The sequence below is a fragment of the Siccirubricoccus phaeus genome (genome assembly GCF_008360935.1).
Classification (GTDB): domain Bacteria; phylum Pseudomonadota; class Alphaproteobacteria; order Acetobacterales; family Acetobacteraceae; genus Siccirubricoccus; species Siccirubricoccus phaeus.
Map to the genome: position 1 here is coordinate 58,812 of NZ_SRXO01000015.1, position 89,804 is coordinate 148,615.

An 89,804-nucleotide genomic window follows, 5' to 3' on the forward strand; every position below is an offset into this window, starting at 1 on the left:
GCTTTTGCGTGGCTCCGCTGGGTTTGTGGCCGGGGGGTAACGGGTATGCCCGGGCGGGGGCTCCGTCAGGCAGGGGGCGCTGCCCCCTGCACCCCCGCCAGGGGCGCCGCCCCTGGACCCCGCCGGGGACCGGACCGGTCCCCGGACCCCGGTCCGAGTTCTGGCCCGACGGTTGAACCTGCCGACTCACACCGGGGTCCGGGGAGGGGTTGGCGGCACTGCCGGCAACCACCGGCGGAGGTGCAGGGTCGCGGGCGCTGCCCGCGACGACCTCCTGGTGGGGGGGCCGGGGGCGAAGGCCCCCGACCTACACCGCCCGCGGCCGCAACCGCCGCATCGCCCGGCCCAGCCGGGCCTGCTCCGCCAGCCGCCGGTCGAGGAAGGCCAGCGCCGGGCCGGTCTCCGCCGAGTCGTCCCGCAGCCAATAGGCCAGGGTCGCCGCGTAGAGCGCCGCCAGCGTCGCCCGCCGCGTATACCAGGAGAAATCCGCCGAGGTATCGCCCGCCGCATGCCACATGGCATCCGCCGTCGCCGCGTTCAGCCGCAGCGCCGTCCCGGCATTCCAGGGCAGCGCCAGCAGCGCCATGGCCCGGCGCAGCGCCTGCTTGTGCGGCGCCAGCAGGCCCAGGCGCAGCGCCACCAGCCGGCGGATGCGCGCCGGCACCCGCAGCCGGGCGATATCCTCCGCCGCGGCCGCCGCCTCCATCGCCTGGTTCACCGCATCCACCCAGGCCTCCACCGCCCCCAGCGGGCCGCGGGGAAACAGGCTTTCCGCCAGCGCCGAGTCCTGCCCGGCAGCCGCCATGGCGGCGCGCAGGCTGCCCCAATTCCACCCCTGCTCGGCGGCGATGGGCAGCAGCGCGGCCAGCGCCGCCGCCCGCTCCGGGCTGCGCTCCGTCATCGCGCCACCCCGCCGGCGGCGCGCGCCAGCTCCTCGGTGAAGCCGAAGAGGGAGAGGTCCTCCATCCGCATCGGGTAGAGCACGCCGTCCAGATGGTCCGTCTCATGCTGCATGACGCGGGCGAGCAGCCCCTCCGCCTCGCCCCCCACCTTCTGCCCGGCGGCGTCCATTCCGCGCCAGGCGATGCGCTTCGGCCGGGTGACGCAGCCGCGCAGCCCGGGGATGGAAAGGCAGCCTTCCCAGCCGCTCTCCGTCTCCTCGCCCAGGGCCATCAGCTCCGGATTCAGCAAGGCGCTCACCTTGCCGCCGTCGCGATAGACGAAGAGGCGCCGCGGCACATGCACCTGCGGCGCGGCGAGGCCGAGCCCGCCGGCATCCAGCATGGTCTCGCCCATATCGGCGACCAGCCGCTGGATCTCCGGGTCCAGGGGGTCCGTCACCGGCGCGGCCTGCTGCAGCAGCACCGGGTGGCCCATCCGGGCGATCTTCAATATGGCCATGCGCGCCTCCTCGGCCCCCGCCTGCCAGCAGAAGTAGGATGCCGCGAGGGCGGGCGGGAGGGGCTTCCGCCGCCCGGCCCCGCCATGCTATGAGTCCGTATCCGCGTCAGATCGGCGTCCTGCCTGGGTCCGGGGTTCCGGAGCCGGGGGCAACCCGCCGCCTGCCGCGGCGTTCGTCGTTTTCCTCCCAACCCGAACCACGAAGGAGTTGCCGCCGCGTGCAAGTCGTCGTCCGTGACAACAACATCGACCAGGCGCTGAAGGCGCTCAAGAAGAAGCTGCAACGTGAAGGCGTGTTCCGCGAGATGAAGCTCCGCCGGCATTACGAGAAGCCGTCCGAGCGCCGCGCCCGCGAGGCCGCCGAGGCCGTCCGCCGCGCCCGGAAGGTGGAGCGCAAGCGGCTGGAGCGCGAGGGCTTCTGAGCCCCTCCCCCGCCGCGCCGGGCCAGGCCGCCAGCGGGGGATTACTTCGGATCAGAGACCGGATGCCGCGGCGTGGGGGATGCCCCGCGTGACGCGGCTTTTGGTCGTTCTGGGGGTGTTGCTGGGCGGTGGGGCGGCGGGGGCGCAGGATCTGGCGCCCTTTTTCGTACAGGCGGGCTGCGTGGATGCGGCGGGGCGGCCCCAGCCCGGGATGCTGCCTTTCGAATCGGGCTGCGGCCGGCCGCGCCCCCTGGCCGCAGGCCAGCCCCTGCCCTACCGAAAGCATGACTGGCCGGCCGAGGCCGAGGCGGCGGCGCTGCCTCAGGGCTACCAGGCCTCCGATTCGCTGCTCGGCACGTTGCGCGGCCGGCGCGCCGCGCTGCAGAGCTTCGATTTCGCCGACGCCACCCGGGCCTTCGCCCGGCGGGATCCGGGGGATGGCGGGCAGGCGGTGGTGCTGGACCCCGGCGGTGCCTGGGCGGTGCTGACCGAGGATGGCAGCGGCGGCAGGCAATGGTTCCAGGGCCCGCGCTGCGGCCAGCGGGCGCTGCGCGGCGAGCCGGACCGCGGCTGGCTCTTCGCCCTGGCGCCGCTGCGGGAGGGCTGGCAGCAGCGCGTGGTGCGGCTGGGCATCAGTGCTGCGGCCGAAGCCTGCCCGGCGGCGCTGAATCCCAGCCTCACGCGCTGGCGGATGCTGCGGCTGGAACTGCCCTGGCGGGATGCCGGCGGGCCGCCCCGGGCGGTGGCGGCGGAAGTCCTGCTCTCCGAGCATTATGGCGGCGCCGGCATCGCCATGGCGGACCATCTGGAGCGGTTCTGGTTCGCCCGCGACCTGGGCCTGGTGCGCTGGGAGAGGTGGGAGAATCCGGCGCGAAGCCCGGCGCTGCGCATCGCCGCCATGGCGGCGCTGCTGGCGGCCTCCGGCCGCTGCCCGCCGGTGGCGGGGGCGGAACCGCCGGGGCCGGGCTGGCGGGCGGTGGATTGCCGGCTGTGGACGAATTTCGCGCGGGCGGCGCCAGGGGCGATGCTGCGCGGGTTGGAATGGCCCTGAGAAGCAGGGGGCTCTGCCCCCATCGAACGCATGCGTTCGATCCCCGCCGGGGCCAGGACCTGGCCCCGGACCCCGGTCTGAGCTTCAGACCCGGCGGTTCAGCCTGCCGACTCGCACCGTGGGTCCCGAGGGCCCCCTCCCCGGCCGGTACCGCCGCCAACGGGTAGCACCCCTGGTGGGGGCATGGGGGGCAGAGCCCCCATCCCCCCTTGGCAGCCGCCCCGGGATGCCGTCCTCTCAGCGCCGGACACACGCCCCTGGGGAGGAACACCTTGCAGCTCTACTGGTCCTCGCGCTCGCCCTTCGTCCGCAAGGTCATGGTCGTGGCGCATGAGCACGGCCTGGCCGAGCGGATCGAGAAGCGCCCGATCGTCGTTTCCGTGATGAAGACGGGGCGGGAGCTGCTGCCGACCAACCCGCTGGGCAAGATCCCCACCCTGGTGCTGGCGGATGGCACAATCCTCTACGATTCCTCCGTCATCTGCGAGTATCTCGACGAGATCGGCAGCGGCCCGAAGCTCTTTCCCGCCGCCGGCCCGGCCCGCTTCAACGCGCTGCGCCGCCAGGCGCTGGGCACCGGGCTGATGGACATGCTGGTGACCTGGCGCAGCGAGCTGACGCGGGAGCACCCCGCCCCTGGCGCGCTGGAAGGCTATGGCTGGAAGCTCGCCGCCAGCCTGCAGGCGCTGGAGGCGGAGGCCGACTCGCTCGCCGCCGACCCCTATGGCATCGGCCAGGTCTCGATCGGTGCGGCCCTCTCCTACCTGGATTTCCGCTTTCCGGAGGATTGGCGGGCGGCGCATCCCCGCCTCGCCGCCTGGCATGCCGGCTTCAGCGCCCGGCCGGCGGTGCAGGCCACGGCGCATATCGACGCCTGATCGGCGTGGGGCGCCGGCCCCGCCCCCTGGAGCGAGATCGGTCGAGGTGGATTACCGCAACCGTGCATCGCGCGACCAAGCAAGGCGCGGAGCAGGCATGGCCCCGATCGGGCCTGCCGCCCTGTCCAGGCCCCGGCCTTCACGCCGCGGCCGGCTCGTCCCGCCGCAAATCCGGCGAATTGCGCCGACCGGGCGCCAGCAACGCCGGGCCGCAGCCCTTTCAGCCGTTCACCAGAGCCGTCCCGGCTTCCTGCAGGATGATCTCCTGGGTGATGCGGAACTGCGCCGAGACGCCTTCGATCAGCGTCTTCGCATCCCGCGCCAGCGCAGCTTCCAGCAGCGGCCGGTGGGTACCGTATTCGGAGGGCATGTCCGGGTTCAGCCGCCGCGCCCAGGCGCGGTAGCGGGCGGCACGCTGGCTCAGCAGGGCGCGCATGGCCAGCAGGGTGGGGGAATCCGCCGCAGCCACCAGCCCTTCATGGAAGGCCAGATGCCGCACCTGCCAGGCCGGGTCCCGCCGCTGCGCCGGGTTGTGCACCGGCCCTTCCTCCAGCGCATCGTACAGGCGCTGCAGCTCCGCATCCCATTCCGGCCCGCCGCATGCCACGGACCGCGCCAGCAGCTCGGTCTCGATGAAGATGCGGCTGTAGATCACGTCCTGCAGCTCGCGCCGGGAGACCGGGGCGACACGGAAGCCGCGCTGGCCTTCCGCCACCACCAGGCTTTCCTGCACCAGATGCGCCAGGGCTTCCCGCAGGGTGCTGAAGCTGACCCCGTAGGAGCTGCGCAGGCTTTCGAAGCGCAGGCGTTGGCCAGGCTCCAGCCGTGCCTCCACGATATCCGCCCGCAGGCGGTGAAGGACATCCGAAGCGAGGGTCCGCCCGATGAGTTCATCGGCGACCGGGGGGTGCAATTTCACGTCAATCGGCCGGCTGCTTGTGTCGGTGGCGGGCGATTGTGCCGATACATCGAAATTCCTCAAGTGATTCCTGCGCAACTTTAGGCAAAAATGTGAATCTGCCGGCCAGCCGCTGCGGCTGTTACATGCCGCTTACCTGCCTTTCTGCAATTCTCCCGCTGCCAATGCGACATGCCAATCATTCGCAGCGCTGGGCGGCCCCTCCTCCCCCCGCCGCCCGCGGGCCATTGCATCCCCCGCGCTTTCCGCCGAGGCTCGGCCAGAAGGCGCCGCCAGGCAGGACCGGGCAGGTGCAGGAAGCGGGGAGAACCGGCCAGATGCAGCCCTTGCGGATCGGCGACGTCACGATCACCAGCATCATCGAGCGCGACGGCCCCTGGCGCCGCCCGGCCGAGATGTTCCCCGCCTATGACGAGGCGACCGCTGCCCGGCATCTGCGGACGCTCGACCCGGCGGTGTTCGATCCCGCCTCCGGCCGCATGGTGATCACCTACCAGACCTTCGTGGTCCGCACCCCGAAGCACACCATCCTGGTGGATACCTGCACCGGCGAGGACAAGGGCTATCCGGCGCCGATGGATTTCCCGAAGGCGCCCTGGCTGGACGGGTTCAAGGCCGCGGGCCTCAGCTTCGAGGCGATCGACTACGTCTTCTGCACGCATCTGCACATCGACCATTGCGGCTGGAACACGCGGCTGGTGGATGGCCGCTGGGTGCCGACCTTCCCGAACGCGAAATACGTCTTCCACAAGGGCGAATACGCGGCCTGGGAGGAAGCGACGCGGCGCGGCGCCAACCCGCCCGGCAATGTCTGGCGCTTCAATTGCGAGCCCGTCGTGGCGGCCGGCCAGGCGCTGCTGGTGGATGACGATTTCGCCCTGGACGACACGGTCTGGCTGCAGAAGACGCCGGGCCACTCGCCCTGCCATTGCTGCGTCAACATCGCCTCCAGGGGCCAGAGCGCCGTCGTCACCGGCGACCTGATGCACCACGCGCTGCAGGTGCGGGAGCCGGGCTGGTCCACGGTGTTCGACTGGGATCCGCAGGAGGCCGCTTCCTCCCGTCGCGCCTTCCTCGCCGAGGTGGCGGAGACGCCGACGCTGGTGCTGCCCATCCATTTCCCGAATCCCACCGCCGGCCGCATCAAGGGCGGTGCCCAGGGCTTCGACTGGGCTTACCACCGGCCCGCCTGACCGCCAGGCTGAAGCGGGATCGGCGAGCGTCGCTCACCCACCCGCTCCAGCTCCTTTGTCCGGCCGCGCGATTCACGCTTTCCGGTGAGCCCGCTTCAAGCAATCACGCTCTTTGTCCGGCCGCGTGATTCACGCTTTCCGGTGAGCCCACCTCAAGCGATCACGCTCTTTGTCTGGTCGCGTGATTCACGCTTTCAGGTCAGCCCACCTCAAGCGATCACGCTCGGAAATACGGAGGAAACCCATGGCCCGAATCCCCTACCTCTCCGCCGCCGATCTGGCGCCGGAGGACAAGCCCCTGCTGGCGCGCGACATCTCCCTGCACAAGGCGCTGGTGAACAACCCCGCCGCCGCCCGCGCCTTCTCCGGCCTCGGCAGCTATCTGCGCCACGGCACCACGCTGGATGCGCGGCTGCGGGAGCTGGCCATCCTGCAGGTGGGCTGGCTTGCCCGCTCCCCCTATGAATGGTCGCACCATGTGAAGATCGGCTATGATTTCGGCGTCACCGACGCGGATATCGAGGCGCTGATCGCCGAAAGCCGCGGCGAGACGACGGCGCTGGACCCCGTGGCGCGGCTGGTGCTGAAGGCAGCGCGGGAGGTGCATGCCGGGCCGGGCATTCATTACGAGACCTTCGCCGCGCTGCGCGCCGTGCTGGACACGCCGTCCGTCGTCGATCTGGTGGTGACCGCCAGCTTCTACTGCGCCGTGGTGCGGCTGCTCGCCTCGCTCGAGATCGATGTCGAGGAGAGCTACATGCCTTATTTGAAGAAATACCCCTTCCCGGTGTAGCAGAGGCGAGGGCCCGCCGCGGCGGAAGGGGCATGGCGGGCCGGCGGGCCGGGCCCTGCCCCGCCCCGGCCGGCCCCAAAGGACCAAGGACGGACCAGACGCCATGAGCACCTCCGAGCCGGCGAAGAAGCCGCGCGGCCGCCAATTCTTCGCCAATCCGGGACCGACCAGCATTCCGGATTCCGTGCTGCTGGCGACGGCGCATCAGACCGTCGATTTCAACGACCCGAATTTCATCGCGGTCTACGAGGCCTGCATCGCCGGGCTGAAGCGCGTGCTGAAGACGCGGCAGGAGATCTTCCTCTATACCGGCTCCGGCCACGCGGCCTGGGAGGCGAGCCTGGTCAATCTGCTCTCCCCGGGCGATACCATCCTGATCCTCGAAAGCGGCTATTTCTCCCTCTCCTGGGCCGCCATGGCGGCGGATCTCGGGGTGGAGGTGCAGAGCGTTGCGGCGGATTGGCGCCGGGGCGTCGATCTCGGCGCGCTGCGGGAGGCGCTGGCGGCCGACAAGGGCCATGCCATCAAGGCCGTCTGCGTGGTGCATAACGAGACGGCGACGGGGATGATGATCCCGCTGCCGGAGGTGCGCGCGGCGCTGGACGCGACGGGTCATCCGGCGCTGTTCCTGGCGGACACCATCTCCTCCCTCGGCAGCCTCGATTTCCGCATGGATGAATGGGGCGTGGATGCCTGCGTCGGCGGCAGCCAGAAGGGGCTGATGCTGCCCACCGGCATGAGCTTCACGGGTGTCTCCGCCAAGGGGATGGCGGCGCATGCCGCCTCGACGCTGCCGAAGCATTACTTCAACTGGACGAACATGCTGAAGCGGCCGCATCGCAGCTTCGTCGGCACCGTCCCGGTCAGCTTCTTCTACGGGCTGCAGGAATCGCTGCGGCTGATCGAGCAGGAGGAAGGGCTGGAGAACGTCTTCGCCCGCCATACGCGGCTGGCCAGGGCGGTGCGCGCGGCGGTGCAGCACTGGTCCGGCAACAACGGCCCGCAGCTCTTCTGCCTGAACCCGGGGCGGTATTCGGACAGCGTGACGGCGATCCTGATGCCGGAAGGCTATGACGCGGATGCGTTGCGGGCGGTGGCGCTGCAGAAGTTCAATCTCTCGCTCGGCGGTGGGCTGGGGCCGCTCGGCGGGAAGGTGTTCCGCATCGGGCACCTGGGCGATCTGAACGAGCCGATGATCCTCGGCACGCTGGCGACGGTGGAGCTGGCGATGAAGACGGCCGGCGTGCCGCATACGCCGGGCGGCGTGCAGGCGGCGCTCGACGCGCTGGCATAGCGGTCGGGGGCTCCGCCCCCGACACCCCCGGCAGAGGGCTCTGCCCTCTGCACTCCCGCCGGGGCCAGGACCTGGCCCCGGACCCCGGTCTGAGTTTCAGACCCGACGGTTCAACCCGCCGACTCACACCGGGGTCCGGGGGGTGGTCCACCCCCCGGCAGGGGCTACGGGGGCGGAGCCCCCGCCACCGGCCCCGCCCCGGGGCCAGGCCTTCGCCGCGCCGCCCGTTCCGGCTGCCCCGCCAGCAGGCAGGCACGCAGCAGGGTGAATTCCACCAGATCCATCTGCGCCCGGCTGCCACCGATCCGGTCCCGCTCCGCCGCCACCGGCGCCAGCGCCTCCACCGCTCCGGCGTAGTCGCCCCGGGCGAAGGCCGCGAAGCCCGCCGCGCAGGCCGGCAGCACGGGGCCGGAGGGGTAGCGCCCCGCCGCCTCCAGCGCCCTGACCTCCGCCACCCATCTCTCCAGCGCCGCGCCGTCCCCGGCCATGGCCTCGGCCAGCGCCACGTGCAGATCGGCGAAGGCGAAGCCGGGGCGGGGGAACATGGCGCGGGCGAAGCCCAGCATCCCGCCCCAGGCCTCCGCCGGCCTTGCCTGCCCCGCCAGCTCCCAGCGCAGCAGGAAGGAGACGCCGTCGGTCAGCTTCAGCCGTACCGGCCCGGTATGGCTGGCCGGGCCACAGCCCGCCAGGTAGGTGGCCCAGGCGGCCTCCGTGTCGCCCGCCGCCAGCTCCCCCAGCGCCTGGTGCCAGGCGAGGTGGGAGTAGAGCGTCCCCTCCCGCGCATAGCCCGGCAGCCAGGCGCGCAGGAAGCCGATCCCCGCCGCCACCTCGCCGCTCTCGTAGCAGATATGGGCCAGGGCATGGGCGCCCCAGGCATGCTCCGGCCGCGCCGCCAGCGCGGCTTCCACCTTCGGCCGCCCTGCCGCCGGCCGCCCGGCCTCGGAGAGCGCCATGCCGTGCATGGCGCCGAACCACCAATCATTGCCGTAATACGGCGCCAGCCCCTCCATCAGCCCGATCAGGTAGTCATGCCGGTCGGCGCGGCCGGAGCTGCCGATCAGCCCGTTCGGGGTGATGGCGGTGTCCAGCACCAGCGCGTCGCGCGGGAAGTCCCGCATGTGGTCGGGCAGCGCCGCCAGCGCCGCCGCCCCCTGGCCGCGCAGGAGCAGGCCGAAATAGCCGATATGCCGCCGCTCCCGCTCGGTCGTGCCGGCAGCCAGCGCCTCCGCCGCCGCCAGGTGGCGCGGCACCGCGGCCGCATCCCCCGCCCGCAGCGCCGCATGGGCCCGCGCCGCATGCGCCATGGCGAAGCCGGGATCCGCCGCGATGGCGCGGTCGAAGGCCGCCGCCGCGCCCGGCCAATGCGTCACCAGCAGGTCGTTGCCTTCCCGGAAAGCCGCCGCCGCCGCGGCCGAGCCGGTGGAGAGCGCCAGGCCGAGCCGGTCCTCCTCCATCGCCGCCTCAGCCGCTCGGCAGCGCCGCGATCGCCGTGGCGCCGGCATCCACCGGCACGATGGCGCCGGTCATCCAGCGGGCATTGCCGCTGCACAGGAACGCGACGGCGGCGCCGACATCCCAGCCGCTGCCCTCCACCTGCAGGATGCTGCGCTTCCGCCGCAGCTCCCGTTTCTCCGGCGTCATGTTGTTGGCCTGGACCATGGGCGTGTAGACCATGCCGGGGCAGACGCAATTCACCCTGATGCGGTCCTTCGCGTGATGCACCGCCATGGCGCGCGTCATGTTCACCACCGCGCCCTTGCTCGTCGGGTAGAGCAGCGAGGGATGCCCGCCCTTCAGCCCGGCGACCGAGCCGATATTGACGATGGCGCCGCCGCCCGAGGCGCGCATCGCCGGCACGGCGTATTTCACCATCAGCATCATGGAGGTGACGTTCACCAGCAGCCCCTGCGCCCAATCGGCGGGGTCCACCTCCTCCGCCGTGCCGGGCGGGCCGCTGATGCCGACATTGTTCACCAGCACGTCCAGCCGCGCCCAGCGCCCGGTGGCGGCGGCGACGATGGCGGCGCACTCCTCCGGCTTCGTGACGTCGCCGGCGACGGTGATGGCCTCGCCGCCCTCCGCGGCGATCATCCGGCGCGTCTCCTCCGCCCAATCGGCGACGGCATCGGCCAGCACCAGCCTGGCGCCTGCCCGGGCCAGCAGGATGGCGGCGGCGCGGCCATTCCCCACGCCTTCCCCCGGGCGGGACCCGGCCCCGGTGACGATCGCGACCTTGCCATCCAGCTCCGCGCTGATGCCCTGCATCGACATTTCCTCCATGTCCGGCCGGCAGCCTCGCATCCACGGGCGGGGGGCTCAACCCATGGGCGGCAGGTGGCGCCGCCCGCGCCCCTCACGCATTCCGGCGCTTCATCATGTAGAGCTTCGACCGCCGCGGCCCGCTGAGGCGGCGGATCGCCAGGTAAAAGACCGGGGTGAAGAGCAGCCCGAACAGCGTCACGCCGATCATGCCGAAGAACACTGCCGCCCCCACCGCCCGGCGCATCTCCGCCCCCGCCCCTTCCGCCAGCACCAGCGGCAGCACGCCGAGGATGAAGGCGAGCGAGGTCATCAGGATGGCGCGCAGCCGCAGCCGGCAGGCCTCCACCACGGCGTCCAGCGGGCTCTTGCCGGTATCTTCCTGCGCCTGGGCGAATTCGACGATGAGGATGGCGTTCTTCGCCGCCAGCCCCACCAGCACGACGAAGCCGATCTGCGTCAGGATGTTCACATCCTGCCCGAGCAGGCGCACGCCGAGCGTCGAGGTCAGCAGGCACATCGGCACGATGAGGATGACGGCGAAGGGCAGGCTCCAGGAGCCGTACTGCGCCGCCAGGACGAGATAGACGAAGAGCACGCAGAGCGGGAAGACCAGCAGCCCGGCATTGCCGCTGGTGGATTGCTCGAAGGAGAGATCGGTCCATTCGAAGCCGATGCCGTCCGGCAGCACCTGCCGCGCCGTCCGCTCGATGATGCGCAGCGCGGCGGCGGAGCCGGTGCCCGGCCTGATCTCCCCGGCCACCTCGGCGGCAGGGTAGAGGTTGTAGCGCGGCACGCGCTGCGGCCCGGTGATGTCGCGCATGGACATCACATTGGCCAGCGGCACCATCGCCCCGTCGGCATTGCGGGTGTAGAGCCGCGCCAGATCCGCCGCCTCCCGCCGGTATTCCGGGGAGGCCTGGGCGACGACGCGCCAATTGCGGCCATAGGCGGTGAAGTCGTTGACATAGGAGGAGCCGAGCAGGGTCTCGATCGCCTGGCTCAGCCGCGCCACCGGCACGCCCAGCATCTCCGTCCGGGTGCGGTCGATATCCACCGCCAGCAGCGGCGCGTCGATGCTGAAGGGGGTGTAGACGCCGGTGAGGCCCGGCGTCCGGTTCAGCGTGGCGGCGAGTTGCTGCGCCGCATCCGCCAGCACCGCGGTGCCGCGGCCGGTGCGGTCCTCCAGCCGCAGGGCGAAGCCGGCGCCGCTGCCGAGGCCGGGCACGGCCGGCGGCGGGATGACCAGCACCGTCGCCTCCTGCAGCACGGCCAGGCGCCGGCGCAGCTCCGCCATGATGCGCGCGGCGTTCTGCCCCTCGGCCAGCCGCTGCTCCCAGGAGGCGAAGACCACGGTGAGCTGCCCCTGGTTGCTGCCGGCGGTGTTGGTGGCGCCGGAAACGCCGGCCAGCGCCGCGACGCGGCCGACCCCTGGCACCTCCCGCGCGATCGCCGCGGCCTGCTCCACCACGGCCGTGGTGCGCATCAGGGAGGCGGCGCCCGGCAGCTCGATGCCGACGATGGCGTAGCCGCGATCCTGCGCCGGCACGAAGCCCTGCGGGGAGGTGGCCAGCAGCCAGCCCACCCCGGCGATCAGCATGGCATAGAGCGCGAGCATCGCCCCGGCCCGCGGCGCCACCCTTCGGGTCAGCGCCCCGTAGCTTTCGGCCAGCCAGTCGAAGCCGGCATTGAAGCGGTCGAGCGCCCAGCTCACCGCCCGCCGCAGCGCCCCGGGCGGGCGCCGCGCGGCCCCTTCCTCCTCCCGATGCAGGATCAAGCGTGGCGAGTGCCGGGCTCAAAGTGAGGGAGCAGAAGCAGGAGAGCGCGGTGGCGACGGCGATGGTGACGGCGAATTGCCGGAAGAACCGCCCGGTGATGCCGTCCAGGAAGGCGGTGGGGACGAAGACGGCGCAGAGCACCAAAGCGATGGAGATCAGCGCGCCGCCGACCTCCCGCATCGTCCTGGTCGCCGCCTGTTCCACCGTCGGCTCCGCCTGCAGGTGGCGGTCGACGTTCTCCACCACCACGATGGCGTCGTCGACGACGATGCCGACCGCCAGCACCAGCCCGAATAGCGTCAGCACATTCAGGGTGAAGCCGAGCGCGATCATGACGCCGAAGGTGCCGATCAGGGAGACCGGGATGGCGAGGATCGGGATGGTGGCGGCCCGCCAATTCTGCAGGAAGAGCAGCACGACGAGCACCACCAGCGCCACCGCCTCGCCGATGGTCTGGACCAGCTCGTGCACGCTGTCGGCGACGAAGCGCGTCGGGTCATAGGCGATCTCGGCGGTGATGCCGGCGGGGAAGTCGGCGGCGATCTCGGCCAGGCGATTGCGGATCTCGGTCGCCGTCGCGAGCGCGTTGGAGCCGGGGCGCTGGGTGATGGCGAGCGCGACCGCCGGCCGCCCCTGCAGCGTGCTGGCGGTGGTGTAGGAGGCGGCGCCGAGCTCCACCCTTCCGACATCGCCGAGGCGCAGCAGCCGCCCGCCGGCGCCGGCGCGGATGACGATGCGCTCGAACTCCAGCGGATCGGCCAGCCGGCCGCGGAAGGTGAGGTTGGGCTGGAAGGCCTGGTCGGTCACCGGCGGCTCGGCGATCTGGCCGCCCGCCACCTCGGCATTCTGCGCCTGCACCGCGGCGACGATGTCCTCCGCGGTGATGGCGTTGGCCGCCATCAGCCCGGGGTCCAGCCAGACGCGCATGGCGTAGTCGCGCGCGCCCTGCATGTCGATGTCGCCGATGCCGTCGATCCGCAGCAGCTCGTCCCGCACCTGGCGCAGCGCGTAATTGGAGACGTAGAGCTGGTCGTAGCTGCCATCCGGCGAGCTGACGAAGACGATCATCAGCCGGTCGGTCGCCAGCTTGCGGGTGGTGACGCCCCAGCGCCGCACCTCCTCCGGCAGGCGCGGCAGGGCGGTGGAGACGGCGCCCTGCACCAGGATCTGCGCCCGGTCCGGATCCGTGCCGAGGCGGAAGGTGACGGTCAGCACCATCCGCCCATCGGCGGTGGATTGCGAGGACATGTAGAGCATGCCCTCGGTGCCGTTGACCTCCTGCTCGATCGGCGTCGCCACCGTATCCGCCACCACCTGCGCGGAGGCGCCGGGGTAGGAGGTGGCGACGACGACGGTGGGCGGCGCCACGTCCGGGTATTCCGAGATGGGCAGCGAGAGCAGCGAGAGCCCGCCGACGATCAGCAGGACCAGCGAGAGGACGCAGGCGAGGACCGGCTGGCGGACCGAGAGGACGCCGAGATTGCTCAGGGCCGTGCCTCCGCCGTCGCGGCGGGCCCAGGGATGGACCCAGGGGCGGACCCAGAGGCGGACCCAGGGGCGGGCGAGACTACGGCGGCCGCGGTGGCGGCCATGCGCTGCGGCACCACCGCCTGGCCGGCGCGGACACGGGTGAGGCCGCTGGTCACCACCTCCTCATTGCCGTCCAGGCCGTGGCGGATCACCCGCATGCCGTCCTGCAGCGGACCGAGCTGGACCTGGCGCATCTGCAGCCGGTCCCCCTCGGCCACCACATAGACGATGCGGCGGGACTGGTCGGTGGGTGGCAACGGCGCTGTCCGGCACCAGCAGCGCCTGATAGGGTCGGCTGCCGACCAGCCGGATGCGGGCGAAGCCACCGGGCAGGAACAGGTCGCGCGGATTGGCGAAGCGGGCGCGCAGCCGGATGGTGCCGGTGCCGGCATCCGCCTCGTTGTCCACGAAGACCACCTCGCCTTCATGGGGAAAGCCGATCTCGTCGGCCAGGGCGAGCTGCACCGGGTTGCGCATGTCGCGGGAGGAGGGGCGGCCGCCATCCACCGCCAGGCGCTGGTAGCGCAGTCCCGCCGACTGGTCGATGTCGAAGCTGAACTCGATCGGGTCCAGGGTGACGATGGTGGCGAGCAGCGTCGCATTGCTGCCCTCCCCGCCGGAGACGAGGTTGCCGGGGCTCACCAGATGCCGGCCGATGCGGCCGGAGAGCGGCGCCCGGACCTCGGTGAATTCCAGGTCGAGCTTCGCGCGCTGCAGCGCCGCCTCCGCCTGGGTCACCGCGGCGCGGGCGGCTTCCAGCGCCTGGGCGCGCTGCTCCACATTGGCCTCGGAGGCGGCGCGGGCGGTGAGCAGGTTGCGCGTGCGGTCGAATTCCCGCTCTGCCAGGGTGAGCTGGGAGCGGGCGGCGGCGAGCCGCGCCTCGGCATCGACGATGGCGGTGCGGAAGGGGCGCGGGTCGATGCGGAAGAGCAGCTCGCCGCGCTGCACCACCTGGCCGTCGGCGAAGGCGAAGCTGTCCAGATAGCCGCTGACCCGGGCGCGGACCTCCACCCGCTCGACGCTGACGAAGCGGCCGGTGAACTCGTCCCAATCCGTCACCTCCCGCCGCACCGGGCGGGCGACGGTCACGGCCGGCGGGATTTCCGGCGCCATCTCCTCCTCATGGCTGTCGCAGCCGGCGAGGAGCAGCAGCAGCGGCAGCGCGCGCCGCCAGGCCACGCGCCGCCAGACCCCACGCCATGGGAGCGGCAGGGCGCGCCCAGGCGTCATGCCATCACCTCTGCACGTCATCCTGTCCGCACCGCCCCGGCCGGTCCTTGCTGCAGGACTGGTAACATGTGGCGGGGCTCCGCTGGAACCCGTTCGGTTGGCGCGACGGGTGGGGTGGCCAGGCCGCCTTCAGTTGATGTTGGCGCCGCCATCCACGTCGATGACCTCGCCGGTCATGAACATCGGCGTCGCGGTGGCGAGGAAGGCGGCGACCACGGCGATGTCCTCCGGCGTGCCCACCCGGCCGAGCGGCGTGGACTGGCGCAGCCTTTCCAGATGCGGGGCGAAGGACTCCGCCGTGCGCTCCGTCAGGATGGCGCCGGGGCAGATGGCGTTCACGCAGACCTGCGGCGCCAGCTCCCGCGCCAGGCCGCGGGTCAGGCCGAGCACGCCGGCCTTGGTGGCGCTGTAGGCGAAGCGGCTGGCGGCATGGGGGGAAGGGCCGGTATGGGCGGAGACCGAGCCCATATTGATGATGCGCCCCTCCCCCTGGGCCAGCATCGCCGGCGCCACCGCCTGGGACCAGTTGAAATAGCCCTTCAGATTCACCGCCATGCCGCGGTCCCATTCCGCCTCGGTGATCTCCAGCACGCGCTGCGGCTGCAGCATGGCGGCGTTGTTCACCAGCACGTCGATCCGCCCCCAGGCGCCGAGGATGGCGGCGACATGGTCCCGTGCCGCCTGGTAGTCCGCGATGTCGGCGGCGATGGTGAGCGCGGGCACGCCATGGGCGCGCACCGCGGCGGCGGTCGCCGCCAGCTCCTGCTCCCGCAGATCGACCAGCGCGACGGCCAGGCCCTTCTCCGCCAGGGCCAGGGCGATGGCGCGGCCGATGCCGCGCGCGGCGCCCGAGACGATGGCCGTTCTGCTGCCGGGTTCGGTCATGGATGGGGTTCCTGCCTCCGTTGCATCCGTCGGGCGGGCGGGCCGGGCCGGGACCCCGGCCGCTGCGGTGCCCGTGGTCCACCGGCATGGCGGCTCCGCCCGGGCGATGATGGCGCCCGGTGCCGCGGAAGCCCAGGGGCGCTGCACCGCCGGCGGGACCCGTGGGCCCTCAGCGCTGAGGTCCCGGCGCCGAGGCAGGCCGCCATGCCGGGCGGCGAGGCCGGGGGGCCGTGATGCGGTCGATGCCGGCCGGGCCCGGCAAGGTGGGGAGCCGCGATGCGGCCGCCGCCACCGGCCTAGCCAGGCAAGCCAGGACCCCGGCGATGCGCCGATGCCCGCCGGATCCGCAAGGCGGGAGAGCCGCGGTGTGGTCGCCGCCCCCGTCCGGCAACGCCACGAGCCAGCGCTGCGGCCACCGACCCGGCGCGGCAAAGCCAAGGCCGGGCGATGCGGTCGGTGCCCGTCGGGCCCGGCAAGGTGGGAAGCCGCGATGTGGTCGCGGCCGCCCCGGCCTGGCGACGCCACGGGCCAGCCCCTGCGGCCGCCGCCGGCCGGGTCCGGCGATAGGGTGCCGCCTCGGGGCCCGCCGGCAGCGCGGATGGACGGCCAGGACCAGGCCAATGCGCCCCCGCGCGCGGAAGACTCATCGCGAAATTAGTGAAGAAGGGACCCCGCCGCCGGCCTCGCCGGGCCGGGCGGCGCTGTCCCCCTGCCCCCACCAGATGCCTGGATTCCAAGCCCTTTCAGCCGCCGGCAGCGGCGCGTCGCCATCGCCACCGCCCGCCGCGAGCCACCGGCCGGCGCGCCCAGGGCGCGGGAACCGATGCAACTCGCCCCCCGCTTCGCGGTTCCACCCCCTGCCGCCCCGCGCGGGCGGCGCCTTCCGCGTGGCCTCCCCCCGAACCGTTCCGGGCCGCGCTTCATCCGGCCAGGGCATCCCCCATGTCCCGGCCCGACGGATCCGGGAGCCCATGAGGCCAAATCCTGCCAGGCTGATCGAGCTTGATTCCCTGCGCGGTCTCGCCGCGCTGATCGTGGTGCTGCACCATGCCTATCTCTCCCTGCCATGGGTGCCGGACTGGCTGCGCTGGGCGCTGGAGGCGACGCCGCTGCGTCCCATCGCCACCGGCCGGCCGGCGGTGCTCTTCTTCTTCGTCCTCAGCGGCTATGTGCTGACCCGGGCCCTGGCGGCGCAGGAGGCGAAACAGCCGGGCAGCGTGCTCAGCGCCCCGGGCTGGGCCAGCTATGCGGCGCAGCGGGCGGTGCGGCTGGGGGTACCGGTCCTGGCCTCCCTGCTGTTCTCGGCGCTGTTGCAGCGCCTGGCCTGGCACGGCCCGCTGCCGGCCGAGGTGCCGCATCTGGTCGCCAAGGCCGGCTGGCACGAGATGTGGACCTGGCCCGCCATGCTGCAGCAGGCGCTGCTGCTGAGCCATGGCGACGGCTTCCAGCTCAACCCGGTGCTGTGGAGCCTGGTGCATGAGTGGCGGGTCTGCCTGCTGCTGCCGCTGGCGCTGCTGTTCCGCGGGCATCTGGCGCTGCTGCTCGCGGCCTCCCTGCTGGGGGCCGGGGTGGCGCGGCTGGCGGGCATGCCGGAGGGCTGGGTGACGCTGGGCGACAGCCTGTGGCGGACCTTCGCCGCCAGCGCCGGGCTGCTGCCGGCCTTCGCCGCCGGCGCCGCGCTGGCGCTGGCCCGGCTGCCGCCGCTGGACCGGGCGGGGGCGGCCGCCGCCGGGATCGCGGTGGTGATGCTGGCGATGGCGGCGCAAGATTACGGTGTCATCGCCGCCTCCGTGCTGCTGATCCTGCTGGCCCAGGCAGGGGGCGGCCTCGCGGCGGCGCTGCGGCGGCCCGTGCCGCTCTGGCTCGGCCGGGTCTCCTTCAGCCTGTACCTGGTGCACATGCCGCTGCTGCTGATGCTGGTGCATCTGCTGTGGGGCCGGCTGCCGCCCCTGGCGGTGGCGGGGCTGGCGATCGGGCTTTCCCTGCCGGCGGCGGCGGCGATGTATCGCTGGGTGGAGCAGCCCTCCCACCGCATGGCGCGGCGGCTGCGGTGGCAGGGGGCGTCGCGGGGGGTGCCGGCGGGCGGGCTTGCCTCCCAGGTGGAAAGGGGGGCGGCGCCGTAGGGCTGCCTCCAGGCCGGCGCTCTGCTCCCGGAACGCTGCCCGAGGCAGGGCCGGCACCGGTCCGCGGGCCGGCTTCGACCGGTCGCGGCAGCGCGGGGCGGGGCGAAGCGCCGGCGGTCCCGCCGGCCTGGCCCCGGCTGGCGTCGCCCGGCCGGTCAGGGCCTCGCCATGAGGAAGGCCAGCGCGGTCAGCGCCATCTCCTCCGGCACCTCATGCCCGCCGGCGAATTCGCGGAACAGCACGGTGTAGCCATAGCGCCGGAGCTGCGGCACCAGCCGGCCGCTGCAGCGCTCGAAAGGCAGCACCGGGTCGGCCAGGCCGTGGCTGAAGAAGCAGCGCGGCCGGCCTTCCAGGTGCAGCGGCGCGGCGAAACCGGGGGAGAAGGCGAGCACATGGGTGAAGAGCTCGCCATTCATCAGTCCAAGGGAAAGGGCGTAGGAGGCGCCGTCGGAAAACCCGGCGATGGCGATGCGCGCCGGGTCCACCGGCCATGCCGCCAGCACGCCGGCCAGCGCCGCATCCAGCCGCGCCACATCCGGGCCGTAGCCGTCCAGCAGCACGTCCCAGGTGGGGCCCAGGCTTTCCGGCAGCAGCACCAGGGCGGAATCGGCGATCGGGGCGATGCGGCGAAGGGCGCGCGCCGCATCGCCGCTCGCGCCATGCAGCATGACGATCAGCGGCAGCGGGCCGGGCAGGCCGGCGGGCGGCACCCGCAGCTTTCCCTCCCGCCCCTCCCCCTGGCCGAGGCTGTGGAGGCCGGGCGGCAGGGGGCGTGGGGCGTCCGGTGCAGGGGCGGTCGGCCGCGCCAGCAGCCGGGCATCCGCATGGCTCATGCCGCAGCCTCCCCCCAGGCGTGGCCCCAGGGCAAGCCCCCTACCGGCTCAGCCTGCCAACCGGAGGGGCCTCTGCGGGCCTCGATCACCGGCGGATTGTCCCGGCGTCGCTTTCGGAGAGCATTTTCAACTTCGGCGAAATCGCCGGACGACTTGGAAAATGTGAGGAAACAAAGGGCTAGAGCAGATTCACGCCTCCGGGCGATGCCGCCCTCCGGCGATCTGCTCTAGAGCGTGATCGGTTGAGGTCGAATCGACCGAAACCGTGAATCACGCGACCGAACAACGAGCTAGAGCGGGGCGGGTGAGCGCAGCTCAACCGATCCCGCTCTAGCAGGGACGGCCGGGATCAGGGCTTTCCGATGCCCGCCGCCCGGAGCTCCGCCACCTCCGCGCGCAGCGCCCGGATTTCCCGCAGCATCAGCGCCGTATCGGCCTCCGCCTGGGCCATCGCCTTCTGCTGCAGCGCCGCCTCCCGCTCATCCTTCAGGGAGGAGATGCTGTCCACGATGACGCCGATGAAGAGGTTCAGCACGACGAAGGTGGCGACCAGGATGAAGGGGATGATGAAGAGCCAGGCCCAGGGCTGCTTCTCCGCCAGCGGGAAGGCGATGTCGCTCGGCCAGCCTTCTAGCGTCATCAACTGGAAGAGGGAGAGCAGGCTGTCGCCGAAGGTGCCGAAGCGCTCCGGCAGATCGGCGCCGAAGAGCTGCGTGGTGATCACCCCGCAGACATAGAAGAGCAGCAGCATCAGCGCGACGATGCTGGCCATGCCGGGGATGGAGGCCAGCATCGCCTCCACCACCACCCGCAGCGAGGGGACGATGCTGACCAGGCGGAGGATCCGCAGCACCCTGAGCACCCGGAGCACGGCGAAGGGCCCGCTGGCCGGCACCCAGGCGATGGCCACGACGATGACGTCGAACAGCCCCCAGGGGTCCTGGAACAGCCGGCCGCGGAAGGCATGAATGCGGAGCGCGATCTCCAGGGTGAAGATGGCGAGCAGGGCGTGGTTGAGCGCCCCGATCACCCCGCCCCAGCCGGCCATCAGGCTCGGCCAGGTCTCGAGGCCGAGGGTGATGGCGTTCAGCACGATGAGCCAGAGGATCAGGCTCTGAAAGCCCGGCGAGCTGACGAAATGGGCGACGCGCGCCCGTGGCGAGCCGTCCGCCTCGGCGGTGGTGACGGTTTCCTGCATGGTTCCTGCCCCGGCCTCGTTCTGTGTCCTGAATGGCGGCAATCGGGGGTTGCGATCAAGAGGCCGCGAGCAGGACCGGGACGCCGAAGAGCAACGGGTGCAGATGCAGCACCGCCGCCCAGGCGAGCAGGCCGAGCAGCGGGGCGCGCCAGCCGAGCTCGCCGAGGGCCAGGCGGTTGCGGCCGGCGAGGATGGCCCCGAAGGGCAAGGCGGAGGTGGCGGCGGCGAGGCGCGCCCATTCCGCCGGGGCGCGGCGGGCGAGCTTGGCGTCGATGGCGGGCATGCCGGCCAGAGCGGTGAGGAGGAGGGTGCCGAAGAAGACCAGGCTGGCGGTGTCGCCATTGCCGATGAGGTGGATGGCGGCCCAGAGGGCGATGGCCGAGAGCATGGGGTGGCGGGTGATGCGCTGGATGCCGCGGGCCGGCTGGCCGGGCCGGCCGCCCACCGCGGTGGGGTTGGGGCCGAGGAGGGCGAAGGCCAGCAGCAGGAAGGCGGGCAGCATGGCGAAGGCCAGGACCCAGCGCAGCCCGGCGGGGGCGAACCAGAGGGGTTGGGTCTCGGCGCCGCGCCAGGCGAGGATGAGCAGCACCAGGGAGGCGACGGAGAGGAGGGAGAAGGCGGCGCGGAAGCCGCCCTCCCCGAGGCGGGCGACGGCGATGCCGCGCAGCCCGGTGCCGGCCAGGCCGAAATGCAGGCCGAGCCAGAGCAGGGCGGCGAGCAGCAGGAGGAGCATGGGAAAAGGTACCAGACAAAGCAACGGCTACACACGCTGGCGTACGCAACTAAGTTAATATTCTTCTAGCTCGCCGCAGCTAGAGGTCAGAGGCCATATCATGAATATTCTACCTTTGGGTCGCTTTTTTCCCTACAGCAGGAGGTGGTGTCAACCAGTGTAGGCCAGGCAAAACTTGATTTGCCCACACGTAATCGGACTCCAAAAATAGGAAGGTAACTTTATGTATTCTGCATCTTTCGAAAGTACAGTCTTCGAATAATACAAAATTATATATAGGAACATTATCTGCCACCATCACCGCACACACACTTGTCATGCGACAATCTTTCATTCCTCCTTCACTTGGTCTGGTGGCAGATAAAGCGATATTATAAGGGCCTACTATATCACATTCTATAAACCTCTTTTTTCGCACTATCGGTTCTATTGGTGATACAAGATTGGAAACATCAATTCTTCTTTTCTTGAATTCATCTTGAAGTGGATTTATGGAGTCTTGTCGATGACAGAAATGATTCTCAATAGATGCCTTTATGATGCGTTCTCTTGCAATAGCCGCAGCTAGCCATAAGAGGACAAAAAGACCTCCAGCTGCTAGTCCACAAGCTATCCAGGTAATTACACCGCACGGTGCGAGCCACTTAGTTACCGCGGCGGCCCAGCTGGTGAGTATTGTTACGAATCCGGTGCTTCCAATAAGCGCGATAAGCGACCAATGAGATGAAATACTCTCAAGAATCGCATTGATCTTCTTCCACATGTCCCCCCTCTTATGCATGCCAAAACTGGCCAAAACTGATGGATGAGAGTTCATCCACTCCCGCCGGCTGCCATCCTCGCCCGTCTCAAAGGCAGAATGGCATTCCAAATTCGGATCGATCAATCTCGCCTAGGCCGCCAGGCACGATGGTAGGGGTGGCCCGCCCGGATGGCCTGCACCCGGTACCATTGCTCGGCCAGCAGCCCGCGCACCAGGAAATGCGGCCAGGTCAGCGGCCCAAGGGAAAGGCGGTGATCCGCCCGGGCCAGCACCGCCGGGTCCAGCCCCTCAGCCCCGCCGATCAGGAAGCAGAGCGGCCTTCCCGTCGCCTCCCAGCGCGCCGCCAGCGCGGCGAGCGCCTCGGAGCCGGGGGCCGCGCCGCCGAGGTCCAGCGCCACGGCATAGGCGGCCTCCGGCAGGGCGGCCAGCAGGGCGGCGCCCTCGCGGCGCCGGGCCTCGGCGGGGCTGCCCTGGGCCTCGGCCAGCTCCGTCACCGCGAAGGGCGGGCGCAGCCGGGCATTGTACTGGGCGAAGAGCGCCGCCTCGGGCCCCGGCTTCAGCCGGCCGATGGCGATCAGGCGGGGGGGCTTCACGCGGCGGGCTGAGGGGGCGGGCAGTGCCGTTGCGGCGGGTGTTCCCGCCCAAGGGCGCCATCCCGCCCCCGCCATGCGCTGTCTCGCCCCTGCGCGCCGCGCCGTGCCTGCGCGCCGTTCCACCCCCGCGCGCCGTTCCACCCCCGCGCGCCGTTCCACCCCCGCGCGCCGTTCCACCCCCGCCCTAACCCTCCCCCGCCAGCGGAGGAGAGAATCCGCTCTCTCTCCCCCGCTGGCGGGGGAGGGCCGGGGTGGGGCTGGCGGAGAACCAGGGCATGCCGCCGAACCAGGGCGCAGGGACGCATCGGCGCCTCGCCCTGGCCGCAACCAAGCCCGCCGAACCGCCGCATCATCCCACGGCGCGGCCCCATCCCCTCACCCCCCGCCACTGCCCTCGCCCACCGGCGAGTCCGGCCCCCACATCCGCTCCAGCGCATAGGTCGCCCGCGCCTCCGGCTTGAACAGGTGCACCACCAGGTCGCCGGCATCGATCAGCACCCAATCGGGCGAGGCCTGGATGGCATTGCGGCTGAGCTTCAGCCCGGCCTTCTCCAGCGCCTCCTCCAGATGCTCCGCCATGGCCTGGATCTGCCGGTCCGCCAGCCCGGTGGCGATGATCATCCGGTCCGTGAAGCTGGCCCGGCCGGTGACGTCCAGCACCAGCACATCCTCGGCCTTGTCGTCTTCCAGGCTGGCGCGGGCGGCGGCCACCAGCGCGTCCAGCCGCGCCGGCTCCGCCTTCGGCTTGCGCGCGCGGCGGGGCTGCGGCGCTGCCTCCGGCCCCGCTGCCACCTGGCTGCGGGTTACCGCGCCGCCGGCGGATCTGCGGGCGCGGGGCCGGGGTGCCGCGGCAACGGAGTCCGTCCCGGCCGCAGCTTCCTCGGCATGCGAGGGCATGACCGCGGACGGCGTCTCCCCCGCCACTTCAGGGGCGGGCTTGCGGCCGCGCCGCGGTGCCGGCCCAGCTTCCCCGGCATGCGGCGGCATGGCCGCGGGCGGCGTCTCCCCCGCTTCAGGGGCGGGCTTGCGGCCGCGCCGCGGTGCCGGCCCAGCTTCCCCGGCATGCGGCGGCATGGCCGCGGGCGGCGTCTCCCCCGCTTCAGGGGCGGGCTTGCGGCCGCGCCGCGGCGGCAGGGCAGCTTCCCCGGCCGGGGCGGCGGCCGCCTTCCGGGCATGCGAGGCCTGCGCCGTCACCGGCGCGGCCTCCCCGGCCGGGGCAGGCCCCGCCTTCCGGCCGCGCGGCCTCGCCACCGGCCCGGCCGGCGCTGCTTCGGCCGAGGGGCGGGCACGGCGCTTCGGCGCGGCCGACGGGCTGGCGGTGCTCTCCTCCCCGGCAGGGGGCTTCGGGCTGCGGGCGATGGCCGCCTCCTCTTGTCATATCCGCGGACAGTCCGGCGGCCTGATGTCCGAAGTCCCGCGGACTTCGCCGTCAGGCCGCCGGCCTTGGTGTTCCTTGGCCTGCTTATCCGCTCCCTTCGCCGGAAATCCAGCGCGGGGAGCGGGCAGGACGGCGGAGCGGGCGCATGCCGGTCCCGCCCCGGAAAATAAGCCCTGGGCGGCTTACCGCGGCCTGGCCGGAGCGCTGTCCGGCCCGGCCAGGCTGCGGTCGCCCTGCCCCAGACCGGCCCGCGCCACCCTGATAGCGGTGGCGGAGGCCGGATGTTCCCGCGCCGGCACCAGGCACCACGGCGCGTGGGCCGCCGCCCGGCACGCCGCGGGCCCTCCGCCCAGCGGCCCCGCCAGCAGCGCCGCCGGCCGCCGCCGCCAGCGCGCCAGGGCATGCGCCGCCTGGCCGCTCAGCGCCCGGCGGGTCTCCCCGGGCCGTGGCAGCACGGCGATGGGGGTGTGCCGGGCCAGCAGGCGCCAGCGCCGCCAGCGCGGGAGCTGGCGGAGATTGTCCGCCCCCATCAGCAGCACGAAGCGGGCGCGCGGGAAGCGCCGCGCCAGCTTGGCCAGGGTGGCGACGGTGAAGCGGCTGTGCAGCCGCGCCTCCAGCGCCGTCGCCACCACCCGCACGCCGTCGCCGATGGCGCGGGCGGAGGCCAGGCGCTCCGCGAAGGGGGCCATGCCGGCGGCGGGCTTCAGCGGGTTGCCGGGGGAGACGAGCAGCCAGACCTGGTCCAGCCGCAGCGCCCGCAGCGCCCGTTCCGCCACATGGCGATGCCCGGCATGGGCCGGGTTGAAGCTGCCGCCCAGCAGCCCGATGCGCGCCCGCCGCCGATCCCCCGCGGGGCCGGGCAATCCCGGCATGTGTTTCCGTCCCCTCCCCCAGAGCGTGACCGCTTGCGGCGGCCTCACCGGCAGCGCGGATCGCGCGGCCGGCTGCGGGGCTCGCGCATGCTGCCGTGCCGCCGGCCGTCAGGGCCTGGTCTGGCCCGTGCCGAGGACATGGTAGCGATAGGTGCAGAGCTGCTCCAACCCCACCGGCCCGCGGGCATGCAGCCGGCCGGTGGCGATGCCGATTTCCGCCCCGAAGCCGAATTCGCCGCCATCGCAGAATTGCGTGGAGGCGTTCCACAGCCCGACCGCCGAGGCGATGCCGGCGAGGAATTCCTCCGCCGCCGCCGCATCCTCGGTGATGATCGCCTCGGTATGCTCCGAGCCGTGGCGGCCTATATGCGCGATGGCCGCCGCCACCCCGTCCACCACCGCGACGTTCAGGATGGCGTCCAGCCATTCCGTGCTGAAATCCCCGGCCGTGGCGGGCTGCAGCTCCGGGCAGATGGCGCGGGCGCGGGCATCGGCGCGGAACGCGCAGCCCAGCGCCCGCAGGTCGGCGACCAGCAGCGGCAGCAGCGCAGGGGCGATGGCGGCGTCGATCAACAGGGTCTCGGTGGCGCCGCAGACGCCGGTGCGGCGCATCTTGGCATTGGCGAGGATGCGGCGGGCCATCTCCGGCGCGGCGGCAGCGTGGACATAGGTGTGGCAGAGGCCCTCGGCATGGGCGAGGACCGGCACCCGCGCCTCCTCCATCACCCGCGTCACCAGGCCCTTGCCGCCGCGCGGGATGATGAGGTCGATGAGGCCGGCGGCGCCGAGCATGGCGCCGACGAAGGCGCGGTCCGCGTTGGGGGCGACCTGCACCGCCGCCTCCGGCAGGCCGGCCGCGCGCAGCCCTTCCGCCAGCGTCGCATGGATGGCGGCGACGCTGCGCAGCGATTCGCGGCCGCCGCGCAGGATGACGGCATTGCCGGATTTCAGGCAGAGCCCGGCGGCATCGGCGGCGACGTTCGGCCGGCTCTCGAAGATCATGCCGATGACGCCGAGCGGCTGGGCGATGCGGCGGATGAGCAGGCCGTTGGGACGGGTCCATTCCGCCAGGGTGCGGCCGACCGGGTCGGGCAGCTCGGCGATCTCCTCGAGGCCCACGGCCATCGCCTCGATGCGGGCGGGGGTGAGGGTGAGGCGGTCCTTGAAGGCGGGGGAGAGATCCGGGGCGCCCAGCACATCGGCGGCATTGGCGGCGAGGATGGCCGGCGCAGCGCGCCGCAGCGCGGCGGCGGCGGCGCGCAGCGCCTGGTCCTTCGCCGGTCGCGGCGCCCGGGCGAGTTCGGCCGCGGCAGCGCGGGCGGCGCGGGCGGCGGTCTCGAGCAGGGCGGCGGCCTCCTGCTGCACGGGCAGGCGGGCGGTGGCGTCGGTGATGGCGTTCATTGCGGGACTCCCAGCGCGATGCGTAGCGCGGGGGAGAGGGGGCAGGCAAATGGGGCTCCGCCGCCGACCCCGCCCTGAGCCTGCTGGTTCAGCACCCGGGCCAGAACTCACACCGGGGTCCGGCGCCGGGTCCTGGCCCCGGTGGGGGTTGGCGGCACTGCCGCCAACGGGCAAAGCCGCCGACCTTCCCGCTTGTTTTTCATACCTTCCCAGTGTCCCGCTTCCGCAGGACTGCGGAAGCGGGACACCAGCTTTCGTTTCAGTGGCCTGCTTGCCCGCGAAGTTCGCTGGAAATCCAGCGGACTTCGCGGGCAGGACACCCGGTCCAGCCCATGGGACAGCGCCCCCTGCCGGGGCACGGGGCGAAGCCCCGCCTCACCCCTTGGCCAGCACCAGCGGCGGTGCCGGCCCCACCCCCAGCGCCAGGGAAAGGGCGTAGCCCTCCGCCGCCGCCAGGACCGCCAGCAGGGGCACCACCATGCGCCGCGGCCCCTCCGCCATGGCGGCGTCCAGATCGTCATCCGCCAGCAGGCGCAGCAGCGCGGCGGGCCAGGCCACGCTGCGCCCCTCCGGCAGGATGGTGAAGCCCGCCGCCGCATCGCCGGCAACATGCACGGTCCCGCCGCGCGGCAGCGCCTCCGCCCCCAGCAGCGCGGCATTCAGCACCAGCGGCACCAGCTCCGCCGGCACCGGGCCAGCGACGGAAAGCCCTGCCAACGCGAATTGCACCCGGGGGAAGGCGGGGGCGCCCAGCAGCAACTCGCCGATCGCCGGCGCGTCCAGCGTCCCGCTGCCCATGCCCCAGGCGGCGCCGTAGAGCCGCAGCCGCAGCCGCAGCGCGGTGGCGGATTCACGTGACAGAGCCAGCAGCTCGGCGTCACCCTGGCTGAGCATGTCGAGAGTGCCGGACAGGCTGCCGACCACGCCGCCGAGATCATGACAGAGCCGGGCAGCGACCAGCCGGGAAAGTCGGGAAGCGGCACTCATTCCTTTTCCATCCTGCGGGGAGCGGGTCGTCTCGTGTTGATCACATTCCGGTTAGTCAATTCCTTCCCCCGCATGAGGGCCGGAACGTGACCGGGCTCATCGAGCCCGGCATGTGGGTCCGGCACCCGGATCGCCCGGATTGGGGGATCGGTCAGGTCCAGTCCGTGATCGGCGACCGCGTGACGGTGAATTTCGAGCACGCGGGCAAGCTGTTGATCAATGCGAAACAGGTCACGCTGGACATAATCGGACCTGAAGACCCCTGAAATTTCGCCGCTTCCGCCGGCCCGGAGCGACCGGCCCGGCGGCGAAACCCGCCGGACGGGCCGCCCCGGGGGTTGCGGCCCCGGGGGGAGACGGACCAAATGCAGGGCGTGAATGAGCTCTCGAACCCTGGACATGCGAACCCTGGGCATGGCGCCATGATTGATCCGTTCGGCCGGCGGATCTCGTATCTGCGTGTCTCCGTTACCGATCGCTGCGACCTGCGCTGCGTCTACTGCATGGCGGAGGACATGACCTTCCTGCCGAAGCGGGAGGTGCTGACGCTGGAGGAGATGGACCGGCTCTGCGGCGCCTTCATCTCCCTCGGCGTGGAGCGCATCCGCCTGACCGGCGGGGAGCCGCTGGTGCGCAAGGGGGTGATGACGCTGTTCCAGAGCCTCGGCGCGCGCCTGGGAGGGGGCGGGCTGAAGGAGCTGACGGTCACCACCAACGGCACCCAGCTCGGCCATATGGCGGAGGGGCTGTACGCCGCGGGCGTCCGCCGCATCAACGTCTCGCTCGACAGCCTGGACCCGGCGGTCTTCAAGGCGGTGACGCGGTGGGGGGAGCTGGAGAAGACGCTGGACGGCATCTTCGCCGCCAAGGCCGCCGGCCTCGCGGTGAAGATCAACGCCGTGGCGCTGAAGGGCGTGAATGAGGGCGAATACGACCGGATGCTCGCCTGGTGCGGCGAGCACGGCTTCGACCTGACGCTGATCGAGACCATGCCGATGGGCGAGATCACCGGCGAGCGGGTGGACCAGTACCTGCCGCTCTCCCTGGTGCGGGCGCAGTTGCGGCAGCGCTGGACGCTGGAGGAGACCGACTACCGCACCGGCGGGCCGGCCCGCTATTTCACGGTGAAGGAGACCGGCGGGCGGCTCGGCTTCATCACCCCGATGACGCATAATTTCTGCGAATCCTGCAACCGGGTGCGGCTGACCTGTACCGGCACTCTGTACATGTGCCTGGGGCAGGAGGATGCGGCGGATCTGCGCCGGCCGCTGCGCGACCCGGCGGTGGACGAGGCGGGGCTGCGCGCGGCCATCGAGGCGGCGATCGCCCGCAAGCCGAAGGGACACGATTTCGTCATCGACCGCCGGCACAAGACCCCGGCGGTGGGGCGGCATATGAGCGTGACCGGGGGCTGACCCCGGATTGGGTCCCCGCCGGAGGGCGGGGGCTTCGCCCGCCGGCAGCGGTGCGGCCCCTGGCTGGCGGGGGCTTCCGCCCTCGTCGTTCTGCCCTCGCCGGCAGGGCCGTGCTGCCGACCCCGCCCGGGGCGAAGGCATCCCGCCGGCCTCCTGCGACGTCGCCGGCGCGGAAACTGCCGCCCCCCTCCCCGCTCCGGGGTGCAGGCGCGCCCTCTCCTCCGCCGCGTATGCTTCCGCGCTTTGCCCCCCTGCCCCGGCTCAAGCTATTCTCCCGCCACGGCGGGCGGCTGCGCCCGGCGACGCTGGCAGCCAGGGGAATGGGCGATGGAGTTGCTGCAGGACATGGCGACCCGCCTCGCCGTGCCGGGCATGCCGGAATGGACCGGGCTGCTGGCCCTTCTGCTGCTGCTGCTGATGGGCCTCGCCTTCCTGCTGATGCCCTTCAGCGTCTTCGGGGTGAAGGGCCGGCTGGAGCAGATCGAGGCGCAGCTCGACGAGATCCAGGCCGAATTGCGCGGCCTTTCCCTGCGGCTTTCGGACGCGCCGCGGCGCGCCATGGCGGATGACTGGGTGGAGATGCCGGGCCATGGGCTGCGGGTGCCGGAGGACAGCCTGCCCCGCACCGCCCCGCCCGTGCCGCCCCCCGCCGCCTGGCCGGAAGGCGGCCGCGCCAGCCGCGCCGAGCCGCGCCTCGACTGGCCCCGCCGCTGAGCCACGCGGCCCGGACTCGAGGTCTTCAAACGCCCCTCGGCCTGCGGCGGACCCCGGCGACGATGGGGGGTGGCCGATGGCGCCCCCCGGCGGGGTGGGTCCGGCAGGGGGCAAATCCCTCCCCGCGGGCGTGCCCTTGCCCTGCGGCCCACGCCACGGCTTGATGCGCCGGACCGGCACAGGGATTCCGAGCGATGCGCGTCAGCGTCATCCAGATGAACCAGGGCAGCGACAAGGCGAGGAACCTGGCGGAGGCCGAGCGGCTCATCACCGCCGCCGTCGAGGCCGACCGCCCCGGCCTCGTCACCCTGCCCGAGACCTGGACCAATCTCGGCGGCGGCCGCGAGGCGCGCATGGCGGCGGCGGAGGTGCTGCCCCCCGAGGGCAGCGGTGAGCCCGGCGGCCCGGCCTATGAGCTGCTGCGCGCCCTCGCCCGCCGCCACGGGATCTTCGTCCATGGCGGCAGCATGGTGGAGGCGGGCGACGGGAAGCTGTTCAACACCACCGTGGTCTTCGACCCCGCCGGCACCGAGATCGCCCGCTACCGCAAGATCCACCTCTTCGACATCACCGGCCCGGACGGCACCGGCTACCGCGAGAGCGCGCTCTACGGCGCCGGCGACCGGCTGGTGACCTTCGAGGCGGGCGGCATCACCTTCGGCTGCACCATCTGCTACGACATGCGCTTCGCCGAGGAATACGTCGCGCTGCGCCGGGCGGGGGCGGAAGCGATCTTCGTCCCCTCCAATTTCACCCTCGCCACCGGCAAGGACCATTGGGAGGTGCTGCTGCGCGCCCGGGCCATCGAGAGCCAGTGCTGGATCCTCGCCGCCGCCTCCTGGGGCCAGTATGAGGAGCGCGGCCAGATGCGCTCGGTCTACGGCCATTCCCTGGTGGCGGATCCCTGGGGGCATGTGGTGGCCAAGGTCTCGGACGGGGTGGGCTGGGCGACGGCGCGCATCGACGGGGCGGTGACGGCGCGGGTGCGGCGGGACATGCCGGTGCTGGCCCACCGCGACGCGCGGCCGATTTCGCTGTGAGCGAGCCGGTATCGAGCTTCCCGCTGCCCGTCACCCAGACGCCGGAGGATTTCGCCGGGCGCATCGCCTTCCTGGCCTCCGCCACGGAAGCCGCCTGCGCCGCCCGCGCCCGGCTGGTGGCCCGCTACGGCGACACGCCGCTGGAGCAGGCGGCGGCGATCGTGGCGCTCGGCGGCGATGGCTGCATGCTGGAGACGCAGCACCGGCTGCTGGGCCGCAACATCCCGGTCTATGGGATGAATTGCGGCAGCGTCGGCTTCCTGATGAACGACTACCGGGAGGAGGCACTGCCCGAACGCCTGGCGGATGCCCAGGCCGCCATGCTGCACCCCTTGCGCATGCGCGCCATCACCGCCGGCGGCGCGGTGCGGGAAGCGCTGGCGATCAACGAGGTCTCGCTGCTGCGGGAGACGCGGCAGGCGGCCAAGATCCGCATCCTGATCGACGGCAAGGAGAGGCTTTCGGAGCTGATCTGCGACGGGGTGCTGGTCTCCACCCCGGCGGGCAGCACGGCCTACAACCTCTCGGCGCATGGGCCGATCGTGCCGCTGGGGGCGAACCTGCTGCCGCTGACGCCGATTTCCGCCTTCCGCCCGCGGCGCTGGCGCGGCGCGCTGCTGCCCGCCGATGCCGAGGTCGCCTTCGAGATCCTGGAGGGCGAGAAGCGCCCGGTCGCCGCCGTGGCGGATTATACCGAGGTGCGGGAGGTCCGCCGGGTGGAGGTGCGGGAGGATCGCGGCGTGGCGCTGACCCTGCTGTTCGACCCGGACCACGGGCTGTCCGAGCGGATCATCGCGGAGCAGTTCACGGTGTGAGCCAGCCCGCTGCCAGGGCGGAAGCGGCGGCGCCGAGGAATACGCCGCCGGAGGCGACGCCCGGGGCGACGGCGGCGGCGCCGGATGCGGAGCCGCTGCCCGCCGCCGACACCCGCCTGCTCTGGGGCATCGCGCTCGGCCAGACCATCGGCTGGGGCACGCTGTACTACGCTTTCCCCCTGTTCGGCGCGCCGCTGGAGGCGGAGCTCGGCTGGAGCCGGGCGGCGTTCAATGCCGGGCTGACGCTGGCCCTGCTGGTCTCCGGCCTGGCCGCCATTCCGGTGGGGCGGATGGTGGACCGCTCCGGCGGGCGGCGCATGCTGGCCTGGGGCGCGGGCGCCGGGGCGGTGCTGCTGCTGGGCTGGGCCGCCACCTCCTCCCTGCCCGTCTTCTGGGGCATCTGGCTGCTGATGGGGCTGGCGCATGCCGCCTCGCTCTGGGCCCCGGCCATGGCGGTGGTGGTGGCGATGGCGCGGGATCCGGCGCGGACCATCACCGGCATCACCTTCGTCACCGGCTTCACCGCCACCATCTTCACGCCCCTGACCGCGCTGCTGATCGAGGGCTTGGGCTGGCGCGGCGCGCTGCTGGCGCTGGCGGCGCTGCAGGCCGTGGTGGTGCCGCTGACGCTCTGGCTGCTGCCGGCCGAGGGCGGGCGGACCAGCACGGCGCCGCGCCCGGGCTTCAGCCTGTGGCGGGCGGTGCGGCGGCCGGCCTTCCTGCAGATCGCCGCCTGCCTGGGGGCGCTGAGCTTCATCAGCATCGGGCTGACGGCGCATCTCATCCCGCTGCTGCGGGAACGCGGGCTGGCGGAGCCGATGGTGATCCTCATCGTCTCCCTGCAGGGGCCCTTCACCGTGGCGGCGCGGGCGCTGCTCTTCGCGCTGGGGCCGCTTGTGACGATGCGGGATGTCGGCCGGCTGGCGACGCTGCTGACGCCCTGCGCCATGCTGGTGCTGGCGGTGGCGCCGCCGGCGCTGCTGCCCTTCCTGCTCTATGCGCTGCTCTGGGCCATGGCGGATGGGCTGATGACCATCGTCCGGGCGGCGGGGGTGGCGGAGATATTGGGGCGGGAAGCCTATGGGACCATCACCGGGGCGCTGACCATGGTCTCGCTGCTGCCGCGGACCCTGGCGCCGCTGGCGATCGCGCTGCTGTGGGAGGGGTTCGGGGGGTATGGGCCGGTGCCCTGGCTGCTGGCGGGGCTGGGCTGCGTGGCGGCGGCGGCGTTCTTCCGGGCGGCGAAGCCGGGGTGAGGCAGTAGAATGGGGGCTTTGCCCGTTGGCGGCACTGCCGCCAACGGGCAAAGCCCCCGATCTTCGTGGCGTTCTCTGAGTTCGGCGTCAGGGGCCCATCCCTCACGCCAGATCGTTCAGATGACACGCACTCCGCCGCCCGGGCGCGATCGCCTTCAGCGCCGGCCGTTCCAGCTTGCAGCGCTCCATCGCATGCGGGCAGCGCGGGTGGAAATGGCAGCCGCTGGGCGGATTCAGCGGCGAGGGGATTTCCCCCTGCACCCCGGCGAAGCTGCGCTTGCGCGCGTCGATCCGCGGCACCTCCGCCAGCAGCGCCTGGGTGTAGGGGTGGTTGGGCGAGCGGAAGACCTCCTCCGCCGGCGCCTCCTCCACCACGCGCCCGAGATACATGATGACGACGCGGTCGGAGAGATGCTCCACCACGCCAAGGTCATGGCTGATGAACAGGTAGGTGAGGTCCAGCTCCTTCCGGAGCTTCATGAAGAGGTTCAGGATCTGCGCCTGGATGGAGACGTCGAGTGCCGCCACCGCCTCGTCGCAGACCAGGAAATCCGGCTGCACCGCCAGCGCCCGGGCGATGCCGATGCGCTGCCGCTGGCCGCCGCTGAATTGGTGCGGGTAGCGCTTCTTCAGCGCGGGATCGAGGCCGGCGCGACGGAGCTGCTCATCGACATAGGCGGCGAGTTCCGAACGCCGCGCCAGCCCGTGCACCAGCGGCGCCTCGCCGACGATCTCCTCCACCTTCAGCCGCGGGTTGAGCGAGGCGTAAGGGTCCTGGAAGATCATCTGGGTGGCGAGCTTCACCCGCCGCGCCTCCGGCCCGTCCAGGCTCCGCAGGTCGCGGCCATGGGAGAGGATGACGCCGTCGCTCGGCGGGAGGATGCCGGCGATCATCCGGCCGAGCGTCGATTTGCCGCAGCCGCTCTCGCCCACCAGCCCGACCACCTCGCCGCGGCGGATGGCGAGGTCGACGCCGTCCACCGCATGCACCACCTCCTCCCGCACCTTCACGCCGAGGCGGCGGGCGAGCTTCGCGGCGAAATCCAGCGTCTTCGCGAAGCGGCGGGAGACGCCGCGGGCCTCGACGATCGGCGGCGCCTCGGTGGTCCGCATGGCCGGGGCCTCCAGGGTCTCGCTCATGCCGCGGCGACCTCCGCCAGATGGGGGTGGATGCAGCGCGCATGCCGCCCTGGCAGGTATTCCGCGAAGGGCGGCGGCTCGGCGCAGCGCGCCTCGGCGCGCGGGCAGCGGGCGCGGAAGGCGCAGCCCGGCGGCAGGTTGAGCAGGCTGGGGGTCATGCCGGGGATCTGGCTGAGCGGCGCGCCGCGATGGTTGCGGCTGGGCACGCTGCCGATCAGGCCGCGGGTGTAGGGGTGCAGCGGCGCGTCCAGCACTTCGCTCACCGGGCCGCTTTCCGCGACCTTCCCCGCATACATGACCGCGATGTCGTCGGCGAGGCCGGCGACGACCGAGAGGTCATGGGTGATCCAGATCAGCGCCGTGCCGTATTGCGTGCAGAGCTTCTGCGCCTCGGCGAGGATCTGGCCCTGGATGGTGACGTCGAGCGCGGTGGTGGGTTCGTCGGCGATGATGAGGTCCGGCTTGTGCAGCAGGGCGATGGCGATGGCGACGCGCTGGCGCATGCCGCCGGAGAATTGGTGCGGATAGGCGGCAAGGCGTTCCTCCGGCGAGGGGATGCCGACCTGGCCCAGCGCATCCCGCGCCCGCTGCCTGGCTTCGGCGCGGCTGACCCTGGCGTGGGCCAGGACCGTCTCGATCATCTGGGTGTCGATGCGCAGGACCGGGTTCAGCGTCATCATCGGGTCCTGGAAGATCATCGCGATGCGGTTGCCGCGCAGGTCGCGCATCTGCGCCTCGCTCAGCGTGGCGAGGTCGGTGCCCTTGAACAGGATCTGCCCGCCGGTGATCCGCCCCGGCGGATCGACCAGGCCGAGGATGGAGAAGCCGGTGACCGTCTTGCCCGAGCCGCTTTCTCCCACCAGGCCGAGCACCTTGCCGCGCTCCACGGTGAAGGAGACGTCGTCCACCGCCTTCACCACGCCGGCGCGGGTGAAGAAGTGGGTCCGCAAATTGCGGACCTCGAGAGTGGGGGGCGTCACCGCTTCAGCCTCGGGTTCAGCACGTCGCGCAATTGGTCGCCGACCAGGTTGATGGAGACGATGGTCACCAGCAGGGCGATGCCCGGGTAGAAGCTGATCCAGTATTTCCCGCTCAGCATGTACTCATAGCCATTGGCGATCAGCAGGCCGAGGGAGGGCTCGGTGATCGGCACGCCGAGGCCGAGGAAGGAGAGCGTGGCTTCCAGCGCGATGGCGCGCGCCACCTGCATGGTGGCGACGACGATCAGCGGCGGCAGGCAATTCGGCAGCAGATGGCGGAAGATGATGCGCCGCGTCGGCAGCGCCAGGCATTGCGCCGCCTCGATGTACTCGCGCCGCCGTTCCACCAGCGCGGAGCCGCGCACGGTGCGGGCGTAATAGGCCCACTCCACCACCACCAGCGCGATGACGACGTTCAGAATCCCCTTGCCGAGGAAGGCGAGGATCATCAGCGCGGCGAGAATGGCGGGGAAGGAGAGCTGCAGATCGACCAGCCGCATGATGAGGCTGTCCGTGCGCCCGCCGGCATAGGCGGCGATCATCCCCAGCGAGGCACCGACCAGGCAGGCGATGATGGCCGAGCCGGCACCGACGAGGAGGGAGATGCGCAGCCCGTACATGATGCCGGAGAGCATGTCCCGCCCCTGGTCATCCGTGCCGAGCCAGTAGGTGAAGCCGGCGCCGCCCACGCTGCCCGGCTCCAGCCGCCCATCCATGATGTCGAGCTGGGCGAGGTCATAAGGGTTCTGCGGCGCGATCCAGGGGGCGAGGATCGCCACCAGCGCGATGATGGTGAAGAGCAGCAGCCCGAACAGCGCCAGCTTGCTCTCGGCGAATTCGGCGACGAAGCGGCGGAAGGGCGTCTCGACCCGCGGCGGGGCGATACTGCCGGCGGCGGTGCTGCTCATGCCTTGCCCTCCAGCCGGACGCGCGGATCGAGCACGGAATAGGTGATGTCCACCACCAGGTTGATGGTGATGAAGAGCAGCACGATGATCATCAGATAGGCCACCATCACCGGGCGGTCGAGCACGTTGATGCTGTCGATGATCAGCTTGCCCATGCCCGGCCAGGCGAAGACGCTCTCCGTGACGACCGAGAAGGCGATGGTGCCGCCGAATTCCAGCCCCACCACCGTCACCACCGGGATCAGGATGTTCTTGAAGACATGGACGAAGGTGACGCGGGCGGGGGAAAGCCCCTTGGCCCGGGCGAATTTCACATAGTCCATCAGCATCGTCTCCCGCACCCCCGCGCGGGTCAGGCGGATGACGAGGCTGATTTTGAAGAGCGCGAGGTTCAGCGCCGGCATGGCCATATGCGCGAGGCCGTCCCGCGTCAGGAAGGACCAGCGCATGCCGAGCACCTCCACCGTTTCGCCGCGCCCGGTGCTGGGCAGCCAGCCGAGCTGCACGGCGAAGACCATGATGAGCATCAGCCCGACCCAGAAGGTGGGGAGCGAGAAGCCGAGGATGCTGCCCGCCATGATCCCCTGGGAGAGCGCGGATTTCGGCCGGAGCCCGGCATAGAGGCCGAGCGGCAGGCCGATGAGCAGCGCCACGATGGTGGCGCCGAAGGCCAGTTCCAGCGTCGCCGGCATGCGCTGCAGAATCAGCCTGAGCGCCGGCTCGTTGAACACGAAGGACCGCCCGAGATCGCCCTGCAGCGCCCGCCCCAGGAAGACCAGATATTGCTGCCACAGCGGCAGATCGAGGCCGAGCGCCTTCACCGCCCGCTCCCGCTCGATCTGGTCGGCCTCGGGGCTGATCAGGATCTCCACCGGATCGCCGATGGCATAGACGCCGAGGAAGACCAGCAGCGACATGGCCAGCACGACGCCCACCGCCTGGAGCAGGCGGCGCAGGAGGAAGACCGTCATCGCGGCGCCGCCGGGCGGACATCCTGCGCCCGCGTCAGCTCATCCGCCCTGGCATCCATCACCAGGCCGCGGCGCATGGCCCAGGCATTCTTCTGGATGTGCAGCGGGATGATGCCGACATCCTCGAAGGCGACGCGGCTCGCCTGGCGCAGCAGCTCCTCCCGCTTCGCATCGTCCAGCTCCTGCATGGCGCGGTCGATCAGCCGGTCCACCTCCGGGTTGGAGTAGCGGCCGCGGTTGGAGGCGCCGTAGCCCTTGTCGCGGTCGAAGCTGGCGACGAGGTTGCGCAGCGGGTTGGAGGCCTCGCCGGAGGAGGTGCCCCAGCCGATCAGGAAGGCGGAGAGATCCTGCCGCGCGGCGCGGGCGACGAAGCTGGTCCAGGGCTGCGCCTCCACGGTGGTGCGGATGCCGGCGCGGGTCCACATCTGGCCGATCGCCTGGATGATGCGGGCATCGTTCGGGTAGCGGTCATTCGGCCCGCTCAGGGTGAGGCGGAAGCCGTTGGGGAAGCCCGCCTCCGCCAGCAGCTTCTTCGCCGCCTCGGCATCGGCGCGCGGCGCGGCGAGGCCGGGCAGGTAGCCGAAGGCGCCTTCCGGCAGGAATTGGCCGGAGGGGATGGCGGAGCCTTCCATGATCCGCTCGGTGATCGCCGCGCGGTCGATGGCGATGGAGAGCGCCCGCCGCACCCGCACATCCTTCAGCGGGTTCTGCTGGATCGGCCTGCCCTCATTGTCGGCGACCTGCGGCGAATTCTCCGCCCGGCTGTGGTCCAGGCTGAGGAAGATCAGCCGGAGGCCGGTCACCTCCGCCAGGGTCAGGCGCTGATCGGCGCGCAGCTTCGCCAGGTCGCTGGTCGGCACCTGGTCGATCACCTCGACATCGCCGGCCAGCAGCGCCGCGGTGCGCGCCGCGTCATTGGTGATCATCCGGTAGGTCACGCGCTGCCAATGCGGCTTGGTGCCCCAATAGGCCTCGTTGCGCTCGAATTCGATCCGGTCGCCATTGCGGTGGCTGACCATGCGGAAGGGCCCCGTGCCCACCGCCATGGGGCCGGCATTGAAGCCTTCCGTCGTCGCCTGGGCATGGGTCTCGCGGTCCAGGATCATCACGCTGGCCAGGTCCGTCGGCATCAGCGGATAGGGCGCGGCGGTGCGCAGGCGCAGGGTCAGCGGATCGACGATCTCCACCTGCCGGATGGGCCGCGTGTAGATGGCGTAGGAGGAGGGGGAATTCGGCACGTTGGGCACGCGCTGGAAGGTGAAGGCGACGTCCTCCGCGGTGAATTCGCCGCCATTGTGGAAGCGCACGCCGGGGCGCAGCCTGAACTCCCAGGTCGTCTCATCCACCGCGCGCCAGCTTTCGGCGAGGCCGGCGACGACCCGCGCATGGCTGTCCGTCATGGTCAGCCCGCCGAAGATCATGTGCGCCACGGCCGTATTGGGCGAGAGCTGGTGGTAATGCGGGTCCAGCGAGGTGACCGGCGCCCCGACGCCCATGGTCAGGGTCTGCGCCGCCGCACCCCCCGCCAGAAGGCATGCGGCCATGGCGGCGCTGCCCGCCGCTTGCAGACCTTGTTTCATTCTATGCCCCAGAAGCCTAGCCCTGCCGCAGTGTAGCAGCGGCCCCCTCCCCCTGCCAGCATGTGCCCGGCCTGCGCCCGGATGGGCAGCCTGCCCAAGGCTCCGGCATTCCCCTGCCTGCGGTCCTGGCATTCCGCCCCCCGTCCTGCTGCCAGGGCGGGGCAACGCAAGCCGGATGCCAGCGGGCCGCGGCGCTGCTACATGGGCAGGGACGCCAGCCGGAGACCCCCATGCGCCACGCCGCCGCCCTTGCCGCCAGCCTGCTGCTCGGCCCCCTGCTCGCCCCCGCGCCGGCCCAGGCCCAAGGCACCACGGCCAGCGGCACGGCCAATGGCGGCGCCGGCCTTGCCATCGGCATCGGCGGCGCCGTCACCTCGCTGGACCCGCATTTCTACAACGCCTCCCCCAACAACAGCCTGGCCATGCATCTCTTCGACCGGCTGGTGGAACGGGACGCCAAGGCGCAGCCCTATCCCGGCCTTGCCGAAAGCTGGCGGGTGATCGACGGCACGGCGTGGGAGTTCAGGCTGCGCCAGGGCGTCGCCTGGCATGATGGCCAGCCCTTCACCGCGGAGGATGTCGCCTTCACCATCCGCCGCGCGCCGGACGTGCCGGGCAGCCCGGGTGGGTTCGGCGGCTTCGTCCGCGCGATCCAGAAGGTGGAGGTGGTGGATGCCCACACCATCCGCCTGCACACCGCCGCGCCGCATCCGCTGCTGCCGACGGAGCTCGCCTCGGTGGCGGTGATCTCCCGCCATGCCGGCCAGGGCGCGCTGCCGGAGGATTACAACAGCGGCAAGGCGGCGATCGGCACCGGCCCCTACCGCTTCGCCGCCTACCGCCCCGGCGACCGCACCGAGCTGCTGCGCAATGACGGCTATTTCCGCGGCGCCGAGCCCTGGGCCCGGGTCTCCTACCGCTTCATCGCCAATGACGCGGCGCGCACGGCCGCGATGCTCGCCGGCGATGTCGATGTGATCGACCAGGTGCCGTCCTCGGACATGGCGAAGCTGCGGCGGGAGCCGCGCCTGCAGCTCTCGGAAATCCAGGGGTTGCGGCTGATCTATGTGACGCCCGACCGCTCCCGCCGCGGCCAGGTGCCCTTCATCACCGACAATGAGGGCAAGCCGCTGGCGGCGAACCCCTTCGACGACGTCCGGGTGCGCCGGGCGCTCTCCATCGCCATCAACCGCCAGGCCCTGGCGGAGCGGGTGATGGAGGGCACCGCCCTGCCGACCGGGCAATGGCTGCCGGAAGGCACCTTCGGCTACAATCCGGAGGTGCGGCCGCCCGCCTACGATCCCGAGGGCGCGAAGAAGCTGCTGGCCGAGGCGGGCTACCCGAACGGCTTCCGCATGGTCTTCCACACGCCGAACGACCGCTACCCGAACGATGCCCGCGCCGCCCAGGCAGTGGCGCAGATGTGGACCCGCATCGGCATCCGCACCGAGGTGGAGGCGGCGCCCTGGGCCAGCTTCTCCGTCCGCTCCTCCCGCCAGGAATACGGCATAAGGCTGGGCGGCTGGGGCAGCGTGACGGGCGAGGCGAGCTATGCGCTGGTCAACATCCTCGGCACCTTCGACCGGGAGAAGCGCACCGGCGCCAGCAATGTCGGCCGCTACTCCAACCCCGATCTGGATGCGCTGACGGCCCGCGCCGCGGCGACGCTGGACGATGCGCAGCGGGCGGCGCTGCTGCGCCAGGCGGTGAAGCTGGCGACGGATGACGTGGCCATCATCCCGCTCTTCCAGCTCGTGAACAGCTGGGCGGTGCGGCGCGGGCTGCGGCATGAGCCGCGGATGGATGAGCGGACGCTGGCGACGGGGGTGCGGCCGGAATAGCGCGAGGGCTTGCGGGGTCCGGCGAAGCTCCCCCCGGCGGCGCGCGGATCCGGGATCTCGCCCGATCCGCCGCCGCCGGATGCGCCGCCGGCCGACAGGGGTGCCCATCCGGCGGGGCCGGCGCGGCCGGGCAGGCCGCTCCGCCCGCTTGCCAGCCCGGCGCCCTGGCCGTAATCGGAGGGGCCGGAGGAACTCCCCATGGACCAGCCGCTGATCGCCGCCGACCCGCATGCCGAAATCCGCGAGGAAGTGGCCAAGCTCTGCGCCCGCTTCCCCGGGGAATACTGGCGCAAGGTGGACCGCGAACGGGCCTACCCGACCGAATTCGTCCAGGCCCTGACCGAGGCCGGCTATCTCGGCGCCCTGATCCCCGAGGAATATGGCGGCGCCGGCCTGCCGCTCTCGGCCGCCGCCGCGATCCTCGAGGAGATCCATCGTTCCGGCGGCAATGCCGGCGCCTGCCACGCCCAGATGTACATCATGGGCACCATCCTCCGGCACGGCTCGCCGGAGCAGAAGGCGAAATACCTGCCGAAGATCGCCAGCGGCGAGCTGCGCCTGCAGGCCTTCGGCGTGACCGAGCCGACCAGCGGCACCGACACCACCGCGCTGCGCACCGTGGCGAAGCGCGAGGGCGAGAATTACATCGTCAACGGCCAGAAGATCTGGACCAGCCGGGCCGAGCATTCCGACCTGATGCTGCTGCTGGCCCGCACCACCCCGCGCGACCAGGTGGCGAAGAAGACCGAAGGGCTCTCCACCTTCATCGTGGACATGAAGGCGGCTTTGGGCCACGGCCTGACCATCCGCCCCATCCGCACCATGATGAACCACAACACCACCGAGGTCTTCTTCGACAACATGGTGGTGCCGGCTGCGAACCTCGTCGGGCAGGAGGGCCGCGGCTTCCGCTACATCCTGGACGGGATGAATGCGGAGCGGCTGCTGATCTCCTCCGAGAGCATCGGCGACGCCAAGTGGTTCATCCGGAAGGCGGTGGACTACAGCAATGAACGCGTGCTGTTCGGCCGGCCGATCGGGCAGAACCAGGGCGTGCAATTCCCCATCGCCCGCGCCTATGCGCAGATGCGCGCCGCGGAGGCGCTGCTGAAGACGGGCCTCGAGAAATTCGAGGCCGGCCTGCCCTGCGGCGAGGAAGCCAACATGTCGAAGATGCTCGCCGCCGAGGCCGCCTGGGCCGCGGCCGAGGCCTGCATCCAGACCCATGGCGGCTTCGGCTTCGCCGAGGAATACGATGTGGAGCGGAAATACCGCGAGGCGCGGCTCTATCAGGTGGCGCCCATCAGCACCAATCTGGTGCTGAGCTATATCGGCGAACACGTCCTCGGCATGCCGCGGAGCTACTGAGCCGATGCGCCTGCCTGCCCGCCTGATCCTCGCCGCCATCCTCGTCTCCCCGCCGCTGCTGGGGCTGCCGGCCGGGGCGCAGACGTCGGAGGCGCCGAATCGCGGCCTGCGCGTGCCGGAGCAGGCGGAGCCCGCCAATCGCGGCATCCGCCTGCCGGACCAGGCGGAGCCGCCGGCCCAGGCGGCCCCGGTCGCCACCCGGGCCGCCGCCACCCGGGCCAGCGCCGCCGGCGGCCCGGCGGCCATGACCGAGGCCGCGGCCGGCTGCCTGCTGCGCCATGGCGCCAAGGCGGCGGGGAATACCGAGGCCTGGCGGGATATCAGGCGGATCTGCACCCTCTATCCGGGGATCGAGTAGCGCGGGGATGGGGGGGCCGCCATCCTGTGGACTGCTTCACCGCCCGCCCGGCTTCTCGACACCGGCCATTCCGAGGAAGATGTCGCGTCGCAGCCGATCGATGAGCTGATCCGGCAGATGCGCGCCTGGCTCGCGGCCCATCGGCCAGCGCCCCAACGGAGGATTTCGCCATGACCGGCAGCCAACCCCTGAAAGGCCTTCTCGTCGTCTCGATGGAGCAGGCTGTCGCCGCACCCTATTGCGCCTCCCGCCTCGCCGATGCCGGCGCCCGCGTCATCAAGATCGAGCGGCCAGAGGGGGATTTCGCCCGTGCCTATGACGCGGTGGCCAAGGGCCAGTCCAGCTATTTCGTCTGGCTGAACCGCGGCAAGGAAAGCCTCTGCCTCGACATCAAGAACCCGGAGGACAAGGCCCTCCTCGCCCGCCTCATCGCCCGCGCGGATGTCTTCATCCAGAACCTCGCCCCCGGCGCCATGGGCCGCGCCGGCTTCGGCAGCGCCGCGCTGCGGGAGCAGCATCCCCGCCTCATCACCCTGGACATCTCCGGCTATGGCGATGAGGGCGATTATGCCGCGATGAAGGCCTATGACCTGCTGGTGCAGGCTGAAACCGGCCTGGCCTATGTGACGGGCCGCGCCGAGGGGCCGGGGCGGGTCGGCGTTTCCTGCTGCGACATCGCCTGCGGCATGTACAGCTACCAGGCCGTGCTGGAAGCGCTGATCGAGCGCGGCATCACCGGCCGCGGCAAGGGCCTCGCCGTCTCGCTCTTCGACGGGATGGCTGACTGGATGACGGTGCCGCTGCTGCAATACGAAGGCACCGGCAAGAACCCGCCGCGTATCGGCCTGGCGCATCCCTCCATCTGCCCCTATGGCGCCTTCGAGACGAAGGACGGCTACCCCGTCCTCATCGCCATCCAGAACGAGCGGGAATGGGCCAGCTTCTGCGCGCATTTCCTGGACGAGCCCGACCTGCCGCAGCGGGAGGGCTTCCGGGTGAACAATGAACGCGTGGCGAACCGGCCGATGGTGGACGCGCATATCGCGCGGATGTTCGCCAGCCTGAACCGCGAGGAATGCGCGGCCAAGCTGCGCCGGGCCAATACCGCCTATGGCTTCGTCAATGATTGCGAGGGGTTGCGTACCCATCCGGCGTTGCGCCGGGTGACGGTGGAGACGGAGAAGGGCCCGATCGCCATCGGCGCGCCGCCGGCCAGGCTCTCGGACGGGCCGCGGCGCCTGGGGCCGGTGCCGGCCCTCGGGCAGCATTCCGCCGCCATCCGGGCGGAATTCGGCGGGTGAAGGATGGGGGGCTTTGCCCGTTGGGCGCAGCGCGTCCAACCCCCGCCGGGCGGTCGACCACCTTGCGAATCCCGGTCTGAACGCCAGCCTCGGCGGTCGAGCCTAGAGCGGGATCGGTTGAGCTGCGCTCACCCGCCCCGCTCTAGTTCGTTGTTCGGTCGCGTGATTCACGGTTTCGGTCGATTCGACCTCAACCGATCACGCTCTAGCGCCTCAGGGCGAGATCCAGGGGAGCGTTGCCGGCACTGCCGGCAACCCCGCCCGGCAGGGGTGCGGCGGGCAGCGCCCGCTGCCCGGGTCGGCGGCGCTGCCGCCAACGGGCAACGCCCCCAACGCGCGAAGCTCCCATCCTCACCCCGCCGCCGACGCCACCTCCGCCGCGCAGAGGATCTGGTTCCGCCCCCGCGCCTTGGCGGCATAGAGCGCCGCATCCGCGTGGTTCAGCAGCGCCTGGAAATCCCCCGCATCATCCGGGAAGGTGGCGAGGCCGATGCTGACCGTCACCACCTGCTCCAGCCCCTCATACACCCCCGCCGCCACCGCGCTACGGATGCGCTCGGCCAGCATCAGCGCCCCCTGCTGCGACTCCCCGCACAGCAGCGCGAATTCCTCCCCGCCATAGCGGAAGACCTCATCGCCCGCGCGGCGGGAGCGGTCGATGACCCCGGCCACCGCCTGGATCACCCGGTCGCCCTTCGGATGGCCGTGCTGGTCGTTGATCGCCTTGAAATGGTCGATATCGACCATCATCAGGCTGACCGGCCGGCCCAGGGACCGCGCGGCCTGCAGCATGGCGAGGCCCGTCCCTTCGAATTGCCGGCGGTCCCGCACGCCGGTCAGCGCGTCCTTGCCGAATTCCGCCGCCAGCGCCTCGTAGCGCTGGCGGTAGGTCAGGCGGTGGAAGACATCGGCCACGCCGGAGGGCGGCTCGCGCGGCTCGCTGCGCTCGCAGAAGCGGAGATAGAGGCCGAGCGCCAGGCCGAAGAAGGCGGAGGCGCCCATCTTGGCGATCCAGCCGCCCCAGAGCGCCGACATCGGCACGCCGGAGACCAGGTGCAGCCCGAGGAAGAAGAAGAGCTGGTCGAAGCTCAGCACCAGCGCCAAGCTGAGGCAGATCCGCCCGAGCAGCGTCCGCGTCACCCAGACGCCGAGCCTTTCGTAGAGGATCACCAGGGCGATCAGGTCGATGTAGAGCAGGAAGGTGCCCCACAGCATCAGCAGCCCCATCTGGTCGACGAAGCGCAGATCCGGGTTGTAGCCCGGCAGGGCCACGGGGTCGCTGTAGAAGCGGAGGATCAGCGCCAGGGCAACCATCAGCACATTGCCGCAGAGCAGGCCGTAGACCGGCTGGCGCATGCTCTCCGCATCCTCCTTGATGTAGAGCAGGAGGAAGAAGGCCAGCTTGCCGGTGAACATCACCGTGGAGCCGGGGGAGATCAGCCCGAAGGGCAGCTCGATGAAGAAGACCGCGGCGAGGTAGGTCTCGAGGAAATGCATCGCGCCGAGGATGCAGTAGAAGACGCCGATGCCGACGAGATGGCGGATGCGGAAGACCGCCGCCATGGCGACCAGATAGACAACCGCCTGCCCCAGCAGGGCCAGAGAACCATACATACCGCCCGCACGCCCCCGGTCGATCGCCCCCGGGCCGGCCGCCTTGCCGGTCGGGGTAATTCGCCGTCCGAAAGCCTGGCCGCGGCGGTGCCCGGCCGTCAGGGCCAGGGTGCCGCGCCATCGCTCCGGACGCTTGTCCTTCCCTCTGCGCCGCGCCGCACGCCGCGCGCCGGCGGCCGGCGGCCGGCGGCGGCGCATTCACGCCGCGGCGGCCGGGGCCGGGTCCGTGGCGGAAAAGCCGGGCGGACGCGGCTTTCATATCAGGATCGTTCCCGCGGGGCCAAAGGGCAGGGATGTTTTCCAGGCGGGAGGTTGCTCTTTTCTTTCTGCGGCTCTTTCGGCACCCGCGGCAGGCGCCCTGCCGGGCGGCGCTACCCTCTCGGGGCCTGCGCCTGGGGCTGTGGGACCCGCCACGCCGCCATGCCCGGGTTGCGACAGAGGAAGGCGGCGCCTGACCGCCAACGGCACGGCCCCGCTGCGCTACGGGCCGGCGCCAACGGGGCGGCATTTCCGGCCTGCAGCTTTCCGTAGCATCTTGTGAATTTCGGATAAGCCTTTGAATTCAATCGGCAAAATCCGGAAATCTGCCATCCGCGGTGCGAGGCTATGCTGCGGTGCAAAAAACCCCTTGCCGGCCCAGGGCGGGGCCCCTAGATTGTGCAGCGCAGCAACACGGCCTTGCCGGGTTGTCTGCCTTTCTTGGACGTTTCCTCCCTAAACTCGGCGGTGCCGCAAGGCACCGCCTTCTTTTTTTGCCCCGATGCCCCCGAAGGCTCAGCGCAGGATCGTCCAGTCGGCCTCGGCCAATTGGCGAATCAGCCTGGTGAGATCGGACACCAGCCGCGCCATGCCGGGCAGCCGCTCGATCCGCAGCTCATCCATATAGAGCGGCCGCGCCACCTCGATCTGCAGCGCATGCACCCGTTCGCGCGGCCGGCCGTAATGCCGGGTGACATAGCCGCCGGCATAGGGGTCGTTGCGGCGGACCCGGTAGCCCATCTGCAGCAGCGCCTCCTCCGCCAGCCTGGTAGCGCGCGGGGCGCAGGCCGTGCCATGCGCGTCGCCCAGCACGAAATCGGGCGGGCTGGCGGCCTGGGCCGGGTGGGTCGGCATGGAATGGCAGTCGATCAGCAGGCAGTAGCCGAATTCCGCGCGGGTCTCGGCGATCAGCGCCGCCAGCGCCGCGTGATAGGGCTGCCAGTAGCGGCGGATGCGGTCCTCCGCCTCGGCGAAGGTCAGCTTGTGGCGATAGACCGGCTCCCCCGTCGCCACCACCCGGGCGATGGTGCCGAGCCCGGCGCCGACCCGGGGGCTCGCAGTGTTCACCCAGGCCGGCAGCGGCCCGTCGAACATATTGGGGTCCAGCTCCCAGGGCTCGCGGTTCACGTCGCAGAAGACACGGGGAAAGGTGGCGGCCAGCAGCGGCGCGCCGGAGTCCGGGGCGGCGGCGAAGAGCTCATCGACGAAGCCGTCCTCGCTTTTCCGCAGCGCCACCGGGTCCAGCCTGGCGGCGGCGACGAATTCCGGCGGGTAGAGCCGGCCGGAATGCGGCGAGGCGAAGACCAGCGGCACGGTCTGCCGCGCCGGCCTGGTCAGCAGATAGGGTGGCGGGTCGGCGACCGCGGCCAGGGTGGGGGCAAAGTCGGGGGGCAGGTCCATAGGCCATGCGATGAAGCCACAGCTCCGAGCCGCTGTCATCCATGGTGACGCACGGTGGCGGCTCCGGGCTTGCTCCCGTCGCCGTCCCAGGCTACACAGCCGGCCCCGGGCGATGGGCGCATAGCTCAGCGGGAGAGCACCACCTTGACACGGTGGGGGTCACAGGTTCAATCCCTGTTGCGCCCACCATCGCCCCCGGTTCCCCTTGTTTTTCAGCGCGTTGGATGGCTTCGGCGGCCGGTTGCATAGCGGCGGTCGGCATTCGGTTGTGCGGCTGCTGCGGCGGGTGGCGGCGCCGTCTGCGGATTGCGGCGGCTGTCGTGGATGGGCAGCGGCGGGCGCCGGGCTGCCGAGGGCGCAGCGTGCGGCCGGCGCAGCCCTGAAGCCCGCACCGCTGTCTGGCGGCCAGCGCCCCGACCAAGCCTGCGCTGCGCGTTGTCCTGCCGCGGCTTTGCCGCGGCAGGCTGTGCGAAGCGCCGATCACTCGGCGCCTCCCGGGCCCCCACGACGGCGCGCAGCGACGTCGTGGGGGAATGGGTCAGGGCCGCTCGTTGGAGAAGACGACGGTGCCGGAGGCGCTGAACATGCCGCCGACGCCATGGCAGACGCTGATCTTCGCCCCCGGCACCTGCGCGGGCGCGGTGCCGCGCATCTGCCGCACGCTCTCCTGCAAGGCGAACATGCCGTACATGCCGGTATGGGTGTAGGACAGCCCGCCGCCATTGGTGTTGAGCGGCAGCTTGCCGCCCGGGCGGGTATGGCCCTCGCGGATGAAGTCCTTTGCCTCGCCGCGCCTGACGAAGCCGAGGTCCTCCAGCCCGTACATCGGCAGGTGGGCGAAGGCGTCGTAGATCATCAGGTGATCCACATCCTTGCGGTCGATGCCCGCGGCTTCAATGGCAGTCGGGCCTGCCACCCGGAAGGCGGAGGACGACGTGAAATCCTTCATCTGCGAGACCATGGTGGTCTCCACCGATTCGCCGGTGCCGAGGATGTAGACGGGCTTGGTCGGGAAATCCTTCGCCCGGTCGCTCTTCGTCAGGATCAGCGCGCCGCCGCCATCCGTCACCAGGCAGCATTGCAGGATGCGGAAGGGGTAGGCGATCATCCGGCTGTTCAGCACGTCATCGACCGTGATGGGGTCGCGGAACATGGCGCGCGGATTCTTCCCCGCCCATTCGCGGGTGACGACGGAGACCATCGCCAGGTCCTCATGCGTCACGCCATAGGTCTTCATGTAGCGCAGCACGGGGATGGGGAAGAGCGTCGGCGGGCCGAAGGGGCCGAAGGGCGCCTCGAATTGCCCGTTCAGGCTTTCCGGCTCCGGCGGCCGCGGCGTGGCGTTGATGCGCGACTTGCCACTTTCCCCATGGGTGATGAGGATGGTGTTGGCATAGCCGGCATGGATGGCCGCCGCCGCGTGGCGGACATGCAGCATGAAGGAACAGCCGCCGACGCCGGTGCCATCCACCCATTTCGGCGTGATGCCGAGGTAATGCGCGATCTGCTGCGGCATCATCGGGCCGACGCAGGCGACGCCGTCGATATCGGCGGGCTTGAGGCCGGTCTCCGCCATGGCGTTCAGCGCCGCATCGGCATGCAGCATGATCTGGGACATCTCTGGCACCGCGCCGATCCGGGTGGATTCGGCGGCGCCGACGATGGCGATCTCTCCGCGGCTGAGCATCACTTGCCCTCCTTCACGGGGCGGAAGAAGGGCAGGCTGATCTCCTCATCCATCGCCTCGAACACCACTTCCAAGGGCATGTCGAGCACCAGCGCTTCCGGCGTCTGCTCGCATTCCACGATATTGGTCATCAGGCGCGGACCTTCCTCCAGCTCCACCACCGCGATGGCGTAGGGCGGGGTGAAGCCCGGCACGGGCCGGTGGTGGATGACGTAGCTGTGCAGCGTGGCGCGGCCGGAGGCCTGGAAGATCTCCACATTGCGCGTGCCGGTATAGGGGCTGAACGGGCGCGGCGGGAAATAGGCCTTGCCCGTATCGCCGCAGCGCTGGAGGAGCAGCTTGCCCTCCTTCGCGCCGTCCCAGAAATGCTTGGTCTCCGGCGTGGGTTTCGGCTTGGGCCGGCCTGGCGCGATCATCCGCGTTCTCCTCCTCGGGTCTCGGGACCGCGGAGACTGTCACGGATGAGCGCGCGGGCCAATCGGCCGTTGCGCCGGATGTCGTCGCTGGCGCTGCCCGTTGCCCTGCCGCGGCTTTGCCGCGGCAGGCTGTGCGAAGCATCGACCGAACGGGGATCGGGGTCCCCGCGACGCCGCGAAGCGGTGTCGTGGGGAAATCACATGGCGGGATACCAGCCGTCATGGATCAGGGTGTAGCCGCCCGGGCGCTTCGCCAGGTGCAGCAGGCCGGGGAAATGCATATGCATGCCCGCCACCGCCAGCCCATCCGTCGCCACCATGTCGAAAATGCGGGCGCGGGTCGCCACGGCCTGCACCGGATCCACATCGAAGGCCATGGTGACCTCGGGGTGCTGGATCTGGATTTCCGGCAGATGGATGATGTCGCCCCAGATGAAAAGCTGCTGGTTGCCGGAGGCGATGACATAGCCCGTATGCCCCGGCGTATGGCCCGGCAGCGGCATGGCGGTGACGCCGGGAAAGACCTCGCCGCCGGTGAAGGTGCGGGTGCGGCCGGCATAGGGCGCCACCTGGTCGCGCGAGGCCTGGAAATTCCGCTGCCGCCCCACCTCATCCGCCTTGGCCATCTGCACGTCGTCGTGCCAATGCGCCAGCTCCTGCGCATGCATCACCAGCTCGGCATTCGGGAAGAGACGCTTGCCGTCCTTGCTGAGGCCGTTGGAGTGGTCCGGGTGCATATGCGTCAGCAGCACCGTGTCGATCTCTTCCGGCGCCACGCCGGCGGCGGCGAGGTTGGCGAAGAGCTTGCCGCCGGTGGGCGACATCGCCGTGCCACATCCCGTGTCCACCAGCGCCGCGCGGTCCCCGCTGCGGATGAGGAAGGTGTTCACCGCGGTGCGCCGCGGCACCGGCCGATGCGCCTCCTGCAGGATGCGCACCGCCTCCTCCGGCGCGATGTTCTGGATGACGGCCATGGAACCGTCGAGGAAGCCGTCGCTGACGCTGGTGACGGTGATGTCGCCGACCTTGCGGTGATGGATCGCCGGCACCTGGGTTTCGGGATGCTTGGCCACGGAGCTATATCCTCCCTATGCGATGCGGCGGAGAGTATGGCAGGCCCCGCGCCGCGGCCAGGGGGTGTGCCGGGCCGCCGCCGGCAAGGGCCAGCCCCAAGGCCCGCCCCGCCGCGGCCGGCTATCCCTGCGCCGCCTGGATCGCCCGCCACACCCGCTCCGGCGTCGCCGGCATCTCGATATCCCGCACCCCGAGCGGGTGCAGCGCATCCACCACCGCGCTCAGCAGCGCCGGCAGGGCGCCGACCGTCCCGGCCTCCCCTGCCCCTTTCACGCCGAGCGGGTTGGTGGCCGTGGGCACCGGGTTGCTGATGACCTCCATGGCGCAGAGGTCATCCGCCCGCGGCATCGGGTAGTCCTGGAAGCTCGCCGTCAGGATCTGGCCGTCCGGATCGTAGCGGATCGCCTCGCCGAAGACCTGGCCGAAGCCCTGGGCGATGCCGCCATGGATCTGCCCCTTCACCAGCAGCGGGTTGATCACCGTGCCGACATCGTCCGCCACCACGTAGCGCAGCAGCGTGGTCTCGCCCGTTTCCGGGTCCACCTCCACCTCGCAGACATGGCAGCCATTGGGGAAGGTGGCGTCGCCCGGGCGGGTGACGAGGGTGGCGGCGAGGCCGAGTTCCTCGCCCATCGGCAGGGCGCCCGGCACGTAGCTCTGCTTCGCCAGCGCCTCGATGCCGAGGCCGCGGTCGGTGCCGGCGACGCGGAAGACGCCCCCCTGCTCTGCCGAGGCGTCGAATTCGATGTCCACCTCATCCGCTTCCAGCAGATGCGCGGCGATGCGCTTGCCGCGCTCGACGATCTTCGCCGCCGCGCCCACCAGCGCGCCGCCGGCCGCCATCATGGAGCGGGAGCCGATGGTGCCGCGGCCATGGGTGACGAGGTCGGTATCGCCGCAGACCACGCGCAGCCGCTCCGGCGGAATGCCGAGCTTCTCCGCAGCGATCTGGCGGAACACCGTCTCATGCCCCTGGCCGTGGTTGTGGCTGCCCATCAGCAGGGTGGCGCTGCCGCCGGAATCGAAGCGGATCTCGGCCGCCTCCTCCATCGGTCCGCGATGCGGCCCGCCGGCGCTTTCGACGGCGTTGGCGAGGCCGATGCCGCGCAGCCTGCCGCGCGAAGCCGCTTCCGCCCGCCGCGCCGGAAAGCCGGCCCAGTCGGCGGCTTCCAGCGCCAGCGCCTGGTTCTTCGGGAAATCGCCGCTGTCGTAGGTGTAGTCGAGGCCAGTGCGGAAGGGCATGGCCTCGGGCGGGATCATGTTGCGGCGGCGCAGCTCGACGCGGTCGATGCCCATGGAATCGGCCGCCAGGTCGATGCAGCGCTCGATGGCGAAGATCGCCTCCGGCCTGCCGGCGCCGCGATAGGGCGCGGTGGGCTGGGTATGGGTGAAGATGCCGCGCACCTCGGTGCAGATGGCAGGCGTGCGATAGACGCCCGCCAGCCCGCCGACATTGTTGGTGGAGGAGACCGGCCCCTGCCAGGCGAGATAGGCGCCGAGATTGCACAGCGTGCTGACGCGGAAGGCGAGGAACCGTCCTTCCGCATCCAGCGCCAGCTCGGCGGTGGAGACATTGTCCCGCGCATGGCTGTCGCTCAGGAAGCTTTCGGTGCGCGTCGCCGTCCAGCGCACCGGCCGGCCGAGCAGCTTCGCCGCATGCAGGCAGAGGACGTATTCCTGGAAAGGACTCTCCTTCATGCCGAAGCCGCCGCCGACATCGGGGGAGATGATGCGCAGCCGGTTGCTCGGGACGCCGAGGGCGAATTCGGCGATCTCGTTCCGCATCACATGCGGAAGCTGCGTGCCGGTGACGAGGGTGTAGCGCTCCTCGATCGGGTCGTAGGTCGCCAGCGCGTTGCGCGGCTCCATGGGGTTGGCGGAAACCCGGGTGATGCGGAATTCGTGGCGCACCACATGCGCGGCGCGGGCGAAGCCGGCCTCCACCGCGGCGGTATCGCCGAGGCGGAAGAGGAAGCTCTCATTGTCCGGCGCGAATTCCGGCCAGACCGCCGGCGCGCCCGGCTGCACCGCCGCGGCGATATCCGTCACCGCCGGCAGCGGTTCGTACGCCACGGCGATCGCCTCCGCCGCATCCAGCGCGGCGGCGCGGCTCTCCGCCACCACGGCGGCGACGGCATCGCCGACATAGCGCACCGCATCGCTCGCCAGCATACGCCAGGGGGTCTGGGCGATGGGCCGCCCGTCCCGGCGGTGCCGCGGGGTGACGCAGCGCAGCACGCCAAGCTCGCCGATCCCGGCGGCGGTCAGCACCAGCCGCACGCCGGGCATGGCGCGCGCCGCATCGGCCTCCAGCGCCGTGATCCGCGCCGCGGCATGGGGCGAGCGCAGCACCACCAGATGCGCCGCGCCGAAGGCCGGATGGTCGTCCACGAAGCGGCCGGCGCCGCGCAGGAAGCGGCCATCCTCCACCCGGCGCATCGGCGTGCCGATCCTGATGCCGAGCCCCGCTGGCTGCATCCCTCCCCTCCCCCTTGCCGATCAGCCCCTTCCCGCCACCGCCTTGCCGGCGTCGCTGCGGATGCCCCAACCCCGCCGCCCGTCGTCCTGCCGCGGCTTCGCCGCTGCGGGCTGGGCGAGACGCTGCCAGTGCAGCGACCCTGGGGTCCCCGCGGCGTCGCGCAGCGACGTCGTGGGGAATATCAGTAGGGCGTGTCGCCGCACACCGTCACGCGGTGCATGATACGGGTCTCGGCCGGATAGTCGTTGATCGCGAAATGCATGGTGCAGCGATTGTCCCAGAAGGCCAGCGAGCCGCTGTTCCAGCGGAAGCGGCAGGTGAATTCCGGCCGCGTCGCATGCCGCATCAGGAAGTCGATCAGCGGACGGCTCTCCGCCTCCGACATGTCCTCGAATTTGTGGAGATGCCCGCCGACGAACAGCGCCTTGCGCCCGGTCTCCGGATGCGTCCGCACCAGCGGATGGGTGGAGGTGGTCTGCACGTCGCCGGGATCGCGCGTCTTCATCGCCAGGCGGCCGGCGTAGAATTTCTCGCGGCTCTGGCCGTCATGGCCGCTGAGGTTGTTGCCGCGATAGACGCCCTTCACCTTCTCCAGCATGCGCTGCATGCTGGGCGACAGCGCCTCATAGGCGCGGTAGAGGTTGGTGAAGAGGGTGTCACCGCCGGCAGAGGGGATCTCCACGCCGTAGAGGATGGTGCCCATGGCGGGCTTCGGGGCGAAGGCCTGGTCGGAGTGCCACTCGCCGCCGAAATTCACCTTATCCGCCGGCGTTTTCCGGATCTCCAGCACCTCCGGATATTTCTCCATGCCCTGCATGAAGGGGTGCAGGTGAATCTCCCCCCAGCGCCGGGCGAAGGCGAGCTGGCGGTCCGGCTCCAGCTTCTGGTCGCGGAAGAAGATCACCAGATTGTCCAGCAGCGCCTGGCGGATCTCGCCCATCACCTCCTCGGGCAGGTCCTGCGCCAGGTCCACCCCGGCGATCTCGGCGCCGATCGTGCCGGCGATGGGGCTCACCTCCAGATGGCGGTAGGTGCTGTTGCGCAGCTCCGGCATGGGCTTCTCCCTCTCCGCTTGGGCGGTCGGGCGACCGCCCGGGGATCATGCGCCGGCCCCGGGGGCCTGGGAAGGGGGCGGCGGCACCGCCCGGCGGGGCGGCGGAGGGGGAAGGCCGGCAGCCGCAGCGGCCCGCCGCACCGGCGACCCGTATAGTTCGACATCGCTCCGAAATGGCGTGGCCGTGCCGCCAGCGTCCAAGCCCGCGCCTGCGGGCGGCGGTCCTCGTCGCAGCGTCCGAAGCGCCGATGATCGCGACGCCGCGCGGCGCCAGCAGCGCCGCGGGGGCGGCCCGCATCGCTGCTACTCCGCCTTGGCCGGGCGCGGCGGGCGCTGGCTGAAGCGGCGGCCGAACACCTCCTCGGCGATGCGGTTCTTCAGGATCTCGATGGAGCCGCCGGCGATCATCCAGCCGCGGCAGCGCCGCATGCAGTACTCCACCAGCGCCTCCTGGCTGAAGCCCATGCCGCCCATCACCTGGATGGCCTCGTTCGCCACCTCGAACCCCGCCTGGTTGCAGGCGAGCTTGGCGATCGCCGTCTCATAGGCCGAGGGCAGGCCGCGATCCGCATTGCTCGCCGCGCGGTAGAGCAGGAGCTGCGCCGCCTCCAGCTTCAGCGCCATCTCGGCGAATTTCCACTGGATGCCCTGGAACTCGTTCAGCGTGCGGCCGAACTGCTTGCGCACCGCCACATGCTCCTTCGCCCGCTCATACGCATAGCGGCCGACGGCGAGCGAGCGCGAGGTGTTGCCGATGCGCTCCGCATTGAAGGCCGCCATCTGCTTCTTGAAGCCGCCGGGGCCGAGCAGGAGGTTCGCCTTCGGCACGCGGCAATCCTCGAAATACAGCGCGCTCCATTCCTCGCCATTCAGGAAGGTGGAGGGCTGGCCGATGGTGAAGCCCGGCGTGCCGCGCTCGATGAGGATGGAGCCGATGCCGTCGATCCCCGGTCCGAAGCGGCAATAGACCAGGTAGAGCGTCGCCTCCGCGCTATGCGTGCCGAACACCTTGGAGCCGTTGACGACGTAGTGCTCGCCATCGAGGCGCGCGGTGGTGCGGAGGTCGGTGGCGGCGGAGCCCGCCTCGGGCTCGGTCATGCCGAGGGAGATGGCGTTGCGCCCGGCCAGCAGATCCGGCAGCCAGCGTTCCTTCTGCGCCGGCGTGGCATATTCGGCGAAGGTACGGATGGGGCCGAAATTGCCGGCCTGGATCACGTCGGCGCTGCGCGGGCAGACCGCCGCCACCTGCTCGATCGCCAGCACCGCGTCCATCAGCGTGCCGCCCTGGCCGCCATCCTTCTCCGGAATGGTGATGCCGAGCAGCCCCTGCTGCGCCGCGAGCTGCGCGACGTCGAAGGGGAAATGCGGGTCATGCGCCCGGGCCAGCGCATCCTTCGCCAGGTTCGCCTCGGCGAAGCGGCGCACCGAGTCGGCGAAGATCCGCTGCTCCTCGCTGAGGCTGAATTCCATGGCTGTTCTCCTGGCGGTGTCGCGGGGCAGGTTGATCGCCGGAGCGCAGCCTTCCCGCAGACCGGTGCCGGTCGGCGGGAAGGCCGGGCTCCCTTCCAGCGGACAAGCAGGCCACTGAAAGCAAAAGCTGGTGGCCCGAGAACGACGTCCGCAGAACTTCGGAATCGGGACACCAGGCTGCCCTTCTGCGGGCGCGGGCGGGGGGCGGCAACTTCCCATCCGGCAACGAGGCATGAGCTTTTGTCATGCCAACCCGAACGGGAGCCGCCCCGCCAAGGCATGACAATAGCTCATGCCGTCCTGCCTCCTTGGAAATTGCCGGCCGCCCGGGCGGGCCCCAAGGATCGCGCCGCCGGCCAGGACAAGGCCGGCCCGCAACGACAGGAACCGGCCATGTCCGCACCCCCCTCCGCCCGGCGCGACCGCATCACCCCCTTCGTGCCGAAGCTCGTCGAGATGACCAGCCTCGTCCTCTATGGCGATGTCTGGGAGCGGCCCGGCCTCTCCAAGCGCGACCGCAGCCTCGTCACCATCGCCGCGCTCATCGCGCTGGGCTGGCAGGACCAGCTCAAGGCGCATGTGCAGCGCGGCCTCGCCAATGGCGTGACCAAGGAGGAGCTGAGCGAGGCCATCACCCATCTCGCCCTCTATGCCGGCTGGCCGGCGGCCATGTCGGCCTCGCACACCGCGCTCGACGTGCTCGAGACGCAGGGCTGAGGCGCGGCGATGGCGACGGGCGGCGCGGTGCGCCTTGGCTTCATCGGCCTCGGCACCATGGGGGCCGGCATGGCCGCCAATCTGCAGAAGGCCGGCCATGCGCTGGTGGTGCATGACGCCAGGCGCGCGGCGGCAGCGCCCTTCCTCGCCGGCGGCGCCACCTGGGCGGAAACGGCGCGGGAGGTGGCGGCCTCGGTCGATATCCTCTTCACCTCGCTGCCCGGTCCGCCGGAGGTGGAAAGCGTCGCCTTCGGTGCCGAGGGCATCATCGCCGGCGCCGCGCCGGATCTGGCCTGGTTCGACCTTTCGACCAACGCCCCGGCGACGCTGCGCAAGCTGCAGGCCGCCTTCGCCGCGCGCGGCGGGCATCTGCTCGATGCGCCGGTCAGCGGCGGGCCGAAGGGTGCCGCCTCCGGCCGCCTCGCCATCTGGGTGGGCGGGGAGGCAGCGGTCTTCGCCCGCCACCAGGCCGTGCTGCGCGCCATCGGCGACCAGGTGCGGCTGATCGGCCCCTTCGGTTCCGCCACCGTGGCGAAGCTGGCGCACAACCTCTCCAGCTACGCCTTCAACCTCGTCATGGCGGAGGTCTTCGCCATGGGGGTGAAGGCCGGCGTCGAGCCGCTGACCCTCTGGGCCGCGCTGCGCCAGGGCGCCATGGGCCGCCGCCGCACCTTCGAGGCGCTGGGCGAGCAATTCCTGCAGCACCGCTATGACCCGCCCGCTTTCGCGCTGCGCCTGGCACACAAGGATGTCGCCCTGGCCGTCGCGCTGGGGAAGGAGGTCGGGGTGCCGATGCGCCTCGCCAGCCTGACGCTGGAGGAGATGACCGAAGCCCTCGGCCGCGGCTGGGGCGACCGCGATTCCCGCACGCCCATGCTGCTGCAGCAGGAGCGCGCGGGCATCGAGATCAAGCTCCCGGCGGAGGACATCCGCGCCGTGCTGGATGCCGAGAGGAAGGCGGGCTGAGATGGCCGAACCCCTCCCCTGCTACGAGCTCTACGCCATCCGCTACGCCGCGCGGGATGGCCACCGCCGCGACCATTTCCTCGGTGGCGACCCGCATGACGGGCCGATGCCCATGGCCTACTACGTCTGGGCGGCGATCGGCGCGGAACGCAGCTTCGTCATCGACACCGGCTTCAACGCCGAGGTCTCGGCGCGGCGCAAGCGGGACTTCCTGCGCTGCCCGATCGAATCCCTGAGGCTCGTCGGGCTGGATCCGGCGCAGGTGCGGGACGTGGTGCTGACGCATCTGCACTACGACCATGTCGGCAATTTCGACCGCTTCCCGCAGGCGCAATTCCACCTGCAGGAGCCGGAGATGCACTACGCCACCGGCCGGCACATGCGCTACCCGAAGCTGAACCACGCCTTCGAGGTGGAGGATGTGGTCGGCATGGTGCGGCTGAACTATGCCGGGCGGGTGCTGTTCCACCGCGGCGATGCGGCGCTGGCGCCGGGCCTCAGCCTGCACCTGGCGGGCGGGCATTCGGCGGGGCTGCAATGCGTGCGGGTGCACACGGCGCGGGGCTGGGTGGTGCTGGCCTCCGACGTCGCGCATTTCTACGAGAACCTGGACGCGATGCGGCCCTTCCCCACCGCCTTCCATGTCGGCGAGATGCTGGAGGGCTTCGACCTGCTGCGGCGGCTGGCGCCCTCCCGCGCGCATATCATCCCGGGGCACGACCCGGAGGTGCTGCGGCTCTACCCGGCGCCAAGGGCGGAGCTGGAGGGGATCGTCGCCCGGCTGGACGTGGCGCCGCGGGAGGGGTGATATGGGGGCTCCGCCCCCATGCCCCGGCCAGGGGCGCTGCCCCTGGACCCCCGCCGGGGGGAAAGCTTCCCCCCGGACCCCGCCCCGAGTCTGCAGGTTCAACCATCGGGTCTGAAAACTCAGACCGGGGTCCGGGGCCAGGTCCTGGCCCCGGCGGAGGTGCAGGAGGCAGCGTCTCCTGCTGGGGGTTCGGGGACGAAGCCTCCGCCCCTCACGCCGCGTAAGGCCGCACCTCCCGTTCCAGCCAGGCCAGGAAGGCCCGCCCGCGGTAATTCAGCGGCCGGTCCTCTGGATACACCGCGTAGTAGCTCAGCCGCCGCTCCAGCGTCCGGCCGAACAGCGGCACCAGCAGCCCGGCCTCGATATCCCCCTCCAGCAGCCGCACCTGACCCATCGCGACCCCAAGCCCGGTGACCGCCGCCTGATAGGTCAGCACGGAGCTGGAGAACTCCATCCCCGTCACCGGGATGTCGGCGCGGCCCACCGCCGCCAGCCAGTCCCGCCAATCGCTGCGGCGCAGGCGGGAGACCAGCAGCCGGTGCCGCCGGAGATCGTCGATCTCGCGCAGCGGCAGCTCCCCCCGCAGCAGCAGCGGGCTGCACACCGGCTGCAGCACGTCGGCGAAAAGCCGGTGCGCCGCCAGGCCCGGCCAGTCGCCATTGCCGAACAGCACCGCCATGTCCACGTGGCCGCGGCTGAAATCCGCCACCGCCGCGACGGTGCTGATGCGGACATTGATCTCCGGATGGTCCTTCTCGAAGCGCGGCAGCCGGCCGATCAGCCATTTCGCGGCGAAGGTATGATAGACCTGCAGATGCAGCGGCTCTGCCTTCGCCGCCTGCCGCATGCGCTGGGTGGCGTTGACGATGCGGCTGAAGGCCGGGGCGATCTCCCGGTGATAGGCGGCGCCGGCCGGCGTCAGCGTCGCCCCTCGCCGGTCGCGGTGAAACAGCGGCCGCTGCAGATACCCCTCCAGCACCGCGATCTGCCGGCTGACCGCGGATTGCGAGACGTTCAGCTCCTCCGCCGCCAGAGTGAAATTACCCAGCCGGGCGACGACGTCGAAGACATGCAGCGGATTGAGCGGGGGCAGGGAGCGCGACACGGCTCTGATGCATGAGAAAAACTCATGGCTTTCTACGGTTTGGACAGTTGCCTGTCCAGCACTCAGGGTGGAGAGGTGGGTCATCCATAACGGCCCCGGGAGGATCGCTGTGGCGCCATCGAGCCCCACCCAGCCAAGGTGCAGCGGCGCGCCGCTGCCCCTGGCGCCGGCCGCCCGGCCCGCCTCCCGCCAATCCCCGAAGCCATAACCATAAGAGGCGCCCGCACATGTCCATCCGCCTTCCCCTCCTCGCCCTGGCGGCGGCGCTCGGCCTGGCCGCGCCCCGGCCAGGCGAGGCCCAGGCCCAGGCCGGCTATCCGGACCGGCCGATCCGGGTGGTGCTGCCCTTCGCCGCCGGCGGCGGCGCGGACATCATCACCCGCATCTTCTCGGATTGCCTCGGCACCCGGCTGGGCCAGTCCATCGTGGTGGAGAATCGCGGCGGCGCCGGGGGCAATATCGGCGCGGAGATCGTCGCCCGCGCCCCGGCGGATGGCTACACCCTGCTGGTCAGCACCATCTCCACCCAGGTGCTGAACCGCTTCCTCTACAAGCGGCTGCCCTATGACGCGCGCAAGGATTTCGTCGCGATCAGCCAGATCGGCCTGACCGCCAACGTGCTGATCGCCCGCGCCGGCCTGCCGGCGACGAATGTGCAGGAGCTGGTCGCGCTGGCGAAGAAATCGCCCGGCGAACTCAGCTATGGCTCCTCCGGCACCGGCACCATCCTGCACCTCTCGGGCGAGATCTTCGCCCGCATGGCGGGGGTGCGGATGACGCATGTGCCCTATCGCGGCTCCGCCCTGGCGATGAATGATCTGCTTGCCGGCCAGCTCGACACCGCCTTCGACATCCCGACCGGCGTGGTGCAGCAGGTCCGGGATGGCAGCATCCGGGCGCTGGCGGTGACGGCGAAGCAGCGCTCCCCGCTGCTGCCGGAGGTGCCGACCCTGGCGGAATCCGGCCTGCCGGATTACGAGACCTATCTCTGGCACGGGTTGTTCGCCCCCGCCGCGACGCCGGCCCCGATCGTCGAGCGGCTGGGGAAGGAATCCCAGGCCGCGCTGGCCGATCCGGCCTGCCGGGCGCGGCTGGTGCAGGTGGGGATCGACCCGGTCGGCTCCAGCCCGGCGGAGTTCACCCGCTTCTGGGACGCCCAGATCGCCTATTGGGGGCCCTTCGTGCAGGCCTCCGGCGTCACGCTGGACTGAGGCGCATTGGCGGGGGCGGCCGGCCGCGCCCGCCAAAGGCTGCTTTCCTGCCCGCGAAGTTCGCTGGAGTTCCAGCGAATGGAGCGGGCAGGCAGGCAAGTGGACAGGCCGGCCGGCGGCCCGAGAACGCGATCCGCAGACTTCGGGACCGGCCATTGGGATAGTTTCCGGCCATCCGCCCCGGACCGGGCGGCCCCGCCGCCAGACCGCGAGGATGCGATGCCCGACGCGACCGCCACCGCCACCGCCGCCACCGCGCTGGGCCAGCTCGCCGCCTTCACCGCCGGCCTGACCCCGGCGACCCTGCCGCCGGCGGTGGTGGAGAAGGCCAAGGCCTGCCTGCTGGATTCGCTCTCCGCCGCCGTCACCTTCGGCGCGCATCCCCGGGCCCGCGCCGCCCTGGCCGCCGTGCCGCATGACGCGCCGGGCCATGCCTGCCGCATCCTCGGCACGCCGCACCGCGCGGCCGCGGCCGATGCGGCCTTCGTCAACGGCGTCGCCACCGCGGCCACCGGGCGGATGGACACCCACCCCGCCCCGGCCAGCCATCCCGGCACCGTCGTGGTGCCCGCCGTGCTGGCGGCGGCCGAACAGGCGGGAAGCGACGGCTTCACCCTGATCGCCGCCCTGGTCGCCGGCTATGAGGCGATGTGCCGGCTGGGCGAGACGCTGATGACGCCCGCTTTGGCCGAGACCTTCCGCCCCACCAGCCTGGCCGGACCGACCGGCGCCGGGTTCGGCGCCGCCCGGGCGCTGGGGCTGACGCCGGCGCAGGCGGTGAATGCCGGCAGCCTGGCGGCGCAGACCTCCATGGGGCTGAACGAATGGGCGCATGCCGGCACCAATGAGGGCGCCTTCCATTCCGGCTTCGCCGCCCGCAACGGCGTCACTGCCGCGCTGCTCGGCCGGGCCGGCGCCGTCGCCGCGCCGAGCGTGCTGGAGGGGCGCTCCGGCCTGCTCGCCGCCTTCGGCCGGCGCGAGGCGGCGGCGGGGCTGACGGCCGGGCTGGGCGAGGGCTTCGCCATCCTCGCCATCCTGCACAAGCCGGCCCCCGCCTGCGTCTATGTGCAGACGCCCGTGCAGCTCGCCGAGCAGCTCTGCCGGGAGGATCCGCCGGCGCTGGAGGATATCGAGGCCGTCACCATCCATGTCTGCCACGCGGCGGCGACCTATCCGGGCTGCGACAATCCCGGGCCGATCCCGACCCAGCAGGCGGCGCGGATGAGCCTGCAATACAGCGTCGCCTCCGTGCTGGCGGCCAGCGCCATCCGCGACGGGAATTGGTCGGACCATCCCGATCCCCGGGCCGTGGCCCTGGCCGCGCGCAGCAGGGTGGTGGTGGAGGATGCCTTCACCGCCGCCTTCCCGGCACGCCAGAGCGCGGCGATCGAGCTGCGGCTCCGCGGCCGCGCGCCGCGCCGGGCGGAGCAGGCGGATCTCCGTTCCCTGACCTGGCCGGAGCTGGAGCGGCGCTTCCTGCTGGCGGCGGAGCCGGTGATCGGGCGGTCCCAGGCCCTGGCGGCGGTGGAGGCGACGCGGCGGCTGGAGACGCTCGAGGCGGTCGGCGCGCTGACGGCGCTGCTGGCGCCGGCGGCACGATAGGCGGCTGGCGGCGCAGCCAGTGTCCCGATCCCGCAGTCCTGCGGACTTCGTTCTCGGGCCGCTGGCTCTTGTTTTCAGTGGCCTGCTTGTCCGCTGCGTTCGCTGAAATTCCAGCGAACTTCGCGGGCAGGACCCTGGGCCGCGCCGCCAGCCGCGCCGGCACGGCAGCGCCGGCGGTTGACCCGCCGCATGGCGGCCGCCATCTTTCGCCCCGCATGCTCGCCCGGCTCGGCACCTCCCCGCTCGCCCGCCTGATCGGCCTCCTGGCCGTGCTGCTGGCGCTCGGCCTCGGCAATCATGCGCATGCCTCGGCCGGCGGCGGGACATTGGTGCTGGCCGGCGCCGCGCCCATAGCGGCGGAGGCGCAGCCCGGGGGCGAGGATGGCGGCGCGCTGCCGGCCGCGGCCCATTGCGCGCTCTGCCACGTCGCCCAGGGGCTGCTGCCCGAACCGGCGGCGATGCAGGGGCCGGCCCTCCGGCCGGAACGCGGCATCCCGTCCCGCGCGGTGCTCCCCGCCGACCTGGCGCTGCCGGAAGGCCCGGCGCGGCCACCCAGGCCCATGCGCGCCGCCTGACCGCGCCCGTCCGGGAGGAGGGGCGCGGCCTGACCGCCATGCCGCCCCCCTTACGCCGGACGATCCCGCATGCCCCGTTTCCAGGCCCTGCGCGCAGGCCTTGCCGCCGCGCTGCTGCTCGCCTTTGCCGCCGCCGCCCATGAGGGCCATGATGACGACGCCCCCGAAGCCGCGGCGCCGGCCCGCCCGCGCCTTGCCCTGCATACCGAGGCCTATGAGCTGGTCGCGGTGCGGGAGGCGCCGGACCGGCTGCGCCTCTGGCTGGACCTGTTCGAGGGCAATGCGCCCGTCACCGCCGCCAGGATCGAGGTAACGGTCGGCGAGGCCGCGCCGCTGGTGGCAGCGCCCGAGGCGGATGGCACCTACCGGCTGGAGAGCCCGGATCTGGCGGTCACCGGCCAACCCCTCGAGCTGGTCTTCGCCATCGCCGGCGGCCCGGCCGGGGATGAGCTGATGGCCGGCACGCTGCCCGCCCTGCCGCCGCCCGACCCGCATCTCGGCCCCTTCGAGGATCGCTGGCAGGCCGGGCGGGAATGGCTCGCCCATCGGCCCTGGCTGGTGGCGGGCGGCGGGGCGGCCTGCGGCCTGCTGGCCGGCATCGCCCTGGCCCGCCCGCGGTGGCGCCGGCGGCGGGCCGCCCTCGCGGCCCTGGCCATCGGCCTCCTCGCCCCCGCGCTGCCGGCGCAGGCCGGGCCCGGCCATGACCATGACGCGCCGGCGACCCCCGCGGCCGCGGTGGACGCCCCGGCGCGCCTGCCGGACGGCACGGTCTTCCTGCCCAAGGTCAGCCAGCGCCTGCTGGAGATCCGCACCGTGACCCTGCGGGAGGGGGTGGCGCCACGCAGCGTCACCCTGGTCGGCCGGGTGGTGGCCGACCCCAACCGGGGCGGCCTGGCCCAGAGCATCGCCGGCGGCCGCATCCTGCCGCCGGAGGGCGGGCTGCCCCGCCTCGGCCAGGCGGTGCGGCGCGGCGAGGTGCTGGCCATCGTCGAGCCGCCGATCCCGGTCGCCGACCAGACCACCATCGCCGAGCGCTCGGGCGACCTGGAACAGCAGATCGCCGCCGCCGAGGCCCGGCTGGCCCGCGCCCGCAACCTGGCCGCCGCCGGCGCCGGCACCCGGGTGATGGTGGCGGATACCGAGATCGAGCTGGAGGGGCTGCGCCGCCGCCGCACCCTGCTCGGGCAGAGCCGGGTGGCGCCGGAGGTGATCCGCGCCCCGGCCGACGGCGTCATCGCCAGCGCCCAGATCGTCGCCGGCCAGGTGGTGGCGGCGCAGGACGTGCTGTTCCAGATCGTCGACCCGGGCGGCCTCTGGGTGGAGGCGCTGGTCTTCGGCGCCGATGCGGCCCAGGCCTTCCGGGCGGCCAGCGCCGCCACCCGCGGCGGCCCGCCGATGCGGCTGGCGCTGCAGGGCTTCGGCCGCGCCGTGCAGCAGGGCGCGACCCTGGCGCAATTCCGCATCCTGGACCCGCCGCCCGGCCTGGCGCTGGGCCAGCCCGTCACCGTCTCGGCGGAGATCGCCGAGCCGGTGCGCGGCCTGATCCTGCCCCGCGCCGCGGTGGTGCGCGCCGCGAACGGGGAGCAGGTGGCCTGGCGCCACCTCGCGCCGGAGAGCTTCACCGCCGCCCCCATCCGGGTGGAGCCGCTGGACGCCACCCGCGTGCTGGTCGCCGCCGGCCTGCAACCCGGCGAGCGGGTGGTGGTCGAGGGCGCCGGCCTGCTGAACCAGCTGCGCTGAGGCGGCGATGTTCCGGCTCCTCGTCGCGGCCAGCCTGCGCAACCGCCTGCTGGTCCTCATCGCCGCCCTGGTGCTCGTCGGCTATGGCGCGCTGGTCCTGCCGCGCGTGCCGGTGGACGTCTTCCCCGACCTGAACCGTCCCACCGTCACCCTGCTCACCGAGGCGGAGGGCCTCGCCCCGGAGGAGGTCGAGCGCCTCGTCAGCTTTCCGATCGAGACGGCGATGAACGGCATGCCGGGCGTCATCCGCGTCCGCTCCGTCTCCGCCGTCTCGCTCTCCATCGTCTATGTCGAATTCGACTGGTCGGCGGAGCTGTACCGGGCGCGGCAGCTCGTCGCCGAGCGGCTGGCGGTGGCGCGGGCCGCGCTGCCGGCCAATGTCGCGCCGGTCATGGGCCCGGTCACCTCCATCATGGGGGAGATCATGCTGGTCGCCCTGCGGCCGGAGGGCGTCTCCCCCATGGCGGCGCGGGAGGCGGTGGATTTCACCATCCGCCCCCGCCTGCTCGCCATCCCGGGCGTCGCCCAGATCATCCCGATCGGCGGCGAGGTGCGGCAATACCGCGTCACGCCGGACCCGGCCGCCATGCTCGCCCTCGGCGTTACGGCGGCGCAGGTGGAGGCGGCGGTCGCGGGCTTCGGCAGCAATACCGGCGGCGGCTTCGTGGACCAGCGCGGGCGGGAATACCTCATCCGCAATCTCGGCCTGACCCGGCGGCTGGAGGATCTGGCGGACACGCCGGTGGCGCAGCGCCCGGGCAGCCCGGCACCGATCCTGCTGCGGCAGGTCGCGGCGGTGGAATTCGCCGCCCGGCCGCGGCGCGGCGATGCCGGCTACCGCGGCGACCCGGCGGTGATCTTCTCGGTCCAGAAGCAGCCCGGCGCCGACACCATCGCCGTCACCGCGGCGGTGGAAGCCGCCCTGGCGGAGCTGCAGCCCAGCCTGCCGCCCGGGCTCGGCGCCGCGCAGATCCAGTTCCGCCAGGCCGATTTCATCGCCACCTCCATCCGCAATGTCGAGCGGGTGCTGCTGGAGGCCGCCGCCGTCGTCGCCGTCATCCTCATCCTCTTCCTGATGGATGTCCGGGCGACCGCCATTTCCCTCCTTGCCATCCCGGTCTCCGTGCTGGCGACGGTGGTGGTGTTCCACGCCTTCGGCCTGACCATCAACACCATGACGCTCGGCGGCCTCGCCATCGCCATCGGCGAGCTGGTGGACGACGCCGTGGTGGATGTGGAGAATATCCGCCGCCGCCTGCGGGAGAATGCCGCCCTCCCCGCCCCGCGCCCGGTGGCGGAGGTGGTGGCGGCGGCGAGCCAGGAGGTGCGCTCCGGCATCGTCTATGCCACCGCCATCGTGGTGCTGGTCTTCCTGCCGCTCTTCGCCCTGCCCGGCATCGAGGGGCGGCTCTTCGCGCCGCTCGGCCTCGCCTATGTCGTCGCGATCCTCGCCAGCCTCGCCGTCTCGGTCATGCTCACGCCGGTGCTGGCCTATTGGCTGCTCGGCCATCGCCCGGCACGGACGCAACATGCCGATGGCCCGGTGCTGCGCGCGGCGAAGCGGCTGAACCGCGCGGCGCTGATTCGGGCGCTGGCGCGGCCGGGGCTGGTCTTTGCCGGCGTCGCGCTGCTGTTCGGCGCCGCGGCCTGGGGCGCGGCGCTGCTGCCGCGCGCCTTCCTGCCCGCCTTCAACGAGGGCACGGCGCTGGTCAGCCTCGCCTTCCGGCCCGGCATCTCGCTGGCCGAGAGTGCCCGGCTCGGCGCCATCGCCGAGCGGCTGGTGGCCGAGGTGCCGGAGGTGGTCTCGGTCGGCCGCCGCACCGGCCGGGCGGAGCTGGACGAGCATGCCGAGGGCGTGCATGTGAACGAGCTGGACGTGGCGCTCCGCCCCTCCGCGCGGGGCCGTGCCGCGGTGCTGGCCGAGCTCCGCGCCCGGCTGGCGCCGCTGCCGGCCAACATCAATATCGGCCAGCCGATCCAGCACCGCCTGGACCACATGCTCTCCGGCGTGCGGGCGGAGGTCTCGGTGAAGCTCTTCGGCCCCGATCTCGACACGCTGGGCAGCCTTGCCGAGGCGCTGCGGGCACGGATGGCGGGCATCGCCGGGCTGGTGGATCTGCAGGTGGAGCGCCAGGTGCGCATCCCGCAGCTCCGTGTCGTGCCGGATTACGGCGAGGCGGCGCTGTACGGGCTGACCCCGGCGGCGCTGACCGCGGCGCTGGAGGGGCTTTCGAACGGCCGGGTGGTGAGCCAGATCCTGGACGGGGTACGGCGCTTCGACGTGGTGGTGCGGCTGGCCGACCGCGACCGGACGACGGAGGGGCTGGGCGAGCTGCTGCTGGCGACGCCGCAGGGCCATGTGCCGCTGCGCCTGATCGCCGCGGTGGAGGAGGTGGACGGGCCGAACCAGGTGCTGCGGGAGGGCAGCCAGCGGCGCATCGTCATCTCCGGCAATGGCGATGGCGTGCGGGACATGGCGGCCATCGCCACCGAATTGCGCCGGGTCATCGCCGAGACGCCGCTGCCCACCGGCTACAGCGCGGTGCTGGAAGGCAATTTCCGGGCGCAGGAGGAGGCGGCGCGGAGCATCTTCCTGCTCTCGCTGGCCTCGCTGGCGCTGATCTTCGTCGTGCTGCGCCAGCGCTACCGCTCCACCGCCCTGGCGCTGGTGGTCATGGGCAATATCCCGCTGGCGCTGATCGGCAGCGTCGCCGCGCTCTGGCTCGCCGGGCTGCCGCTCTCCGTGGCTTCCATGGTGGGCTTCATCACCCTGGCGGGGATTTCGGCGCGCAACGGCATCCTGAAGGTCAGCCACACCCTGAACCTCGCCTTGCATGAGGGGGAGCGCTGGGGGCGGCGGCTGATCCTGCGCGGCAGCGAGGAGCGCGTGGCGCCGGTGCTGATGACGGCGCTCTCCGCCGGGCTGGCGCTGGTGCCGCTGCTGTTCGGCGCCGGCGAGCCGGGGCGGGAGATTCTGCACCCGGTGGCGGTGACCATCTTCGGCGGCCTGGTCAGCGCGACGCTGCTGGATGCGGTGCTGACGCCGCTGCTGTTCCGCCGCTTCGGCCGGCCCGCCCTCGACCGGCTGCGCGCCGAGCAGGACGCGCTGCCCGCCGGGCGGCTGGCCGAAACCTTCTGACCTTGGAGAGAGGAGACCTTCGATGCGCCTTGCACGACGCGGCCTGCTGCCGCTGCTGCTGCTGCTGCCCGCCCTGGCCCGGGCCCAGACCGCGCCCCGCCGCGGCCCGCATGGCGGGCCGGTCGCGGTGATCGACGGCCATCCGGTCGAGCTGCTGGTCTCCGGCACGGAGCTGGCGCTGCTCGTCACCGATGAGCAGGGCCGCCCCTCCTCCACCCGGCACGCTTCCGGCCGGCTGACGATCCAGGCGGGCGGGCAGACCTCCACCCTCACGCTGCGGCCGGCCGAGCCGAACCGGCTGGTCGGCACGCTGCCGGCGCCGCTGCCGCCCGGGGCCCGGCTGGTGTTCAACGGCACCATCGACCATGGGCACCGGGGCACGGCGCGCTACGTCATCGAATAGCGCGGAAGGTGTCTGGCCAGGATGCCGCGCCGTCCCACGCGGCGCCGCGCGACAGCGGAGAGAAGGGGACGCGCGTGCCGAGCCGGGATCGGTTGAGCTTCGTTCATCCGTCCCGCTCCAGCTCCTTATCCGGGGCGTGATTCACGGCTTCGGTCGATCCGACCTCGGCCGATCACGCTCCAAAGGCTTCGTCGCCCTGCGTCTCGCCGGCGATCATGAGCGTCGCGGCGGCAGGTGCCCGGCGCAGCGCATCCCGAGCCGCGGCCTGCAGCATCCGAGCCTGATGCCGGCGCGCCGCGCCGGCAGCGTCGCCCCTTACTCCGGCGTGATGCCGGTGCGCTGCAGCACAGGCTCCCACCGCTTCCGGTCCGCGTCCAGCGCGGCGTTCAGCTCGGCGCGGCCGAGATAGGCCGGGTCGAAGCCGCGCTCCATCAGCAGGGTGCGGAAGGCGGCATCCTCCATCACCTCGCGCGCCGCCTTCTCCAGCATTGCCACGATGGGTGCCGGAGTCTGCACCGGGGCGGCGAAGGTGTACCACAGCTCCGCCGCATAGCCCGGCAGCGCCTCGCCGATCGCCGGCAGCTCCGGCCAGGCGCGCGCCCGCGCCGCGGCGGTATTGGCCAGAGCGCGCACCTTGCCCTCGCGGATCAGCGTCTCCACCGCGCTGGCCGAGGCGAACATCACCTCCACCTCGCCGGTCAGCAGCCCGGTGACGGAAGGGCCGGTGCCGCGATAGGGCACATGGATGATCTGCGTCCCCGCCAGGTCGTCGAACAGCGCCGCCGCCAGGTGCTGGGAGGTGCCGGCGCCCGGCGTGCCGTGGTTCAGCTTGCCCTTGTTGGCCCGGGCGTAGGCGATGAACTCCGCCAGGTTGCGCGCCGGCACCTCGTTGTTCACCACCAGCAGCATGGGCGTGCTGGCGAAGCGCGCGATGTGCACGAAATCCTTCTTCCAGTCATAGCCGGGGTTGCGGAACAGCAGGTCGCTGATGGCGATGCCATTGCCGGTGAACAGCGTGGTGTAGCCATCCGCCGGCGCCTGCGCGGCCGCGGCCTGGCCGATATTGCCGCCGGCGCCGCCGCGATTCTCGATCACCACGGGCTGGCCCAGCCGGTCCGTCAGGGCGCGGGCGACGAGGCGGCCGAGATTGTCGGTGCCGCCGCCCGGGGTGTAGGGCACGATGAGGCGGATCGGCCGCGACGGGTAGGCCTGGGCATGGCCGGGCGTAGCGATGCCCAGCCCAGCGGCCAGGGCCAGCAGCCCGCGGCGGGGCAGCGGAAACTCGGTAACGGGTCGCAAGGTCGCTTCCTCCATGGGTCCCGGCCGGTGCCGGGTTGGTCTGGTTCAGCCGCGCCGCGCCGGGCGCGGGGCAGTGGCAAGCACGCCGGCCGCTTCCAGCCGGTCGATCTCCTCCGCCGGGAAGCCGGATGCCGCCAGCACCGCGCGGTTGTCGGCGCCGAGCGTGTGGCAGGACTCCTTCACCGCCAGCGTCCGCCGCGCGAAGCGGAAGGGGATGCCCTTGGCCGGGCTGCCATCCGGGCTGCGCAGCACGGTGGTGCCGCGGATGAATTCCTCGGCCGCGGCGAGCGCCACGCCGTCCCGCACCGGCGCGCTGCCGCCGGGCCATTCGACGCGCCAGCCGCCCGCGCCATCGGGGAGCAGGCGCTCCTCCGGCTCGGCCGGGTCGAGATTGCCGCGGCGCGGCGAGGGCGCGCCGGCGGCGGCCGCGATCAGCTCCTCGCCCAGCAGGAAGCTGGTCAGCTCGCGCTGCGAGAGGTCGAGATGCGCGCCCTCTCCGGTGCGGTCGCGCTCCAGCAGCGCCGCGACGACGGCGCCGGCGGCGAAGAGGCAGACCACCTGGTCCGGGTAGTTCACGTCGCGCCCGGTGATCACCGGCGCCTCGCCGGCGCCGGTCAGCGCGGCCAGGCCGGCGGTGGCTTCGAGGGTGGAGCCGAAGGAGACCATGTCGCGGTCCGGCCCGGTCTCGCCCTGGCTGGAGATGCTGGCGATGACGAGGCGCGGGAAGCGCTGGCGCAGCATGGCAGGATCGAGGCCGAAGGAGGCCATGACGCCGCGGCGGAAATTCTCCACCAGCACGTCCGCCTCTTCCAGCAGGCGCAGCAGCACCTCCCGCCCGCGCGGATCCTTCAGGTCCAGGCAGAGCGACTGCTTGCCGCGGTTGGTGAAGGCGAAGAAGGGGGAGCGGTTCCACCAATCGGTGCCGAGATCGGCGCCCTCCCATTGGCGGAAGGGGTCCGGCGCGCCCGGCCCCTCCACCTTCACCACCTCGGCGCCGAGGTCGAGCAGCAGGGTGGAGGAAGCGGCGCCGGCGGTGATCCAGCCGAGATCCACCACGCGGATGCCGGCGAGCGGCAAAGCGGGATCAGACGGCATCTGTCACCTCCCGGGCCAGGCGCCGGCCGTCCCAGCCGAGCGGCAGGGCGGGCGTGCCGTCCGGCGCCAGGAAGGCGCGGGCGCGGTATTGCGCATCCTCGAGCAATTCGGCGGGGTACTTCACCGGCCCGATCGGCACGCGCCGGGCCTGCGCCGCTTCGGTGATCTCGGCGCGGGTGCGGGCGGCGAACCAGGGGCCGATCACCTCCAGCAGCGCCGCGCGGTTGGCGCCGCGCCCCGGCCCGGTGGTGAAGGGCTCCTCCAGCAGGCGCGGATCGCCGATCAGGTCGCGCAGCGGCGGCCAGTCCTTGTCCTGATAGACCAGGGCGACATGCCCGTCCCGCGCCTGCACGGTGAACCAGGTGGCCTTGGCGCTGCCGCGCACCGGCGCACTGCCGATCACCATCACCCCCGCCGCCACCTTCCAGTTCAGCCAGGCGGTGACGTCGAGGAGCGAGACATCCACCATTTCCTCCCCGCCCGCCCGCAGCGCGGCGAGCAGGGCGGTGCAGGCGGCAAGCCCGGCGGAATAGGCGATCTGATGCCCGGCCAGCCGCGCCGGCGGCGCCGGCGGCGCCTCGCCGACGATGCCGAGCAGGCCGGAGAGGGCGGCGAGGCCGAGTTCGGTCATCGGCGGGTCCGGCTCCTCCGGGCCGAAGACGGAGAGGCGCGCCTTGATCGGCACCTCAGCCGCATACGCCGACAGCGCCGCGGCGTCGCCGATGGCGGCATCGAACCGGCCCGTCGCCGGGCCGGGGCGCTTGCCGGCATTCAGGAAGCGGTCGAGTGCCGAGCCGCCGCCTGGCAGCAGCGGCGGCAGGGCGGCGAAGGGCTCGCCGCCTTCCGGCAGCGTCCGCACCACCTCCGCTCCATAGGCGCCGCAGAGCTTGGCGGCCATGGAGGCGGCCAGAGCATGCGGCCGCTGGGCGCAGAGCGCGCCGAGATCCAGCACCCGCCGTCCCGCGAGCGGCGCCGGCATGGCCGCACCCATGGCTAGACCCCCTGGCCCGGATTCTTGATGCCGGCGGCGAAGCGGGCGCTGCCCTCCGCCTGGGCGGTGGTCTTCGAGCGGATGGTGAGGTTCACCATCTGGCCGTGATCCATCGCCTCCTGCCAGTCGGTGATGAAGCCGGGGATGCGGTCCAGCGCCTTCTTGCTCTCGCTCAGCGCCACGGCGTCGAACTTCGCCACCTTCTCCGCCAGCGCCCGCGCCGTCGGCAGCAGCGCCTCCGGCTCGACGCATTGGTTCACCATGCCCCAGCGCTCGGCGGTGGCGCCGTCGATGCGGTTGGTGGTGAGCACCAGCCAGGCCGCCTGCTTGCGCGTGATGCCGGAGAGCTGGATGGCCGGCCCCGCCATGCCGGGATAGGTCGAAAACCCCATCTCCGGGCAGCCGATGCTGGCCTTGGTGCTGGCGATCGCCAGGTCGCAGACATTGATCAGCGTGGCACCGCCGCCCAGCGCCAGGCCGTTGACCGCGGCGATGAAGATCGAGGGATGCGCCTTGATCGCCATGTTCACGGCGATCCATTCGTCGCCGGCACCCTCGATGCCGGCCTGGCGGTCGGCCTCGCGCTCCTTCAAATCCATGCCGGCGCAAAAGGCGACGCCGGTGCCGGTCAGGACGATCGCCTTGGCCTTGCCGCGCAGCGCCTCGAAGGCGCGCAGCAGGCCCTGGCGCGTGGCGCGGTTCATCGCGTTGCGCTGCGCCTCGCGGTTGACCTGGATCTCCGCCCAGCCCTCGGCTTCGGTGATGATCAGCTCATCGGACATGGGGTCAGGCCTCCGGGCCGAATTGCGGCAGGACGAAGCCTTCCGGCCCGCCGGGGAAGCGGACGGCCATCCGCATGCCGATCTTCAAGGCTTCGGGCTCCAGCCCCTCGATGTTGGTGAGCAGGTAGGGGCCTTCCTCCAGCTTCACCATCACCACCGGATAGGGCAGCTCATCGCGCATGCCCGGGAAGTAGCTCTGGTGGAAGACCACGAAGGACCACAGCGTGCCGCGGCCGGAGGCGGTGATCCATTCCCAGTCCGGACGGCCGGTGAAGGGCGAGACCGGGGCCGGCGGGAAGAAGCACTTCCCCGTCGCCTTGCAGCGCTGCAGGACCAGCTTGCCCTCGGCGCAGGCGGCCCAGAAGGGCTTGTTCCAATTGTCGACGAGCGGCGTCGGCCGGGTGGCGAGAGTCATGCGTCGGCCCTCCGCAGGATCAGGCTTTGCGCGATGTGGGTGGCGCAGATGTATTGCATGACCTTCGCGTCCGGGATCTGCCGTGCGCCGCAATCGCCGCGGAGCTGGCGGACGCATTCGGCGATGATGCCCCAGCCCTGCATGTAGCTGTCCGAGAGATGCCCGCCGGAGGTGTTGGTCGGCCAGCGCCCGGCGCCGAGGCGCAGCGTGCCACCCTTCACGAACTCACCGCTCTCGCCCTGCTTGCAGAAGCCGAGGCCTTCCAGGCTGAACATCACCGTCGGCGTGAAATTGTCGTAGATGCCGAGGCCCTGGATGTCCTCGCGGCCGATGCCGGCGCGGTCATAGACGCTGCGGCAGGCCGAGAGCGTCGGGTACCAGTAATCGTCGGCCGGGGCGCTGCCATAGGCGAAGCAATCCTGCCTTGCATAGCCGGAGAGCAGCACCGGCGGGCGCTTCAGGTCCTTCGCGCGCTCGGCGCTGGTCATGATCCAGGCGACGGCGCCGTCATTGATCAGGCAGTAATCCAGCAGCTTCAGCGGCTCGCAGATCGGCCGCGCCGTGGCGTGGTCCTCCAGCGTGATGGGCTTGCCGTGCATGACCGCCACGGGGTTGAGCGTCGCATGGTGGCGGAAGGCGACCGAGACCTCGCCGAGATCGCCATGCTTGGTGCCGAAATCATGCATGTGGCGCTGCCACATCATGGCGTGGATGGCGCCCGGGCTGGTCATGCCCCAGGGGCTCCACTGGCTGTCGCCGCCGCCATACAGCATCCGCACGCTGCGGCCATTGTTGCCATAGACCAGGGCGATGGTCTTCGCCGCGCCGGTGGCGATGGCCTGCGCCGCCAGCGCCAGCGAGACGCCGGAGAACCGGCCGGGTGTCTCGGTCAGCAGGCAGTATTGCGGGTTGATGCCCATCATCTCCGCGAAGCGCTCATAGCTCGGGATGCGGTTGACGATGAGGCCGTCGATCTCGGCGGGCGTCAGCCCGGCATCGTCCAGCGCCGCGTTCAGCGCCTCGCAGCCCAGGCCATAGCTGTCGGTCTCCGGGAAATTGCCGTAGCGCGTGGTGCCGATGCCGACGAAGGCGACCTTGTCGCGCAGCGGCCAGGGCAGGTGGATGGCAGGGGATTGGGGATCGGGTGGCATGCGTACCGGCTTCCAGGCGTTTCTCCGAAGCCGAGGCTGCACCCGGGGAAGGCCGGGCGCCAGGGAGGAATTGGCGGGGTAGGCCAACCTCAGGTTAGGCTGGGCCATGCGCGATACCATGCCGCCCCTGGCCAGCCTGTACGCCTTTGCCCTGGTGGCGGAGACCGGCAGCCTGACCACCGCCGCCGAACGGCTGAGCGTGACCCAGCCGGCCATCAGCAAGCGCATCCGGGCGCTGGAGGCGCATCTCGGCACCCTGCTGCTGCATCGCGGCGCCAATTCCGTGCGGCTCACCGCGGCGGGGCAGGAATATGCGGCGGCGCTCGGCCAGGCCTTCGCCACCATCCGCGGCGCCACCAGCGCCATCAGCGCGCGCCCAAGCGGCCCGCTGCGCGTCCGCGCCTACACCACCTGGGCGCTGCGCTGGCTGATCCCCCGCCTGCCGCGCTTCCGGGCGCGGCATCCGGGGCAGGAGGTGGAGGTGACCACCTCCATCACGCCGGTGGATTTCGCCCGCGATCCGGTGGATGCCGCCATCCGCTCCGCCGACCATGCGCCGGCGCCCGGTGCCGAGCGGCTGCAGGTGGTGGATGTGGCACCCTATGCCGCGCCGGGCCTGGCGCGGACGGTCCGGCGGCAAGGGTTGCAGGGGGTGACCCTGCTCGGCAGCAAGGTGCGGCCGGGCGATTGGGCGGTCTGGGCGGCCGCGACGGGCCACGCGCTGCAAGGGCCGCCGCTGCTGTTCGAAAGCACCTCGCTCGCAGTGCAGGCGGCGCTGGAGGGGCTGGGCGCCGTCATCGTCTCACCGAATCTGGTGGCGGAGGATGTGCGGCGGCGGCGCCTGCTGCGCCTCGCCGCGGCGGTGGTGGACACGGCCGATTCCTACTGGCTGGTCACGCCGCCCGGGCGGCGGGCGCCCGCCTTGCAGGCCTTCCGCGCCTGGCTGCTGGAGGAGATCGCGGCCGAGGCGGCGCAGGCCGCGCCCTGAACAGGGGCGCTGCTCACTCCCGCAAATTGTAGCGGCGGATCACCGCCTCGGCGCGCGCCTTGTCCTCCAGCACCAGGGCGCGGAAGCTGTCCGGGTCGGTGCGCTCGACCGCCTCGACGCCCGATTCGCTGAGCTTCCGCCGCAGCGCCGCATCCGCCAGCGCCGCGTTCAACGCTCTTCCCAGCCCCTCGACGATCTCGGGCGGCGAGCCGGTGCGCAGCTCCAGCCCGGTCCAGGTGAAGGTGATCAGATTGGGAAACCCCTGCGCCACCGTGGTCGCCACCTCGGGCAGTGCCGCCAGGGGCGTCCGGTAGCTGACCGCGATCGCCCGCAGCTCGCCGGAGCGCACCGCCGCCTGAATGCCCGGCAGCGGGATGAGATAGGCGTCGAGCCGCCCGGCCAGCAGATCGCTCATCAGCGGGCCGGTGCCGCGGTAGCGCACCTCCTCCACCTCGATCCCCAGCTCCTGCCCCACGAAATGCGAGGTGTAGCTGATGCTCGGCGAGCCGAAGCGCAGCGGCTCGCTCCGGCTGCGGCCATAGGCCTGCAACTCCTGCAGGTTGCGCGCCGGCACCGAGGGGTGCACCACCAGCACGTTCGGGCTGACGCCGATCAGCCCGACCGGCATGAGCACCTCGAGCGGGTCGAAGCTCATCGGCGTGCCGAGCGCGCGGGCCACCAGCACCGCCGCGGTGGAGAACATGATGGAGTAGCCATCGGCCGGCGCCTGCAGCACGGATTGCACCGCCGGGACCCCACCGCCGCCACCGCGATTCTCCACCACGATCTGCTGGCCCAGCTCGGCGCCCAGGCGGGTGGCGACGGCACGGGCGGTCAGGTCGGTGCCGCCGCCGGCGGCATAGCCCACCACCAGGCGGATCGGCCGGTCCGGCCAGGCGGCCAGGGCGGGCGCCGCCAGGCCACTGGATGCCAGCGCCAGCAGCGCACGGCGCGACAGGGGATGCAGGCTGGTGCCCGGCATGCCGTTTCCTCCGTCCTTTGGGCATCACTTTGGCGCTTTCGCGCTCCCTCGTCCAACCGGCTCCCCCTGGGCGGCTCCCCTGGGCGGCTCCCCTGGGCGGCTCCCCTGGGCGGCTCCCTGGGCGCGGGCTTGGCGCGGCGGCGGGAGCGGCTAGGCTGCGCCGACCGCCGCGGGACGGCGGCGGAGGGAGGCACCTGCATGCGCGTTGGCATCACCCTGCCGGTCGAGGATTGGCGCCGCTGCGGCCCCGTCGCCGCCGCCGCCGAGGCGGCCGGGATCGACCTGGTCACGACGAACGAGAACAAGCACGAGCCCTTCACCCCGCTCGCCTTCGCCGGCCTCGCCACCACGCGGATCGAGCTGGCGACGAGCGTCGCCATCGCCTTCCCCCGCAGCCCGATGATCGTGGCGAGCATGAGCTGGGAACTGGCGCGCCATACCGGCGGGCGCTTCGTGCTCGGGCTCGGCACCCAAGTGCGGGCGCATAACGAGCGGCGCTTCAGCGTGCCCTGGGTGGCGCCGGCGGCGCGCATGGGCGAATACGTGCAGGCGCTGCGCGCCATCTGGCGGTGCTGGGAGACCGGCGGCCCGTTGGACTATGCCGGCGAGCATTACCGCTTCAGCCTGATGAACGAAGGCTTCTCGCCCGGCCCCAACCACCTGCCGCTGCCGCCGGTGACCATCGCCGCGGTCGGGCCGCTGATGCTGCGCACCGCGGCGCGGCATTGCGACGGCGTCCGGCTGCACAGCTTCGCCACCCGCGCCTATCTGGAACGGCAGGTGGCGCCGGCGCTCGACAAGGGGCTGGCCGAGGCCGGGCTGCCGCGCGAGGCGTTCGAAGTCAGCGGCGGCGGCTTCGTCGCCACCGGCCCGGATGCGGCGGCGGTGCAGGCGGAGGCGGAGCGGATCCGCGCCCGCGTCGCCTGGTACGCCTCCACCCCTGCCTACCGCACGGTGCTGGAGGAGCACGGGCTGGGGGAGCTCGGCCTGCGCCTTTCCGCCATGGCGCGGCGGAACGAGTTCCAGGAGATGGCGGCGCTGATCCCGGACGAGGTGCTGCAGCTCTTCGCCGCCATCGGCCCCTATGACGTGATCGCCGAGCGCATCGCGACGCGCTTCGGCGGGTTGGTGGACACCGTTGTCATTCCCTTCCCGGCGGAGGCGGACCCGGGCGCCGTGCGCGCCGTGGTGCGGGAGGTACGGGCGATCCCGGCGCGGTTCGAGGGCTTCCGAACCTAGGGCGGTTCACCTCGCCTGTGCTCGGTGAACCCGCTCTGGTGGCCCGATTCCGCAGTCCTGCGGACTTCGGTCTCGGGCCACTAGCTTCTTCTTCTGTCGCATTTCCCGAGCGATTCCGCCGGATTTGAAAATGCCCTGGTGGGCAGCGTCACCGTGTCCCCGGATGTGGTTCGCCGGGCCGGGCGATGCCCCGCGGGAGAGGTCGCAGCCGCAACGCCGCTCCTGGTTCGGGCCATGCGGCCGGTGATGTCCGGTTCGGCGGCTGCAATGCCACAAGCGCGGTGCGGCGCGGCCGGACAATCTCCGGTGATTTCAGGGCATTGCATTTGGTGAGCCGGGAGGGATTCGAACCCTCGGCCACGAGATTAAAAGTCCCGTGCTCTACCAGCTGAGCTACCGGCTCACGCGCTGGGACGTGACCGCCTGCGGCCGAACCGGCCGGAAGCGCCACCCATGCCAGCACCAGGGCGGGAGGCTCGGACGCCTCCCGCTCCAGGAGGCGCCCCCTACGCAGGGGCGCCCGCCCTGTCAAGTCGGGCGGCCTCAGGCTGCCGGCGCGTCCGCCGCGATGCGGGCCTTCACCAGCCGGTCCGGCCCCTGGACGATGCCGTTGCCGCCGGTGCCGCGCTTGATCTTGTCCACCGCCTCCATGCCGTCCACCACCCTTCCCCAGATGGTGTACTGGCCATCCAGGCTCGGCGCCGGGGCGAACATGATGAAGAACTGGCTGCTGGCGCTGTTCGGGTCCGCGGTGCGGGCCATGCCGCAGGTGCCGCGGACGAAGCGCGCCTTGGCGGGCGGCGAGAATTCCGCCGGCAGGTTCTCGTGCCCTGCCTCACGCGCGCCGCCGGTGCCGGTGCCGGTGGGGTCGCCGCCCTGGGCCATGAAGCCCTCGATCACCCGGTGGAAGGGAGTGTTGTCGTAGAAGCCGGCGCGGGCCAGCGTCTTGATTCGCTCCACATGCTGCGGCGCCAGCTCCGGCAGCAGCTCGATGGTCACCTTGCCGTCCTTTAGCTCGAGGATCAGCGTGTTCTCCAGCTTGGGGTCGGGCTCGGCGGGGGCGGCCGCCTCGGGGGTCGTCTCGGGCGCCGCCGCTTCCGGCGCTGCGGCCTCGGCCGTGCTCTCCGGCGCGGCCTCTTCCCCGATCGGGGGCTCGCCCGGGATCTTCTCGGGGGTGCCGGCTTCGTCGCTCATGCTTCGCGTCCTTTCGTGACGGGTTTCAGGCGGCCGCCAGCCGCGCCCGCAGCAGCCGGTCCGGGCCGCGGACGGTGCCGTTGGGCGGCTCGCCGCGCTTGATCTTGTCCACCGCCTCCATCCCGGAGACCACCCGGCCCCAGATGGTGTATTGTCCGTCGAGGCTCGGCGCCGGCCCGAACATGATGAAGAACTGGCTGTTCGCGCTGTTCGGGTTGCTGCTGCGGGCCATGCCGCAGATGCCGCGGGTGAAGCGGTACTTGTTGGTGAACTCGGCCGGCAGATCGGGCAGATCCCGGGCGCCGCCGGTGCCGGTGCCGGTGGGGTCGCCGCCCTGGGCCATGAAGCCCTCGATCACTCGGTGGAAGGGCGTGCCGTCGTAGAAGCCGCGGCCGACCAGCAGCTTGATCCGTTCCACATGGCGCGGCGCCACATCCGGCAGGAATTGGATGGTGACCGGCCCGTCCTTCAGCTCGAAGACCAGCCTCTCCCCGCCGGCCGGCGCCTGGGTCTGCTGCGCCCGGGCGGCAGCAGCCGGCAGGGCGGCAGCCGCGGCCAGGGCGGCGAAGTCGCGACGTCGCATCATCCACTCCTCATGCTTGGCCGGCAGGGCTTATTCGGAAGCGGGGGTCCGCACGCGCTGCAGGGTCCGCTCCAGGGTCAGCTTCGGGACGAAGCTGGCGATATCCCCGCCCAGCCGGGCGATCTCCTTCACGAAGCGGGAGGAGATGAACTGGTTGGTCTCGCTGGCCATCAGGAACACCGTCTCGATCGCCGGATCGAGCCGGCGGTTCATCCCGGCCATCTGGAATTCGTAGTCGAAATCCGAAACGGCGCGCAGGCCGCGCACGATCATCCGGGCGCCGCAGGACTGGGCGAAGCTGATCAGCAGCCCCTCGAAGGGCATCACCTCGATCCTGGTGCCGGTGCGGGCGGCGATGGCGTCGGTCTCGGCCCGCACCAGCTCGCACCGTTCCTCCAGCGGAAAGAGCGGCCCCTTGCCGATATTGATCGCGACGCCAACCACGAGCCGGTCGAGGATGCGCGCGGCGCGGCCGATAACGTCCAGATGCCCGTTGGTGACGGGGTCGAAGGTGCCGGGATAGAGGCCGACGCGCTCAACCATCGGAAGGGGTCCCAGTTTCGGAGGAGTCAGGCCCGGAGGGATCAGGTTCGGTCGCGGCAAGCGCGCCGGTCTGCGCCGCGCCGGAATCGGGGCCGGCCTCCCCCTGGTCGTCCACGACCGGGAAGCAGGATGTCACACGTTCCCCCTCATTCAATCGGAGGAGCATGACGCCCAGGCTGCGGCGGCGCGTCAAGCGCACCTGGTCGGCCGGCAGGCGGATCAGCCGCCCGGTATCGGTCACCAGCATGACATCGTCGCCCGGCCGCACCGGGAAGGTGGCTACCACCGCCTTCCCCGTCCGCCGACTGAAGACCATGCTCTCCAGCCCCTGGCCGCCGCGGCCGGTGATGCGGTAGTCGAAGGCCAGGCTGCGCTTGCCGAAGCCGCCATCGGTGATGGCGAGGATGATCTCCTCCGCCTCCTCCAGCTCCCGCGCCCGCTCGGGGGAGAGGGTGATCTCGGGGACGGCACCTTCGTCGCCCTCCTCCGCCGCGGCGGGCTCGGCCTCCTCCACCCCATTGCCATTGGCGCGGCGGCGCTGGGCGGCGGCGCGGATCGCCGCCTCGCGCTCGGCCGGCGTCGCCTCCACGTGGCGCAGCACGGAAAGCGCGATCACCTCGTCCCCCTGGGCGAGGCGGATGCCGCGCACGCCGGAGCTGTCCCGCCCGGCGAAGACGCGCAGCACATCCTCCGCCGCCTGGAAGCGGATGGCGCGGCCGCGGCGCGTCGCCAGCAGCACGTCATCGCCTTCCCGGCAGGTGGCGACGCCGATGAGGGAATCCCCCTCCTCCAGCTTCATCGCGATCAGCCCGGCGGCGCGGACATTGCGGAAATCGGAAAGCCGGTTGCGCCGGACATTGCCCGTGGCGGTGGCGAAGACCAGGTGCAGCCCGTCCCACAGGCTCTCATCCTGCGGCAGGGGCAGCACGGCCGTCACCTGCTCATTCTCCTGCAGCGCCAGCACCTGGCGCAGCGAACGCCCCTTCCCCTGCGCGCCGCCTTCCGGGAGCTGCCAGACCTTCTCGCGGAAGGCGATGCCGCGGCTGGTGAAGAACAGCACCCATTGATGGGTATGCGCGATGAAGCTGCGCATCACCACGTCGTCCTGCCGCGTCGCCGCCGCGCTGCGGCCGCGGCCGCCGCGATTCTGCGCCCGGAAGGTCTCCAGCGGCGTGCGCTTCACATAACCGTCCCGCGTCAGCGTCACGATCATGTTGCCCGGCTCGATCAGGCTTTCGTCGTCGAGGTCGGCGACGCCATCCAGCACCTGGGTCAGCCGCGGCGTGGCGATCTGGGCGCGGACCGCGAGCAGCTCCTCGCGCATCACCTCCATGCGGCGGGGATGGCTGCCGAGGATGTGCAGCAGCTCGCGGATGCGCTCGCCCACCTCGCCCAGCTCGGCGGTGATCTTCTCCCGCTCGAGGCCGGTCAGCCGGTTCAGGGTCAGCGCCAGGATGCCGCGGGCCTGCGCCTCGGTCAGCCGCACCGTGCCCTCGGGCGTGACGATGTTGCCGCTGTCGTCGATCAGCGCCAGCAGCGCGCCGACATCGCCGGCCGGCCAGTCGCGCGCCATCAGCGCGGCGCGCGCCTCCGTGCCGTCGCGGCTGGCGCGGATCAGCCGGATGACCTCGTCGATATTCGCCACCGCGATGGCGAGGCCGATCAGCAGATGGCCGCGTTCCCGCGCCTTGGCGAGGCGGTAGCGGGAGCGGCGGAGGATCACCTCCTCGCGGAAGGCGATGAAGGCCTGCAGCGCCTCGATCAGCCCCATCTGGCGCGGCTTGCCATTGTCCAGCGCCAGGAAATTCACCGGGAAGGAGGTCTGCAGCTGGGTCATGCGGTAGAGCTGGTTCAGCACCACCTCCGCCGTCGCGTCGCGCTTCAGCTCGATGACGACGCGCAGCCCGTCCCGGTCGCTCTCGTCCCGCAGGTCGGAAATGCCCTCGATCGCCTTGGCGCGGACCAGCTCGGCGATCTTCTCGATCAGGCTTGCCTTGTTGACCTGGTAGGGGATCTCGGTGGCGACGATCGCCTGCCTTCCGCCGCGCATCTCCTCGATCTCGCAGCGGGCGCGCAGCGGGATGGAGCCGCGCCCGGTCTCGAAGGCGGCGCGGATGCCGGCGCGGCCGAGGATCAGCCCGCCGGTCGGGAAGTCCGGCGCGGGCATGATCTCCATGATGCGGGCGAGCGGCGTCGCCGGGTCGGCGATCAGCGCCAGGGTGGCGTCGATCACCTCGCCCGGGTTGTGCGTCGGGATGTTGGTCGCCATGCCGACGGCAATGCCCTGGGCGCCGTTGACGAGGAGATTCGGGAAAGCCGCCGGCAGGACGCGCGGCTCCATCTCGCTCTCGTCGTAATTCGGCTGGAAATCGACCGTGTCCTCGTCGATCCCCTCCAGCAGGGCGGTGGCGGCGCGGGCGAGGCGGACTTCGGTGTAGCGCATGGCCGCCGGCGGGTCGCCGTCCATGGAGCCGAAATTGCCCTGGCCGTCGATCAGCGGCACCCGCATGGAGAAGGGCTGCGCCATGCGCACCATGGCGTCGTAGATCGCGGCATCGCCATGCGGGTGGTACTTACCCATGACGTCGCCGACGACGCGGGAGGATTTGCGGTGCGGCTTGTCCGCCGTGTAGCCGCTTTCCTGCATGGCGTAGAGGATGCGGCGATGCACCGGCTTCAGCCCGTCCCGCGCATCCGGCAGGGCCCGGGCGACGATGACGCTCATCGCGTAGTCGAGGTAGGAGCGGCGCATCTCCTCCTCTAGCGCGACCGGAAGGCTGTCCTCCGGCCGGGCGCCGCTGCCGCCGTTCTCTGTCTCGCTCACGCGGTGGATGCTCTCATTCGGCTACGGGTCGGGCGGGCGCCGGGGCCCGGCGCGCCTGCAGGAGAAGCGCGCCCCGACCAATGGAAATTTCTCGCTGTAATATAGGCCGGCGCGGCGGATTCTCCAAACCCCGGCGCGCTCAGCCCGGGGCAGGCCGGCGCGCCACATAGGCGGTGCGCAGGCCGGGCCGGAAGCCGCAGCCCTCGTAGAAGCGGTGCACGGCCGGATCCTTCCGGCCGGATTGCAGCAGCACGTGGAAGCAGCCCCGCGCCCAGGCCTCCGCCAGCGCGGCTCGGACCACGGCGCCGCCATGACCCTGGCCGCGATGGGCGGGGTGGGTGACGACATTCTCCAGGAAGCCGTGGCCCTGGCCGCCGCGCAGCAGGTTGGGGGCGGTGATGAGGGTGCAGGTGGCGCCGATGCCGCCGCCGGACTCGGTCACGAAGACGGCCATGTGGGGCGCGGCCAGGATCTCCGCCCAGAGGGCGGCGGCACGCGCCGGCGGGGTGGCGACGGCGCTCACCTCGGCGAGGGCGAAAAGCGCCAGCAGGGGCGGGAGATCGGCCTGGCGCGCGGGGCGGGCCTGGGGCATGGCGGGACTCCTGGGCAGGCCCCAAGGGTCGCACCCCGCGGGTCCGGCGCAAGCAGGGATCGGCGGCTCCCGCCGCCTGCCGCGGCCGCCACACGCCTCCCGCGGCCTTCAATGGGCGAAGAGGGGCTCCCTGCTGCGGTCCGCCACGACGCGCAGCCTCTCGCCCGGCAGCGGCTCGCCCGGCTCGTCAAGCCGGCCGAAGGCCGCCATCCACTCATAGATGGCGATCCGGTTGGAGGAGGCGTCCACCACCTCCCGCCAGGCGGTGGGCAGCCCGGCATCCTTGGCGAAGGCCACATGCAGCCCAAGCCAATGCAATTGCACCTGCTCCTCGGTCTCGGAGACGATCAGCGGGGTCATGGTCTCGGCCTCCTTGCACCTTGCCGGTGCGGCATGGATGAATGATCACGGTTTCGCGAAAGTTGCTGCGTCCGGCGGCAGGGTTAAGGCCTGCCCGGCTGGATGGCTGTGCCTTTCAGCACCGCCCAACGCGGCCAAGCGCAAGCGGCTGCATCCGCGCCGCGCTGCCGAAGGTCCGGACAGGCTTTCCCCGGACCCGGGGGCAGGTCCCCGGCCCCGGGCGGCGGGGCGGCAGGCCGGCGCACCGTCATCGCCCGGCGGCCGGAAGCGGCCCATATGGCGCCGGCGGCCGCTTCCCTGCCCGGCCTGGCGCCATCTCGTAACGACCTAACCGGCCACGCCCTCTGCCGTTGATAGCTGCACGGACAACAGAGGAGGCCAGGATGTCCAACACAACCACGACCACAACCACGACGCGCAGCGAAGGCGTTGCCGTGAACGAGACGGACCGGCTGATCTCGTCGGACAAGGTCGAGGGCACCACCGTCTACAATCGCGCGGGCGAGAGTGTCGGCTCGATCTATACTCTCATGATCGACAAGTATTCGGGTCAGGTCGATTACGCGGTGATGAGCTTCGGCGGCTTCCTTGGGATCGGCGAGCGCTACCACCCGCTGCCCTGGAAGGTGCTGTCCTACGATACGGGGCTGGGCGGCTATCTGGTGGACGTGACGCGCGAGCAGCTCGAGCGCGCGCCGAGCTACGCCAAGGATGAAACCCCCTGGGCAACGCCGGGCTACGGGCGCAGCGTCTATGACTATTACGGGATGACATACCCGTATGGCGGGATCTGAGACGCTGCCGCCCGAGGCGTCACCGGGAAGCGGGTGAGGCCGGGTTCCGTAGGACTGGGCCAAGGTCCGGCGGGGGCGTTCCCGCCGCCGGGCGGCCCGGCCGAGGCGCGCGGCCCGGCAAACGCCCATGAGGCAAACGCCCACGAGTCAGCGGAGGGCGCCTGAGGCCCCTCCCGGGTCGCGGTCGGGCAACCGTCCTGCGCCATCGATATCGCTGGTGTCAGCGGGAAGCAGAGGCCAGAGGGGCGAATGCCCGTGCCGTCCCCGGGCGGGAGGCGGCCGGAACGGGCCGCCCGCCTCTGCGCCATCCCTTCGACCGCCACCGTGAGCACCCGACCGCCACCATCAGTACACATCGCGCCGATAGCGGCCGGCTTCCAGCAGCCCGGAGACGGCCTCCGCCCCCAGCGTCTCGACCAGCACAGCATGCACGCCGCCCGACATGCCCTCCAGGCTGCCGCAGACATAGATGGCGGCGCCCTCGGCAACCCAGCGGCGCAGCTCCGGCGCGGCGGCGCGCAGCCGGTCCTGCACATAGACCCGCTCCGGCTGGTCGCGGGAAAAGGCCAGGTCCAGCCGCTGCAGCCAGCCCCCTGCCCGCCAGGCCTCGATTTCCGCCCCATGGAAATAGTCCGACGCCCGGCTGCGCTCGCCGAAGAGCAGCCAATTGCGCCGTTCGCCGGCAGCCTGGCGGGCGCGGAGATGCGCCCGCAGCCCGGCCAGGCCGGTCCCATTGCCGATAAGAATCAACGGCCGGCCCGGCTCCGGCGGGTGGAAGCTGCGATTCGTGCGGATCCGCAGCGCCACCTCTCCGCCCAGCGGCGCCTGCACCGTCAGCCAGCCGGAGCCGAGACCCAGCCGCCCATCCGGATGCCGCGCCTGCCGCACCAGCAATTCCAGCCGGCCATCCGCCGGCAGGGAGGCGATGGAATAGTCGCGATGCGGCAGCGGCGGCAGGTGTTCGGCCAGCGCCGCGGGCGGCAGCCCGGCCAGCTTCCCGATCGCGGCGGGGTCCTGCGGCAGCAGCCGCGATTCCAGCCCGGGCGCCGCCGCGAGGCCGAGGCGGCGCAGCAGCGCCGCGACCGCTTCCGGGGCATTGCGCGGGCTGATCTCGGCAATGTCGCCGGCGCACCAGGGAGGCGCCTCGCCGATCGGCTCCAGCGCCAGGTGAAAGGCGGGACCGCCGAGGCTGCCGGGGTTGAGCAGCCGCCGCTCCACCAGCCGCCACCGCCCGTAGTCCCGCGCCCCCCAGCCCGGCCCCTCCGCCGCGCCCCCGGCCAGCCGGCCGAGAAGCTGCTGCCATTGGCGGAGCGCCGCCTCGTCGCCGTCATCCACCTCGATCGGGTCGAAGAGCGGGCTGGCGCCGCACTGCCGCAGCCAGGCATCCAGGCTGCGGCCGAAGGCGCAGAAGCGCGCATAGCTGCGATCCCCCAGCGCCAGCAGGCCGAAACGCAGCCCGGACAGATCCGGCCGGCCGGCCATGGCGCCACGGACGAAGCGGGCGGCGGCATCCGGCGCATCGCCCTCCCCGGTGGTGCTGACGACGAAGAGCGCCCGGCCGGCGCCGGCCAGCGCTTCCGCCGGCAGCCCGCCCAGCTCCGCCAGGCGCACCGGCAGGCTGCCCTGGCGCAGCAGCGCCGCGCTGCGCCGGGCCAACTCCTCGGCGAAGCCGCTCTGGCTCGCATGGGCGATGAGCAGCCCCTCCGCGCCGCCGGCCTCAAGCTGCGCGGCCTGGCGCCGGCGCCGGGCGCGCAGCAGGATTAGGGCGCAGAAGGCAAGGTACAAGATCAGGACGGCAAGCGCCGCCAGCAGGCGTCTGGTCTCGGGCGTCACGGCAGCGGCGATCAGTCCAGCATGGCGGCGAAGGCGGGCGACATATGTTCCCGCAGCCCCGGCCCCTCCCGCGTCAGGAACAGGGCAGCGATGCCATGGCGCACCGCATGCGCCAGCCCCGACTGCGGCCCCAGCACGGTGAGCGCGGTGGCGAGCGCATCGGCGCGCATGCAGCTCGGGTGCAGCACGGTGACGGCGGCGGTCTCCGCCGCGACCGGGGCGCCGGTGCGGGGGTCCAGCGTGTGGCTGTAGCGCCGCCCGCCATGCCGGAAGAAGCGGCGGTAATCGCCCGAGGTGGCGACGGATAATTCGTGCAGCGCGACCAGGAAGGGCTCCGCCCCCGGCGCCGCCTCGCCCGGCGGGGTTTCCAGCGCCACCCACCAGGGCGTGCCATCGGGCTTCGCGCCGCGGCCGCGCAGCTCCCCGCCGATCTCGACCAGGAAGGCGGGGATGCCGGCGGCGGCGAGGAATTCCGCGACGAGATCCACCGCATAGCCCTTGGCGATGCCGGAGAGGTCGAGCCCGATCCCGCCGGGCTGGAAGGCCCGCCCCGCTGCGAGGTCGAGGCGGAGCTTCCGCCAGCCCACCCCCTGCCGCAGCGCCTGGCACTCCGCCGCCCCCGGCGGGCTCCCGCCCGGCCCGGGCCCTGGCCCGAAGCCCCAGAGATCGACCAGGGTGCCGATGCTGGGGTCGAAGGCGCCGTCGCTCTCCTGCGCCACGGCCAGGGCGCAATCGAGGACGGCGAGGAATTCCGCGGGAAGCCGGTGCCAGGTGCCGGCCGGGGCGCGGTTGAACCGGCTGAGGTCGGACTCCGCCTCCCAGGGACTCATCTGCGCCACCACCGTCTCCAGCCGCGCCAGGATGCCGGCCCGGAGCCGCGCCGCATCGCCACCGATGCAGCGGACCGACCAGGAGGTCCCCATGGCCTCCCCCTGCAGCACCTGCAGCCTGCCATCCCGCGGGATGGCGGGGGCCGCCAGCAGCGCCGGGATCAGCACCCGGTTCATGCGGCGCCCCCGACGGCTCCGCTCAAGGCAGCACTTCGAGCGTCGCCGCGTAGCTCGCATTGCGCTGGACGTTGGGCAGGCCCGAGCGGTCGTCGCGGACCGAGGCGCTCAGCCAGTACATGCCGGGGCCGTCCCAGCGGACGGTGACGGCGCCTTCCGCATCGGTCCGCAGCTTCACCTCCTTGAGCTGGTCGCGGTAGCGGATGCCGCCGGGGATGACGGAAACCTCGATGCCGGCAGCCGGCTTGCCGTCCAGCAGCATGCGGAAGCGCGCCGGCTCGCCCGCCACCAGATCGTTGGGATGGGTGATCGGCACCAGCTCCAGCCCCTCATTGATCGGCTGCAGCGCGCGGTCGCTCGGCGCGCCGCGGGTGACGAAGAATTCGATGCGGCGCTGGCCGAGGGTCACGCGCAGCCCCTCCGCATTGGCCGGGACCTCGCGCGCGAAGGCCTCCCGCGTGCCGCGCCAGCGCCTGGTCTGGCCATCCTGCCGCCAGGAGGCCGTCAGCCCGCCGCCGGCCACCGCCACCCGGTAGGTGCCGGCCTGCGCCACGCGGAAATCGAAGGTGCTGCGGTAGCGGCCGCGGGCCTGGTTCTCCGCCGCCACCTCGGACCCGTCCGGGGCCATGATGGTCAGCCCGTCCAGCGGCAGGGGGAAATGCTCGAAATAGAACAGGTCGTTGGAGACGGCCGCGTCCACGCTCACCCAGGCGTCGTCGCCGGAGAGCACGGTGGCGGAGGGCAGCAGCCAGGCGCGGTGCGCCAGGGCCGGCAGCGGCAGGGCCAGCAGCGCCGCCAGCAGCAGCGGCCAGGAGCGGGACCAGGGGCGGGGCATCCGGAGGCGGGGCATGGGTCTCTCCTTCGTCAGGCGGTTGCGGCGTCAGGCGTTACGGCTTCAGCTCGAGGCTGACGGCGCCCAGCTCCTCGCTGCCCTGGGCGCTGGCCGTCCGGGCGGCGGTGGCCGGGGGCCATTGGAAGGGCAAGCGCAGCATCTCCCGGCCACCGACCTCCCGCGCCGCCTCCACCACCAGCGTGTAGTCGCCCGGCGCCAGCCCGGCGAAGGGCGGCCTGGAGGTGTCGATGGCGAGGGTGTGGCGACCCGGCGCCCTGGTGGCGCCGCTGACGCCATCCACCGGCATGGTGAGGCTGCGCCCGGCGCGGCGCCACCATTGGCGCAGATCCTTCAGCCATTTCTCGCCTTCCTGGTTGCGCTTCGCCACATCGTACCAGACCGCCAGGGTGGCGACGGCCTGCTGGTCCGGGCGCTCGAGCCAGATGGCGACATAGGGCCGGTGGTATTCCGCCACGGCGAGGCGCGGGATCTCCAGGTTCAGGGTCAGCTCCGCCGCCATGGCGGGGGCGGAGGCCAGCCCGGCGGCGGCGATGAAAGCAGGAAGGCGCATCAATACCCCTCGTCAGTGGATGAACAGGATCAGCAGGATCAGCGGCGCCACCAGCCCCAGCCCGACCAGCGGCCAGGTGGCCGGCCGCCCGCCGGCATGCAGGTGCAGCAGGGTGAGGCCGGTGCCGCAGAAGACCAGGCAGGCGACGGCGAAGACATCGATGAACCAGCGCCAGGCCGGCCCGGTGTCGCGCCCCTTGTGCAGGTCGTTGAGATAGGCGATCCAGCCGCGCGAGGTGACCTCGTAGGAGGCTTCGCCGCTGCCGCGCTCGATGCTCACCCAGGCGTCGCCGCCCGGGCGGGGCAGGGCCAGGTAGATCTCGCCCGGCGACCATTCGGCGTCCCGGCTGCCGGCGCTGATGCCGAAGGCCTGGCCGAGCCAGGCCCGGACCGGCGGCGGCAGCGGCTGCTTGCCGGCCTCCGGCGGGCCGCCGAGCTGCGCCAGCAGCGCCGGCGGCAGGGTGGCGGTGCTGGTCGTCACCTGGGGGGTGGCGGGGATGTCGGCGGCGTGGTTCAGGGTGATGCCGGTGGCGGCGAAGAGGAGCATGCCGACCAGGCAGATGGCCGCGCTGATCCAGTGCCAGCGATGCAGGTGCTTCAGCCAGAAGGAGCGGCTGCCGCGCGGCGTCGCGACGGCGCCCGGGGGCGGCCTCCTCAGCTTCATCGGCCGGGGGCGGCGGTGCCGTTGCCGCGAATAGCCGGCGCGCCCCTCTCAACCACGCTGCATGCCTCAATCTCCGCCGACGCCGGAGACCTTCCGGAGCGCAGGCGCTCCTTATATGCGAATAGGTCGCATTATCATATAGCTGGCGCGCTGTTCCTGACGGCCGCGCCCGTCCCGGCCTCTTCGCGCAGGGTCCGGCGGGCTGCGGCCAGTCCTGCGCCGCGACGGCCCGGCGCGAGCGCCGGGCACTGCCCTCGCCCGCCCCGTTCGCCTGCCCAGGAAACCGTTGCCGGCTGCCGGTCCCTCCGCCACCATTGGCCGCAAAAGGGAGCGGAACCTTCGATGCAGGAAGAAGGGATGGCCGGCGGCATGGTACGCCGGCGTGCGCTGCTTACAACCGGCCTGCTCGCCCTGCCGCTCCCGGCGCTGGCCCAGGCGACGCGCTTCCCGGAACGGCCGATCGAGATCATCGTCGGCTTCACCGCCGGCGGCGGCACCGACCTCGATGCGCGCAGCTACGCCAGGGCGCTGGAGCAGCGCCTGGGCGGCACCGTGGTCGTCAGCAACCGCCCCGGCGCGGGGGGCGAGCTGGCGCTCGGCGCCACCGCCCGGGCGCGGCCGGACGGGCATACCATCGGCACCACCAATTACCCGGGCCTGCTGACCATCCCGATCGAGCGGCAGGCGCAATTCAAGCTCGGCGATTTCGTGCCGCTGGCCAATATCGTCACCGATCCCGCGGCCATCACCACCCATGCGGACAGCCCCTACCGCAGGCTGGGCGACGTCATCGAGAAAGCGAGGACGGCGCCGGGCACCATCACCTACGCCTCGCCGGGCGTCGGCTCGGACGATCACATGCAGCTCGTGCTGCTGCAGCAGGCGGCGGGCATCCGGCTGAGCCATGTGGTCTATCAGGGCGATCCCGGGCTGCGCACCGCGCTGCTGGGGCGGGAGGTGGATCTGATCGGGCTCAACCTCGGCGCCGTCACGGCCGCGCCGGACAAGATGCGCATGCTCTCCCAGGCCAGCGCCACCCGCAGCCCCTTCCAGCCGCAGGTGCCGACGCTGAAGGAGCTGGGCTTCCCGGTGGAGATGGGCTCGGAGCGCGGCCTGGTGCTGCCGGCCGGGACGCCGCCCGCCATCGTCGCCCGGCTGGTGGAGGCGACGGCCGACATCGCCAGGGACCCGGAATTCATCCGCCAGGTGGAGGGGCGGTTCTCCGTGCCGGTCTATGAGGAAGGCGCGGCCTGGTTCGCCCGGCTGCACCGCGAGGAGGCGCGCTTCCGCCAGATCTGGCGGGATTCGCCCTGGAAGGAGGGGTAGCGCGCGATGGTGCCCGGCCGCGTGCTTCGCGGTTTCGGTCGATTCCGTCCCGGCCGATCACGCTCCGGGCGGGGGCAGCCCGCCCTGACGCGCCTTGACACACCTCCCGCCGGACCGGGCAGGATCGGGGCAAAGCGGAGGAGATGGAGATGCTGAAGATCGGTGCCGTGATGTTCTTCACGGCTGACTCGATGCATCCTGCCGAGCTCGGCCAGGTGCTGGAGGAGCGGGGCTTCGAATCCCTCTGGGTGCCCGAGCACACCCACATCCCCTCCTCCCGGAAGACGCCCTACCCCTCGGGCGGGCCGCTGATCCGGCCCTATTACGAGATCATGGATCCGTTCCTGGCGCTGAATGCGGCGGCGACGGTGACGACCAGGCTGAACATCGGCACCGGCATCGCGCTGGTGACGCAGCGCGACCCGATCGTGACGGCGAAGCTGGTCTCGACCATCGACCAGCTTTCCAGGGGCCGCTTCCTGTTCGGCGTCGGCAATGGCTGGAACCAGGACGAGATCGAGAATCACGGCACCGACTTCGCCAGCCGCCACAAGCTGGCGCGCGAGCGGATCGAGGCGATGCAGGCGATCTGGACGCAGGAGGAGCCGGAGTATCACGGAGAATTCGTCAACTTCGACAAGATGAAGCAATGGCCGAAGCCGGTGCAGAAGCCGCACCCGCCGATCATCGTCGGCGGCGCCTTCCCCTATGCGGCGCGGCGGGCGATCCGCTACGGCGATGGCTGGATTCCGCGCGCCGACCGGCTGGAGAAGGACGGCGTCGGCGTGCTGATCGGCAAATTCCGTGAGATGGCGAAGGAGGCGGGGCGCGACCCCGCCAGCCTGCCGATCACCATCTTCCGCGTTCCCGAGGAGATCGACCGGCTGAAATACTGCGAGGAGATCGGCGTCGATCGCGTCACCTTCAGCCTGCCGGCCGACGGCCGCGACACATTGCTGCCGATCATCGACCGCTGGGCCGAGCTGAAGCACCGCCTGGGCGGCTGAGGCGCGGGCAGCGGCGCCGGGCGGCGCGGCACGCCTGATGGCAGCCGGGCGCCTGCTCGGCCGGGGATGCCGGCGCCGCGGGGATGCGACGCCGGCGATGTGGGAGGCAGGGCATGCGGCGGCTGTTCGCGGTGGTCCTGGTTGCGGCAGGTGCAAGTGGCGCGGTTGCCCTCGCCCAGGACGCTCTTCGCTTCGACCGACCGCTTTTCACGGTAGAAGGCGCCGTGCTGTGCCCGCGCCAGACTCAGGTGGCGGCCATCCAGCGTGCGCTCGACGCCAATAACAGGGCGGCCGCCGATCGGATCATCACGGAATTCTGCAAGGCGGTCGGCGCGGACATCCCGCTGACGGTCGTCTCCCGCCCCGGCCGGTATGACCGAGACGTCGAGGTGAGAGCCGTCGCCACGCCGGACCCGGACCCTGCCGTGCCACGGGGGGCGCGATGGACCCTGAAGACGATGGTCCGGAATTAGAGCGTGATCGGCTGAGGTCGAATCGACCGAAACCGTGAATCACGCGACCGAGCAATGAGCTAGTTGTTTGGTCCCGGGATGAGGTGGTGCGGTTTGATTTTGAAGATGGTGGGGGTCCTTGGTCCAGGCGTCGCAGACGGCCTGGAAGGGGGTTCGCCATCGGAGTGCCTTGAGGTGTTTGGCGAAGTTGTAGGCGGTGATGAAGGCCAGGACGTGGGCTTTGAGGGTGCTGAGGTCGGGGTAATGGAAAGCCTTGATGGTGGCGTCCTTGACCGTGCGGTTCATCCGCTCGGCCTGACCGTTGGTCCAAGGATGGTAGGGCTTGGTCAGCCGATGTTGG

General features: G+C 71.8%; 81 protein-coding genes, 2 tRNA genes and 2 pseudogenes. 33 read left to right on the plus strand and 52 right to left on the minus strand.

Annotated elements, in window-relative coordinates; genetic code table 11:
* Positions 1-307 precede the first annotated feature (307 nt).
* Complete coding sequence (locus E5N76_RS19770) at positions 308-901, minus strand: COQ9 family protein (protein WP_149539045.1); 594 nt, start codon at positions 899-901, stop codon at positions 308-310.
* The gene (gene def / locus E5N76_RS19775) at positions 898-1,401 is read right to left on the minus strand and encodes a peptide deformylase (RefSeq protein ID WP_149539046.1); all 504 of its coding nucleotides are present in this window, start codon (positions 1,399-1,401) and stop codon (positions 898-900) included. The genes E5N76_RS19770 and def overlap by 4 nt, the downstream gene beginning before the upstream one ends.
* 218 nt (positions 1,402-1,619) lie before the next feature.
* On the opposite strand from def, the gene rpsU reads away from it, so the two are divergent.
* The 3 genes from rpsU (at position 1,620) to E5N76_RS19790 (ending at position 3,752) form a co-directional block, all read left to right on the plus strand.
* Positions 1,620-1,823, plus strand: coding sequence for a 30S ribosomal protein S21 (rpsU, locus tag E5N76_RS19780; protein ID WP_007006360.1), 204 nt, complete (start codon positions 1,620-1,622; stop codon positions 1,821-1,823).
* Between the two features lie 88 nt (positions 1,824-1,911).
* The gene (locus tag E5N76_RS19785) at positions 1,912-2,874 is read left to right on the plus strand and encodes a hypothetical protein (RefSeq protein ID WP_149539047.1); all 963 of its coding nucleotides are present in this window, start codon (positions 1,912-1,914) and stop codon (positions 2,872-2,874) included.
* Positions 2,875-3,146: 272 nt separating this feature from the next.
* On the plus strand, positions 3,147-3,752 hold the full coding sequence (locus E5N76_RS19790) for a glutathione S-transferase family protein (protein ID WP_149539048.1): 606 nt from the start codon (positions 3,147-3,149) through the stop codon (positions 3,750-3,752).
* A 220-nt stretch (positions 3,753-3,972) separates the two neighbouring features.
* Here E5N76_RS19790 and E5N76_RS19795 read toward each other — a convergent pair whose 3' ends face one another.
* Positions 3,973-4,671 carry a GntR family transcriptional regulator gene (locus tag E5N76_RS19795; RefSeq protein WP_187830286.1) on the minus strand — a complete coding sequence of 233 codons (699 nt, stop codon included), beginning with the start codon at positions 4,669-4,671 and terminating at the stop codon, positions 3,973-3,975.
* A 317-nt stretch (positions 4,672-4,988) separates the two neighbouring features.
* Between E5N76_RS19795 and E5N76_RS19800 the strand changes: the two genes are divergently transcribed.
* The 3 genes from E5N76_RS19800 to E5N76_RS19810 all read left to right on the plus strand — a co-directional run bounded on the left by E5N76_RS19800 (position 4,989) and on the right by E5N76_RS19810 (position 7,951).
* The gene (locus E5N76_RS19800) at positions 4,989-5,864 is read left to right on the plus strand and encodes an MBL fold metallo-hydrolase (RefSeq protein WP_149539050.1); all 876 of its coding nucleotides are present in this window, start codon (positions 4,989-4,991) and stop codon (positions 5,862-5,864) included.
* A gap of 244 nt (positions 5,865-6,108) precedes the next feature.
* Complete coding sequence (locus tag E5N76_RS19805) at positions 6,109-6,657, plus strand: carboxymuconolactone decarboxylase family protein (protein WP_149539051.1); 549 nt, start codon at positions 6,109-6,111, stop codon at positions 6,655-6,657.
* Between the two features lie 103 nt (positions 6,658-6,760).
* A complete protein-coding gene (locus tag E5N76_RS19810) occupies positions 6,761-7,951 on the plus strand; it encodes a pyridoxal-phosphate-dependent aminotransferase family protein (RefSeq protein WP_149539052.1) in 1,191 nt (396 codons plus the stop codon).
* Positions 7,952-8,115: 164 nt separating this feature from the next.
* On the opposite strand, the gene E5N76_RS19815 is transcribed toward E5N76_RS19810, so the two are convergent.
* From E5N76_RS19815 to E5N76_RS19835, 6 genes and pseudogenes are all read right to left on the minus strand, one after another.
* Positions 8,116-9,405 (minus strand): tetratricopeptide repeat protein, encoded by a 1,290-nt coding sequence (locus E5N76_RS19815; protein WP_149539053.1) that lies wholly within the window; start codon positions 9,403-9,405, stop codon positions 8,116-8,118.
* 7 nt (positions 9,406-9,412) lie between these two features.
* Entirely contained in the window at positions 9,413-10,216 is an 804-nt protein-coding gene (locus tag E5N76_RS19820; protein ID WP_149539054.1) for an SDR family NAD(P)-dependent oxidoreductase, read from the minus strand.
* An 88-nt stretch (positions 10,217-10,304) separates the two neighbouring features.
* Positions 10,305-11,987, minus strand: a complete 1,683-nt coding sequence (locus E5N76_RS31595; protein ID WP_268921314.1) for an efflux RND transporter permease subunit — start codon at positions 11,985-11,987, stop codon at positions 10,305-10,307.
* A 19-nt stretch (positions 11,988-12,006) separates the two neighbouring features.
* A pseudogene (locus E5N76_RS31600) lies at positions 12,007-13,476 on the minus strand (efflux RND transporter permease subunit); the annotation flags it as partial.
* 165 nt (positions 13,477-13,641) lie between these two features.
* Positions 13,642-14,748, minus strand: coding sequence for an efflux RND transporter periplasmic adaptor subunit (locus E5N76_RS19830; RefSeq protein ID WP_207792035.1), 1,107 nt, complete (start codon positions 14,746-14,748; stop codon positions 13,642-13,644).
* Positions 14,749-14,877: 129 nt separating this feature from the next.
* On the minus strand, positions 14,878-15,633 hold the full coding sequence (locus tag E5N76_RS19835) for an SDR family NAD(P)-dependent oxidoreductase (RefSeq protein ID WP_149539056.1): 756 nt from the start codon (positions 15,631-15,633) through the stop codon (positions 14,878-14,880).
* Positions 15,634-16,604: 971 nt separating this feature from the next.
* Here E5N76_RS19835 and E5N76_RS19840 point away from each other — a divergent pair.
* Positions 16,605-17,756 (plus strand): acyltransferase family protein, encoded by a 1,152-nt coding sequence (locus E5N76_RS19840; protein WP_149539057.1) that lies wholly within the window; start codon positions 16,605-16,607, stop codon positions 17,754-17,756.
* 155 nt (positions 17,757-17,911) lie between these two features.
* Here E5N76_RS19840 and E5N76_RS19845 read toward each other — a convergent pair whose 3' ends face one another.
* From E5N76_RS19845 to E5N76_RS19885, 9 genes are all read right to left on the minus strand, one after another.
* On the minus strand, positions 17,912-18,589 hold the full coding sequence (locus E5N76_RS19845; protein ID WP_149539058.1) for an alpha/beta hydrolase: 678 nt from the start codon (positions 18,587-18,589) through the stop codon (positions 17,912-17,914).
* A 349-nt stretch (positions 18,590-18,938) separates the two neighbouring features.
* Positions 18,939-19,787, minus strand: a complete 849-nt coding sequence (locus E5N76_RS19850; RefSeq protein WP_149539059.1) for an ion transporter — start codon at positions 19,785-19,787, stop codon at positions 18,939-18,941.
* A 55-nt stretch (positions 19,788-19,842) separates the two neighbouring features.
* A complete protein-coding gene (locus E5N76_RS19855; protein WP_149539060.1) occupies positions 19,843-20,520 on the minus strand; it encodes an NnrU family protein in 678 nt (225 codons plus the stop codon).
* A 109-nt stretch (positions 20,521-20,629) separates the two neighbouring features.
* Complete coding sequence (locus E5N76_RS19860; protein ID WP_149539061.1) at positions 20,630-21,283, minus strand: hypothetical protein; 654 nt, start codon at positions 21,281-21,283, stop codon at positions 20,630-20,632.
* 119 nt (positions 21,284-21,402) lie between these two features.
* Positions 21,403-21,876 (minus strand): 23S rRNA (pseudouridine(1915)-N(3))-methyltransferase RlmH, encoded by a 474-nt coding sequence (locus E5N76_RS19865; RefSeq protein WP_235907787.1) that lies wholly within the window; start codon positions 21,874-21,876, stop codon positions 21,403-21,405.
* A gap of 375 nt (positions 21,877-22,251) precedes the next feature.
* Positions 22,252-22,668 carry a ribosome silencing factor gene (gene rsfS / locus E5N76_RS19870; RefSeq protein ID WP_235907788.1) on the minus strand — a complete coding sequence of 139 codons (417 nt, stop codon included), beginning with the start codon at positions 22,666-22,668 and terminating at the stop codon, positions 22,252-22,254.
* 768 nt (positions 22,669-23,436) lie between these two features.
* Entirely contained in the window at positions 23,437-24,126 is a 690-nt protein-coding gene (locus E5N76_RS19875) for a nicotinate-nucleotide adenylyltransferase (RefSeq protein WP_149539064.1), read from the minus strand.
* Positions 24,127-24,234: 108 nt separating this feature from the next.
* On the minus strand, positions 24,235-25,527 hold the full coding sequence (locus E5N76_RS19880; RefSeq protein ID WP_149539065.1) for a glutamate-5-semialdehyde dehydrogenase: 1,293 nt from the start codon (positions 25,525-25,527) through the stop codon (positions 24,235-24,237).
* A 375-nt stretch (positions 25,528-25,902) separates the two neighbouring features.
* On the minus strand, positions 25,903-26,514 hold the full coding sequence (locus E5N76_RS19885) for a histidine phosphotransferase family protein (protein WP_149539066.1): 612 nt from the start codon (positions 26,512-26,514) through the stop codon (positions 25,903-25,905).
* Positions 26,515-26,600: 86 nt separating this feature from the next.
* On the opposite strand from E5N76_RS19885, the gene E5N76_RS19890 reads away from it, so the two are divergent.
* From E5N76_RS19890 to E5N76_RS19915, 6 genes are all read left to right on the plus strand, one after another.
* A complete protein-coding gene (locus E5N76_RS19890) occupies positions 26,601-26,780 on the plus strand; it encodes a DUF3553 domain-containing protein (protein WP_149539067.1) in 180 nt (59 codons plus the stop codon).
* 156 nt (positions 26,781-26,936) lie between these two features.
* On the plus strand, positions 26,937-27,929 hold the full coding sequence (gene moaA / locus E5N76_RS19895) for a GTP 3',8-cyclase MoaA (protein WP_149539068.1): 993 nt from the start codon (positions 26,937-26,939) through the stop codon (positions 27,927-27,929).
* Positions 27,930-28,256: 327 nt separating this feature from the next.
* Complete coding sequence (locus E5N76_RS19900; protein ID WP_149539069.1) at positions 28,257-28,643, plus strand: hypothetical protein; 387 nt, start codon at positions 28,257-28,259, stop codon at positions 28,641-28,643.
* Positions 28,644-28,837: 194 nt separating this feature from the next.
* Positions 28,838-29,683 (plus strand): carbon-nitrogen hydrolase family protein, encoded by an 846-nt coding sequence (locus tag E5N76_RS19905; RefSeq protein ID WP_149539070.1) that lies wholly within the window; start codon positions 28,838-28,840, stop codon positions 29,681-29,683.
* Positions 29,684-29,706: 23 nt separating this feature from the next.
* Positions 29,707-30,498 (plus strand): NAD kinase, encoded by a 792-nt coding sequence (locus E5N76_RS19910; protein ID WP_187830296.1) that lies wholly within the window; start codon positions 29,707-29,709, stop codon positions 30,496-30,498.
* Positions 30,495-31,754 (plus strand): MFS transporter, encoded by a 1,260-nt coding sequence (locus E5N76_RS19915; RefSeq protein ID WP_149539071.1) that lies wholly within the window; start codon positions 30,495-30,497, stop codon positions 31,752-31,754. The genes E5N76_RS19910 and E5N76_RS19915 overlap by 4 nt, the downstream gene beginning before the upstream one ends.
* 102 nt (positions 31,755-31,856) lie before the next feature.
* Here E5N76_RS19915 and E5N76_RS19920 read toward each other — a convergent pair whose 3' ends face one another.
* The 5 genes from E5N76_RS19920 to E5N76_RS19940 are packed head-to-tail and all read right to left on the minus strand — an operon-like array spanning position 31,857 to position 37,297.
* Positions 31,857-32,894, minus strand: a complete 1,038-nt coding sequence (locus E5N76_RS19920) for an ABC transporter ATP-binding protein (RefSeq protein WP_149539072.1) — start codon at positions 32,892-32,894, stop codon at positions 31,857-31,859.
* Positions 32,891-33,874, minus strand: a complete 984-nt coding sequence (locus tag E5N76_RS19925) for an ABC transporter ATP-binding protein (protein ID WP_149539073.1) — start codon at positions 33,872-33,874, stop codon at positions 32,891-32,893. Before E5N76_RS19925 ends, E5N76_RS19920 begins: the two co-directional genes overlap by 4 nt.
* Positions 33,871-34,782: an ABC transporter permease gene (locus E5N76_RS19930; RefSeq protein ID WP_149539074.1), complete on the minus strand. Its 912-nt coding sequence runs from the start codon at positions 34,780-34,782 to the stop codon at positions 33,871-33,873. The genes E5N76_RS19925 and E5N76_RS19930 overlap by 4 nt, the downstream gene beginning before the upstream one ends.
* Positions 34,779-35,753, minus strand: a complete 975-nt coding sequence (locus E5N76_RS19935; protein ID WP_149539075.1) for an ABC transporter permease — start codon at positions 35,751-35,753, stop codon at positions 34,779-34,781. The genes E5N76_RS19930 and E5N76_RS19935 overlap by 4 nt, the downstream gene beginning before the upstream one ends.
* Positions 35,750-37,297, minus strand: a complete 1,548-nt coding sequence (locus E5N76_RS19940) for an ABC transporter substrate-binding protein (protein WP_235907789.1) — start codon at positions 37,295-37,297, stop codon at positions 35,750-35,752. The genes E5N76_RS19935 and E5N76_RS19940 overlap by 4 nt, the downstream gene beginning before the upstream one ends.
* Positions 37,298-37,563: 266 nt before the next feature.
* Here E5N76_RS19940 and E5N76_RS19945 point away from each other — a divergent pair, with 266 nt between their 5' ends.
* The 4 genes from E5N76_RS19945 (at position 37,564) to E5N76_RS19960 (ending at position 42,201) form a co-directional block, all read left to right on the plus strand.
* Complete coding sequence (locus tag E5N76_RS19945) at positions 37,564-39,174, plus strand: ABC transporter substrate-binding protein (RefSeq protein WP_149539077.1); 1,611 nt, start codon at positions 37,564-37,566, stop codon at positions 39,172-39,174.
* 198 nt (positions 39,175-39,372) lie between these two features.
* Positions 39,373-40,542, plus strand: a complete 1,170-nt coding sequence (locus E5N76_RS19950; protein WP_149539078.1) for an acyl-CoA dehydrogenase family protein — start codon at positions 39,373-39,375, stop codon at positions 40,540-40,542.
* A 4-nt stretch (positions 40,543-40,546) separates the two neighbouring features.
* Entirely contained in the window at positions 40,547-40,900 is a 354-nt protein-coding gene (locus E5N76_RS19955) for a hypothetical protein (RefSeq protein WP_149539079.1), read from the plus strand.
* Between the two features lie 170 nt (positions 40,901-41,070).
* The gene (locus E5N76_RS19960; protein WP_149539080.1) at positions 41,071-42,201 is read left to right on the plus strand and encodes a CaiB/BaiF CoA transferase family protein; all 1,131 of its coding nucleotides are present in this window, start codon (positions 41,071-41,073) and stop codon (positions 42,199-42,201) included.
* Positions 42,202-42,552: 351 nt separating this feature from the next.
* Here E5N76_RS19960 and E5N76_RS19965 read toward each other — a convergent pair whose 3' ends face one another.
* Complete coding sequence (locus E5N76_RS19965; protein WP_149539081.1) at positions 42,553-43,815, minus strand: GGDEF domain-containing protein; 1,263 nt, start codon at positions 43,813-43,815, stop codon at positions 42,553-42,555.
* Positions 43,816-44,589: 774 nt separating this feature from the next.
* Entirely contained in the window at positions 44,590-45,474 is an 885-nt protein-coding gene (locus E5N76_RS19970) for an N-formylglutamate amidohydrolase (RefSeq protein WP_149539082.1), read from the minus strand.
* 114 nt (positions 45,475-45,588) lie between these two features.
* Between E5N76_RS19970 and E5N76_RS19975 the strand changes: the two genes are divergently transcribed.
* Positions 45,589-45,663 (plus strand) — tRNA-Val (locus E5N76_RS19975).
* Positions 45,664-46,012: 349 nt separating this feature from the next.
* On the opposite strand, the gene E5N76_RS19980 is transcribed toward E5N76_RS19975, so the two are convergent.
* From E5N76_RS19980 to E5N76_RS20005, 6 genes are all read right to left on the minus strand, one after another.
* The gene (locus E5N76_RS19980; RefSeq protein WP_149539083.1) at positions 46,013-47,161 is read right to left on the minus strand and encodes a thiolase C-terminal domain-containing protein; all 1,149 of its coding nucleotides are present in this window, start codon (positions 47,159-47,161) and stop codon (positions 46,013-46,015) included.
* The gene (locus E5N76_RS19985) at positions 47,161-47,577 is read right to left on the minus strand and encodes a Zn-ribbon domain-containing OB-fold protein (protein WP_149539084.1); all 417 of its coding nucleotides are present in this window, start codon (positions 47,575-47,577) and stop codon (positions 47,161-47,163) included. Before E5N76_RS19985 ends, E5N76_RS19980 begins: the two co-directional genes overlap by 1 nt.
* A gap of 197 nt (positions 47,578-47,774) precedes the next feature.
* Positions 47,775-48,650, minus strand: coding sequence for an MBL fold metallo-hydrolase (locus E5N76_RS19990; protein WP_207792036.1), 876 nt, complete (start codon positions 48,648-48,650; stop codon positions 47,775-47,777).
* 121 nt (positions 48,651-48,771) lie between these two features.
* Entirely contained in the window at positions 48,772-51,129 is a 2,358-nt protein-coding gene (locus tag E5N76_RS19995) for a xanthine dehydrogenase family protein molybdopterin-binding subunit (RefSeq protein WP_149539085.1), read from the minus strand.
* Between the two features lie 182 nt (positions 51,130-51,311).
* Positions 51,312-52,184, minus strand: coding sequence for a TauD/TfdA dioxygenase family protein (locus E5N76_RS20000; RefSeq protein WP_207792037.1), 873 nt, complete (start codon positions 52,182-52,184; stop codon positions 51,312-51,314).
* Between the two features lie 303 nt (positions 52,185-52,487).
* Positions 52,488-53,654, minus strand: a complete 1,167-nt coding sequence (locus E5N76_RS20005) for an acyl-CoA dehydrogenase family protein (RefSeq protein WP_149539086.1) — start codon at positions 53,652-53,654, stop codon at positions 52,488-52,490.
* A gap of 393 nt (positions 53,655-54,047) precedes the next feature.
* Between E5N76_RS20005 and E5N76_RS20010 the strand changes: the two genes are divergently transcribed.
* The 3 genes from E5N76_RS20010 to E5N76_RS20020 are packed head-to-tail and all read left to right on the plus strand — an operon-like array spanning position 54,048 to position 56,145.
* Positions 54,048-54,371 (plus strand): carboxymuconolactone decarboxylase family protein, encoded by a 324-nt coding sequence (locus tag E5N76_RS20010; RefSeq protein WP_149539087.1) that lies wholly within the window; start codon positions 54,048-54,050, stop codon positions 54,369-54,371.
* Positions 54,372-54,380: 9 nt separating this feature from the next.
* Positions 54,381-55,337: an NAD(P)-dependent oxidoreductase gene (locus E5N76_RS20015; RefSeq protein WP_207792038.1), complete on the plus strand. Its 957-nt coding sequence runs from the start codon at positions 54,381-54,383 to the stop codon at positions 55,335-55,337.
* 1 nt (position 55,338) lies between these two features.
* Complete coding sequence (locus E5N76_RS20020) at positions 55,339-56,145, plus strand: N-acyl homoserine lactonase family protein (protein WP_149539088.1); 807 nt, start codon at positions 55,339-55,341, stop codon at positions 56,143-56,145.
* 211 nt (positions 56,146-56,356) lie between these two features.
* On the opposite strand, the gene E5N76_RS20025 is transcribed toward E5N76_RS20020, so the two are convergent.
* Positions 56,357-57,250 (minus strand): LysR substrate-binding domain-containing protein, encoded by an 894-nt coding sequence (locus tag E5N76_RS20025; RefSeq protein ID WP_187830288.1) that lies wholly within the window; start codon positions 57,248-57,250, stop codon positions 56,357-56,359.
* Between the two features lie 227 nt (positions 57,251-57,477).
* On the opposite strand from E5N76_RS20025, the gene E5N76_RS20030 reads away from it, so the two are divergent.
* The 6 genes from E5N76_RS20030 (at position 57,478) to E5N76_RS20055 (ending at position 65,920) form a co-directional block, all read left to right on the plus strand.
* Positions 57,478-58,461, plus strand: a complete 984-nt coding sequence (locus E5N76_RS20030; RefSeq protein WP_187830289.1) for a Bug family tripartite tricarboxylate transporter substrate binding protein — start codon at positions 57,478-57,480, stop codon at positions 58,459-58,461.
* A 219-nt stretch (positions 58,462-58,680) separates the two neighbouring features.
* On the plus strand, positions 58,681-60,063 hold the full coding sequence (locus E5N76_RS20035) for an MmgE/PrpD family protein (protein WP_187830290.1): 1,383 nt from the start codon (positions 58,681-58,683) through the stop codon (positions 60,061-60,063).
* Between the two features lie 215 nt (positions 60,064-60,278).
* A complete protein-coding gene (locus tag E5N76_RS20040; RefSeq protein ID WP_149539092.1) occupies positions 60,279-60,638 on the plus strand; it encodes a hypothetical protein in 360 nt (119 codons plus the stop codon).
* Between the two features lie 69 nt (positions 60,639-60,707).
* Complete coding sequence (locus tag E5N76_RS20045) at positions 60,708-62,378, plus strand: efflux RND transporter periplasmic adaptor subunit (protein ID WP_149539093.1); 1,671 nt, start codon at positions 60,708-60,710, stop codon at positions 62,376-62,378.
* A 7-nt stretch (positions 62,379-62,385) separates the two neighbouring features.
* Positions 62,386-65,517, plus strand: a complete 3,132-nt coding sequence (locus E5N76_RS20050; protein ID WP_149539094.1) for an efflux RND transporter permease subunit — start codon at positions 62,386-62,388, stop codon at positions 65,515-65,517.
* A gap of 22 nt (positions 65,518-65,539) precedes the next feature.
* Positions 65,540-65,920 (plus strand): hypothetical protein, encoded by a 381-nt coding sequence (locus tag E5N76_RS20055; protein WP_149539095.1) that lies wholly within the window; start codon positions 65,540-65,542, stop codon positions 65,918-65,920.
* Positions 65,921-66,235: 315 nt separating this feature from the next.
* Here E5N76_RS20055 and E5N76_RS20060 read toward each other — a convergent pair whose 3' ends face one another.
* The 6 genes from E5N76_RS20060 to E5N76_RS20085 are packed head-to-tail and all read right to left on the minus strand — an operon-like array spanning position 66,236 to position 71,653.
* Positions 66,236-67,219 (minus strand): Bug family tripartite tricarboxylate transporter substrate binding protein, encoded by a 984-nt coding sequence (locus E5N76_RS20060; protein WP_187830291.1) that lies wholly within the window; start codon positions 67,217-67,219, stop codon positions 66,236-66,238.
* Between the two features lie 45 nt (positions 67,220-67,264).
* Complete coding sequence (locus E5N76_RS20065; protein WP_149539097.1) at positions 67,265-68,314, minus strand: CaiB/BaiF CoA transferase family protein; 1,050 nt, start codon at positions 68,312-68,314, stop codon at positions 67,265-67,267.
* Positions 68,304-69,305 (minus strand): CoA transferase, encoded by a 1,002-nt coding sequence (locus tag E5N76_RS20070; RefSeq protein WP_187830292.1) that lies wholly within the window; start codon positions 69,303-69,305, stop codon positions 68,304-68,306. Before E5N76_RS20070 ends, E5N76_RS20065 begins: the two co-directional genes overlap by 11 nt.
* Positions 69,306-69,307: 2 nt before the next feature.
* Positions 69,308-70,087, minus strand: coding sequence for an enoyl-CoA hydratase/isomerase family protein (locus E5N76_RS20075; RefSeq protein ID WP_149539099.1), 780 nt, complete (start codon positions 70,085-70,087; stop codon positions 69,308-69,310).
* 4 nt (positions 70,088-70,091) lie between these two features.
* Positions 70,092-70,502 (minus strand): Zn-ribbon domain-containing OB-fold protein, encoded by a 411-nt coding sequence (locus E5N76_RS20080; protein ID WP_187830293.1) that lies wholly within the window; start codon positions 70,500-70,502, stop codon positions 70,092-70,094.
* Complete coding sequence (locus E5N76_RS20085; protein WP_149539101.1) at positions 70,499-71,653, minus strand: thiolase C-terminal domain-containing protein; 1,155 nt, start codon at positions 71,651-71,653, stop codon at positions 70,499-70,501. The genes E5N76_RS20080 and E5N76_RS20085 overlap by 4 nt, the downstream gene beginning before the upstream one ends.
* Positions 71,654-71,759: 106 nt before the next feature.
* Here E5N76_RS20085 and E5N76_RS20090 point away from each other — a divergent pair, with 106 nt between their 5' ends.
* Positions 71,760-72,641, plus strand: a complete 882-nt coding sequence (locus E5N76_RS20090) for a LysR substrate-binding domain-containing protein (protein ID WP_149539102.1) — start codon at positions 71,760-71,762, stop codon at positions 72,639-72,641.
* 13 nt (positions 72,642-72,654) lie between these two features.
* On the opposite strand, the gene E5N76_RS20095 is transcribed toward E5N76_RS20090, so the two are convergent.
* Entirely contained in the window at positions 72,655-73,623 is a 969-nt protein-coding gene (locus tag E5N76_RS20095; protein ID WP_149539103.1) for a Bug family tripartite tricarboxylate transporter substrate binding protein, read from the minus strand.
* Positions 73,624-73,821: 198 nt separating this feature from the next.
* On the opposite strand from E5N76_RS20095, the gene E5N76_RS20100 reads away from it, so the two are divergent.
* Positions 73,822-74,862, plus strand: a complete 1,041-nt coding sequence (locus E5N76_RS20100) for a TIGR03617 family F420-dependent LLM class oxidoreductase (protein ID WP_149539104.1) — start codon at positions 73,822-73,824, stop codon at positions 74,860-74,862.
* Positions 74,863-75,189: 327 nt separating this feature from the next.
* Here the strand turns inward: E5N76_RS20100 and E5N76_RS20105 are convergent.
* The 7 genes from E5N76_RS20105 to E5N76_RS20135 form a co-directional block, all read right to left on the minus strand.
* A tRNA-Lys gene (locus tag E5N76_RS20105) sits at positions 75,190-75,265 on the minus strand.
* Between the two features lie 140 nt (positions 75,266-75,405).
* Entirely contained in the window at positions 75,406-75,900 is a 495-nt protein-coding gene (locus E5N76_RS20110; RefSeq protein ID WP_235907791.1) for a peptidylprolyl isomerase, read from the minus strand.
* A 181-nt stretch (positions 75,901-76,081) separates the two neighbouring features.
* The gene (locus E5N76_RS20115; RefSeq protein WP_187830294.1) at positions 76,082-76,642 is read right to left on the minus strand and encodes a peptidylprolyl isomerase; all 561 of its coding nucleotides are present in this window, start codon (positions 76,640-76,642) and stop codon (positions 76,082-76,084) included.
* A gap of 27 nt (positions 76,643-76,669) precedes the next feature.
* Entirely contained in the window at positions 76,670-77,182 is a 513-nt protein-coding gene (gene coaD / locus E5N76_RS20120; RefSeq protein WP_149539107.1) for a pantetheine-phosphate adenylyltransferase, read from the minus strand.
* Positions 77,175-79,934: a DNA gyrase subunit A gene (gyrA, locus tag E5N76_RS20125; RefSeq protein WP_235907792.1), complete on the minus strand. Its 2,760-nt coding sequence runs from the start codon at positions 79,932-79,934 to the stop codon at positions 77,175-77,177. Before gyrA ends, coaD begins: the two co-directional genes overlap by 8 nt.
* Before the next feature lie 211 nt (positions 79,935-80,145).
* Entirely contained in the window at positions 80,146-80,598 is a 453-nt protein-coding gene (locus tag E5N76_RS20130; RefSeq protein ID WP_149539109.1) for a GNAT family N-acetyltransferase, read from the minus strand.
* A 108-nt stretch (positions 80,599-80,706) separates the two neighbouring features.
* A complete protein-coding gene (locus tag E5N76_RS20135) occupies positions 80,707-80,958 on the minus strand; it encodes a hypothetical protein (protein ID WP_149539110.1) in 252 nt (83 codons plus the stop codon).
* A gap of 383 nt (positions 80,959-81,341) precedes the next feature.
* On the opposite strand from E5N76_RS20135, the gene E5N76_RS20140 reads away from it, so the two are divergent.
* Positions 81,342-81,752, plus strand: a complete 411-nt coding sequence (locus E5N76_RS20140) for a PRC-barrel domain-containing protein (RefSeq protein WP_149539111.1) — start codon at positions 81,342-81,344, stop codon at positions 81,750-81,752.
* Positions 81,753-82,097: 345 nt separating this feature from the next.
* On the opposite strand, the gene E5N76_RS20145 is transcribed toward E5N76_RS20140, so the two are convergent.
* From E5N76_RS20145 to E5N76_RS20165, 5 genes are read right to left on the minus strand one after another with little or no spacing between them, the layout of a single operon-like run.
* Positions 82,098-83,585 carry a sulfite reductase subunit alpha gene (locus E5N76_RS20145; protein WP_207792039.1) on the minus strand — a complete coding sequence of 496 codons (1,488 nt, stop codon included), beginning with the start codon at positions 83,583-83,585 and terminating at the stop codon, positions 82,098-82,100.
* 11 nt (positions 83,586-83,596) lie between these two features.
* Positions 83,597-84,592: an FAD:protein FMN transferase gene (locus E5N76_RS20150; protein WP_149539112.1), complete on the minus strand. Its 996-nt coding sequence runs from the start codon at positions 84,590-84,592 to the stop codon at positions 83,597-83,599.
* A 22-nt stretch (positions 84,593-84,614) separates the two neighbouring features.
* Complete coding sequence (locus E5N76_RS20155; protein ID WP_235907790.1) at positions 84,615-85,442, minus strand: DUF4198 domain-containing protein; 828 nt, start codon at positions 85,440-85,442, stop codon at positions 84,615-84,617.
* Between the two features lie 37 nt (positions 85,443-85,479).
* On the minus strand, positions 85,480-85,995 hold the full coding sequence (locus tag E5N76_RS20160; RefSeq protein WP_149539113.1) for a DUF2271 domain-containing protein: 516 nt from the start codon (positions 85,993-85,995) through the stop codon (positions 85,480-85,482).
* A gap of 12 nt (positions 85,996-86,007) precedes the next feature.
* Positions 86,008-86,658, minus strand: a complete 651-nt coding sequence (locus E5N76_RS20165) for a PepSY-associated TM helix domain-containing protein (protein WP_149539114.1) — start codon at positions 86,656-86,658, stop codon at positions 86,008-86,010.
* Positions 86,659-87,027: 369 nt separating this feature from the next.
* On the opposite strand from E5N76_RS20165, the gene E5N76_RS20170 reads away from it, so the two are divergent.
* The 3 genes from E5N76_RS20170 to E5N76_RS20180 all read left to right on the plus strand — a co-directional run bounded on the left by E5N76_RS20170 (position 87,028) and on the right by E5N76_RS20180 (position 89,464).
* On the plus strand, positions 87,028-87,984 hold the full coding sequence (locus E5N76_RS20170) for a tripartite tricarboxylate transporter substrate binding protein (protein WP_187830295.1): 957 nt from the start codon (positions 87,028-87,030) through the stop codon (positions 87,982-87,984).
* A 149-nt stretch (positions 87,985-88,133) separates the two neighbouring features.
* Positions 88,134-88,991: an LLM class F420-dependent oxidoreductase gene (locus tag E5N76_RS20175; protein WP_207792040.1), complete on the plus strand. Its 858-nt coding sequence runs from the start codon at positions 88,134-88,136 to the stop codon at positions 88,989-88,991.
* Between the two features lie 113 nt (positions 88,992-89,104).
* Positions 89,105-89,464: a hypothetical protein gene (locus E5N76_RS20180; RefSeq protein WP_149539116.1), complete on the plus strand. Its 360-nt coding sequence runs from the start codon at positions 89,105-89,107 to the stop codon at positions 89,462-89,464.
* A gap of 59 nt (positions 89,465-89,523) precedes the next feature.
* On the opposite strand, the pseudogene E5N76_RS20185 reads toward E5N76_RS20180, so the two are convergent.
* Positions 89,524-89,804, minus strand: a pseudogene (locus E5N76_RS20185) (integrase core domain-containing protein); the annotation flags it as partial.

Excerpts from the sequence above, each read along its gene's own strand:
- E5N76_RS20090 (WP_149539102.1), top strand. The coding sequence starts at position 71,760 with ATGCGCGATACCATGCCGCCCCTGGCCAGCCTGTACGCCTTTGCCCTG.
- E5N76_RS20070 (WP_187830292.1), bottom strand. The coding sequence starts at position 69,305 with ATGGGTGCGGCCATGCCGGCGCCGCTCGCGGGACGGCGGGTGCTGGAT.
- E5N76_RS20065 (WP_149539097.1), bottom strand. The coding sequence starts at position 68,314 with ATGCCGTCTGATCCCGCTTTGCCGCTCGCCGGCATCCGCGTGGTGGAT.
- E5N76_RS20000 (WP_207792037.1), bottom strand. The coding sequence starts at position 52,184 with ATGCCGGAGCTGCGCAACAGCACCTACCGCCATCTGGAGGTGAGCCCC.
- E5N76_RS20045 (WP_149539093.1), top strand. The coding sequence starts at position 60,708 with ATGCCCCGTTTCCAGGCCCTGCGCGCAGGCCTTGCCGCCGCGCTGCTG.
- E5N76_RS20115 (WP_187830294.1), bottom strand. The coding sequence starts at position 76,642 with ATGATGCGACGTCGCGACTTCGCCGCCCTGGCCGCGGCTGCCGCCCTG.
- E5N76_RS19920 (WP_149539072.1), bottom strand. The coding sequence starts at position 32,894 with ATGAGCGAGACCCTGGAGGCCCCGGCCATGCGGACCACCGAGGCGCCG.
- E5N76_RS19955 (WP_149539079.1), top strand. The coding sequence starts at position 40,547 with ATGCGCCTGCCTGCCCGCCTGATCCTCGCCGCCATCCTCGTCTCCCCG.
- E5N76_RS20140 (WP_149539111.1), top strand. The coding sequence starts at position 81,342 with ATGTCCAACACAACCACGACCACAACCACGACGCGCAGCGAAGGCGTT.
- E5N76_RS19940 (WP_235907789.1), bottom strand. The coding sequence starts at position 37,297 with ATGGCCGCATGCCTTCTGGCGGGGGGTGCGGCGGCGCAGACCCTGACC.
- E5N76_RS20050 (WP_149539094.1), top strand. The coding sequence starts at position 62,386 with ATGTTCCGGCTCCTCGTCGCGGCCAGCCTGCGCAACCGCCTGCTGGTC.
- E5N76_RS19880 (WP_149539065.1), bottom strand. The coding sequence starts at position 25,527 with ATGAACGCCATCACCGACGCCACCGCCCGCCTGCCCGTGCAGCAGGAG.
- E5N76_RS19805 (WP_149539051.1), top strand. The coding sequence starts at position 6,109 with ATGGCCCGAATCCCCTACCTCTCCGCCGCCGATCTGGCGCCGGAGGAC.
- gyrA (WP_235907792.1), bottom strand. The coding sequence starts at position 79,934 with ATGCGCCGCTCCTACCTCGACTACGCGATGAGCGTCATCGTCGCCCGG.
- E5N76_RS19800 (WP_149539050.1), top strand. The coding sequence starts at position 4,989 with ATGCAGCCCTTGCGGATCGGCGACGTCACGATCACCAGCATCATCGAG.
- E5N76_RS19840 (WP_149539057.1), top strand. The coding sequence starts at position 16,605 with ATGAGGCCAAATCCTGCCAGGCTGATCGAGCTTGATTCCCTGCGCGGT.
- E5N76_RS19965 (WP_149539081.1), bottom strand. The coding sequence starts at position 43,815 with ATGTATGGTTCTCTGGCCCTGCTGGGGCAGGCGGTTGTCTATCTGGTC.
- E5N76_RS20170 (WP_187830295.1), top strand. The coding sequence starts at position 87,028 with ATGGTACGCCGGCGTGCGCTGCTTACAACCGGCCTGCTCGCCCTGCCG.
- E5N76_RS20005 (WP_149539086.1), bottom strand. The coding sequence starts at position 53,654 with ATGGAATTCAGCCTCAGCGAGGAGCAGCGGATCTTCGCCGACTCGGTG.
- E5N76_RS19770 (WP_149539045.1), bottom strand. The coding sequence starts at position 901 with ATGACGGAGCGCAGCCCGGAGCGGGCGGCGGCGCTGGCCGCGCTGCTG.
- E5N76_RS20155 (WP_235907790.1), bottom strand. The coding sequence starts at position 85,442 with ATGCCCCGCCTCCGGATGCCCCGCCCCTGGTCCCGCTCCTGGCCGCTG.
- coaD (WP_149539107.1), bottom strand. The coding sequence starts at position 77,182 with ATGGTTGAGCGCGTCGGCCTCTATCCCGGCACCTTCGACCCCGTCACC.
- E5N76_RS19835 (WP_149539056.1), bottom strand. The coding sequence starts at position 15,633 with ATGACCGAACCCGGCAGCAGAACGGCCATCGTCTCGGGCGCCGCGCGC.
- E5N76_RS19960 (WP_149539080.1), top strand. The coding sequence starts at position 41,071 with ATGACCGGCAGCCAACCCCTGAAAGGCCTTCTCGTCGTCTCGATGGAG.
- E5N76_RS19830 (WP_207792035.1), bottom strand. The coding sequence starts at position 14,748 with ATGACGCCTGGGCGCGCCCTGCCGCTCCCATGGCGTGGGGTCTGGCGG.
- E5N76_RS19855 (WP_149539060.1), bottom strand. The coding sequence starts at position 20,520 with ATGCTCCTCCTGCTGCTCGCCGCCCTGCTCTGGCTCGGCCTGCATTTC.
- E5N76_RS19995 (WP_149539085.1), bottom strand. The coding sequence starts at position 51,129 with ATGCAGCCAGCGGGGCTCGGCATCAGGATCGGCACGCCGATGCGCCGG.
- E5N76_RS20020 (WP_149539088.1), top strand. The coding sequence starts at position 55,339 with ATGGCCGAACCCCTCCCCTGCTACGAGCTCTACGCCATCCGCTACGCC.
- E5N76_RS20010 (WP_149539087.1), top strand. The coding sequence starts at position 54,048 with ATGTCCGCACCCCCCTCCGCCCGGCGCGACCGCATCACCCCCTTCGTG.
- E5N76_RS19810 (WP_149539052.1), top strand. The coding sequence starts at position 6,761 with ATGAGCACCTCCGAGCCGGCGAAGAAGCCGCGCGGCCGCCAATTCTTC.
- def (WP_149539046.1), bottom strand. The coding sequence starts at position 1,401 with ATGGCCATATTGAAGATCGCCCGGATGGGCCACCCGGTGCTGCTGCAG.
- E5N76_RS19885 (WP_149539066.1), bottom strand. The coding sequence starts at position 26,514 with ATGAGTGCCGCTTCCCGACTTTCCCGGCTGGTCGCTGCCCGGCTCTGT.
- E5N76_RS19875 (WP_149539064.1), bottom strand. The coding sequence starts at position 24,126 with ATGCCGGGATTGCCCGGCCCCGCGGGGGATCGGCGGCGGGCGCGCATC.
- E5N76_RS20135 (WP_149539110.1), bottom strand. The coding sequence starts at position 80,958 with ATGACCCCGCTGATCGTCTCCGAGACCGAGGAGCAGGTGCAATTGCAT.
- E5N76_RS19850 (WP_149539059.1), bottom strand. The coding sequence starts at position 19,787 with ATGCAGGAAACCGTCACCACCGCCGAGGCGGACGGCTCGCCACGGGCG.
- E5N76_RS20055 (WP_149539095.1), top strand. The coding sequence starts at position 65,540 with ATGCGCCTTGCACGACGCGGCCTGCTGCCGCTGCTGCTGCTGCTGCCC.
- E5N76_RS20080 (WP_187830293.1), bottom strand. The coding sequence starts at position 70,502 with ATGACTCTCGCCACCCGGCCGACGCCGCTCGTCGACAATTGGAACAAG.
- E5N76_RS20165 (WP_149539114.1), bottom strand. The coding sequence starts at position 86,658 with ATGAAGCTGAGGAGGCCGCCCCCGGGCGCCGTCGCGACGCCGCGCGGC.
- E5N76_RS20095 (WP_149539103.1), bottom strand. The coding sequence starts at position 73,623 with ATGCCGGGCACCAGCCTGCATCCCCTGTCGCGCCGTGCGCTGCTGGCG.
- E5N76_RS19815 (WP_149539053.1), bottom strand. The coding sequence starts at position 9,405 with ATGGAGGAGGACCGGCTCGGCCTGGCGCTCTCCACCGGCTCGGCCGCG.
- E5N76_RS20015 (WP_207792038.1), top strand. The coding sequence starts at position 54,381 with ATGGCGACGGGCGGCGCGGTGCGCCTTGGCTTCATCGGCCTCGGCACC.
- E5N76_RS19845 (WP_149539058.1), bottom strand. The coding sequence starts at position 18,589 with ATGAGCCATGCGGATGCCCGGCTGCTGGCGCGGCCGACCGCCCCTGCA.
- moaA (WP_149539068.1), top strand. The coding sequence starts at position 26,937 with ATGATTGATCCGTTCGGCCGGCGGATCTCGTATCTGCGTGTCTCCGTT.
- E5N76_RS20030 (WP_187830289.1), top strand. The coding sequence starts at position 57,478 with ATGTCCATCCGCCTTCCCCTCCTCGCCCTGGCGGCGGCGCTCGGCCTG.
- E5N76_RS19970 (WP_149539082.1), bottom strand. The coding sequence starts at position 45,474 with ATGGACCTGCCCCCCGACTTTGCCCCCACCCTGGCCGCGGTCGCCGAC.
- E5N76_RS19930 (WP_149539074.1), bottom strand. The coding sequence starts at position 34,782 with ATGAGCAGCACCGCCGCCGGCAGTATCGCCCCGCCGCGGGTCGAGACG.
- E5N76_RS20150 (WP_149539112.1), bottom strand. The coding sequence starts at position 84,592 with ATGAACCGGGTGCTGATCCCGGCGCTGCTGGCGGCCCCCGCCATCCCG.
- E5N76_RS19905 (WP_149539070.1), top strand. The coding sequence starts at position 28,838 with ATGCGCGTCAGCGTCATCCAGATGAACCAGGGCAGCGACAAGGCGAGG.
- E5N76_RS19985 (WP_149539084.1), bottom strand. The coding sequence starts at position 47,577 with ATGATCGCGCCAGGCCGGCCCAAGCCGAAACCCACGCCGGAGACCAAG.
- E5N76_RS19900 (WP_149539069.1), top strand. The coding sequence starts at position 28,257 with ATGGAGTTGCTGCAGGACATGGCGACCCGCCTCGCCGTGCCGGGCATG.
- E5N76_RS20040 (WP_149539092.1), top strand. The coding sequence starts at position 60,279 with ATGCTCGCCCGGCTCGGCACCTCCCCGCTCGCCCGCCTGATCGGCCTC.
- E5N76_RS20075 (WP_149539099.1), bottom strand. The coding sequence starts at position 70,087 with ATGTCCGATGAGCTGATCATCACCGAAGCCGAGGGCTGGGCGGAGATC.
- E5N76_RS20180 (WP_149539116.1), top strand. The coding sequence starts at position 89,105 with ATGCGGCGGCTGTTCGCGGTGGTCCTGGTTGCGGCAGGTGCAAGTGGC.
- E5N76_RS20100 (WP_149539104.1), top strand. The coding sequence starts at position 73,822 with ATGCGCGTTGGCATCACCCTGCCGGTCGAGGATTGGCGCCGCTGCGGC.
- E5N76_RS19860 (WP_149539061.1), bottom strand. The coding sequence starts at position 21,283 with ATGTGGAAGAAGATCAATGCGATTCTTGAGAGTATTTCATCTCATTGG.
- E5N76_RS19945 (WP_149539077.1), top strand. The coding sequence starts at position 37,564 with ATGCGCCACGCCGCCGCCCTTGCCGCCAGCCTGCTGCTCGGCCCCCTG.
- E5N76_RS19935 (WP_149539075.1), bottom strand. The coding sequence starts at position 35,753 with ATGACGGTCTTCCTCCTGCGCCGCCTGCTCCAGGCGGTGGGCGTCGTG.
- E5N76_RS20035 (WP_187830290.1), top strand. The coding sequence starts at position 58,681 with ATGCCCGACGCGACCGCCACCGCCACCGCCGCCACCGCGCTGGGCCAG.
- E5N76_RS20085 (WP_149539101.1), bottom strand. The coding sequence starts at position 71,653 with ATGCCACCCGATCCCCAATCCCCTGCCATCCACCTGCCCTGGCCGCTG.
- E5N76_RS19980 (WP_149539083.1), bottom strand. The coding sequence starts at position 47,161 with ATGCTCAGCCGCGGAGAGATCGCCATCGTCGGCGCCGCCGAATCCACC.
- E5N76_RS19950 (WP_149539078.1), top strand. The coding sequence starts at position 39,373 with ATGGACCAGCCGCTGATCGCCGCCGACCCGCATGCCGAAATCCGCGAG.
- E5N76_RS20160 (WP_149539113.1), bottom strand. The coding sequence starts at position 85,995 with ATGCGCCTTCCTGCTTTCATCGCCGCCGCCGGGCTGGCCTCCGCCCCC.
- E5N76_RS20130 (WP_149539109.1), bottom strand. The coding sequence starts at position 80,598 with ATGCCCCAGGCCCGCCCCGCGCGCCAGGCCGATCTCCCGCCCCTGCTG.
- E5N76_RS20175 (WP_207792040.1), top strand. The coding sequence starts at position 88,134 with ATGCTGAAGATCGGTGCCGTGATGTTCTTCACGGCTGACTCGATGCAT.
- E5N76_RS19820 (WP_149539054.1), bottom strand. The coding sequence starts at position 10,216 with ATGCAGGGCATCAGCGCGGAGCTGGATGGCAAGGTCGCGATCGTCACC.